Annotated in this window: 97 protein-coding genes and 1 pseudogene (2 of these 98 only partly in view); 55 read left to right on the top strand and 43 right to left on the bottom strand. The window is 71.0% G+C overall.

The genetic code is table 11. The features are described from left to right. Nucleotides 1-177, bottom strand: the 5' end (the start) of a protein-coding gene (locus ACBJ32_RS23120; protein ID WP_375128436.1) for a PspC domain-containing protein. 1491 nt of this gene lie to the left of the window's left edge; 177 of the gene's 1668 nt are visible here — the first part of the coding sequence; it begins with the start codon at nt 175-177; its stop codon lies beyond the left edge, outside the window. A gap of 114 nt (nt 178-291) precedes the next feature. Here ACBJ32_RS23120 and ACBJ32_RS23115 point away from each other — a divergent pair, with 114 nt between their 5' ends. The 3 genes from ACBJ32_RS23115 (at nt 292) to ACBJ32_RS23105 (ending at nt 3269) form a co-directional block, all read left to right on the top strand. After that, nucleotides 292-1500 carry a PspC domain-containing protein gene (locus tag ACBJ32_RS23115; protein ID WP_375128435.1) on the top strand — a complete coding sequence of 403 codons (1209 nt, stop codon included), beginning with the start codon at nt 292-294 and terminating at the stop codon, nt 1498-1500. Further along, entirely contained in the window at nt 1497-2129 is a 633-nt protein-coding gene (locus ACBJ32_RS23110) for a response regulator transcription factor (protein ID WP_080043096.1), read from the top strand. Before ACBJ32_RS23115 ends, ACBJ32_RS23110 begins: the two co-directional genes overlap by 4 nt. Before the next feature lie 165 nt (nt 2130-2294). Next, complete coding sequence (locus tag ACBJ32_RS23105) at nt 2295-3269, top strand: L,D-transpeptidase (protein ID WP_375128434.1); 975 nt, start codon at nt 2295-2297, stop codon at nt 3267-3269. Nucleotides 3270-3320: 51 nt separating this feature from the next. On the opposite strand, the gene pcrA is transcribed toward ACBJ32_RS23105, so the two are convergent. Further along, complete coding sequence (gene pcrA / locus ACBJ32_RS23100; RefSeq protein ID WP_357886467.1) at nt 3321-5552, bottom strand: DNA helicase PcrA; 2232 nt, start codon at nt 5550-5552, stop codon at nt 3321-3323. Nucleotides 5553-5676: 124 nt separating this feature from the next. On the opposite strand from pcrA, the gene ACBJ32_RS23095 reads away from it, so the two are divergent. Continuing rightward, nucleotides 5677-6396, top strand: coding sequence for a PIG-L deacetylase family protein (locus tag ACBJ32_RS23095; RefSeq protein ID WP_375128433.1), 720 nt, complete (start codon nt 5677-5679; stop codon nt 6394-6396). Between the two features lie 19 nt (nt 6397-6415). Here ACBJ32_RS23095 and ACBJ32_RS23090 read toward each other — a convergent pair whose 3' ends face one another. The 7 genes from ACBJ32_RS23090 to ACBJ32_RS23060 all read right to left on the bottom strand — a co-directional run bounded on the left by ACBJ32_RS23090 (nt 6416) and on the right by ACBJ32_RS23060 (nt 10982). Next, nucleotides 6416-6844, bottom strand: a complete 429-nt coding sequence (locus tag ACBJ32_RS23090) for a PIN domain-containing protein (protein ID WP_357886411.1) — start codon at nt 6842-6844, stop codon at nt 6416-6418. Further along, the gene (locus ACBJ32_RS23085; protein ID WP_357886413.1) at nt 6826-7050 is read right to left on the bottom strand and encodes a type II toxin-antitoxin system VapB family antitoxin; all 225 of its coding nucleotides are present in this window, start codon (nt 7048-7050) and stop codon (nt 6826-6828) included. The genes ACBJ32_RS23090 and ACBJ32_RS23085 overlap by 19 nt, the downstream gene beginning before the upstream one ends. 266 nt (nt 7051-7316) lie before the next feature. Next, a complete protein-coding gene (locus ACBJ32_RS23080) occupies nt 7317-8036 on the bottom strand; it encodes a CPBP family intramembrane glutamic endopeptidase (protein ID WP_375128432.1) in 720 nt (239 codons plus the stop codon). Nucleotides 8037-8046: 10 nt separating this feature from the next. Next, on the bottom strand, nt 8047-9171 hold the full coding sequence (locus tag ACBJ32_RS23075) for an NAD(P)/FAD-dependent oxidoreductase (protein ID WP_375128431.1): 1125 nt from the start codon (nt 9169-9171) through the stop codon (nt 8047-8049). Nucleotides 9172-9368: 197 nt separating this feature from the next. Continuing rightward, nucleotides 9369-9809 (bottom strand): DUF1801 domain-containing protein, encoded by a 441-nt coding sequence (locus ACBJ32_RS23070; RefSeq protein WP_357886418.1) that lies wholly within the window; start codon nt 9807-9809, stop codon nt 9369-9371. A 71-nt stretch (nt 9810-9880) separates the two neighbouring features. Further along, on the bottom strand, nt 9881-10492 hold the full coding sequence (locus tag ACBJ32_RS23065) for a glyoxalase (protein WP_375128430.1): 612 nt from the start codon (nt 10490-10492) through the stop codon (nt 9881-9883). A 133-nt stretch (nt 10493-10625) separates the two neighbouring features. Further along, nucleotides 10626-10982: a VOC family protein gene (locus tag ACBJ32_RS23060; RefSeq protein WP_375128429.1), complete on the bottom strand. Its 357-nt coding sequence runs from the start codon at nt 10980-10982 to the stop codon at nt 10626-10628. Between the two features lie 218 nt (nt 10983-11200). On the opposite strand from ACBJ32_RS23060, the gene ACBJ32_RS23055 reads away from it, so the two are divergent. After that, nucleotides 11201-14116 (top strand): LuxR C-terminal-related transcriptional regulator, encoded by a 2916-nt coding sequence (locus tag ACBJ32_RS23055; protein ID WP_375128428.1) that lies wholly within the window; start codon nt 11201-11203, stop codon nt 14114-14116. Between the two features lie 78 nt (nt 14117-14194). Here the strand turns inward: ACBJ32_RS23055 and ACBJ32_RS23050 are convergent, their stop codons facing one another. The 3 genes from ACBJ32_RS23050 to ACBJ32_RS23040 form a co-directional block, all read right to left on the bottom strand. Further along, entirely contained in the window at nt 14195-14452 is a 258-nt protein-coding gene (locus ACBJ32_RS23050; RefSeq protein WP_375128427.1) for a WhiB family transcriptional regulator, read from the bottom strand. Nucleotides 14453-14550: 98 nt separating this feature from the next. After that, nucleotides 14551-15222 (bottom strand): neutral zinc metallopeptidase, encoded by a 672-nt coding sequence (locus tag ACBJ32_RS23045; RefSeq protein WP_375128426.1) that lies wholly within the window; start codon nt 15220-15222, stop codon nt 14551-14553. An 18-nt stretch (nt 15223-15240) separates the two neighbouring features. Next, nucleotides 15241-16620, bottom strand: coding sequence for a glutamate--cysteine ligase (locus tag ACBJ32_RS23040; RefSeq protein ID WP_375128425.1), 1380 nt, complete (start codon nt 16618-16620; stop codon nt 15241-15243). Between the two features lie 348 nt (nt 16621-16968). On the opposite strand from ACBJ32_RS23040, the gene galE (ACBJ32_RS23035) reads away from it, so the two are divergent. After that, nucleotides 16969-17946: a UDP-glucose 4-epimerase GalE gene (galE, locus tag ACBJ32_RS23035; RefSeq protein ID WP_375128424.1), complete on the top strand. Its 978-nt coding sequence runs from the start codon at nt 16969-16971 to the stop codon at nt 17944-17946. A 78-nt stretch (nt 17947-18024) separates the two neighbouring features. Here the strand turns inward: galE (ACBJ32_RS23035) and ACBJ32_RS23030 are convergent, their stop codons facing one another. From ACBJ32_RS23030 to ACBJ32_RS23020, 3 genes are all read right to left on the bottom strand, one after another. Beyond that, nucleotides 18025-18294: a hypothetical protein gene (locus ACBJ32_RS23030; RefSeq protein WP_375128423.1), complete on the bottom strand. Its 270-nt coding sequence runs from the start codon at nt 18292-18294 to the stop codon at nt 18025-18027. A gap of 63 nt (nt 18295-18357) precedes the next feature. After that, on the bottom strand, nt 18358-19239 hold the full coding sequence (locus ACBJ32_RS23025; RefSeq protein ID WP_375128422.1) for a hypothetical protein: 882 nt from the start codon (nt 19237-19239) through the stop codon (nt 18358-18360). 88 nt (nt 19240-19327) lie between these two features. Next, nucleotides 19328-20125, bottom strand: a complete 798-nt coding sequence (locus ACBJ32_RS23020) for a hypothetical protein (protein ID WP_375128421.1) — start codon at nt 20123-20125, stop codon at nt 19328-19330. A 280-nt stretch (nt 20126-20405) separates the two neighbouring features. Here ACBJ32_RS23020 and sucC point away from each other — a divergent pair, with 280 nt between their 5' ends. The 3 genes from sucC to ACBJ32_RS23005 all read left to right on the top strand — a co-directional run bounded on the left by sucC (nt 20406) and on the right by ACBJ32_RS23005 (nt 24417). Continuing rightward, nucleotides 20406-21587 carry an ADP-forming succinate--CoA ligase subunit beta gene (gene sucC / locus ACBJ32_RS23015; protein ID WP_357886438.1) on the top strand — a complete coding sequence of 394 codons (1182 nt, stop codon included), beginning with the start codon at nt 20406-20408 and terminating at the stop codon, nt 21585-21587. A 3-nt stretch (nt 21588-21590) separates the two neighbouring features. Continuing rightward, nucleotides 21591-22466 (top strand): succinate--CoA ligase subunit alpha, encoded by an 876-nt coding sequence (sucD, locus tag ACBJ32_RS23010; protein WP_357886440.1) that lies wholly within the window; start codon nt 21591-21593, stop codon nt 22464-22466. Between the two features lie 325 nt (nt 22467-22791). After that, entirely contained in the window at nt 22792-24417 is a 1626-nt protein-coding gene (locus ACBJ32_RS23005) for a DUF6350 family protein (protein ID WP_375128420.1), read from the top strand. A gap of 24 nt (nt 24418-24441) precedes the next feature. On the opposite strand, the gene ACBJ32_RS23000 is transcribed toward ACBJ32_RS23005, so the two are convergent. Beyond that, nucleotides 24442-24861: a hypothetical protein gene (locus ACBJ32_RS23000; protein ID WP_357886444.1), complete on the bottom strand. Its 420-nt coding sequence runs from the start codon at nt 24859-24861 to the stop codon at nt 24442-24444. Between the two features lie 74 nt (nt 24862-24935). Between ACBJ32_RS23000 and purN the strand changes: the two genes are divergently transcribed. From purN to ACBJ32_RS22985, 3 genes are all read left to right on the top strand, one after another. Then, nucleotides 24936-25565, top strand: a complete 630-nt coding sequence (gene purN / locus ACBJ32_RS22995; RefSeq protein WP_357886446.1) for a phosphoribosylglycinamide formyltransferase — start codon at nt 24936-24938, stop codon at nt 25563-25565. Continuing rightward, nucleotides 25562-27115, top strand: a complete 1554-nt coding sequence (gene purH, locus ACBJ32_RS22990) for a bifunctional phosphoribosylaminoimidazolecarboxamide formyltransferase/IMP cyclohydrolase (protein ID WP_357886447.1) — start codon at nt 25562-25564, stop codon at nt 27113-27115. Before purN ends, purH begins: the two co-directional genes overlap by 4 nt. A 128-nt stretch (nt 27116-27243) precedes the next feature. Beyond that, nucleotides 27244-27426 (top strand): hypothetical protein, encoded by a 183-nt coding sequence (locus tag ACBJ32_RS22985; RefSeq protein ID WP_357886449.1) that lies wholly within the window; start codon nt 27244-27246, stop codon nt 27424-27426. 526 nt (nt 27427-27952) lie between these two features. Here ACBJ32_RS22985 and ACBJ32_RS22980 read toward each other — a convergent pair. The 3 genes from ACBJ32_RS22980 to ACBJ32_RS22970 are packed head-to-tail and all read right to left on the bottom strand — an operon-like array spanning nt 27953 to nt 34352. Further along, on the bottom strand, nt 27953-29077 hold the full coding sequence (locus ACBJ32_RS22980; RefSeq protein ID WP_375128419.1) for an ROK family protein: 1125 nt from the start codon (nt 29075-29077) through the stop codon (nt 27953-27955). Further along, complete coding sequence (locus tag ACBJ32_RS22975) at nt 29077-29955, bottom strand: peptidylprolyl isomerase (RefSeq protein WP_375128418.1); 879 nt, start codon at nt 29953-29955, stop codon at nt 29077-29079. Before ACBJ32_RS22975 ends, ACBJ32_RS22980 begins: the two co-directional genes overlap by 1 nt. After that, entirely contained in the window at nt 29952-34352 is a 4401-nt protein-coding gene (locus ACBJ32_RS22970; protein ID WP_375128417.1) for a glycoside hydrolase family 38 C-terminal domain-containing protein, read from the bottom strand. The genes ACBJ32_RS22975 and ACBJ32_RS22970 overlap by 4 nt, the downstream gene beginning before the upstream one ends. A gap of 211 nt (nt 34353-34563) precedes the next feature. On the opposite strand from ACBJ32_RS22970, the gene ACBJ32_RS22965 reads away from it, so the two are divergent. Continuing rightward, on the top strand, nt 34564-35415 hold the full coding sequence (locus ACBJ32_RS22965) for a bifunctional methylenetetrahydrofolate dehydrogenase/methenyltetrahydrofolate cyclohydrolase (RefSeq protein ID WP_375128416.1): 852 nt from the start codon (nt 34564-34566) through the stop codon (nt 35413-35415). A 122-nt stretch (nt 35416-35537) separates the two neighbouring features. On the opposite strand, the gene ACBJ32_RS22960 is transcribed toward ACBJ32_RS22965, so the two are convergent. After that, complete coding sequence (locus tag ACBJ32_RS22960) at nt 35538-36998, bottom strand: benzaldehyde dehydrogenase (protein WP_375128415.1); 1461 nt, start codon at nt 36996-36998, stop codon at nt 35538-35540. A 25-nt stretch (nt 36999-37023) separates the two neighbouring features. Further along, complete coding sequence (locus tag ACBJ32_RS22955; protein ID WP_375128414.1) at nt 37024-38637, bottom strand: thiamine pyrophosphate-dependent enzyme; 1614 nt, start codon at nt 38635-38637, stop codon at nt 37024-37026. Nucleotides 38638-39045: 408 nt separating this feature from the next. On the opposite strand from ACBJ32_RS22955, the gene ACBJ32_RS22950 reads away from it, so the two are divergent. Then, the gene (locus ACBJ32_RS22950; protein WP_375128413.1) at nt 39046-39816 is read left to right on the top strand and encodes an IclR family transcriptional regulator C-terminal domain-containing protein; all 771 of its coding nucleotides are present in this window, start codon (nt 39046-39048) and stop codon (nt 39814-39816) included. A gap of 44 nt (nt 39817-39860) precedes the next feature. On the opposite strand, the gene ACBJ32_RS22945 is transcribed toward ACBJ32_RS22950, so the two are convergent. Both ACBJ32_RS22945 and ACBJ32_RS22940 read right to left on the bottom strand, forming a co-directional pair. After that, nucleotides 39861-40721 (bottom strand): MurR/RpiR family transcriptional regulator, encoded by an 861-nt coding sequence (locus ACBJ32_RS22945; protein ID WP_357886864.1) that lies wholly within the window; start codon nt 40719-40721, stop codon nt 39861-39863. Beyond that, nucleotides 40718-42148, bottom strand: coding sequence for a glycoside hydrolase family 3 protein (locus ACBJ32_RS22940; protein ID WP_375128412.1), 1431 nt, complete (start codon nt 42146-42148; stop codon nt 40718-40720). Before ACBJ32_RS22940 ends, ACBJ32_RS22945 begins: the two co-directional genes overlap by 4 nt. Before the next feature lie 87 nt (nt 42149-42235). Here ACBJ32_RS22940 and ACBJ32_RS22935 point away from each other — a divergent pair, with 87 nt between their 5' ends. Further along, nucleotides 42236-43765, top strand: a complete 1530-nt coding sequence (locus ACBJ32_RS22935) for a glycoside hydrolase family 10 protein (RefSeq protein ID WP_375128411.1) — start codon at nt 42236-42238, stop codon at nt 43763-43765. 213 nt (nt 43766-43978) lie between these two features. Here ACBJ32_RS22935 and ACBJ32_RS22930 read toward each other — a convergent pair whose 3' ends face one another. Further along, entirely contained in the window at nt 43979-44629 is a 651-nt protein-coding gene (locus tag ACBJ32_RS22930) for an FHA domain-containing protein (RefSeq protein WP_253752417.1), read from the bottom strand. 181 nt (nt 44630-44810) lie between these two features. Here ACBJ32_RS22930 and ACBJ32_RS22925 point away from each other — a divergent pair, with 181 nt between their 5' ends. The 5 genes from ACBJ32_RS22925 (at nt 44811) to ACBJ32_RS22905 (ending at nt 54365) form a co-directional block, all read left to right on the top strand. Then, on the top strand, nt 44811-45932 hold the full coding sequence (locus tag ACBJ32_RS22925; protein ID WP_357886854.1) for a citrate/2-methylcitrate synthase: 1122 nt from the start codon (nt 44811-44813) through the stop codon (nt 45930-45932). Next, complete coding sequence (locus ACBJ32_RS22920; protein WP_375128410.1) at nt 45929-46237, top strand: DUF3017 domain-containing protein; 309 nt, start codon at nt 45929-45931, stop codon at nt 46235-46237. Before ACBJ32_RS22925 ends, ACBJ32_RS22920 begins: the two co-directional genes overlap by 4 nt. Before the next feature lie 53 nt (nt 46238-46290). Continuing rightward, on the top strand, nt 46291-47508 hold the full coding sequence (locus tag ACBJ32_RS22915) for an NADP-dependent isocitrate dehydrogenase (protein ID WP_357886848.1): 1218 nt from the start codon (nt 46291-46293) through the stop codon (nt 47506-47508). 232 nt (nt 47509-47740) lie between these two features. Beyond that, nucleotides 47741-53200, top strand: coding sequence for a carboxyl transferase domain-containing protein (locus tag ACBJ32_RS22910; protein ID WP_375128409.1), 5460 nt, complete (start codon nt 47741-47743; stop codon nt 53198-53200). Nucleotides 53201-53336: 136 nt separating this feature from the next. Then, nucleotides 53337-54365: a polysaccharide deacetylase family protein gene (locus tag ACBJ32_RS22905; RefSeq protein WP_375128408.1), complete on the top strand. Its 1029-nt coding sequence runs from the start codon at nt 53337-53339 to the stop codon at nt 54363-54365. Here ACBJ32_RS22905 and ACBJ32_RS22900 read toward each other — a convergent pair. Then, complete coding sequence (locus ACBJ32_RS22900) at nt 54359-55489, bottom strand: saccharopine dehydrogenase NADP-binding domain-containing protein (protein WP_357886840.1); 1131 nt, start codon at nt 55487-55489, stop codon at nt 54359-54361. The genes ACBJ32_RS22905 and ACBJ32_RS22900 overlap by 7 nt on opposite strands. Before the next feature lie 164 nt (nt 55490-55653). Between ACBJ32_RS22900 and ACBJ32_RS22895 the strand changes: the two genes are divergently transcribed. Continuing rightward, nucleotides 55654-57807, top strand: a complete 2154-nt coding sequence (locus ACBJ32_RS22895; RefSeq protein ID WP_375128407.1) for a protein kinase — start codon at nt 55654-55656, stop codon at nt 57805-57807. 58 nt (nt 57808-57865) lie between these two features. Further along, nucleotides 57866-58852, top strand: a complete 987-nt coding sequence (locus ACBJ32_RS22890; protein ID WP_357886834.1) for a malate dehydrogenase — start codon at nt 57866-57868, stop codon at nt 58850-58852. A 250-nt stretch (nt 58853-59102) separates the two neighbouring features. On the opposite strand, the gene galE (ACBJ32_RS22885) is transcribed toward ACBJ32_RS22890, so the two are convergent. Further along, nucleotides 59103-60050: a UDP-glucose 4-epimerase GalE gene (gene galE / locus ACBJ32_RS22885; RefSeq protein ID WP_375128406.1), complete on the bottom strand. Its 948-nt coding sequence runs from the start codon at nt 60048-60050 to the stop codon at nt 59103-59105. Nucleotides 60051-60136: 86 nt separating this feature from the next. On the opposite strand from galE (ACBJ32_RS22885), the gene ACBJ32_RS22880 reads away from it, so the two are divergent. The 5 genes from ACBJ32_RS22880 (at nt 60137) to ACBJ32_RS22860 (ending at nt 66515) form a co-directional block, all read left to right on the top strand. Beyond that, on the top strand, nt 60137-61450 hold the full coding sequence (locus tag ACBJ32_RS22880) for a hemolysin family protein (RefSeq protein ID WP_375128405.1): 1314 nt from the start codon (nt 60137-60139) through the stop codon (nt 61448-61450). Nucleotides 61451-61464: 14 nt separating this feature from the next. After that, nucleotides 61465-62469, top strand: coding sequence for a tryptophan--tRNA ligase (trpS, locus tag ACBJ32_RS22875; protein ID WP_357886825.1), 1005 nt, complete (start codon nt 61465-61467; stop codon nt 62467-62469). Nucleotides 62470-62615: 146 nt separating this feature from the next. Beyond that, nucleotides 62616-64076 (top strand): MFS transporter, encoded by a 1461-nt coding sequence (locus ACBJ32_RS22870; protein WP_375128404.1) that lies wholly within the window; start codon nt 62616-62618, stop codon nt 64074-64076. 17 nt (nt 64077-64093) lie between these two features. Beyond that, on the top strand, nt 64094-65536 hold the full coding sequence (locus tag ACBJ32_RS22865) for a serine hydrolase domain-containing protein (protein WP_375128403.1): 1443 nt from the start codon (nt 64094-64096) through the stop codon (nt 65534-65536). A gap of 160 nt (nt 65537-65696) precedes the next feature. Further along, entirely contained in the window at nt 65697-66515 is an 819-nt protein-coding gene (locus tag ACBJ32_RS22860) for an alpha/beta fold hydrolase (protein ID WP_375128402.1), read from the top strand. Nucleotides 66516-66560: 45 nt separating this feature from the next. Here ACBJ32_RS22860 and ACBJ32_RS22855 read toward each other — a convergent pair whose 3' ends face one another. The 4 genes from ACBJ32_RS22855 to ACBJ32_RS22840 form a co-directional block, all read right to left on the bottom strand. Further along, nucleotides 66561-66809 carry a hypothetical protein gene (locus ACBJ32_RS22855; RefSeq protein WP_375128401.1) on the bottom strand — a complete coding sequence of 83 codons (249 nt, stop codon included), beginning with the start codon at nt 66807-66809 and terminating at the stop codon, nt 66561-66563. 2 nt (nt 66810-66811) lie between these two features. Then, nucleotides 66812-67006 (bottom strand): hypothetical protein, encoded by a 195-nt coding sequence (locus ACBJ32_RS22850; protein ID WP_357886810.1) that lies wholly within the window; start codon nt 67004-67006, stop codon nt 66812-66814. Nucleotides 67007-67113: 107 nt separating this feature from the next. Further along, nucleotides 67114-68304 carry a helix-turn-helix transcriptional regulator gene (locus tag ACBJ32_RS22845; RefSeq protein WP_357886807.1) on the bottom strand — a complete coding sequence of 397 codons (1191 nt, stop codon included), beginning with the start codon at nt 68302-68304 and terminating at the stop codon, nt 67114-67116. Between the two features lie 81 nt (nt 68305-68385). Continuing rightward, entirely contained in the window at nt 68386-68844 is a 459-nt protein-coding gene (locus ACBJ32_RS22840; RefSeq protein WP_375128400.1) for a MarR family winged helix-turn-helix transcriptional regulator, read from the bottom strand. Between the two features lie 86 nt (nt 68845-68930). Between ACBJ32_RS22840 and ACBJ32_RS22835 the strand changes: the two are divergent. Further along, nucleotides 68931-69794: pseudogene (locus ACBJ32_RS22835) on the top strand (haloalkane dehalogenase); the annotation flags it as partial. A gap of 143 nt (nt 69795-69937) precedes the next feature. Then, on the top strand, nt 69938-70942 hold the full coding sequence (locus ACBJ32_RS22830; protein WP_375128399.1) for a YihY/virulence factor BrkB family protein: 1005 nt from the start codon (nt 69938-69940) through the stop codon (nt 70940-70942). Between the two features lie 58 nt (nt 70943-71000). Here the strand turns inward: ACBJ32_RS22830 and ACBJ32_RS22825 are convergent, their stop codons facing one another. Next, nucleotides 71001-72140, bottom strand: a complete 1140-nt coding sequence (locus ACBJ32_RS22825) for a D-alanyl-D-alanine carboxypeptidase (RefSeq protein WP_357886799.1) — start codon at nt 72138-72140, stop codon at nt 71001-71003. An 83-nt stretch (nt 72141-72223) separates the two neighbouring features. On the opposite strand from ACBJ32_RS22825, the gene ACBJ32_RS22820 reads away from it, so the two are divergent. Further along, entirely contained in the window at nt 72224-72442 is a 219-nt protein-coding gene (locus ACBJ32_RS22820) for an SCO4848 family membrane protein (RefSeq protein ID WP_357886796.1), read from the top strand. Here the strand turns inward: ACBJ32_RS22820 and ACBJ32_RS22815 are convergent. After that, the gene (locus tag ACBJ32_RS22815; RefSeq protein ID WP_357886793.1) at nt 72414-73766 is read right to left on the bottom strand and encodes a peptide ligase PGM1-related protein; all 1353 of its coding nucleotides are present in this window, start codon (nt 73764-73766) and stop codon (nt 72414-72416) included. The genes ACBJ32_RS22820 and ACBJ32_RS22815 overlap by 29 nt on opposite strands. 537 nt (nt 73767-74303) lie before the next feature. On the opposite strand from ACBJ32_RS22815, the gene ACBJ32_RS22810 reads away from it, so the two are divergent. Then, entirely contained in the window at nt 74304-75527 is a 1224-nt protein-coding gene (locus ACBJ32_RS22810) for a M20 family metallopeptidase (RefSeq protein ID WP_375128397.1), read from the top strand. Between the two features lie 60 nt (nt 75528-75587). Here ACBJ32_RS22810 and ACBJ32_RS22805 read toward each other — a convergent pair whose 3' ends face one another. Beyond that, a complete protein-coding gene (locus ACBJ32_RS22805; RefSeq protein WP_375128396.1) occupies nt 75588-77471 on the bottom strand; it encodes a Xaa-Pro dipeptidyl-peptidase in 1884 nt (627 codons plus the stop codon). 289 nt (nt 77472-77760) lie between these two features. Here ACBJ32_RS22805 and ACBJ32_RS22800 point away from each other — a divergent pair, with 289 nt between their 5' ends. From ACBJ32_RS22800 to ACBJ32_RS22775, 6 genes are all read left to right on the top strand, one after another. Beyond that, complete coding sequence (locus ACBJ32_RS22800; protein WP_375128395.1) at nt 77761-78828, top strand: BMP family protein; 1068 nt, start codon at nt 77761-77763, stop codon at nt 78826-78828. A gap of 81 nt (nt 78829-78909) precedes the next feature. Beyond that, nucleotides 78910-80454, top strand: coding sequence for an ABC transporter ATP-binding protein (locus tag ACBJ32_RS22795; protein ID WP_357886781.1), 1545 nt, complete (start codon nt 78910-78912; stop codon nt 80452-80454). Next, complete coding sequence (locus ACBJ32_RS22790; RefSeq protein ID WP_375128394.1) at nt 80454-81593, top strand: ABC transporter permease; 1140 nt, start codon at nt 80454-80456, stop codon at nt 81591-81593. Before ACBJ32_RS22795 ends, ACBJ32_RS22790 begins: the two co-directional genes overlap by 1 nt. Further along, nucleotides 81590-82855 (top strand): ABC transporter permease, encoded by a 1266-nt coding sequence (locus tag ACBJ32_RS22785; RefSeq protein WP_357886775.1) that lies wholly within the window; start codon nt 81590-81592, stop codon nt 82853-82855. Before ACBJ32_RS22790 ends, ACBJ32_RS22785 begins: the two co-directional genes overlap by 4 nt. 16 nt (nt 82856-82871) lie before the next feature. After that, a complete protein-coding gene (locus ACBJ32_RS22780) occupies nt 82872-83267 on the top strand; it encodes a cytidine deaminase (RefSeq protein ID WP_357886772.1) in 396 nt (131 codons plus the stop codon). Then, nucleotides 83267-84544 carry a thymidine phosphorylase gene (locus tag ACBJ32_RS22775; RefSeq protein ID WP_375128393.1) on the top strand — a complete coding sequence of 426 codons (1278 nt, stop codon included), beginning with the start codon at nt 83267-83269 and terminating at the stop codon, nt 84542-84544. The genes ACBJ32_RS22780 and ACBJ32_RS22775 overlap by 1 nt, the downstream gene beginning before the upstream one ends. 6 nt (nt 84545-84550) lie before the next feature. Here the strand turns inward: ACBJ32_RS22775 and ACBJ32_RS22770 are convergent, their stop codons facing one another. After that, nucleotides 84551-84937 carry a MarR family transcriptional regulator gene (locus ACBJ32_RS22770; RefSeq protein WP_357886766.1) on the bottom strand — a complete coding sequence of 129 codons (387 nt, stop codon included), beginning with the start codon at nt 84935-84937 and terminating at the stop codon, nt 84551-84553. 135 nt (nt 84938-85072) lie between these two features. Between ACBJ32_RS22770 and ACBJ32_RS22765 the strand changes: the two genes are divergently transcribed. The 5 genes from ACBJ32_RS22765 (at nt 85073) to ACBJ32_RS22745 (ending at nt 89290) form a co-directional block, all read left to right on the top strand. Beyond that, nucleotides 85073-86434 (top strand): MFS transporter, encoded by a 1362-nt coding sequence (locus tag ACBJ32_RS22765; RefSeq protein WP_375128391.1) that lies wholly within the window; start codon nt 85073-85075, stop codon nt 86432-86434. Nucleotides 86435-86567: 133 nt separating this feature from the next. After that, nucleotides 86568-87146: a hypothetical protein gene (locus tag ACBJ32_RS22760; protein WP_375128390.1), complete on the top strand. Its 579-nt coding sequence runs from the start codon at nt 86568-86570 to the stop codon at nt 87144-87146. A 5-nt stretch (nt 87147-87151) separates the two neighbouring features. Next, complete coding sequence (locus tag ACBJ32_RS22755; protein ID WP_357886758.1) at nt 87152-87505, top strand: cupin domain-containing protein; 354 nt, start codon at nt 87152-87154, stop codon at nt 87503-87505. A gap of 103 nt (nt 87506-87608) precedes the next feature. Next, a complete protein-coding gene (locus ACBJ32_RS22750; RefSeq protein ID WP_357886755.1) occupies nt 87609-88682 on the top strand; it encodes an adenosine deaminase in 1074 nt (357 codons plus the stop codon). After that, complete coding sequence (locus ACBJ32_RS22745) at nt 88679-89290, top strand: PH domain-containing protein (RefSeq protein WP_375128389.1); 612 nt, start codon at nt 88679-88681, stop codon at nt 89288-89290. The genes ACBJ32_RS22750 and ACBJ32_RS22745 overlap by 4 nt, the downstream gene beginning before the upstream one ends. Here ACBJ32_RS22745 and ACBJ32_RS22740 read toward each other — a convergent pair. From ACBJ32_RS22740 to ACBJ32_RS22730, 3 genes are read right to left on the bottom strand one after another with little or no spacing between them, the layout of a single operon-like run. Then, nucleotides 89287-90027 carry an enoyl-CoA hydratase/isomerase family protein gene (locus tag ACBJ32_RS22740; protein WP_375128388.1) on the bottom strand — a complete coding sequence of 247 codons (741 nt, stop codon included), beginning with the start codon at nt 90025-90027 and terminating at the stop codon, nt 89287-89289. The genes ACBJ32_RS22745 and ACBJ32_RS22740 overlap by 4 nt on opposite strands. Beyond that, a complete protein-coding gene (locus ACBJ32_RS22735; RefSeq protein WP_375128387.1) occupies nt 90024-91505 on the bottom strand; it encodes an AMP-binding protein in 1482 nt (493 codons plus the stop codon). Before ACBJ32_RS22735 ends, ACBJ32_RS22740 begins: the two co-directional genes overlap by 4 nt. Then, on the bottom strand, nt 91465-92166 hold the full coding sequence (locus ACBJ32_RS22730) for a TetR/AcrR family transcriptional regulator (RefSeq protein WP_375128386.1): 702 nt from the start codon (nt 92164-92166) through the stop codon (nt 91465-91467). The genes ACBJ32_RS22735 and ACBJ32_RS22730 overlap by 41 nt, the downstream gene beginning before the upstream one ends. A gap of 109 nt (nt 92167-92275) precedes the next feature. On the opposite strand from ACBJ32_RS22730, the gene ACBJ32_RS22725 reads away from it, so the two are divergent. From ACBJ32_RS22725 to ACBJ32_RS22715, 3 genes are read left to right on the top strand one after another with little or no spacing between them, the layout of a single operon-like run. Continuing rightward, a complete protein-coding gene (locus ACBJ32_RS22725; RefSeq protein WP_375128385.1) occupies nt 92276-93091 on the top strand; it encodes a MerR family transcriptional regulator in 816 nt (271 codons plus the stop codon). Nucleotides 93092-93141: 50 nt separating this feature from the next. Beyond that, nucleotides 93142-94086, top strand: coding sequence for a sigma-70 family RNA polymerase sigma factor (locus ACBJ32_RS22720; protein WP_375128466.1), 945 nt, complete (start codon nt 93142-93144; stop codon nt 94084-94086). Nucleotides 94087-94096: 10 nt separating this feature from the next. Continuing rightward, nucleotides 94097-94582, top strand: coding sequence for a GyrI-like domain-containing protein (locus ACBJ32_RS22715; protein ID WP_357886734.1), 486 nt, complete (start codon nt 94097-94099; stop codon nt 94580-94582). A gap of 55 nt (nt 94583-94637) precedes the next feature. Here the strand turns inward: ACBJ32_RS22715 and ACBJ32_RS22710 are convergent, their stop codons facing one another. The 4 genes from ACBJ32_RS22710 to ACBJ32_RS22695 are packed head-to-tail and all read right to left on the bottom strand — an operon-like array spanning nt 94638 to nt 99390. Next, nucleotides 94638-96266: a phospho-sugar mutase gene (locus ACBJ32_RS22710; RefSeq protein ID WP_375128384.1), complete on the bottom strand. Its 1629-nt coding sequence runs from the start codon at nt 96264-96266 to the stop codon at nt 94638-94640. Continuing rightward, nucleotides 96263-97078 carry a purine-nucleoside phosphorylase gene (locus ACBJ32_RS22705; RefSeq protein WP_375128383.1) on the bottom strand — a complete coding sequence of 272 codons (816 nt, stop codon included), beginning with the start codon at nt 97076-97078 and terminating at the stop codon, nt 96263-96265. Before ACBJ32_RS22705 ends, ACBJ32_RS22710 begins: the two co-directional genes overlap by 4 nt. Nucleotides 97079-97081: 3 nt before the next feature. Next, nucleotides 97082-98398 carry a M20/M25/M40 family metallo-hydrolase gene (locus tag ACBJ32_RS22700; RefSeq protein ID WP_375128382.1) on the bottom strand — a complete coding sequence of 439 codons (1317 nt, stop codon included), beginning with the start codon at nt 98396-98398 and terminating at the stop codon, nt 97082-97084. Continuing rightward, complete coding sequence (locus tag ACBJ32_RS22695; protein ID WP_357886722.1) at nt 98395-99390, bottom strand: Lrp/AsnC family transcriptional regulator; 996 nt, start codon at nt 99388-99390, stop codon at nt 98395-98397. The genes ACBJ32_RS22700 and ACBJ32_RS22695 overlap by 4 nt, the downstream gene beginning before the upstream one ends. Nucleotides 99391-99485: 95 nt before the next feature. On the opposite strand from ACBJ32_RS22695, the gene ACBJ32_RS22690 reads away from it, so the two are divergent. Then, a complete protein-coding gene (locus ACBJ32_RS22690) occupies nt 99486-100790 on the top strand; it encodes an MFS transporter (protein WP_375128381.1) in 1305 nt (434 codons plus the stop codon). Here the strand turns inward: ACBJ32_RS22690 and ACBJ32_RS22685 are convergent. Further along, on the bottom strand, nt 100787-101239 hold the full coding sequence (locus ACBJ32_RS22685) for a gamma-glutamylcyclotransferase (protein WP_375128380.1): 453 nt from the start codon (nt 101237-101239) through the stop codon (nt 100787-100789). The genes ACBJ32_RS22690 and ACBJ32_RS22685 overlap by 4 nt on opposite strands. 72 nt (nt 101240-101311) lie before the next feature. Here ACBJ32_RS22685 and ACBJ32_RS22680 point away from each other — a divergent pair, with 72 nt between their 5' ends. Next, a complete protein-coding gene (locus ACBJ32_RS22680; protein ID WP_357886713.1) occupies nt 101312-102700 on the top strand; it encodes an NAD(P)H-quinone dehydrogenase in 1389 nt (462 codons plus the stop codon). Nucleotides 102701-102725: 25 nt separating this feature from the next. Here the strand turns inward: ACBJ32_RS22680 and ACBJ32_RS22675 are convergent, their stop codons facing one another. Then, complete coding sequence (locus tag ACBJ32_RS22675; protein ID WP_375128379.1) at nt 102726-103325, bottom strand: TIGR03086 family metal-binding protein; 600 nt, start codon at nt 103323-103325, stop codon at nt 102726-102728. Nucleotides 103326-103458: 133 nt separating this feature from the next. Here ACBJ32_RS22675 and ACBJ32_RS22670 point away from each other — a divergent pair, with 133 nt between their 5' ends. The 8 genes from ACBJ32_RS22670 to ACBJ32_RS22635 form a co-directional block, all read left to right on the top strand. Beyond that, nucleotides 103459-105744, top strand: a complete 2286-nt coding sequence (locus ACBJ32_RS22670; protein ID WP_375128378.1) for a TIM-barrel domain-containing protein — start codon at nt 103459-103461, stop codon at nt 105742-105744. Nucleotides 105745-105761: 17 nt separating this feature from the next. Then, nucleotides 105762-107069 (top strand): ABC transporter substrate-binding protein, encoded by a 1308-nt coding sequence (locus ACBJ32_RS22665; protein WP_375128377.1) that lies wholly within the window; start codon nt 105762-105764, stop codon nt 107067-107069. After that, nucleotides 107070-107942, top strand: coding sequence for a sugar ABC transporter permease (locus tag ACBJ32_RS22660; RefSeq protein ID WP_357886701.1), 873 nt, complete (start codon nt 107070-107072; stop codon nt 107940-107942). It abuts the gene before it with no gap. After that, a complete protein-coding gene (locus ACBJ32_RS22655) occupies nt 107939-108760 on the top strand; it encodes a carbohydrate ABC transporter permease (protein ID WP_357886698.1) in 822 nt (273 codons plus the stop codon). Before ACBJ32_RS22660 ends, ACBJ32_RS22655 begins: the two co-directional genes overlap by 4 nt. Nucleotides 108761-108775: 15 nt before the next feature. Further along, entirely contained in the window at nt 108776-111658 is a 2883-nt protein-coding gene (locus ACBJ32_RS22650) for a glycoside hydrolase family 3 C-terminal domain-containing protein (protein WP_375128376.1), read from the top strand. A 58-nt stretch (nt 111659-111716) separates the two neighbouring features. After that, a complete protein-coding gene (locus ACBJ32_RS22645; protein ID WP_375128375.1) occupies nt 111717-112475 on the top strand; it encodes a hypothetical protein in 759 nt (252 codons plus the stop codon). A 66-nt stretch (nt 112476-112541) separates the two neighbouring features. Next, a complete protein-coding gene (locus ACBJ32_RS22640; RefSeq protein WP_375128374.1) occupies nt 112542-113060 on the top strand; it encodes a hypothetical protein in 519 nt (172 codons plus the stop codon). Nucleotides 113061-113351: 291 nt separating this feature from the next. Continuing rightward, a protein-coding gene (locus ACBJ32_RS22635; protein WP_375128373.1) for a cellulose binding domain-containing protein crosses the window boundary here: on the top strand, nt 113352-114382 show its 5' portion. Its footprint extends 1642 nt past the window's final position; 1031 of the gene's 2673 nt are visible here — the first part of the coding sequence; the start codon lies at nt 113352-113354; the stop codon falls past the right edge of the window.

Raw genomic sequence — 114382 nt, 5'->3', positions numbered from 1 at the left:
GAACAGCCCGATGCCGGAGCCGAGCAGGAGCACCGCGAAGCCCGCGCGGAACACCACGGGGTCGATGCCGGTGCGCCGCCCGAGGCCCGCGCACACTCCCATGAGGAAGCGTCCCTCGCTGCTGCGTCGCAGCTCCCGGGGAGGAGAGGCCGGCTGCCTGGGCGGAGCTTCTGTCATGCGTACCATCGTGGACCTACACGTAGTGTGCTCGCATCCGGGACACCCCTGAGCCGACCCGGGGGTTGTTCCCTGATGCCCGCATGGCCCCCGACATGTGACCATGGCCATGTTATGGCTGACCAGAAGACACTCGCCGAGCAGAGCGGCGACAAGCCCTACCGCCGGATGATGCGCCCCATGGAGGGGCGCCTGCTCGGCGGTGTCGCCCAGGGGCTGGCGGCGCAGCTCAAGCTTGATCCGGTGGTGATCAGGCTGATGTTCGTGCTGCTCACCGTCCCCCAGGGGGCCGGCGCGGTGGCGTACGCGGTGTTGTGGATGGTGACGCCGCGCCAGCCGTACCAGGGGCAGGCGCCGCAGCGCGACTGGAGCCAGCTCGCCGCGTTCAGCGCGATCGGGGCGGCGCTGTTCTCGTTCGGCTGGCTGACCGGGGCCAACCAGGGCGGCATCGGCATGTTGCCGTTCGCGGTGGGCGGGATCGGCGCGCTGATCCTGTGGCAGCAGGCAGACCCCGAACGCCGCAGCAGCTGGGTGAGCGGAGCCTCGCGCAGCATCAGCAAGAACAGCGTGCGCACGCTGCTCGGCATCATCCTGGTCGTGGTCGGCGCGACCGGCTTCCTGGCCGCGGAGGGCGAGCTGCCCCAGATCAGGGACAGCCTGCTGTTCACGGTCGTGGTGGTCGGCGGCTTGCTGGTCATCGCCGCGCCGTGGCTTGCCGGCCTGTGGAAAGAGCTGCAACTGGAGCGGCGCGAGCGCATCAGGCAGGAGGAGCGGGCCGAGGTGGCCGCCATGGTGCACGACTCGGTGCTGCACACGCTCACCCTGATCCAGCGCGTCGCGAACGACCCGCGCGAGGTCTCCCGCCTGGCCCGCTCCCAGGAGCGCGAGCTGCGCAACTGGCTCTACCAGCCGAAGCAGGACGCCGACGCCACGGTGGCGGCCGCCGTACGCAGGATCGCCGCCGAGGAGGAGGACGCGCACGGCGTGCCCATCGAGGTCGTCTGCGTCGGCGACATCGCGCTCGACGCGTCCGGCAAGCTGGCGGCGATGCTGAAGGCGTCCAGGCAGGCGATGGTGAACGCGGCCAAATACTCTGAGAGTCCCTCTATTTCCGTTTATGCGGAGGTAGAGGGTGAAGAAGTCACGATTTTCGTGAAGGATCGGGGCAAGGGGTTCGACCTCGAGGCGGTGCCGCTCGACAGGATGGGGATCAGGGAGTCCATCATCGGGAGAATGGAACGTCACGGAGGTACGGCCCGGGTGCGTACCGAGCCCGGTGAGGGCACGGAAGTGATGTTGACGATGAAGGTGGAGAAGGCATGACGCGCGTACTGATCGTCGATGACCACCGGTTGTTCCGATCGGGCGTGCGCGCCGAGCTGGGCGACTCCATCGAGGTCGTCGGCGAGGCCGAGGACGTGGAGACGGCGGTCCAGGCCATCGCCGCGCACCAGCCCGACGTGGTCCTGCTCGACGTGCACATGCCTGGGGGCGGCGGCCAGGAGGTGCTGCGCCGGGTCCTGGGCTCCGGCTCGCAGGTGCGGTTCCTGGCGCTGTCGGTCTCCGACGCGGCCGAGGACGTCATCGGCGTCATCAGGGGCGGGGCCCGCGGCTACGTGACCAAGAACATCAGCGGCAAGGAGCTGACGGACGCCATCAACCGGGTGGCCGAGGGGGACGCGGTGTTCTCGCCGCGGCTGGCGGGCTTCGTGCTCGACGCGTTCGCCTCGTCGGAGGCGCCGTCGATCGACCCCGAGCTCGACTCGCTGACGCAGCGGGAGCGTGAGGTGCTGCGGCTGATCGCCCGGGGGTACGCGTACAAGGAGATCGCCAAGGAGCTGTTCATCTCCGTCAAGACGGTGGAGACGCATGTCTCGTCGGTGCTGCGCAAGCTGCAGCTCTCCAACCGCCACGAGCTGTCCCGCTGGGCGACCGCGCGCCGGCTCGTCTGAGCTTTCACGCGCTGCTCGGCCGCCGTTACGCGCGCCCAAAGTTGCCCGCTTATGCGGGTTTTTGGACCGTTACAGGATAGTTATCAGCATTTCGCGCACGAATCACCGCTCACAGTTGTCACACAAGGAGGTAGTCGAAGCACAAAGTCCAGGAGTAACCCCTTGATGCGCGTCACCCGGATGCTTCCGGCACTGGTCGCACTGATCGCCGCGACAGCGTGCGCGGCGGAGAGCGCCCCCGTCCCCCAGGCCACGGCCCAGGTCACCACCGTTCCCGCTGCCGCCGCAGTGGCTCCCACGCCGTCGCCCACCCCGGCTTCTTCCGGGAAGAAGATCAAGGTCGGCATCGCCGACATCACTCCCATGGGGGAGAAGACCGAGAAGGTGGGGGTCGGGTTCCCGATCATCGTCACCTTCGACCGGGACGTGAAGGACAAGGCGGCCGTCGAGGCGGTGCTGGGCGTCGAGTCCGAGGAGGCGCACGAGGGCGCGTGGCGCTGGGTGTCCGCCCGCAAGGTGATCTACCGGACGAAGACGTACTGGAAGCCGTACCAGAAGGTGCTCTTCACGGCGCGGCTGTCGGAACTGCCCGGCAACACCGGCGCCAAGAACGTCTCCCGCAGGTTCGCCGTCGGCGCGAAGAACATCTCCGTGGTCGACACCCGCAAGCACCAGATGAAGGTGTACCGGAACGGGAAGCTGGCCAAGAAGATCCCGATCAGCGCCGGCAAGGGCGGCCTGATCAGGAACGGCGTGGACGTCTACCTGACCACCAGCGGCGTGCACCTGACCATGGGCAAGAAGGCCGTGGAGACCATGACCTCCTCCTGGATGGGCGTGACGGACCCCAAGGACCCGCGCTACTACAAGGAGGAGATCCCGTGGGCGGTGCGCATCTCCGACAGCGGTGAGTACGTCCACCAGAGCGCCGGCTACTACCAGTACCTCGGCCGCTCCAACCAGAGCCACGGCTGCGTCCGCGCCACCCCGGCCGGGGCCAAGTGGTTCTACACGATCGCCCAGCGCGGCGACGTCGTGAAGATCACCGGCACCAAGCGCAAGCTCCAGTGGAACAACGGCTGGAGCTACTGGCAGCTCAGCTACAGCCAGTGGAGGAAGGGCAGCGCGCTGAAGGGCTGACCCTTCGGGAACGCCGAGGGCCGCTCACGGGGTGAGCGGCCCTCGGCCGTTCTAGAGCTTCTCCAGCGGCGCGTACGCCAGCAGCAGCGTCTTCTCCCCGCCGCTGCCGAAATCGATCTTGACCTTGGTCTTCTCCGCGACCCCGTCCACGGACACCACCGTGCCGAGCCCGAACGCGTCGTGCGAGACCCGGTCGCCGGGCGCCAGCGAGGGCACCTTGCGCCCGCCGCCCGAGGCGCTCTTGGCGGGGGTGGCGGGGCGGGCGGGCTCGCGCCGCGTGGCCGCGCTCCAGGCCGACTTCTCCGGGTCGGTGCGCCACTCCATGAGCTGGCCCGGCACCTCGTTCACGAAACGGGAGGCGGGGTTGAACGACGGCGCGCCCCAGGAACTGCGCACGGCCGCCCGCGTGAGGTAGAGCCGCTGCTGCGCCCTGGTGATGCCGACGTAGGCCAGCCGCCGCTCCTCCTCCAGCTCCTTGGGCTCGCCCAGCGAGCGGACGTGCGGGAACACGCCGTCCTCCATGGCCGTCAGGAACACGACCGGGAACTCCAGCCCCTTGGCCGTGTGCAGGGTCATCAAGGTGACGACCCCCTGCCCGCCGTCGGTGTCGGGGATCTGGTCGGCGTCGGCCACCAGCGACACCTGCTCCAGGAACTCCACCAGCGTGCCCTCCGGATTGGCCTCCTCGAACTCGGAGGCCACGGAGACGAGCTCGTTGAGGTTCTCCAGGCGGGACTCGTCCTGCGGGTCCTCCGACGCCTCCAGCTCGGCGCGGTAGCCGGTGGCCACCAGCACCTCCTCGGCCAGCGCCGACGGCGGCACCCCCTCGCCCTTGGCGATCAGCTCCTCGACCAGCGCGACGAACTCCTTGACCGCGTTGAGCGAGCGCGTGGCCATGCCGTACGCCTCGTCGGCCCGGCGCAGCGCGTCCCAGAAGGTGATGCCCTCGCGCGAGGACAGCGCCTCGATCATGGCCTCGGCCCGCTCGCCGATGCCGCGCTTGGGCACGTTCAGGATGCGCCGCAGCGACACCACGTCGGCCGGGTTGGCCAGCACCCGCAGGTAGGCCAGCAGGTCCTTGACCTCCTTGCGCTCGTAGAAGCGCACGCCCCCGACCACCTTGTACGGCAGCCCGGTGCGGATGAAGATCTCCTCGAACACGCGGGAGGCGGCGTTGGTGCGGTAGAAGACCGCCACGTCGCCCGGCTTGACGCCCTCCTCGTCGCTGAGCCGGTCGACCTCCTGGGCCACGAACATGGCCTCGTCGTGCTCGTTGTCGGCGACATACCCCACGATCTTGGGGCCGTCGCCCTGGTCGGACCAGAGGTTCTTGGGCTTGCGCGACTCGTTGCGCGCGATCACGGCGTTGGCGGCGGCCAGGATGTTCTGCGTGGAGCGGTAGTTCTGCTCCAGCAGGATCGTGCGGGCGTCGGGGTAGTCGCGCTCGAACTCCAGGATGTTGCGGATCGTCGCGCCGCGGAAGGCGTAGATGGACTGGTCGGCGTCGCCCACCACGCACAATTCCGACATGTCGGCGCCCGAGCGCACCAGCTCGCCGTCGTTCGTGCGCAGCTCGGGGTGCCCGACCAGCTCCCTGATCAGGATGTACTGGGCGTGGTTGGTGTCCTGGTACTCGTCGACCAGCACGTGCCTGAACCGCATCCGGTAGTGCTCGGCCACGTCGGGGAAGAGCTGGAACAACGTCACCGTGTTCATGATGATGTCGTCGAAGTCCATCGCGCCGGCCTCGGTCAGCTTGAGCTGGTAGGCCTTGTACGCCTGCGCGAGCGTCTTCTCCAGGTGCGAGCCCGCCCGCTCGATCGCCGTCTCGTAGTCGATCAGCTCGTTCTTGAAGTTGCTGACCTGCGCCGAGAACGAGCGCGGCGGGTAACGCTTCGGGTCGAGCTCCATCTCCCTGCAGACCATGGCCATCAGCCGCTGCGAGTCGGCCTGGTCGTAGATCGAGAAGCTGGACGGGAAGCCCAGCCGCTTGGCCTCGCGCCGCAGGATGCGCATGCAGGCGCTGTGGAACGTCATCACCCACATCGCCTTGGAGCGCGGCCCGACGAGCTTGTCGATGCGCTCCTTCATCTCCCTGGCGGCCTTGTTGGTGAAGGTGATCGCCAGGATCTCGCCCGGATGCGCCTCGCGCTCGGCCAGCAGGTAGGCGATGCGGTGCGTGAGCACCCGGGTCTTGCCCGACCCCGCTCCGGCCACGATGAGCAGCGGACTGCCATGATGGATCACGGCCTCACGCTGCTGCGGGTTGAGGCCATCGAGCAACGGGTGGTCAACAGAGACTTGGGTCGGCACCCACCTAGGTTAAGACGCTCCACCGACAATCGGCGCCCGGAATGCCGCCGGAGGGGTTCCGGTTGTCCTCCACGTACGGACCGAAAGGGGAGCCATGCTGCCGGAGACCGAGATCAACCGCGTACTCGTCGTGACCGCCCACCCCGACGACGCCGACTTCGGCGCCGCGGGAAGCGTGGCACTGTTCGTGGACAGGGGCGTGGAGGTCACGTACCTGCTTGTCACGGACGGTGACGCGGGCGGCAACGAGCGCACCCTGGACAATTCCGGCATGGCGGAGCTGCGCAGGACCGAGCAACTGGCCGCCGCCAAGGCGGTCGGCGTGACGGACGTGCGCTTCCTCGGTTACTCCGACGGCCAGGTGGTGCCCTCGCTGGAGCTCAGGCGGGCCATCGCCAGAGTGATCCGCCAGGTCAGGCCGGATCTGGTCATCACCCACCACCCCGACCGCAACTACCAGTTCATCGCCCCCAGCCACCCTGACCACCGTGCCGTGGGCGGCGCGACCCTGGACGCGGTCTATCCGGACGCGCGCAATCCGTACGCGTTCCCGGAGCTGATCAAGGAGGAGGGGCTGGAGGCGTGGACCGTACGTGAGGTGTGGTTGAACGGCGGCTCCACGCCCAACCATTGGGTGGACATCACCGAGTCCATGGACCGCAAGCTCGCGGCCTTGCAGTCGCATGTGAGCCAGGTCGCGCACGTGGAAGGCTTCACCGACTTCGTCAGGAGCCGCTTCGCCGCCTGGGCCGAGCAGGCCGGGTTCGGCGAGGGCCGCTACGCGGAGGGCTTCCAGGTGGTCCCGACGGCCTGAGCTCGCGTGGCTCCTGGGGCTACGGCACCGAGCCGGGCGGCACCACCCACAGCGAGGGCTGCCCCGTCACCTCCGAGATGATGTCGAAGGAGTGCCCGTAGTGCAGGATCGTCGCCCCGTGCACCTCGGCGCAGGCGGCGATCAGCAGCTCGTTCGGGCCGATGCCGCGGTGCTGGGAGATCTCCACGAGCTGCCGCTGCACGGCCATGGCGCGGGCCTGCACCTCCTGGTCCACGGGGAGCAGGACGCACTGGCGCTGGGCGTGCAGGATGCGCTGGTAGTGGGCGTAGTCGCGGGCGCTGTAGAGCACCTCCAGGTCGATGACGCTGCAGGTCGCCACCGCCCGCGCGGCGAAGAGCGGCTGCAGCGCCCTGGCGATCACCTCGCTGACGCGGATGCGGGCCAGGGCGCTCCTGTCGAGGAGGTACATCAGTCCTGTCGTTGCCACGCATGCTTCGTGATCTCCGGATCCAGCAGATCCGGGCTCCCCTCCGTGCGCCAGAACTCGAACGCCCTGATCGCACACGCTCTTTCCGCGTCCCTGTCCACGACCGCTCGCAGCGCGGCGTGGACCGTTTCTCTCATGGTCGGCGTACCCAGCGTTTGCTGGGCCGCTTCCAGGAGCTCCTTGTCGATGTCGATTACCGTACGCATGCAGCACCACCTCCGTACCTCCGGCTTGACGAGAATTGCGCTCTACGGGGCAGGCGCACATCTCAAGGAGGCGCGGCCTTGAAATGAGGCGCCTCGGAGACGGTAAGGCCTGCGGCGTCGCAGGCCACGGCCCGGTACGGAGGCAGGGGGAGAAAACGATGCCGCGGGGCGAAAACCTTCATCCCGCGCCGGTCGAATGATCCACCGGATCGGGCGTGGTGCTTACGTTTCGTGTTCGCAATCCTGGGCCGGGCGGGACGGAACGCTCATTTCGGGTGGGAGAGATTTCGCGGGCCCGGGGCCGGCAGCTTGGCCGCGATCCGCGCGAAGGCGTAGCCGAGAGAGTTGGTGGCCAGGTGCAGCATGACGGGGGTCACGAGGCCGCGGCGGCGGCGCAGCTCGCAGAACAGCACCCCGGCCGCCGCCGTGGACACCACGCTCCCCGCCACGACCCGCGCGGTGTCCAGATGCCCAGGGGACTCGCCCGCGGTCAGGGCGGCGCCGAGAGCGGGGTTGGCGCGCGCCATGTCGATCGCCGGCAGGATGTGCCAGAGGCCGAACAGGGCGGAGGAGACCGCCGTGGCCGCGGCCGTACCGTGGCGACGGCGCAGCATCCCGTACAGCGCGCCACGGAAACCCACCTCCTCCAGCAGGACCGTGCCGAGCGGGACCTGGAGCAGCGCCTCCTCCAGGACACGGGCGCGGGAGAGAGACAGGGCGCGGTCGTCGTGGAAGAGCGGCCTGGTGCGGGGCAGGGCGATGCCGGCCGCGTAGACCCCGGCCACCGCAGCCGCCAGCACGCCACCGGCCACGGCGCCGCGCCGGCCGTGCTCGAACCCGAGCTCCTGCCAGGACACGCCGGACCTGCGCGCCATCGCGACCAGCGCGGCCGTGGCGACGGTGGAGGTCAAGGGGCCCAGCCGAGGGGCGATCTTGTTGTTCAGGACGTTGGCGGCGGTGAGGACGGCGATCGAGCGCAGCAGCACCCTTGCAAGGCTACGTCCCGCTCGGCACCGGCTCGATCGGAACGTCGGGGAACGAGCCGTCACCGAACAGGACCCGCGCCGCCAGGGCCCGGCCGGCACGGCTGCGCAGCACGGTGATCGCGGCCTCCGCCGCGGCGGGGGAGCGGATGCCGGCGAACGCGCGGCGCAGCAGCAGGCGGCCGCGGAAGCGGGCTCTCAACGCGTTCCCGTCGTAGCGGTCCAGCAGGCTCCGGTCGCCCGTGCGCAGGTACCCGGCCGTGACCGCCGCGGCCAGGTCGGACATGCGCAGGCACGGGTCCAGCCCGCCGGCCGTCAGCGGCGACACCGCACCCGCGGCGTCCCCGACGAGCAGCCCGGCCGGGCACGCCAGCCGTCGCAGCACACCGCCCACCGGAATGGGGCCACCGCGACGCTCGACCGGACCGGCCGGCGGCGCGTGACCGGGAGCGTCCGTGGCGAAGGCGTCCAGCAGGTGGCGGATGCCGCTCCGCATGGCGCCCGGATCGCCCGCGACGCCGACGTGCGCGTGCCGGCCGTCGTCCACGGCCCACCCCAGGTACCCGGGAGCGATCCGCGGATCCAGCACGCAGTGGAACGCCGGGGTGGTCGTGCCCGGCGCGATCGGGTGGACGAGCTCGGCGCCGACGATGAAACGCCGGTTGAGGTCGAGGCCGAGATCGCGCGCCACCCGGGAACGGGCGCCGTCCGCGCCGACGATGAACCGGGCCGTCACCGGCTCGGCGCCCGCCAGCCGCACCAGGCCCGCCGAGGCGCCGGCGTACCGGACGCCCAGGACGACCTGAGCCCCCGCCGACTCCGCCTCGCGGCGCGCGTGCCGGTAGACGGCCGCCATGTCCGCCACGCGGTACTCGACGCGGTCGCTGGTGAGCCGGATCGGCGCCCGCCTCGACGGCGGATACAGCAGCACGTCGCGGATGCCGGGCCCGAGCAGGTGATCCGGCAGGTCGAAGTCGTCCAGGGTGCGCCGCACGAAGATCCCCGTGGTGCGGATGCCCGCCGACAGCGACCTGCGGCGATCGACCACCATCACGTCCAGCCCGCGGCCCGCGAGCAGGCCCGCCGTACGCAGACCGGCCAGGCCCGCACCCACGACCAGTACGTCCACTCTTCGCATATCTGGCGACGCTAGGCGGGAGGCCCGGGCCCACGCGATGCTTTGCACGGTACCTCCACAGAGCTGCACGGAAAGGCCTGGATTTCGCCACCGTCGCGCCCCGGACGGCGTCCCCCCGGCGGCATGCGCGCCCGTTCCGTGCGGAGCGCTTCCCGCCGCCTTCGCGAGCACGTGGCCGCGGCGCCGCCGGGCGGGTCTCAGCTCACCGCCCGCTTGACCAGCTCGCTGATCCGCGCCTCCACCTCGGGCGTCACCTCGGTCAGGGCGAAGGCGGCCGGCCACATCGTGCCGTCGTCCAGGCTCGCCTGGTCGCTGAACCCGAGGGTCGCGTAACGCGTCTTGAACTTCGTCGCGGGCTGGAAATGGCAGACGATCTTGCCGTTCAGTGCGTAGGCGGGCATCCCGTACCAGAGCTTCGGCGCCAGGGCCGGGGCGCTCTCCAGGATGACGGCGTGGACGCGCTCGGCCATGACCCGATCGGAGTCCTGCATCTCAGCGATCTTCGCGAGCACGTCCCGGGCCGCCTCCGCCGCCTTGTCCGCGGGGGAGCCGCGGCGCGCCGCCTTCTTCTGGTCCTGGGCGTGCTCCTTCATCGCGGCCCGCTCCTCGGCCGTGAATCCCTGGTACGTGGTGCTCATGGCAGTCTTCTCCTTCTGCGGATGTTCTCGGGTGTTCGAAGTCGTGTGAGGGGATGACCCCTCGGCCTGTCTCAGGCGGATGCGCTCTCCCAGACGAACCCGTCCAGGTCGGTGAAGGGGCCGGTGTCGCCGCCGAGGACGATCCGGTGCGATCCGGTGCCCTCCTGGGCGACGCCGGTGTCCTTGGCGAGGGCTCGGCGCGGGTAGAGCGCCAGCTTGACGTCCGTGGACGGGGTGTCGAACTCGACGTACTTGCCGCCGAAGCTCTTCCCGACGGCCAGGCCACGCTCGACGTAGAAGCGCTTGCTCGCCTTGACGTCCGCCACCCCCAGCAGGAGCGCGACCTGGTCGATGTGCCGGGTGGCGGGCCCTGAGTCCTTCTTGTTCGAGGTGGCGACCTTGCAGATCGTCCCGTCCGGGGCGCGGACGACGCCGCCGTACCCCCAGAAGCTCTTCGTGGCCGGCTTCAGCGTGGTGGCGCCTGCGTCGAGGGCGGCGGCGATGAGGGCGTCGACGTTGCCCGGCTGGGACACCACGAGCGACAGGGCGAACCCGCGGAAGCCGGTCGTCGGCGCGTCCGAGGTGCGTACGCGGACGTAGGGGTCCAGGCCGAAGGCCTGGTAGAAGGCCTGCGCGGCGGCGGGGTCGGGAACTTCCAGGGTCACGGATGCGAAGGAGGTCATGGCGGATCCTTGTCAGAGTGGACGGAAGCGGTCGATCGGTCGGGCAGGCGGATCGGCGGCGTTCACCGGTCCGGCGGGAGGGGGAGGACGTCGCCGCCCGGCAGGAGGCCGGGGCGTTGCCTTCCGGCGGCGCTCAGCGGTCCTGCAGCAGGCCGAGGACGTTGCCGTCGAGGTCCACGACGGTGGCCACCACGCGGCCGGCGCCGACCTCGTGCACGGCCTCCTTCACGGTGCCGCCCGCGGCGGTCATCTCGGCCAGCGTCGCCTCGATGTCGTGCACGTGCCAGTAGGCCACCGGCGAGGTCATGCCCTGCGGCCCACCGCCCGGCACCAGCCCGATGTGCTGCCCCTCGGCCTCGAAGCCGACGTAGTAGGCCGTGTCGACCTGCGGCGCGATGCCGAGCAGGGCCGCGTACACCGCCTTGGCCCTGGCCAGGTCGGACACGGGGTGCAGGACGGTCTTGATGCCCTGGGTGGAAGAGCCGGTCACGGTCGCTCCTCGTGGTCGGGGGTCGCATCGACCCGGTGGTCGTGGGTCGCGTCGACCCGCTGGGAAGGTGCTCATAGCTTCGCGTCCGGCCCTGGCGGCCCACATCCGTGGCGGCCACGGAATCCCTCCACGGATCGACACCACGGACCGACACCACGGACCGCGCACGGTGGCCGTCACGGATGGGCACTACGCAGGGGATAGGGCAGACTGGGACAGTGTTGGCAGCAGTGGACATCTCGCCCCGTGAAGCCGAGGTACTGGAACTGGTCGGCGCGCATCTGAGCAACGCCGAGATCGCCGCCCGGCTGTCCATCTCGGTGCGTACCGTGGAGAGCCACGTCTCCTCCCTCCTGCGCAAGCTGGACGTGCCGGACCGGCGGGCGCTCGCCCAGCGGGCACCCGAGCCGGCGGCCGGCGCCGCCCCGTCCCGCCCGGCGCCGGTGCTGCCGTCGCTGCTGACCTCGTTCATCGGCAGAGTGAACGAGCGGGCCGAGCTGGCCGAGATGATGAAGACGCACCGCCAGGTGACCGCGGCCGGCCCCGGCGGAGTCGGCAAGACCCGGCTCGCGCTGGCCGTGGCCGCGCACGCGGCCGGCGACTACTCCGACGGGGTGTGGTTCGTCGACCTGGTCCCGGTCACCGACCCTGGCATGGTCGCGACCGCGGTCGCCGGGGCGCTCGGCCTCGGCGAGCAGCCCGGCCGCGACATGACCGAGTCCGTGGTCGCCGCGCTGGCCGACCGCCATGCGCTGCTGGTGCTGGACAACTGCGAGCAGGTCGCGGACGGGGTGGCGCTGTTTCTCGAGCGGCTGCTGGCGGCGTGCCCCCGGGTGAGCGTGCTGGCGACCAGCCGGGCCCGGCTGATGGTGCCGTTCGAGCGGGTGTATCCGGTCCCGCCGCTGTCGCTGCCCGCCGACGGCGGGTCGGACGCGGTCACGTTGTTCATGGAGCGGGCGGCGGCGGTCGGCTGGCCGCTGGATCCCGCACTGCGCGACCAGATCGCCGCGATCTGCGAGCGGCTCGACGGCATGGCGCTGGCCATCGAGCTGGCCGCCGCCCGGTATCCCACGCTGGGGCTGGACGGCATCACCGCCGCCCTGTCGCACCCCCTCCGCATGCTCACCGGCGGCTCCCGGGCCGATCAGCGGCACCGTTCGGTGCGGGCGGCGCTGGACTGGAGCCATGCCCTGCTGGAGCCGGCCGACCGGGCGCTGCTGCGGCGGGTCTCGGTGTTCGCGGCGCCTTTCACGGCCGCCGCGGCGGCGGAGGTGACCGGGGACGACGAAGGCCTGGTCACCGACGGCCTGGCCCGGCTCGCCGAGCAGAGCCTGCTGGTGGTGTCGGCGTCCCCGGGCGGCACGGAGTACCGGGCGCTGGAGACCATCCGCCAGTACGGGACGGAACGGCTCACCGAGGCCGGTGAGCTGGCCGACATCCGGTCCCGGCACCTTCGCTGGTGCCTGGCCAAGGCCGCCGGCCTGGCGGTCGTGCGGGAGAACTGGCGGGCCGGGTTCGACCTGGTGGCCAACGATCTCCGCGCGGCCCTGGCGTGGGCGGCCGAGCAGCCGGAGCGGCGCGCGGAGGCGTACGAGCTCGCCCGGAACCTGGCCGGGCTGACCTTCACCCGCAATCTGGTCGGCGAGTCCCAGAGACGCCACGAGCAGGCGGCCGCGCTCGCCGAGGACCCGGGCTCGGCCGCGCCGGCACTCCGGCACGCCGCCGTCGTGGCCGGCTGCCGGATGCGCGGCGATGACATGTTCCGCCTCGGCCGCGCGGCCGCGGACGCCGCCCGCAGGTCCGGTGACACCGCCGGCGCCGCCGCCGACCTGGCTGCGGCCGCCACCGCCACGTTCCGGTTCGCGACCACGTTCGTGCGGCTCCCGGCCCCTGAGGAGGTGCTCGCGCTGATCGCCGAGGCGCGGGAGCTGGCCGGCGACGATCCTGCCGCGCAGGCCGCGGTGGCGACGGCCGAGGCCGGCTGGACGCTCCACTCCGCGGTCACTGCCGGCCAGGCGCCGGGCGACACGGTGGACGGCGGACGGGCGCTCAACGATGGGGAGGACGGCGGGCGGGCGCTCGGTGACGCCGTGGGCGGCGGGCCGGTGCCCGGCGACGCCGTCGGGGATGGTCAGGGCGAACCTGGCGACTGCGTGCCGGAGACGATCGCGCGCGCGGAACGGGCGGTCGAACTGACCCACCGTACGGGCGATCCGCTCGCCGAATCCACCGCGCTGGACGTGCTGACCGGAGCCCTGAGCTGGGCGGGCGACACGTATGCCGCCGCCGCCACGACCCGGCGCCGGATCACGCTGCTGACGTCCGCACCCGATACGCCGGCCACCACCCACGAGCTGATCGAGGCGCTCGGCGAGGCCGCCGAGGCCGGCCTCGGCACCGGCGACCTGCCCGCGGCCCGCCGGTGGGCACGACAGCTCGCCGAACATCCGTTGCTGGTCGAGGTCGGTCATCGCGCCACGAACTGGCTGCTGGTCGCCGACGCGCTGGCGGGCAACGTGGACGAGGTGCTCGCCGGCAGCGTCCGGTTCCTCGACGCGTGGCACCGGGCGGGCAGCCCCGCCCAGTCGTACCTCGGGCGGGCGATGGCCGCCGTGGCGATGGTCCACGGCCTGCGCGACGACCATGACGGCCGGCGCGAATGGCGGGAGGCCCTGGACCGGCTCGGCCCCCTTCCTGGACACGCCTACGGCTACGGGGCGATCTTCGACGCGATGCTCCTGCTGCACCGCGGGCAGGCCGCGGAGGCGCTGGAGCGGATGGCTCCCGAGCCCAGGCAGGTGTGGAAGTGGGTCACCTGGATCTGGCACCACTGGTACGTCGCGCTGCGCACCGAGGCCGCCGTGCTCGCCGGGAGCCCAGGCGCTCGCGACTGCCTGGCGGAGGCCCGGACCATCGTGGCCGGCAACCCCGTCGCGGGCGCCATCGTGGAGCGAACCGCCGCCCTGCTCGACGGCGACGAGCAGGCGCTGCTCGCCACGGCGGGCGCGTTCGAGGCCGCCGGCTGCCGTTACCAGTCGGCGCGCACCATGGTGCTGGCCGGCGGCGGCCACGCCGAGCGCGGCGCGGCCGTGCTCGCCGACCTCGGCCTCGCCCCGATGGCCCCTCGCCGGTGACGTCCGCCCTGACGGCCTCTCGCCGGTGATGTTCGCCCCGACGGCCGGCCGGCCCCGCCAGTCCGGGGCCAGGCGGCGTCAGGAGGCGGCTGGGCGGCGCCAGCCCTCCGGGAAGCGGGTGCGGCGGCGTTCCTCAGGGGTCAGGCCACCCCAGATGCCCTCCGCCTCGCCTGCGCGTAAGGCGTAGGAGCGGCACTCCTCCACCACCTGGCAGGTCGCGCAGACCGCCTTGGCGCGGGACTCCTGCAGGGGAGTGGGCGCGAGGGGGAAGAAGAGGTCGGGGTCGCTGGATCTGCATGCGCCCCTGCGCAGCCAGCTGATCTCCTCCGGTGCCATGGGTCAACGGTAGAGCCAGGTCATGATCGGTTACATCATCCTGCGGGCTGACCTGTCGATACGACCGCAGGTTCGACCGGACCCAGGCTCGTACGCCCTCAGCAGGCCCCCACCCCGCCCCGGTACCCCCGCACGAACGACGCCTGCCGTTGCTCCGCCGTCTCGTGGGCCGCCGGGTCGAGCCAGTCGTCCGTCGGGTCGCCCGCCGCCGCCAGGCTCGCGAACAGCTCGTACTCGTCCCCTTCGTCCGCCGTCAGCGCGCCCGAGCCGACCAGCGCGGACAGGGCGCCGCCCGCGTAGCAGTCGGCCTGGAGCTCCATCTGGACGTTCAGCGTGAAGTCGGTACGGAGCTGCGCCTGCACCGCGTGCCCGAGCTCATGCGGGATGATGACATAGACCGACCCGTCGCCCATCTCGTTCCACAGCGCCTCCAACCAGCCCTGGTCGAAGGCGATGAAGTGGCCGAGCGGGCAGTAGAAGGCGTTGTTCGGGACGGCGGGCTCGCCGCCGCAGCTCGGGCCGGCGTCGCCCGAGTACGGGATGAAGTCGCCGATGGGGCGGTACGTGCGGCTGAGCTGCCGGAACTGCCGGCTCCAGAACTCCTCCGTCAGCGTGCGTGCCGTGACGACGTCGTCCTCGAACGAGTCGGCTCCCCGCCGGTCCATGGACGGCGACCGGACGACGCCGCAGGCGGCCACCAGGGGGAGGGCGGCCAGGCCGGCGAACAGCCTGGTGAGCGGGGGCAGGGCACGGGTCACGGCTTCACGCATCCGAAGAGGTCATGGGCTTCAGACGTCCCAGGTGTGTACGGGTTCGTTGGTGTGCATGCGCTCGATGTACTCCAGTGTCATGCCCCGCAACGCCTCGTGCCGGTCATCACCGGAGCGGGCCTGCGCCCGTACCCGGTCCACCTGCCAGCTCGCTCCCGTGCGGCCGGACAGGCAGCGGCCCTCGATGACGGACAGCAGCCGGTCCGCGACCGGGCCGTGCACGCCCCACATGGCCAGCCCGTCCCGGGCCATGGGCAGCAGCCGCCGCAGGATCAGCTCGGACGCCGGCACCTCGCCCATCCCCGGCCAGTACAGCCGCGCGTCCAGCCCGTGCCGCGCCGCCGCCCCCAGGTTGTCCTCGGCGGCCTTGAACGACATCTGGCTCCAGATCGGCCGCTCGTCGTACGGCAGCACGCGCATCAACCCGTAGTAGAACGCGGCGTTGGCCGCGATGTCGGCCACGGAGGGCCCGGCGGGCAGCACGCGGTTCTCCACGCGCAGGTGCGGCACCCCGTTCACCACCGCGTACACGGGGCGGTTCCACCGGTAGACGGTGCCGTTGTGCAGGGTCAGCTCGTGGAGCTGGGGGATGCGGCCGCGTTCGAGCTCGGCGCGCGGGTCCTCGCCGTCGCAGAGGGGCAGCAGGGCCGGGTAGTAGCTGACGTTCTCCTCGAACAGGTCGAACACGCTCGTGATCCACCGCTCCCCGAACCACACCCTGGGACGTACGCCCTGCGCCTTCAACTCCGCCGGCCGCGTGTCCGTGGCCTGCTCGAACAGCGCGATCCTGGTCTCCCTGTGCAGTTCCCTGCCGAACAGGTAGGGCGAGTTGGCCGCCACCGCCACCTGGGCGCCCGCGATGGCCTGGGCCGCGTTCCAGTGCGCGGCGAACGTCTCGGGGCTGACCTGGAGATGGAGCTGCACGCTGGTGCAGGCCGCCTCGGGGGCGACGCTGTCGGCGTGCGTGTCGAGGTGTTCGACGCCCTCGATGGACAGGTGCAGGTCCTCGCCCCTGGCCGCGAAGATCTGCTCGTTGAGCAGGCGGTAGCGCGGGTTCGCGGAGAGCGTGCCCTCGCCGATGTCCTGCTCTCGCAGGGTGGGCAGGATGCCGATCAGGACCAGGTGGCCGCCCTCGGAGCGGGCGCGTTCCTCGGCGTGGTTGAGCCGGGTCCTGACGTCGTTCTCCAGGCGCAGCGCGCCGTCGCCCGCCAGGTCCTGGGGCTCGATGTTGATCTCGACGTTGAACTGGCCCAGCTCCGTCGCCCAGTCCGGCTGCGCGATCGCGGCGAGCACCTGGGCGTTGCGCATGGCCGCCTCGCCGCGCGAGTCCACGATGTTGAGCTCGATCTCCAGGCCCGCCAGGGGGCTCTCGAACTCGAAACGCGATTCGCGCAGCATCTGAGCGAAGACGTCGAGGCATCGGTGTACTTTTTCCCGATATTTCCGGCGGTCTTCCCTGCTGAACACGACCACTGGCACGTCCCTGCCCATAGCACGAAATGTCGCACGCAAAGGCCGACTAAGCCATAGTGCGAACGCCACAGGATTCCGTCCCGCGACGGGCCGCCTGAACCGGACCGGGGCCGGGGCCGCCCGGACGGCGGGGCAGGGGACGCGGCCCTCTGGAGCGCCGGCGATCCGGTCTCGGCTCCACACCACGCACCCGCCGCCACGCCCGCCGCCATCGTCGTCGAAGTTATCCACAGGCTGCTCACACCGATGGTCGCGGCTGGCTAGGGTTCAGGAATGCGCGTTTTGATTACTGGCGGGGCGGGTTATATCGGCAGCACGATCGCGTCGGCGTGCCTGGACGCCGGGATCGATCCCGTGATTCTGGACAGCCTCGTGACGGGCCGGCGGGAGTTCGCCGACGGGCGGGTGTTCTATGAGGGAGATATCAGCGACGGCCCGCTGATTGACAAGATATTCGCCGAAAATCCGGATATCGAGGCCGTCATCCACTGCGCGGCTCTCATCGTGGTCCCCGACTCCGTGGCCGACCCCATCGGCTACTACCGCGCGAACGTCACCAAGAGCCTCGAGTTCGTCGACCACCTGCTCCGCAACGGCTGCACGCGGATGATCTTCAGCTCGTCCGCGTCGATCTACCGCGCCGGCGCCGACCACACGGTGGACGAGGAGTCCCCGCTCGACCCCCAGAGCCCGTACGCGCGGACGAAGGCGGTCTGCGAGGGCATGTTCGCCGACATCGCCACCGGCCGGCCCATCAGGATCCTGTCCCTGCGCTACTTCAACCCGATCGGCGCCGACCCTCAGATGCGCACGGGCCTGCAGCTCCGCCGTCCCAGCCATGCCCTGGGCAAGATGATCGAGGCGTACGAGGACGGCGTCCCGTTCCAGATCACCGGCACCGGGTGGCCCACCAGCGACGGCACCGGCATCCGCGACTACATCCACGTCTGGGACCTGGCCACCGCCCACGTGGCGGCGCTGCGGCGCTTCGACGAGCTGGAGGCCGACGTGATCAACCTGGGCACCGGCGCGGGCACCACGGTCCGCGAGCTGGTCGACGCGTTCAACCGTGTCGTCGAGCAGCCGATCGAGGTCGTCGAGGCCCCGGCCCGCCCTGGCGACGTGGCGGGCGCCTACACCCGCAGCGACCGTGCCCACCGCCTGCTGGGGTGGCAGGCCCGCTACTCGATCGAGGAGGGGATCAGGCACTCGCTGGAGTGGGCGGGCATCCGCGACTCCCGGCTGGGCTGAGCGACGGCGTCCCGGAAGCCCGCGGCCCCGTCGCCCCGGCCGCCGGACGTGGCATCTCGTGAGCTGCTGACCTCCGCATCAGCTCGTGAGCACCCATCGGCCACGGTGCCCGCCGGCGCGGAAGGCGCGGTACGCGTACGCGGCCTCGTCCAGGGGCACCGTGCCCGCCCGGCGCGGTTCCAGGAGCGCCTGCTTCCCATGGCGATGTACGGACTGGCGGCGCAGGCGTAGCCCCATGCTCCCCGCCTTCCGCGTGCCCGCCTTGGGTCCGGAGCCGAAGCCGGCCGCTTGCACGGGCGCGGCGCCGCGCAGGGTCGCGGCGGCCACCGCCGCCGGCGCCTTCTTCATGCGATGTCCGCAACGAAAAAGTCCTCCCCCGCCGGACGGCGGAGGAGGACTCGATCGATCAGGTCAGCCGGCGATGCTGCCGAGCGGCAGGTCGAGGGTCTCGGAGATGTCGCTCTCGCCGTCCTTGAACGTGGAGGTGACCTCCTCCGCGGGCGGCGCCTTGATCGACACCGCGGAACCCCAGCCGGTGTAGCCGGTGTCCACGCTCACGGTGCCCTTGCCGCCGACCCCGAGCGCGGACATCGGGAACGTCGTCACGAGCCGGGTGGGCAGGCCCGCCTTGTTCACGGTGATCCGCCAGCTGATGGCGGCCTTCTGCGTCTTGGCGGAGGGCTTGTCCATCCAGGTGGCGCGCAGCCAGGGCGACGCCTTCCACAGGTCGCGGACGAGCGTCTTGCCCGCGTAGCCGCTGCCGGTGGCCTTGGCGCCCTTGAGCAGGGTCTTGAGCGTGGCGGGCTCGGCGAGGTTCAGCGGCTGGCCGAACGCGCCGAGGAGGCCGCCGGTCGGGCCGTTCGGGGCCTTGAACCAGGTCTTGCCCTCGGGCATCTGGGTCGCCCAGATGTTGCCCGAGACGTACGACGTGGTGCCGATCCTGATCGTGCGCTCGGGCTGGGCCATGGCCTTCAGCATCGAGGCGAGCTCGGCGTCCTCGCCGCTCTCGTCGAGGCCCTGCAGGTCGCTCGCCGAGATGTTCAGCTTGCCGGTGATGTCGGACGCGGCGACCCCCGACTTGCTGAACTGGAGGGTGCCCGAGCGGCGCAGGAACACCTGGCGAGCGTTGCCGTCGTCCACGGTCGTGCGCTCGGTGAACTTCACGCCCTTGCCGGCGGCGAGCTGCTTCTTGACGGCCACCACCGGGTCCTTGGGCGCTGCGGCCAGCGCGGGCGTGGCGGTCACCAACGCGGCGGTCGTGGCTAACGCCACGCCCGTCAGGATTCGCTTCATGCGGATTTCCTTCAGATGTTGAGGGGGAGTTGCGGTGTCGCCCGGGGCCGGAAGGCCGGCCCCGGGGAACGGCCCGGCGGGTCGAGGGCTACTGGACCCTGCCGAGCGAGTCCAGCGAGCCGTTCGGGATCTCCTGCGGCACTTCCGTGTCGGCCCCGAGCTCGCTGTGGTCGACCACCTGGTCGGATGGCGGGGCCTTGATGGTGATCTTGGCACCCCAGCCCGTGAACCGGGTGTTCACGGTGGCGGTCGTGCTCCCGAGGACGCCGAAGTCCATCGTGTACTCGCTGCGGACCCCGGTGATCAGGCCCTTGGAGTTCAGGTCGAGGGCATAGTTGATCTTGATCTTGCCCAGCCGCTTGTCGATCTTCTCGCCGTAGAGCTTGCTGACATCGGCGAACGTCAGCGAGCCTCGGTACGTTCCACCCTTGGCGCTCTTGGCCTTCGAGACGAGCGCCTTGAGCACCTTGGAGTCGAAGACGTCGAGCGGCTGGCTGGTGTGGATGACTGAGGGGTCCGCGTAGCGGATCCACTTCTTGTCCTCCGGCAAACCCTCGCTGTATATCCCGCCCTGGACATAGGTGTGCTTGCCCACGGTGATACTCCGGGACGGCGAGAGGCCGGATACCCCGCCCTTCTCCCGGAAGCGAAGATCTGCGGCGACCACCCCCGACTTGCCGAATCCCAGGGCGCCGGTCGTCGTCCTGACCTGCCCGGTCTTCCCGTTCATGGTCGTACGGGACGTCTCCGAGACCCGCACCCCGTGCCCGGCCACGTACTGCTTCTTCAGGGCCTTCACCGGGTTCACGGGCGCGGCCTGCGCCGGCGTGGCGGCCATGAGCGCGGCGCACGACGCCAGCGTCAGACCCGCGAGAATTCGCTTCATTCGGGTTTCCTTCAGCATTACCAAGGGGAGCGGGGGGCAAGCCTGCCATTGGAAGATCACGACCATATATCGAGCGTCGGGTCTTACGGCGACTAATTCATGCAATTTCCGTGCAGATGTCATGCTGAGGAAGTGAGATCACCGTCACATAGCGGAAGAACCGCGACCCGGTGACCTGGGCAGGTCAAGCTTCGGGCTAGGCTTCACTGGCGGAAACGCCCGGCACGCACGGGTTGCCCGGGGCGTCGAACATCAGTCGGATAAGCAAGGACGGACCCTCGTGGACCTGTTCGAACATCAGGCGAAGGAGCTCTTCGCTGACTACGGCATCCCTGTGCCGCGCGGCATCGTCGCCCACACTGTGGAGGAGGTCCGGTCGGCCGCCGAGGAGCTGACCGGCCGCGTTGTCGTCAAGGCCCAGGTCAAGACCGGCGGCCGCGGTAAGGCCGGCGGCGTGAAGGTGGCCGACGACGCCGCCGACGCCGTGACCAAGGCCGAGGCCATCCTCGGCATGGACATCAAGGGCCACACGGTCCACAAGGTCCTCGTCGAGGAGGCCAGCGCGATCGCGGAGGAGTACTACTTCTCCTTCCTGCTCGACCGCGCCAACCGCACGTTCCTCGCGATCTGCTCCGCCTCCGGCGGCATGGACATCGAAGAGGTCGCTCACACCGCGCCGGAGAAGGTGGCCAAGGTCCCGGTCTCCGCCTTGACGGGCATCGACCGCGCCAAGGCCCGCGAGATCGCGGTGGCCGGCGGCCTGCCGGAGAAGGCGCTCGACGGCGCCGCCGAGCTCATCGAGAAGCTCTGGTGCTGCTTCGTCGACGAGGACGCCACGCTCGTCGAGGTCAACCCCATGATCCTGTCGGCCGACGGCCAGGTGAAGGCGCTCGACGGCAAGGTCACGCTCGACGACAACGCCGGCTTCCGCCAGACCGACCACGAGGCGCTGGCCGACAAGGCCGCCGAGGACCCGCTCGAGGCCAAGGCCAAGGAGAAGGACCTCAACTACGTCAAGCTCGACGGCAACGTCGGCATCATCGGCAACGGCGCGGGCCTGGTCATGTCCACCCTCGACGTGGTCGCCTACGCCGGCGAGGCGTTCCCCGGCAAGCCGTCGCCCGCCAACTTCCTCGACATCGGCGGCGGCGCCTCGGCCGAGGTGATGGCCGCGGGCCTGGAGATCATCCTCTCCGACCCGAGCGTCAAGTCGATCTTCGTGAACGTCTTCGGCGGCATCACCGCCTGCGACGCCGTCGCCAACGGCATCGTCTCGGCGTTCAAGCTGCTGGAGAGCCGCGGCGAGGCCGTGACCCACCCGCTGGTGGTCCGCCTCGACGGCAACAACGCCCAGCTCGGGCGGCAGATCCTGGCCGACGCCGCGCTCCCGCGCGTCGAGCTGGTAGACACGATGGACGAAGCGGCCAAGCGTGCCGCCGAGCTCGCTGCGGTAGGTGCGTGACCCATGGCCATCTGGTTGACTGAGAACAGCAAGATCATCGTTCAGGGCATGACCGGCGGCGAGGGCACCAAGCACACCCGCCGCATGCTCGCCTCCGGCGCCAAGGTCGTCGGCGGCGTGAACGCCCGCAAGGCCGGCACCACGCACGAGGGCCTGCCCGTGTTCGGCACCGTCAAGGAGGCCATGGAGGCCACCGGCGCCGACGTGTCGGTCGTGTTCGTGCCGCCGAAGTTCACCAAGGACGCGGTCAAGGAGGCCATCGACGCCGAGATCCCGCTCTGCGTCGTGATCACCGAGGGCGTGCCCGTCCACGACTCCACCGAGTTCTGGGCGTACGCGGTCGAGAAGGGCAACAAGACCCGCATCATCGGCCCCAACTGCCCCGGCATCGCCTCGCCCGGCGCCTCCAACGCCGGCATCATCCCCGCCGACATCACCACCGCCGGCCGCATCGGCCTGGTCTCCAAGTCCGGCACGCTCACCTACCAGCTCATGTACGAGCTGCGCGACTTCGGCTTCTCCACGGCCGTGGGCATCGGCGGCGACCCCGTGATCGGCACCACGCACATCGACGCCCTCCAGGCCTTCCAGGAGGACCCGGGCACCGACGCCATCGTCATGATCGGCGAGATCGGCGGTGACGCCGAGGAGCGGGCCGCGGCCTACATCGAGCAGCACGTCACCAAGCCGGTCGTGGCCTACGTGGCGGGCTTCACCGCACCCGAGGGCAAGACGATGGGCCACGCGGGCGCCATCGTGTCCGGCTCCGCCGGCACCGCCCAGGCCAAGAAGGAGGCCCTGGAGAAGGTCGGCGTCCGCGTCGGCAAGACCCCCTCCGAGACAGCCCGCCTCATGCGCGAGATCATGCAGGCCCGCTGACCGTCCTTCGCTCCGCGAAGCCCCGCCCGGCCTGTCCGAGCGGGGTTTTCGCATGCGGGGGGCGTCGCGGGCCGGTCGAGGGGGGCGTGGTGGCTGCGCGGGCGGTTCGGGTGTCGCGGCACGCCAACGGCTCACATGTCGCCACGGCACCGGCCCGCTGTGCGTCGTAACGGCGGCGCGCCACTGAACGGGTCAGAAGCGTCTCCCTGGACAGAGGCGAGCCGGCGGCGGCGTGTGGGGTGAGCCGGCGAAGCCGTAACACATGAAACGCTTGTCCCGGCGCGTCAACCAAGCTTTGGTTGGGAAAGATTGAGAAAATCGCCGTGTGACGGCGATCCTCGACCAGCTGCGTACAGGCCCCCGGTCGATGCTTGGCAAGCTCGCGGGCGACGACGACGAGACCAGGCGTCCGCTGCCGGTCTCAGGCATGCTGGCCGCCGTCTTCACGCTCGGCGTCGGCCTGGCCGCGCTCACCACGCTCACCCTGGTCGGGTGGATCGCCGCGCCGCGCGGCACGCTGGGCGCCGGGCTGCCGGGTGTGTTCCGTACGGCGGCGCAGTTGTGGCTGGCCGCGCACCACGCCGGGTTCGCCATCCCCGGCGGGCGCGTCGGGCTGCTGCCGCTCGGGCTGATGATCCTGCCCGCCGTGCTCCTCTACCGCGCGGGCCGGTGGATGGCCCGCGACGCCGACCTGCGGCTGCGCCTGCCCGCCCGGCTGCCGAAGAACAGCCCCAAGGAGCAGGCGGGGGCTCGCCGCCGCGCCCAGCTCGTGCTGGTGGCGCAGGCCGGCGTGTCGCTGGCGGCCCCGTACGCGCTGCTCGCGGGCCTGATCGCGCTCGTGACGAGCAACGAGATCACGCAGCCGTTCATCGGGGAGGCGTTGCTCAGCCACTTCGTGCTGGCGTTCCTGGCGGGCTCGCTGGCCACGGCGCGCATGATCGGGCCGTGGCGGGTGATGCTGCGGCTGCTGCCCGAGCGCGTGCGGGCCCTGACGGTCGGTACCGCGGTCGCCACGGCGCTGCTGCTCGTGGCCGGGTTCGTGCTGGTGCTGATCGCCTTCGTGCTCAACTTCGACCAGGTCGAGGAGCTGTCGGGGGTGCTGTCGCCCGGCTTCGTGGGCGGCGTGCTGCTGGCGCTGCTCCAGCTGCTCTACCTGCTGAACGCCGTCATCTGGGCCTTCTCCTACATCGCCGGGCCCGGGTTCGCCGTCGGCGCCGGCACCCTGGTCGCGCCCACGGGCGTGCAGCTCGGCACCGTGCCCAGCCTGCCGTTGCTGGGTGCGCTGCCGGAGAGCGGGCCCGTGCCGGCGTGGATGATGGCGGTGGTCGCGGTGCCGTTCGCGGCCGGGGCCGTGGCGGGTGTGATGGTGGCCAGGATCTCGCCCTCGCCGTCGTACGAGGCGGCGCCGCTGTGGGGGTTCCTCACCGGGGTCACGACGGGGCTCGTGGCGGGGGTGCTGGCGGCGCTGTCCGGCGGGCCGATCGGCGGTGGGCGGCTGGCCGCGGTCGGGCCCTCGCCGTGGGAGGTGGCGTTGTCGGTGGCGCTGGAGGCCGGCGTGGCCGCGGGCATCTCGGCGGGCGTGACCAACCTGCTGCTGCTCAACAAGAAGGCCAGGGCGCCGCTCGACAAGGCGGCCGCCCCCGTACGCAAGGCGGGCGCCGCCCTGGCGAAGGCGGCCAGCAGGGTGGGCCTGGCCGAGTCGGACCCGCGCCCGCTGCCCGGCCACTGGATGGACGCCACGGAGGCCGACACCCAGGAGATCCCGGTCATCAGGGACGACTGGCAGGACGAGCACGCCTCGGCCGAGGCGGAGACCCAGGCCCAGGCCCGCCCGCGCCCGCCGGAGCCGGCACCGGTCGCCCGGCCGCCCCGCAAGGACATCGTGGACGAGTCCGACGACCGCGGGGGGCACGTCATCTACGTCGACCCGTACGCCTGGGACCGCGACTGAGCGGTGCCCGCGGCCTCGGGGCGGTTACGGTTGCATGGCTCCGAGGACTTCCAGCACGTCCGCCGGGAGCTTGCGCTGCGCGGCGTCCCTGAACTGGGTGAAGCACTCGCCCTGCGCCGAGACCGTGCCGGCGCCCTTCATGCACTCCTGGTAGGCGGAGTATTCGTCCATGAGGTAGAGCTGCATTCCCGTGGCCCCTGCCGACAGGGCCAGTGCGAGCGCAGAGACGGTGATGCCGCCCACCGCGATGCCCGTGGGCCTGCCCGCGCCCTTCAGCAGGGGTAGCGCCCGGATCCCCGCCATCAGCGCGAACAGCGCCATGACCAGGCCGGCCAGCGGCAACATGAACGTCATGGCCAGCGCTGCGATGGACAACCAGATCGCTCGGCGGCCCGCCGAATCCGCGGGCTGCTGGCCTGCCGGTGCCTTCACCGGTGTCGACACCTGACCTCCTCTGCGTCGCCGGGCGATGAACAGATACCCTGTGACCCCCACCCTGTTTCCTCATTGGAGTGTGTGTGTCTAAGGCTGGGCGGCTCGTCGTCCTCGTCTCCGGCTCTGGAACCAACCTACAGGCCCTGCTGGACGCTTCTGCCGACCCGTCGTACGGGGCTCGCGTGGTCGCGGTCGGCGCCGACAGGGATGGGATCGAAGGGCTGGCGAGGGCTACCAGGGCGAATGTCCCGACTTTTGTCGAAAAAGTGGGCAATTATGCGACGCGGGCGGAGTGGGATGCGGCCATCGCGGCCAAGATCGCATCTTACGAGCCCGACCTGGTCGTGTCCGCGGGCTTCATGAAAATTTTGGGTACGCCGACACTCGACGCGTTCCCCGTGCTGAACACGCATCCGGCCTTGTTGCCGTCGTTCCCCGGCGCCCACGGCGTGCGGGACGCGCTGGCCCACGGGGTCAAGGTGACCGGCTGCACGGTGATGCTGGCCGACGAGGGGATCGACACGGGGCCGATCGTGGCGCAGGAGGCGGTGCCCGTGCTACCAGACGACGACGAGGCGGTCCTGCACGAGCGCATCAAGACGGTCGAGCGCCGGCTGCTCGTCGAGACCGTCGGCCGGATGGTCCGCGAGGGCTGGACGGTCAGCGGGCGTACCGTCCGCATCGGCAACCACACAGGAGGGGAATCCACGTGACTCGCATCGCCATCCGGCGCGCGCTGATCGCTGTTTACGACAAGTCCGGGCTCGAAGAGCTGGCCAGAGCCCTCGACGGCGCCGGAGTGGAGATCGTCTCGACCGGTGGCACGGCCGCCGCGATCTCCTCCTACGGGATTCCGGTGACGAAGGTGGAGCAGCTCACCGGGTTCCCCGAGTGCCTGGACGGGCGGGTCAAGACGCTGCACCCGCGCGTGCACGCCGGGCTGCTGGCCGACGTCACCAAGCCGCACCACGTGGCGCAGCTCGACGAGCTGGAGATCGACCCGTTCCAGCTCGTCGTGGTGAACCTGTATCCGTTCCAGGAGACGGTGGCCTCCGGGGCGTCCGACGAGGAGTGCGTCGAGCAGATCGACATCGGCGGTCCCGCCATGATCCGCGGCGCCGCCAAGAACCACAACACCTGCGCGGTCGTGGTGAACCCGAGCTTCTACGGCGACGTGCGCAACGCCCTGTCCGAGGGCGGCTTCACGCTGACCGAGCGGCGGCGGCTGGCGGGCATCGCCTACGCGCACACGGCGTCGTACGACGTGGCCGTGGCCAACTGGTTCGCGGGCACGTACGTGGGCGACGGTGAGGAGTTCCCCGAGTTCGCCGGGACGGCGTACGAGCGCAAGGCCACCCTGCGCTACGGCGAGAACCCGCACCAGCGCGCGGCACTCTACGCGGGCGGCACGGCCGGGACCGGCGGGCTGGCGGGCGCCGAGCAGCTGCACGGCAAGGAGATGTCGTACAACAACTACCTCGACGCCGACGCCGCCTGGCGGGCCGCGTGGGACTTCTCCGAGCCCGCCGTGGCCATCATCAAGCACCAGAACCCGTGCGGCATCGCCGTGGGCGCCGACGTCGCCGACGCGCACCGCAAGGCGCACGCCTGTGACCCCGTCTCGGCGTACGGCGGCGTGATCGCCGTGAACCGGCCCGTCACGGTGGAGCTGGCCCGGCAGATCGCCGACGTGTTCACCGAGGTCGTCATCGCTCCCGCGTACGACGAGGAGGCGCTGGAGGTGCTGCGGGCCAAGAAGAGCCTGCGCCTGCTGTCCTGCCCGGAGGGGCCCTCCTCGCCGACCGAGTTCCGCAGGATCGACGGCGGCCTGCTCGTGCAGAGCGTGGACCGCGTGGACGCGCCCGGCGACTCGGCCGCGCAGTGGGAGCTCAAGGCCGGCGAGCCCGTCTCGCCGGAGGTGCTGGCGGACCTGGAGTTCGCCTGGCGCGCCTGCCGCTCGGTGAAGTCGAACGCCATCCTCCTGGCCAGCGGCGGCGCCACCGTGGGCGTCGGCATGGGCCAGGTGAACCGGGTCGACTCCTGCCGCCTGGCGGTCACCCGGGCAGGGGAGCGCGTAGCCGGGTCGGTGGCGGCCTCCGACGCGTTCTTCCCCTTCCCTGACGGGCTGGAGGTGCTGCTGGAGGCCGGGGTGCGCGCGATCGTGGAGCCCGGCGGGTCCATCAGGGACGAGCTGGTGATCGAGGCGGCGAAGAAGGCCGGCGCGAGCCTGTACTTCACCGGCACCCGCCACTTCTTCCACTGATCACCGCCAGATTTCCGATAAGGGGTGACATGATCAATATGTCGCCCCTTATCCGTTTTTGCGGCGAGCACTCCTGAGGTCGGGCTAACCTGAATCACTTCCCGGTCCTCGTCCCCCGGAGTTCACCTATGGCGCTCGACGCGATCCTGCAGGCATTCGTCACCCTGAACGGCCTGGCCACCAGTCCCTTCGTGCTCCTGGTCCTCGCCTTCATCGGCGCCTACCTCGGCAGCCGCGTCGTAGAGGTCATCCCCTACACCCGCCGCATCATCGAGCGCCGCGAGGCCCAGGCGGCGGCCGAGCGCGACTGACCGCGCTCCCTCCGCACCCGGTCCACACCGCTCCCTCCTCACCCACCGGCCACTGCACGTCCGGCCACTGCACGTCCGGCCACTGCACGTCCGTGGACGTGACCTCCGGCCGGGTCGTCCAGCGCCGCACTTGTCCGCGACGGCCACCCGCACGCGATCACTTCCACGCGACCGATGCGCTTTCGGCCACCACATGCGATCACCGCACGGCGGCCGATGTGGCTTGCCCACCGCGCGCGGGCACCGTACGCGATCACCGCACGCGGCTTCGGCCACCGTGCGCGATCACCGCGCGCGGCTGTGGCTTCGGCTACCGCGCGCGGCCGATGTGGCTTGGCCAACGCGTGCGGCCATTGCCTTCGGGCATCGCGCGCGGCCGCGTCGTGCCGGCGCGCACGCGGCCACGCTCCGGCGTCGAGCCTGACGCCGCCTTCCTCCTCCGGCGCTGAGCTGAGCCATGACGCCGGTCGTCACCGCAACCCCGGGTCTGCCTCTCCTCCCTGCAAGGCCGGCCTCCGGTGGCGAGTCAGGAGAGCCCTCGCCAGGCGAGCTGAGCCGCTCCGGCAAGGCTGGCCCGCACGCCCAGGGTGCTCTGCTTGACCTGCACCGCCCGTACGAAGGGCAGCCCGGAGACGTCGTCCAGCGCGTTCCCCAGCGGCTCGAAGAGCACTTCTCCGGCGGCCGACACGCCGCCGCCGATGACCACCGCCGTGAGCTCGACGGCTGCCGCGGTGGAGGCGATCATGCCGGCCAGGGCCCTGGCGCTCCGCTGGAAGGCGGCCACCGCTATGGGGTCTCCCGCGGCGGCGTCCTGGGCCAGCGTCCGCGCGTCCGCCTGAGCCGCTTCCGCTTGAGCCGCTTCCGGGTGTCTTGTCGACTCGCCGTGGTGGCCTTGGGTCCCTTCCGCGAGTTTTGTCGGGCTGTCGTGGTGGCCGTGAGGTTTTCCAGCGAGGTTCATCGGGCTCTTCAGGTGATCTTGCGTCCGTTCCGGGCGGTCTGTCGGGCCATCCTGGCCGCCCTGCAACGGGACGCTCGTGCGGACGGACCCGTTGGCCAGGGAGGCGGCACCCGGTGACCAGCCGTTCTCCAGCGCCCAGCGGGCCATGTTGGGGCCGCTGGAGTAGCGTTCGACGCAGCCACGGCCGCCGCATTCGCAACGCTCGCCATAGGGGTCGATGCTCATGTGGCCGACATGTCCGGCGTTCCCGGTCGGGCCGAGGAGCGGGACTCCGTCGATCACCAGGCCGCCGCCGATGCCGGTCGACACGACGATGCCCAGCAACGACGTGCAGCCGCGGCCGGCTCCCAGCCAGTGCTCCCCGAGGGCGAAGCACTGCGCGTCGCCGGCCAGCACGGTGGGGAGCGTGGTCAGCTTCTGCACCTCCTCTCGCAGCGGGAAGCCGCGCCAGCTCGGCATGTTCACCGGGCTCACGGTGCCCGAGGCAAGGTCTACGGGGCCCGCGCAGCCGATGCCGGCGGCCTGGGGCGGCGGGCCGCCGTCCATGACCTCCGTGATGAGGGCGGCCAGGTCGGACATGACCTCCTCCCGAGGCGTCGGACGGGTGGCGGAACGCAGGATCGAACCGGCCTCGTCCACCAGCGCGGCGGCGAGCTTGGTTCCTCCGATGTCAATGGCAAGTACGCAGGTCATCAGTGTTTGTGGTGGTTGTCGGGCTGGCGGGGGTCGCCAGGGTGCTCCAGTCCGGGCATGAGTCTTACTTTCTTGGCGCGCAGGTCGTCGAGCCACCGCGCGAAGGCTTTTCGCCGGGCGGCCCGTAGGAGGTCGTGTTCTTGACCGCTCGGTCCCCGGTCCCGCAGGGGCTCGGGGACGGCGATCGCGACGTGCCAGCCGAGGGCGTCCTCGACCGGGCCGACGAGGGTGCCGTCCGGGTGACGCCGGAGGGCGTCGGCGATCGCGCTCGGCAAGGAACCGAGCGTGACCGCGCCGAGGGGCTCCAGGTCGGCCGGGCTCGCTCCCTGGGCCCGGGCGAGGTCGGTGAACAGCCGGTGTCGTACGAGGTGGCGCGGTTCGGGCTCCGGCGCCGGCCGGGGCCGCCATTCCGGGGGTATCGTCACCGCGGCCGTGACGTGCTCGAACACCGCACGCACCCAGGGGCTGCCGGTGTAGGCGGCGGCGTTGATCGAGCCCAGCTCCACGGCGGCCACAGGGTCTAGGAGGGGATTTTCCGGGATGGCGGCTCCAGATGCGGGGACGGGTGCATGTCGTGGAGGCAGGTTCTCGCCTCCGGGGGATTGCAGGCCGAGGTCGGTGGCGGCCCATTCGCACAGGCACTCCGTGAGGATGACCTGGGTCAGCCAGCGGGCCAGCTGACGGTCCTCGGAAGTGCCCGGCCTCGGCAGGGTGGAGCTGAGCGGACCGCTTCGCAGGTCGGCCAGGCGCCGGTCGAGACGCTCACGCGGAACCGGCCGGCCGGCGACCCAGCCGATCGTCTCCGATGGCGAATGCTCGTGGGGTGACGGCGTGGTGGGGGCGGGGGTGCCGATGGTCGGGGCGGGTGTCTCGGTCAACGGGTGACCTCCAGGCGGATCGCCGGCGAATACTGGCAGCGGCCGAACCACATGACCTTGGCCAGCGCCCACGAGTGTCCGGGCGGCTGGTCGGCCGGGACCTCCACCGGGAACGTCACGTCGATCGCTTCTCCCGCCGCCACGGTGAAGCCCTGGATGACCTCGGGGAGCATGGTCCACGTACCCCAGGGGGAGGCCAGCTGGGACTCGCCGCGGATCTCGTCCGAGGTGGTGTTGGTGAGCCGCAGCGTCAGCGAGGCGCGCTCTCCTGGGCGGAGGGAGAGGGCGTCGGTGAGGGTTTCCAGCGACAGGCCCGTGGGGCGGGAGCCGGTCGACTTGGTGCCGTGGATGGCGGTGCCGGGCTTCGAGGGCTGGTCCGTGACGGGGAGTTCGGGGAGGTCGCCGATGGCCACGGTGGTGATGTCCTCGATGAGCTGGCCGCCTGCTGATGTGCGCGCCGAGACGAAGGACAGGCCCGGCGTGGGAGCGGGGGTGATCGTCACCGGGAAGCGGAGGTGGCCGCTGGGAGGCAGCCGGAAGGGGCGCTGGGACGGGGTGGCGGTCCAGCCGTCAGGGACCCGGATGTCCACCACCCCCTCGTGCGGATCGTTCGTGAGGTTTGAGGCGAGGACCACCTCCACCTCGAACGGGCCCTCCGGCGAGGTGACGAGGCCCGGGGTGAGGGCGACGGAGATCGGCAGGTAGCCCAGCGGGGCCGGGCCCTTGTTGTGGAGCCAGTAGCGGCTGTAGACCGGCTGGGCTCGTTCCGTGGTGCGGGCGGATTCCTGGCCGGCCGCTGGAGGTGGCGTGGTGGCGAGGTAGGTGGCGATCTCGAAGCCGGTGAGGGTGAGCTCGTGGGGGTCCGCGGTTGTGAGGCTCGGGCGTTCCAGGAGGTCGGAGCGGGTGAGCGTGTCGAGTTGGAGGACGGGGGAGGTGAGCTCGGCCCGGGAGCCCAGACCGGTGGATTCGGCCAGGCGGATGGTCACGCCGTGCTGCGGGCCTTCCGGCGTTCCGGCGGTCGGCTCGTGCTGCGGGGTTTGTGGTGTTCCGGTGGTCGGCCCGTGCTGTGCGGCTTGCGGGGGCGTGAGCCGGTCTGGCGTTGCGGTGGCTGGCTCATGGTGCGGGATTTCGCCGGTGGTGGCGTGCGCTGAGCGCGCAGGGGTGGAGGGGTGCCCTGGAGCTGCCGGGGTGGAGGCATGGTCTGGAGCTGCGGGGGTGGAGGGATGCCTTGTAGCCGTGGGAGTGAGGCCGTGGGCGAGGGGGTTGCCGGTGGCCTTGAGGGTGCTCAGGAGGACGTTTCGGGGTGGGGTGAGGGTGAGGAGGGAGTGGGTCGAGGGGAGAGGACCCTGCTGGGCGGAGGGGAGGAGGCGGGGGAGCAGCGGGGTGATGTGTTCCTGGGCCGCGGCCGGGAGCTGGAGGGTGCGCCAATCGCCCTCTCCGGACACCAGGGAGTAGGAGAACTCGTGCGTCCAGTGCTGGAGCTGGAAGCCGGAGCCGTCAGGGGCGGTGCGGTGGGGTGGGTCCAGCCAGATGCCCGACGGCCAGCCGGTGCAGGAGCGCATGAGCGACAGGTGGAGCGCGCCTGACGGGTCCACGGCGAAGCCCGGCAGACCGTACGTGAGCAGGGCGACAGTACGGTTCTCCAGCCGCTCGGCGCCGAGGGGGCACTGCGCCTCGATCGTGGCGTCGGCCAGGTCGGACACCAGGTCGGCGACGGGGTCGGTGACGATCAGGGCCGGAAGGGCTCGGAGGTCGCGCAGGTCGGCGCTGGGCTGCCAGACCTCCTGGAGCGGGCGTTCTGCCGGGATCCAGACGCGGGTGGTGCCCGCCCGCAGGGCCTTGGCGTAGGACTCGTCGGCTCGGGCGAGCAGCTCGGCGGCCAGCGGGTTGGTGTCGGGGCCGCCGAGCACGATGCGGACGTCGGGGAGGTTGGAGTCGACGTCGAGCCAGCCGTACCGGGTGCCGGGCGCGGAGGAGGTGGTGGCCGTCACCCCGGCCCTGGCCAGCGCCACCACCAGGTCGCGGGCCTGAGGGGCGTCCTCCAGGGTGGGGACCACGACCTCTGCGACGCCCAGCGCCCGCGCGCCCGCCTCGCCGAGATCGACCTTGGCCGTGGCCGACAGCCCGAACCAGGTGTTGGCCGGGTTGTCGAGTGTCCACGGGTGCTCGGCCGTGTCCACGTCCGGCAGTGCGAAGCCGCGCCCGACCACGGCGCCCGAGACGTCGGAGACCGGGAGCGCGCCTTCGACCCGGGCAGGGAAGCGGACGCGCAGGAGGCGGTCCGCGCCGGTGTGGTCGAGCACGCGGGTGGTGAAGTCGATGCGGTCGGAGCCGGTCAGGAGGGTGACGGTCTGCTCGTAGGTGATCTCGCCGGCCCGGCCGGTGACGGTCAGCCGCCGGCCCAGCGGGCTGGTCTCGGCGGTGGCGGAGGTCGCGGGACCTTCGGCGGACCCGACGACGTGGCCGGTGGGGATGAGGTGCCACGGGCCCTCGCCCATGTCGGGGTGCTGGGGATATTCGTCGTAGAGGCGCAGCTCGTTGCCGGGGCCGGTGAGGAGTTCCTGCCCGGTGCGGCGGTCGAGGATCGAGGCCAGCACCCCGCCCCGGGCGGGATCGGCGGTGATCTGCCAGCGGTCGTTGTGGATGGTGACCGGCGCGGGGACGGTGGCACTGGGCGTGGCCGGGGTGTGGTGCCAGGGCTGCGGGGTGCCCGGGACGACGTGGTACGTGCGCCAGCCCATGGACGGCACGTCACGGGCGAGGAAGGTGAGAACGCCGTTCTCCGTGACGGCGGGGACCTCGGCGCCCGACGGGGCCGCGACGGTGTGGCCCGCGGGGAGGGCGACCCGGACGAGGCCGTCGCGGGCGAAGGGGAGCGTGTTGGTGACCACGACGCTGCGGCCGTCCACCGCGATCTGGCCGGTCAGGGCCGCGAGGGCGGTGTCGCGGGCCTCCGTGGCCAGGTCGTGGGCCTCGCGCCAGCCGGTCAGCAGGTCGATGTAGACCTGGTCGGACTCCGAGCCGGTGATCGCGTCGTGGTGGGCGCCGTAGGCGAGCTGGCGCCACACCTTGTCGAGCGCCGTGTGCGGGTAGCCGCCCAGGCCCAGGAGCGACGCGAACGTGGACAGGCGCTCGGCGTCCAGGGCCGCCACCTCGGCGGCGCGCTGGGCCTGCTTCGTGTCGATGTAGGAGACGTCCTTGCCGGTGTAGACGGGGTTCATGTCGCGCGTCTGGGGGCTGAAGGACGAGCGGCCGGCGCGGACGGCGTCGAGGAAGTCTCGCGGGGTGGCGCAGACGAACCTGGGCCAGACGTAGCGGGACGCCCACTCGCGGTGGATGTCGGTGACCCACTTGTTGGGCGGGGTGTAGTCGGTGCCGACCGGGAGCAGGATGTTCCTGGTCGCGGCCACGGGCTTGAGCGAGCGGTAGAGGTCGTGGACCGCCCGGCAGGCCTCGTCGAGGGACGGCGCGGAGTCCGTCCACCAGCCCGCCGAGTAGTGGGCCGGCATGTAGTGGGTCAGCACGCCCTGCCCCGACGGCGCGATCCACTCGAACTCGCTGGGGAACTGCATCAGCGCCGCGTCGTTCTTGGCCTGCTTGAAGTTCTTGCTGATCGGCCCCCACTGGTGGAACGGCCCGCGCGCCCACGCGCTGCCCGTCAGCCCCGCCGCCGCGAGGTAGCCGGGGAACTGCGGGTCGTGGCCGAACACGTCGAGCTGCCACGCCGTGCGCGGATCGCCGCCCAGGATGTCGCGCTGGTAGCCGATGCCGTGGACGAGGTTGCGGATGGTGGTCTCGGCGCCGGTCAGGTTGGTGTTGGGCTCGTTGTACGTGCCGCCGACCAGCTCGGCCCGGCCCTCGGCCAGCAGGGCGCGCAGGTCGGCCCGGCGTTCGGGACGGGTGTCGAAGAACGGCTTGAGATAGTCGACCTCAGCCAGCACGAAGCGGTAGTCGGGGTCGCGCAGGGCCAGCTCGATGTGCGCCTCCACCAGGGCGAACGCGTTGCGCTCCCACAGCGGCCTGGTCGTGGCGTCGCTGGACAGGAGCTCCCACGGGCTGGTGTAGGCGGCCTGCGTGTTCCACCACACCGGGTCGTAGTGGAAGTGCGACACCATGAACATCGTCCAGCCCGGCTCCTCGGCCGTGACCGGGACCTCCAGCGTCTCCTCGCCCAGGGTGAGCAGGCACGGCACGGTGGTGCCCGGGGGCGCCGACACGATCAGCGGGATCTCGAGGGTCGCGGCGGCGGGGGGAACGGCGATCTCGCCGGCCAGGCGGACGCCCGCGCCGCGCAGCTCCAGCGACGATGCGTGATCTCCCTGGGCGACGGTGACGCGCAGCACCTGGTGCGGCTCGTCGGGCGTGCCCACGAACAGGTCGGTCGACTCTGCGGACAACAGGCGGAAAGGCAAGGGAACCTCCGTGCACTTGTTGCTGGCGCCCGTAACACTAAGCCCTTCCAAGATCAATGACAACGATGTCAGTGCGGGGCTGTGGATAACTTGGGTCGACTGCCTGGGGCCTGTGGATAACTAGGCGCGGCAGGGTGTGGCGAGGGTGGGCGTGGTCCGGTGCGGAGGAGCGGGGCAGGCATGGAAGGATTGCGGCATGAGCGCAGTGAAACTCGATGGCAAGGCGACCGCCGCCAAGATCAAGGCAGACCTCACGAACCGGGTGGCAGCGCTCAAGGAACGCGGCATCACCCCCGGCCTCGGCACCGTGCTCGTGGGCGACGACCCCGGCAGCCAGATCTACGTCGCGGGCAAGCACCGCGACTGCGCGGAGGTGGGCATCGCCTCCATCCGCGTCGACCTGCCGGCGACCGCCTCCCAGGCCGACGTCGAAGCGGCCATCGACGAGCTCAACGCCTCCCCGGCGTGCACCGGTTACATCGTCCAGCTCCCCCTGCCCAAGCACCTCGACACGATGGCGCTGCTGGAGCGCATCGACCCGGCCAAGGACGCCGACGGCCTGCACCCGGTCAACCTCGGGCGGCTCGTGCACATGGTCGACGCCCCGTTGCCCTGCACCCCGCACGGCATCGTGCTGCTGCTGCAGGAGTACGGCGTCCCGATCAAGGGGGCCGAGGTCGCCGTGGTGGGCCGCGGCATCACGGTGGGGCGCTCGCTCGGCCTGCTGCTGACCCGCCGCAGCGAGAACGCCACCGTGACCCTGTGCCACACCGGCACCCAGGACCTGGCCGGCCACGTACGCCGCGCCGACATCGTGGTGGCGGCGGCCGGGGTGCCCGAGCTGATCACGAAGGACATGGTCAAGCCGGGCGCCGCCGTGCTCGACGTCGGCGTCTCCCGCGTGAACGGCAAGATCGCCGGGGACGTGGCGCTGGACGTGGAGGATGTCGCCGGTTACCTCACGCCCAACCCGGGCGGCGTCGGGCCGATGACGCGCGCGCTGCTGCTGTCCAACGTCGTGGAGGCCGCCGAACGCCGCCTCGGGTGAGGAGTCAGGCCGCCGCCTGCGTCAGGTGACGGAGGTCGTGGCGGCCTCGTCCCTCCCGAAAGTCTCAAGGGCCCTGCCGGCGCAAACGCCGGCAGGGCGGCGGCGTGCGTGACCGGGCGCCTTCAGAACGGGTACCGGGCGATGTCCCCCTGCATGGTGACCCACTGCGTCTCGGTGAAGGCGTCGACGTTGGCCCCGGTCCCGCCGAACCGCGCCCCCGTCCCCGACGCGCCCACCCCGCCGAACGGGGCCACGGCCTCGTCGTCCACCGTCTGGTCGTTGATGTGCACGATGCCCGTCGGCACCAGGTCCGCCAGGGCCAGCCCCTTCATCACGTCCCGGGTGAGGATGCCCAGCGACAGGCCGTACGGCGAGTCGGCGGCCAGCGCCGCCGCCTCCTCCAGCGTGGAGAACGTCGTCACGGGCGCCACGGGCCCGAACACCTCCTCCGCGTACGCCGGCGCGCCGACCGGCACCTCCGCCAGCACCGTGGGCCGGTAGAACAGCCCCTCGTACGTCCCTCCGCACGCCAGCCGGGCCCCGGCCGACACGCTCTCGGTGACCAGCCGGTGCACCCGGTCCCGCTGCCCCGCGTCGATGAGCGGCCCGAGCGCGACCTCCCCGGTGGCCGGGTCGCCGACCGGCAGAGCGCTCGCCTTGGCGGCCAGGCGCGAGACGTACTCCTCGGCGACGGCCGTGTGCACGAGGTGCCGGCCCGAGGTCATGCAGATCTGCCCCTGGTGGAAGAACGACGCCCAGGCGCCCGCCGACGCGGCGGGGTCGAGGTCGGCGTCGTCGAAGACGACCAGGGCCGAGTTGCCGCCCAGCTCCAGGTGCACCCGCTTGAGCGAGCGCGCGGCCAGCTCGCCCACCTTGCGCCCGGCTGCCGTCGAGCCGGTGAAGGAGATCACGGGGATGTTCAGGTCGGCGACCAGGGCCTGGCCGGCTTCGGGGCCGCCGGGCAGCACGTGCAGCAGGCCGGCGGGCAGCCCGGCCTCCTCGAAGACGCGGGCGAGGGCGTACCCGCCGCAGACGGCGGTGCGCTGGTCCGGCTTGAGCACCACCGCGTTGCCCAGCGCCAGCGCCGGGGCGACGGACCTGGTGCCGAGGATGAGCGGGAAGTTGAACGGCGCGATCACGCCCACGACGCCGACCGGCACCCGCCGGGCGAAGCTGAGCCGCTTGCGCGCCGTCGGCAGCACCTCGCCGAGCGGCTGCGAGGCCAGCGCCGCCGCCTCGTAACACTCCTGCGCCGCCACGTGCGTCTCGAAGGCGGCCTTGCCCGGCACGCCGCCCGACTCCCGCACGATCCAGTCCTGGATCTCCTGCGCGTGCTCCTCGAACAGCCGCCCGGCCCGCCGCAGCAGCGCGGCCCGCTCCTCGTACGGGGTCGCGGCCCAGGCCGGCTGCTCCTGCCGGGCGCGTACGGCGGCGGCCGCCACGTCCGCGGCGCCGGCCGTGCCCGCGCGGCCGAGTTCGTCGCCGGTGGCGGGCTCGATGACGGGGACGTCGCCGGCCCGTGAGGCGGTCCAGCCGCCGTCGAAGAGCGATCCCGTCCAGATCTTGGGGTCCAGGAACGTCATGGTGCGCCTCCTTGCAGACTGGAACTCACGGATCCACGCTCACGACCACGTCGAGCAGCAGGGGAGTCTCGCGGGTGGCGAGCGTGGGCACGATCTCGTCGAGGGTCGCGGTCAGGTCGTCGTACGTCTCCACGCGCTGCGCCGGACAGCCCAGCGACCTGGCGAGGGCGCCCATGTCCACCTCGGCGAACTGCGGCCACGGGCCCTTCCCGCCGCCGTGCCTGTCGGCCAGCCGGTCGAGGACCGCGTACCGGCCGTTGGCGAGCACGACGAACAGCACGCCCACCCGGTAGTGCGCGGCGCTCCAGAGGCCCTGCACGCCGTACAGCGCCGACCCGTCGCCCACGACCGCGACGACGGGCCGGTCGGGCAGCGCCATCCGCAGGCCCACGGCGGCGGGCACGCCGAACCCGAGCCCGCCCATGGCCGCCGAGATGAAGCCGAACGAGGTCCTGGCGGGCACGATCTCGTGCAGGTCGGGGCGCGCGGAGGGGGCCTCCTCGATGAGCGCCACGTCGTGCGGGAGCCGCTCGGCCAGCGCCCGCAGCACGTCCGTGGGCCGCAGCGGCCCGCCCGCGTACGGCTCATGCCCGGACGCGCGTGACGATGCTCCGCCACGCTCATGACCGGACATGCGTGACCAGGCGCCGCCGTGTTCGGAAGCGGGCAGCAGCTCGGCCAGGCGGGCGCAGACGGCCTCCGGAGCGGCGAGGTACGTCAGGTCCGCCGGGCTGCGATGCGCCACCTCCGGATCGTCCGTCACCAGCGCGATCACCGTGCCGGGCGGCACCAGCGGCCCCGGCGCGTACGAGTACTGCCGGAACACCGGCGCCCCCACCACCAGCACCACGTCATGGGGCCGCAGCCGCTCCCGTAGCCGCACCCTGTCCTCGGGCAGCACCCCCGCGTACTGCGGATGGTCCTGCGGGAACCCGGCCCGCCCGCCGAACGACTCCTGGTACACCGGGCACCCCAGCCGCTCGGCCAGCGCCACGAGCGCGAACCACCCGGGGCCCACGCCCGCGCCCGCCACGATCGCCGGCTCGCGCGCCCCGGACACCAGCTCCACCAGCGGCGCCAGGTCGGCGTCGGCCACGGCGGCCGGCCGCAGCAGCCGCGCGGGCGCCGCCACGGTCTCGCCGTCGAAGGGCGCCGCCCAGTCGTCCATCGGCACCACGACCAGCGCGGGCCCCCTGGACGTGGTCGCCTCGTGGAAGGCCCTGACGACCGCGCCCGGCACGTCCTGCGCCCGCACCGGCTGGTCGACGCGTACCGGGTAGTCGCCGGCCAGCCCGGACAGCCGCCCGGCCAGGAACGGCTCCAGCGCGAGGTGCCGCCGGTCCTGCTGGCCGACGACGATCACCAGCGGCACCCGGTTCTCCCTGGCGGTGGCGATGGCGGAGACGGCGTTGCCCAGCCCGGCCGCGGTGTGCAGGAGCACCAGCGCGGGAGCCCCGCGCCCGATGGCCCAGCCGGTGGCCATGCCGACCACCGACCCCTCGTGCAGGGCCAGCACGAACCGCAGGTCGTCGGGCAGCCCGGCGAGCAGCGGCACCTCGGTCGAGCCGGGGTTGGCGAAGATCGTGGTCAGCTCGTGGCGCCGAAGGATGTCGAAGACGGCGTTCCTGACGGTCCTCACTGTGCCCCCTTGCTCGCTGGATCTGCCGGTGGACGTGCTGCCAGCGCAGCTCCCCGAGGCGGGGGCAGCGACCGCGTCGTGAGCCGGTCGCGCGGGCAGGTCGATCTCGAGGTCCTCACGGCCGCCGGGCCGCCCTGGACCGGGGTGACGGTCAGGCCGATTCGGAAGCCCTCGGCCTTGCCGAGGTGGATGGGCGCGCCGGCGTCGACCTCGGCCGGGTTCGGGTCCCGGGGTGGGCGTGGCAGGCTCGGCGCCGCCGCGTGCGGGCACGCCTGGAGCGGCGCGGATCCCGAGGGCGCGACGCACGGCCTGCTCCTAGTCGTTCGCTATGCGCACAGATATTCTCTGATCGAACAACCCCGTATCGCGGAAGCTACGCCTTTGCCGGCTCCTGTCAAGGGGATCACTATGGTGGATCATGTGCAGTCGCTGGCCCGCGGGCTCGCGGTGATCCGGGCGTTCAGCGCCGCCGCGCCCGAGCAGACGCTCAGCCAGGTGGCCCGCGCCACCGGGCTCAGCAGGGCGGCGGCCAGGCGGTTCCTCATCACGCTGACCGAGCTCGGGTACGTGCGCAACGACGGGCGGCTGTTCGCGCTCACGCCTCGGGTGCTGGAGCTGGGGTACGCCTACCTGTCCGGCCTGTCGCTGCCCGAGGTGGCCGATCCGCACCTCGAACGGCTGGCCGCGCAGGTGCGCGAGTCGGCCTCGGTGGCGGTGCTGGACGGGGAGGACGTGGTGTACGTGGCGCGGGTGGCCACGGCGCGGATCATGCGGGTGAGCATCAGCATCGGCACCCGGTTCCCGGCGTACTGCACGTCCATGGGGCGGGTGCTGCTGGCGGCGCTGCCGCCGGAGGCGCTGGAGGCCTACCTGGCGCGGGCCTGCCTGCGGCGGCTCACCTCCCGCACGATCGTGCTGCCCGCCGCGTTGCGCGCCGAGCTGGACGAGGTGCGGGCGCGCGGGTGGGCGATGGTGGACCAGGAGCTGGAGGAGGGGCTGCGCTCGATCGCCGCCCCGATCCGCGACCGCACGGGGCGGACGGTGGCGGCGGTCAACGTCTCGACGCACGCCACCCGTACGAGCCTGCAGGCCGCCGAGCGCGACCTGCTGCCCCCGCTGCTGGCCACGGCGGCCAGGATCGAGGCCGACCTGGCCTCCCTGTCATCGGCCCGCGCCTGACCGACCCCTCCCACCCCGAGGGGACCTGTGCCCCTGCCTGCGGGTCACCGGTTGCGATAGCGGTCCGTGGCCAGGCGGGTAGCCCGGATGGCCGCGTCCGCCGTGTCGTAGCGCCGCTGCGCCAGCCCCACGAAGATGCAGTCCACGATCAGCAACTGGCTGATCCGGCTGGCCAGCGCCCCCGGCCGGAAGGCGGTCTCGCGTCCCGCCGACACCAGCGTGTGATCCGCCAGCTCGGCCAGCGACGACCGCGGGTTGTTCGTGATCCCCACGACCAGCGCTCCCGCCTCCGCCGCCGTACGCGCCGGCACCAGCACGTCAGGCGTCTCCCCCGTGCAACTGATCGCCACCGCCACGTCCCCGGCCTTCAGCAGCGCCGCGCTGGTCAACGCCAGATGGGCATCGCTGAACGGATGGCTCGACAGCCCGATCCGCAGCAGCTTCTGCGACATGTCGGCCGCCACCAGCCCCGACGCCGCCACCCCGTACACGTCCACCCGCCGCGCCTCCGAGATCGCGGTCACGACCTCCCCGAGCTGGTCGGGATCGAGCTGCGCGGCCGTGTCGGCCAGCGCGTCGGCCTCGGCCCGCGCCACCTTGGCGATCACGTCCGTCAGCGGGTCGTCGGGCCCGAGGTCGCCGGGCACCAGCCGCTCGGGCTCCTTGGCCACGGCCGCCGCCAGCGCGAAGCGGAGCTGCGAGTAGCCGGTGAAGCCCAGCGCCCGCGCCGTACGCACGACGGTCGCCTCGCTCGTCCCCGACACCACGCTGAACTCGGTGATCGTGCTCCGGACGACCAGCCCGGGATCGTCCAGGATGAGCCGCGCGATGGACTGCGCCGCCGGGGTCAGCGAGGGCAGCACGGCGCGTACGGCGGCGACCGGGTTCGCGGGCTCGGCGCTCACGCGAGCAGCCATTCGGCCGCGGCCAGCGCGGACACGCGGGAGATGCCGTGGGTGGCGACGTGGGTGGCGCCCGGGGGCGGGGCGGGGACGCCGGTGTCCACGATGATCGCGTCGGGCCGGACCGCGAGGGCCTTGGCCACGGTGTCGCGTACCCAGGGGTGACGGGCGGCGTCGTGCACCACCAGCACGACGGGCCGGTCGTCGAAGGCGGGCAGCTCCCCTTCGGGGCCGAGCCGCACGCTGTCGATGTTCGGCAGCAGGGAGGCCAGCGCGGCCGTCACGCCTGTCCGCGTGGCGGGGTCCACGGCCTGGTTGAGCCGGGTGTTGATCTCGACGACCAGCGGCCCCCGGTCGAGCCCGGCGGTCCCCGACGTGGTGAGCGCCCTGCGGGCGGCCCGCAGGCCGACGCCCTCGTCGAGGTCGTCGTGCGCCTGCGCCCGTGCCAGGGCCTGATCGGCGTACCAGCCGGACAGCGCGCGCACCCGGCCGGCCGCCTCCGCCAGCCGCTCCTCGGGCAGCCGGCCGTCGCGGACGGCGGCCACGATCGCGTCGCGCAACTCCCGCAGCCCGTCCTCGGTGGTCAGCCCGGCGCAGATGGCGTCCACGCCGGCGGCGAGCGCGCGCACCGCGATCTCGCCGGGGCTGAACATGGCGGCCACCGCCCGCATCTCGATCGCGTCGGTGACGAGCATCCCGTCGAACCCGAGCTCGCCCCTGAGGAGTTCGGTCAGGACGGTACGGCTGAGCGTCGCAGGCATCGACGGGTCGAGCGCGGGCACCAGCAGGTGGCCGGACATGATCGAGCGCACCCCGGCGCCGATCGCCGCCCGGAACGGCGGCAGGTCGCGCTCGGCCAGCACCTCCCGCGAGGCGTGCACGGTGGGCAGCGCGAGGTGGGAGTCGGTGACCGTGTCGCCGTGGCCGGGGAAGTGCTTGGCGCACGCCGCCACGCCCGCGCCCTGCACGCCGCGCACGTAGGCGACGGTGTGGCGGGCGACGAGCTCCGGTTCGGGGCCGAACGAGCGCACGCCGATGACCGGGTTGGCGGGGTTGGCGTTCACGTCGGCGGAGGGCGCGTAGTCGAGGGTGATGTCGAGATCTGCGAGCATCCTGCCGATCTGGCGGCCCACCTGCTCGGTGAGCGCCACGTCGTCCACCACGCCCAGCGCCCGGTTGCCGGGGAAGGAGCTGCCGGCCATGACCTCCAGCCGGGTGACCGTGCCGCCCTCCTCGTCGATGGCGATCACGGTGCCGGGGTGCTCCGCGCGCAGTTGCCGGACGAGCCGCGCGTTGACGGCGTTGCGGGCGAACAGCACCACGCCGCCGAGACCCTCTCCCAGCGCGCGGCGCAACCAGTCGGGGGCGGAGGTCCCCTCGAACCCCGGATGCAGCACCGTCATCGCCAGTCTGTACAGGTCACCGCTCATCGGCATTTTCCTTCACAGTTGTTGATCTGAAGGTAATTTTCTGTCATCGTCGGCCTCGACACAACCACTTCCGAGAGGCCACCCCCCATGCCCAGCAGAAGGACTTTCCTGAAGGGTCTCGCCCTCGCCGCTGCCGCTTCCGCCGTCCCGCTGCCGGCGTTCGCTCAATCCGGATATGTCCCGCCGTTGCGTCAGATGCGGGGTATGTGGATCGCGTCCGTGGTCAACATCAACTGGCCGTCCAAGCCCGGGCTGAGCGCCGAGGAGCAGAAGGCCGAGTACCTCGCCTGGCTGGACGTGGCCGTCCAGAGGAAGCTCAACTCGGTGTTCGTGCAGATCAGGCCGACGGCCGACGCGTTCTGGCCGTCACCGTACGAGCCGTGGTCGCAGTACCTGACCGGCACCCAGGGGCAGGACCCCGGCTACGACCCGCTCGGGTTCGCCGTGGAGGAGACCCACAAGCGCGGCCTGGCCTTCCACGCCTGGTTCAACCCGTACCGCGTCTCGATGCAGGCCGACCCGGCCAAGCTGCACCCCGACCACCCCGGACGGCAGCACCCCGACTGGATCGTGCCGTTCGGCGGCAAGCTCTACTACAACCCGGGCATGCCGGAGGTCCGCACGTTCTGCCAGGACGCGATGATGGACGCGGTCACCCGCTACGACATCGACGGCCTGCACTTCGACGACTACTTCTACCCGACCAACACCACGGCCTTCGACGACGCCGAGGAGTTCGCCAAGTACGGGGCCGGCTTCCCCGACCTGGCCGCCTGGCGGCGCAACAACGTGGACCTCATGGTGCAGGAGATGCAGCAGCGCGTGCTGGCGGCCAAGCCCGGCATCGCCTGGGGCATCAGCCCGTCCGGCATCTGGCGCAACAAGGCCACCGACCCGCTCGGCTCCGAGACCAACGGCGGCCAGTCGTACGACAACCTGCACGCCGACACCCGCGGCTGGGTCAAGAAGGGCTGGCTCGACTACATCGCGCCGCAGCTCTACTGGTACATCGGGCAGCCTCCTGCCGACTACTCCAAGCTCGTGCCGTGGTGGTCGGACGTGGCGAGCGGCACGAACACGCTGCTGTGGATCGGGCAGGCCGCGTACAAGGCGGGCGACCCCGCGCAGGCGCCCGAGTGGCAGGTGCCGGGCGAGCTGTCCAGGCATCTGACGCTCAACCGCGAGCACCCCGAGATCGGCGGCGACATCTGGTACAACGCCAACGACGTCAAGGTGGACCGGATCGGCTCCATCTCCACCGCGGTCAACGACCACTACCAGCGGCCCGCGCTCGCGCCCGTGCTGCCCAGGCTGGCGGGCGGCGAGCCGCCGCGGCGGCCGGTGGTGGCGTACGCCAAGCGCCGCTCCGGCGGGGTCGAGGTGCGGGCCGTGGCCACCGGCAGGGACGAGCCGTTCCTGTTCGCCATCTTCCGCTTCGACCGGCACGCGGGCTCAGGTGACTTCGCCGACGCGCGCAACCTCGTCGCGATCGTGCCCGGCGACCGGCAGGTCCGCTGGACCGACCCCGACGGCGAGCGCGGCGACCACTACTACGCGGTGGCGGTGGACCGGGCCAACCGGACGAGCAGGCCGAGCAACGGGTTCCGGGCGATCTGAGGGGTGCTGCCCGGATGATCTGAGATGGTCTGAGGGCGTGCTGCGCCCGCGCGCGTCGCCGGCCGCTTTCCTGACCGGCGACGAGCCCGGCACACGCCCTTTCGGACGCATCACCGCTGCTCGAATCCGTGCCACGATCGGCATGGTGGGGCTTGGGGTCCGACGCTGCCGGAACCCCTCGCCGTAGCCCCGGTCGCGATCTCAGAAGCCCTGTTAAGACGCCCTGCGCCCAGCCGCCGAAGGCTGCTCGGCCGCCGAGGCCCCAGACGCGCGCTGTGGCGGGACCACGGGGGTCGGGCGCACGAGTCCGAGCGCGACGACCTCGTTGGCCAGCCGGGTGCGCCGGTTGGTGCCTTCGGGGATCCTGAACTTCTGGTAGAGCCGCAGCAGGTGCTGCTTGACCGCGGCCTCGGTCACGACCAGGTCGTCGGCGATCTCGCGTGCGGTCGCCGGAGCGACGAACGCCTCGTCCGACAGCGCCGGCCTGCAGAGCGAGGTCAGCACGTCGACCTCGCGCCTGGTCAGCTCGGGCGCGGCCGCCCTGCGCAGTTCGACCTCGGGGGTGAAGTCCTCTCGGGGGACTCCACCGATCCGGCCCCGCGCCGCGCCGAAGGAAACGACGTCGCCGTCGTCAAGGACCCTCCGGGCGATCGGCCTGCCGTTCACCCGCGTGCCGTTCCTGGACAGCCCCAGGTCCACGACGTACAGGTAGGGTCCTCGTCTGACGAACTCGGCATGGAGTCGAGACACGCTGGGGTCGGTGAGCCGGATGTCAACACCCCGGCCCCTTCCGACCGTCGTGATCTCGGGGCGCAACGGGACCACCTCGCCAGTGTCCTCGATGCGTATGAACGGCCCCTCCACGGCAGTTCCTCCCCAGGTAGCCCGCCGTAACTATTACTACAGCTCCGGCTTACCCAACCGAGGGGATGCGGAATCTCCTTTGCCGAAAGGAGAATCCGACGTGAAATTGGTCTGGACCTTTGCGGTCGGTTTTGCCTGCTCACGGGTAGACTTCGGACGAAGATAAGCGGAGGAATCACTCATGGCGGACAAGCCCACGAAAGGTCTGGCCGATGTCGTCGCGGCGTCCACAGCGCTGAGTGACATCGACGGAAAGGCCGGTCGCCTCTTCTACCGTGGATACGACATCCACGACCTGGCCGGCCGCGCGACGTTCGAGGAGACCGCACACCTGCTCCAGCGTGGCAAGCTGCCCACCCGCTCCGAGCTCGACGCGTACGGCGCCGAGCTGGCGCGCGGCCGGGAGCTGGGCGCCCTGGTGTCCGCGAACATCGCCGAGATCGCCGAGAAACAGAAACCCATGGAGGCGCTGCGCTCGCTGGTCTCGCTGTCGGGCGCCGACGACCCCGACAAGGACTCCATCGCGCCCGACGCCAACCTGCGCAAGGCGGCCCGGCTGGTCGCCCAGCAGCCGCTGCTCGTCGCCCGCTACCACGCCGCCCGCACCGGCTCCGAGGCCCCCGAGCCGGACCCGTCGCTGAGCATCGCCGCGAACTTCCTGCTCCAGGTCACCGGCCGCACGCCCGGCCCGCGCGAGGTCGAGATCTTCGACGAGTGCCTGGTCCTGCACGCCGACCACACCATGAACGCCTCCACCTTCGCCGCCCGCGTCTGCGCCGCGACCCTGTCGGACATGCACTCCGCCGTCGTCGCCGCCATCGGCACCCTCAAGGGCCCGCTGCACGGCGGGGCGAACGAGCAGGTCATGAAGACCCTGGAGTCGCTGTCGCCGGGAGGCGTGGCCCAGGCCGTCCGCGACAAGCTCGCCGCCGGCGAGAAGATCATGGGCTTCGGTCACCGCGTCTACAAGACGGAGGACCCCCGCGCCACGCACCTGCGCAGGATGTCGGCCGAGCTGGGCGAGTCCAGCGGCGACGACACCTACTACCGGATGTCCAAGGAGATGGAGGAAGTCGTCTTCGAGACCAAGGGTCTCTACCCCAACGTCGACTTCTACGCCGCCTCGGTCTACCACTACCTGGGCATCCCGACCGACCTGTTCACGCCGGTCTTCTCCATCAGCCGCATGTCCGGCTGGACCGCTCACGTGATCGAGCAGCACGCCGACAACCGGCTGATCCGCCCCGACAGTGAGTACATCGGTGAGACCGACCAGAAGTGGAAGCCGATAGAAGAGCGTTGAGCCACCACCAAGGGACCGAAAAAGGCGAGAGCTGGGGGCCGTACCCGCTGATCCTGGCGGGTGCGGCCGTCGGCGTGCTCGTGGTCTTCATCGTGAACCCGCGCTGGGGCGGGTTCGTGCTGGGCGCCGCCATCATGATCGCCGCCGCGCTGCGCTTCGCCGGGTACGGCGGCCAGCTTGCGCTGAGAAGCAGGAAGATCGACGTCATCACGCTGTCCGTGTTCGGATTCGTGCTGGTCCTGACCTCGCTCCTGCTTTACAACAACGAGCTGAAGGCGCTCATCCTGTCCCTTTTCGCACCGTGACCTGGCGGTCCGATAGCCTCAACGCATCCATTCATTGAAGGGGAACCATTCGCATGCCCAAGATCAAGGTGGAGGGCCCCGTCGTCGAACTTGACGGCGACGAGATGACCCGGATCATCTGGCAGTTCATCAAGGACCAGCTGATCCTTCCCTACCTCGACGTCGACCTGAAGTACTACGACCTCGGCATCGAGCACCGGGACGCCACGGACGACCAGGTCACCATCGACGCCGCGAACGCCATCAAGAAGTACGGCGTCGGTGTGAAGTGCGCCACCATCACCCCGGACGAGGCGCGCGTCGAGGAGTTCGGACTCAAGAAGATGTGGAAGTCCCCCAACGGGACCATCCGCAACATCCTCGGCGGCGTCATCTTCCGCGAGCCGATCATCATGTCGAACGTGCCGCGGCTCGTCCCCGGCTGGACCAAGCCGATCGTCGTCGGCCGTCACGCCTTCGGCGACCAGTACCGCGCGACCGACCTGAAGATCCCCGGCGAGGGCACGCTGACCCTGACGTACACGCCGAAGGACGGCTCCGAGCCGATCGAGCTCGACGTGTACGACTTCCCCGGCAGCGGCATCGCGATGGCGATGTACAACCTGGACGAGTCGATCCGCGACTTCGCCCGCGCGTCGATGCGTTACGGCCTCAACCGCGGCTACCCGGTCTACCTCTCCACGAAGAACACGATCCTCAAGGCCTACGACGGCCGCTTCAAGGACATCTTCGCCGAGGTCTTCGAGACCGAGTTCAAGGACGAGTTCGACAAGGCCGGCCTGACCTACGAGCACCGCCTCATCGACGACATGGTCGCCGCGGCGCTGAAGTGGGAGGGCGGCTACGTCTGGGCCGCGAAGAACTACGACGGCGACGTCCAGTCCGACACGGTCGCCCAGGGCTTCGGCTCGCTCGGCCTGATGACCTCGGTCCTGATGACCCCCGACGGCCAGACCGTCGAGGCCGAGGCCGCGCACGGCACCGTGACCCGCCACTACCGCCAGCACCAGCAGGGCAACCCCACCTCCACCAACCCGATCGCCTCGATCTTCGCGTGGACGCGTGGGCTGGCCCACCGCGGCAAGCTCGACAACACCCCCGCGGTGACCGACTTCGCCAACACGCTGGAGCAGGTCTGCGTCGAGACGGTCGAGGGCGGTCAGATGACCAAGGACCTCGCGCTCCTCGTCGGCGGCGACGCCAAGTGGCTGACCACCCAGGACTTCCTGGCGGCTCTCGACGAGAACCTCAAGAAGAAGATGTCGGCTTAACTGCCACCCGACACGGCCTCTACCAGCGGTTACGCCGCGTGGTAGAGGTCGTTCGGCTGTCTGCCGCCGTCTCGCGCCCGGTCGGCTTTTTGGGGGTTTCCCACAAAACGAGCCGCGTAGCGTGCGCTGTCTACGACATGGGCGCCGCCGGTCGGTAGACGGGAGAGTTGATACTGCACGGGGCTGTCGTGCCGCAGGGCGCACATCGTTGGTCTACAGGAGGGCTCGTCGGGTGTTCAGTCGTGTCGCCATCGTCAATCGTGGAGAGGCCGCCATGCGGCTCATCCACGCCGTACGGGACCTCGCCGCGGAGACCGGGACACGGATGGAGACCGTCGCCCTGTACACCGACGTCGACCGTACGGCCACCTTCGTCCGCGAGGCGGACCTGTCCTACGACCTCGGTCCCGCCTCGGCGCGCCCCTACCTCGACCTGAAGGTACTGGAGCGCGCGCTGGTGGAGACGGGGGCCGACGCCGCGTGGGTCGGGTGGGGCTTCGTCGCCGAGGACCCCGCGTTCGCGGAGCTGTGCGACAGGATCGGGGTCACCTTCGTCGGGCCGAGCCCGGAGGCCATGCGCAAGCTCGGTGACAAAATCGGCGCCAAGCTGATCGCCGAGGAGGTCGGCGTGCCGGTCGCGCCGTGGAGCCGCGGCGCCGTCGAGAGCCTCGACGCCGCCCGGACGGCCGCGGCCGGGATCGGCTACCCGCTGATGCTGAAGGCCACCGCTGGCGGCGGCGGGCGCGGCATCCGCGTGATCACCAACGAGGCCGAGCTGGACGACGCCTACGAGCGCACCAGCCAGGAGGCCGCGCGGGCGTTCGGCAGCGGCGTCGTGTTCCTGGAGCGGCTGGTCACCGGCGCCCGGCACGTCGAGGTGCAGGTGATCGCCGACGGCCAGGGCACGGCGTGGGCGCTCGGCGTCCGCGACTGCTCGGTGCAGCGGCGCAACCAGAAGGTCATCGAGGAGTCGGCCTCGCCGGTGCTCGGCCCCGAGCAGGTGGCCGAGCTCAAGGCGTCGGCCGAGCGGCTGGCCGTCGCGGTCGGCTACCGCGGCGCGGCCACCGTCGAGTTCCTCTACCACCCCGGCGAGCGGCTGTTCGCGTTCCTGGAGGTCAACACCCGCCTGCAGGTCGAGCACCCGATCACGGAGATCACCACCGGGTTCGACCTGGTCAAGGCGCAGCTTCACGTGGCGTCGGGCGGCCGGCTCGAAGGGGAGCCGCCGGTGGAGCGCGGCCACGCCATCGAGGCCCGGCTGAACGCCGAGGACCCCGACCGCGACTTCGCGCCGTCGCCCGGCCGCATCGCCCGGCTGGACCTGCCCGCCGGGCCGGGAATCCGGGTCGACACCGGTGTCAGCGAGGGCGACACCATCCCCGCCGACTTCGACTCCATGATCGCCAAGATCATCGCCTACGGCCGCGACCGCGAGGAGGCGCTCGGCAGGCTGCGCCGGGCGATGGCCCGCACCTCGGTGATCATCGAGGGCGGCGCGACGAACAAGAGCTTCGTGCTCGACCTGCTCGACCAGCCCGAGGTGATCGACGCCAGCGCCGACACCGGCTGGATCGACCGCGTCCGCGGCGAGGGCAGGCTCGTCTCGCACCGCCACTCCGGCGTCGCGCTGGCCGCCGCCGCCATCGAGGCGTACGAGGAGGAGGAGCGCGCCGAGCGGCAGCGGCTGCTCGCGACCGCGTTCGGCGGGCGCCCGCAGGTGCAGCACAAGAGCAGCCGGCCGCTGGACCTCAAGCTGCGCGGCGCCGGCTACCGCGTGCGCGTCGCGCGGGTCGGCGCGCACCGCTTCCGCGTCGCCGTCGAGGCGGCCGGCGAGGTCCGCACCGCCGACGTCGAGCTCGACCGCTTCGACCGCTACACCGGGCAGATCGTCGTCGACGGCAGCCGTTACCGCCTGCTCATCGGCACGCACGGGGCCACCCACCTGATCGAGGTGGACGGCGTGGCGCACCGCGTCAGCCGCGACGAGGGCGGCGTCGTCCGCTCGCCCGCGCCCGCCCTGGTCGTCGCCACGCCACTGGCGGTCGGCGCCGAGGTCGAGGCGGGCGCGCCGGTTCTGGTGCTGGAGTCCATGAAGATGGAGACGGTGCTGCGGGCGCCGTTCAAGGCGCGGCTGAAGGAGATCTCCGTCTCCGTGGGCAGCCAGGTGGAGACGGGCGCGCCGCTGCTGCGGCTGGAGCCGCTGGCCGACGACCCCGCCGCCTCTCTCGACGAGGCGGTCGGCTCCGTCGAGCTGGACCTGCCCCCGGCGCCCGGCGAGATCCCGGCGCGGGAGCGCGCCAGGCGCGGCCAGGAGGGCCTGCGCGGCCTGCTGCTGGGCTACGACCTCGACCCCCACGACGAGCGCCGGGTGCTCGACGACTACCTCGCCGCACGCCGTACGGTCATCGAGGACGGCCACCGGCCGCTGGCCGAGGAGCTGGAGCTCTTCGAGGTGTTCGCCGACCTGGCCGAGCTGAGCCGCAACCGGCCCGCCGGCGAGGACGGCGACGAGCACGTGCACAGCCCGCGCGAGTACTTCCACACCTACCTGCAGAGCCTCGACGTCGAGCGGGCCGGGCTGCCGGGCACCTTCCAGACCAAGCTCGCCAAGGCGCTGCGGCACTACGGCGTCACCGAGCTGGAGCGGACGGGCGAGCTCGAGGGCGCGGTGTTCCGCATCTTCCTGGCCCAGCAGCGCGCGTCCGCCGACGTCGCGGTCCTGGCGACCCTCCTGCGCTCCTGGCTGCGCGAGCCGCCGCCGGACGAGGCGCTGCGCGAGCCCGCCGGTCTCGTGCTGGAGCGGCTGCTGGCCGCGACGCAGGTCCGCTTCCCGGTGATCTCCGACCTCGCACGTGGCGTCGTGTTCGCCTGGTTCGCGCAGCCGCTGCTGCGCCGCAACCGCGCCCGCGTCTACGCCGGCGTGCGCAAGCACCTGCGCCACCTCGACGCGCACCCCGGCTCGCCCGACCGCGCCGAGCGCATCGCCGAGATGGTCCGCAGCACCGAGCCGCTGGTGCGCCTGCTCGGCCAGCGCCTGGTCCGCGAGAACCTGGACAACGCGGTCATGCTGGAGGTGCTGACCCGGCGGTACTACGGCAACAAGCCGCTCATCGCCGTCCGCACCAGCGAGGTGGCGGGCTGCACGTTCGTGATCGCCGAACGCGCGGGCTCGTGCGTGGTCTCCGCCGCGGTGAGCTTCGAGGCGCTGGGCAGCGCCCTGCGCGGCCTGGCCGAGCTGGCCGGCGGTGGCCAGGACGTCGTGGACGCCGACATCTACCTCGTCTGGGAGGGCCAGCCCGAGGACTCCGACGCGGCGGCGGCCGCGCTGCACGAGGTCGTCGCCGCGCACCCGCTGCCCGAGCAGGTCCGCAGGATCACCGCCACCGTCGCCGGGCGCGGCGGGGCGGTCATGCACCACCACTTCACCTTCCGCCCGTCGGCCGAGGGGATGGCGGAGGAGCGGCTGATCCGCGGCCTGCACCCGTACATCGCCGAGCGCATGCAGCTCGAACGGCTGAACAAGTTCGACCTCACCCGGCTCCCGTCGTCGGACGAGGAGGTCTACCTCTTCCAGTGCGTGGCGCGGGAGAACCCGTCCGACGACCGTCTCATCGCCTTCGCGCAGGTACGCGACCTGACCGAGCTGCGCGAGCACGACGGCAGGCTCGTCGCGCTGCCGACGGCCGAGGACATCATCGCCGCCTGCGTCGACTCGATCCGCCGCGCCCAGGCCCGGCGGCCGTCGAAGAAGCGGCTCAACACCAACCGGATCGTGGTCTACGTCTGGCCGCCCAGCAACCTCACCCGCGCCGAGATCGAGATGCTCGCCCGGCGCGTGCTGCCGACGACCGCGGGGGCCGGGCTGGAGGAGACGCTGTTCATCGCGCGGCAGCGCGACCCTGAGACCGGCGCGCTGACCAAGGTCGCCGTGCGCATCTCCCTCGACGCCACCGGCGCCCCCAAGCTGACCATTAGCCAGCCGTCGGACGCGCCGATCGAGCCGCTGGACGACTACCGGCAGAAGGTGCTGCGCGCGAGCAGCCGCAACACCGTCTACCCGTACGAGCTGACCGGCATGCTCGGCGACTTCGTCGAGCACGACCTCGACGACGACCACCGGCTCGTGCCGGTCGACCGGCCGAAGGGCCGCAACACCGCGGCGATCGTCGCGGGCGTCGTCACCACGCGGACCAGGCGGCACCCCGAGGGCATCACCAGGGTCGTGCTGCTCGGCGACCCGACGAAGTCGCTCGGCGCGCTGTCGGAGCCCGAGTGCCGCCGCGTGATCGCCGCGCTGGACCTGGCCGAGCGGATGCGGGTGCCGCTGGAGTGGTACGCGCTGTCGGCAGGCGCCCGGATCTCCATGGAGTCGGGCACCGAGAACATGGACTGGGTGGCCGCGGCGCTCAAGCGCATCGTGGAGTTCACCCAGGACGGCGGCGAGATCAACATCGTGGTCGCGGGCATCAACGTCGGCGCGCAGCCGTACTGGAACGCCGAGGCGACGATGCTCATGCACACCAAGGGCATCCTGGTGATGACGCCGGACTCGGCGATGGTGCTCACCGGCAAGCAGTCGCTCGACTTCTCCGGCGGCGTCTCGGCGGAGGACAACTTCGGCATCGGCGGCTACGACCGGGTGATGGGCCCGAACGGGCAGGCCCAGTACTGGGCGCCGAACCTGTCCGCCGCGCGCGACGTGCTGATGTCGCACTACGACCACACCTACGTCGCCCCCGGCGAGCAGGGGCCGCGGCGGGCGCGGACCACCGACCCCGTCGATCGTGACATCTCCGACTTCCCGCACGTCGTGGAGGGCAGCGACTTCACCACGGTCGGCGAGATCTTCTCCAGCACGACCAACCCCGACCGCAAGAAGCCGTTCGACATCCGCACCGTGATGCGGGCGCTGTCCGACCAGGACCACCCGGTGCTGGAGCGCTGGGCGGGCATGGCCGACGCGGAGACCGCGGTGGTGCAGGACGTGCATCTCGGCGGCATGCCGGTGTGCCTGCTCGGCATCGAGTCGCGGTCGGTGCCGCGGCGCGGCTTCCCGCCCACCGACGGGCCCGACACCTACACCGCCGGCACGCTGTTCCCGCGCTCGTCGAAGAAGGCCGCGCGGGCGATCAACGCGGCCAGCGGCAACCGGCCGCTGGTGGTGCTGGCGAACCTGTCCGGCTTCGACGGCTCGCCGGAGTCGATGCGGAAGCTGCAGCTCGAGTACGGCGCCGAGATCGGCCGCGCGATCGTGAACTTCCGCGGGCCCATCGTGTTCTGCGTGATCTCGCGGTACCACGGTGGCGCGTTCGTGGTGTTCTCCAAGGCGCTGAACCCGAACATGACCGTGCTGGCGCTGGAGGGCTCGTTCGCCTCGGTGCTCGGTGGCGCTCCGGCCGCCGCGGTCGTCTTCTCCGGCGAGGTCAACGCCAGGACGGCGGCCGATCCGCGCGTACAGGACCTGGAGGCGCGCGTCGCCGCGGCAGCCGGGGCCGATCGTGCCGCGCTGACCGCCGAGCTGGACGAGTTGCGCGCGTCGGTGCGGGCGGAGAAGCTCGGCGAGGTGGCCGCGGAGTTCGACCGGGTGCACAACATCCGGCGCGCGGTCGAGGTCGGCTCCGTGGACGCCGTCATCCGCGCCGCGGAGCTGCGCCCCCGGGTGATCGAGGCCATCGAGGCCCGCCTGCCGTAGGGCCCGCGCTGAGCAGGGGCCGCCTTCCTCCGGGGGCGGCCCTTTCCCATGTCTTGACGCTCACGGCGGCGTGGCGCTGTTGATCACGTGGGTATGAGGCAGCTCAGAACAGTCGTACGCGTTTCGGGGGGTTCGGATGCGACTGAGAATTCTGAGTGGGCTGGGGGCGCTCACCGCCGCCGCGCTCCTGTCCGGCTGCGACTCTCAGCCGGACACCACCAAGCTGGCCGACACCAAGGTCGACGCCGCCGCGAAGCTGAAGGCGAGCAAGGCGGCCAAGGTCAAGAACGCGGCCAACGTCAAGGCGAACGAGCTCGGGCAGATCCCGGTGCTGATGTTCCACCGGATCGTGCCGAAGCCGCAGACGACGGACGACAGGTCGCCGCAGCAGTTCAGGGCCGACCTGGAGCGGCTGGTGAAGGAGGACTACGTGCCGATCACGGCCGCCGAGATGGTGGCCGGCAAGATCGACATTCCGGCCGGCAAGCACCCCGTGGTGCTGACGTTCGACGACTCCTCGCCCTCGCAGCTCACGCTGAACCAGATGGGCGAGCCGCAGAAGGACACCGCGGTCGCGATACTCAAGGAGGTCGCCGCCGCGCACCCGGGCTGGAAGCCCAAGGCCACGTTCTACGTGACGCGCGACATGTTCGGCAAGACCGCGCGCGAGGAGCAGGCGCAGATGCTCCTCTGGCTCAAGGACAACGGCTTCGAGATCGGCAACCACACCAGCGACCACCTCAACCTGCGCGGCCGCTCGCGCAAGGAGGTCGAGGACCAGATCGGCAAGATCGCCGCGCAGATCAACTCCTTGTCCTACGTCAAGCCCACCACGATCGCCCTGCCGTACGGCAACCAGCCGAACAAGAAGGACTGGGCGATGCGCGGCAAGCTCTACAACCACCAGGGCGCCTTCCTGGCCGGGTACACGCCCGCGCCGGCGCCCTTCAGCAAGTCGTACGACCCGGCCGGGATCCCGCGGATCAAGGCCATGGAGAAGAAGGGCGACTGCGCGCAGTTCTGCTCGCACGCCTGGCTCGACTGGCTCAAGAAGAACCCGGACATGCGCTACACCTCGGACGGGGACGTGAGCACGGTGGCCTATCCCAAGTACAAGGCGCCGTACCTGCGCAAGTCCTTCGCCAGCTGGAGCCTGCCCTACTGATCGAGGACCCTGAAGGTGATCCCCGCGCGGTGCAGGCGGTCGATGAGGGGCTGCCCCATGGCCGAGGCGGTGGTGAGCTGGCCCGCGCGGTCGGGGACGTCGTCGAAGGCCAGGCAGAGGGCCGACTCGGCGAGCATCTTGGCGGTCTCGTCGTAGCCGGGGTCGCCGCCCGCGACCTCCGTGACCACGCGCTCGCCCCCGCCCTCGCCCAGGAACGTGACCTTGAACCAGCTCCTGGCCCGCCGCGCGGGTGACGGTCCCTCACCGGGACGCACCCGGCCCTGCATCCAGCGGCGCGCCGGCGGGATCTGGGCCAGCGCCACGAACGCGCCCACGCCCGCCACCGTGGCCAGCGCCTGGGGCAGGGTGCGGACCGCGTAGTGCTGGCGGTAGGTGAAGTCGGGGCCGTAGCGGTCGAGCAGGCGGGCGGAGTAGCCGACGACGTGCGAGTCGATGCTGGGCATGGGCAGGGCCCAGCCGCCCACGTAACGCAGCCCGCCCGGCAGCGAGCTGACCGTGCGGCCCTTGGGCCGGGGCTCGGCGGAGCGGCGCTGCGTGCCCTGCTGGAGGGCCTGGCGGCCGCGGCCCATGACGGTCAGCGCGCTGGCCGCCGTGCCGCCCGACGGGCGGCCGCTGGCCCGCAGGAAGCCGCTGATCCTGAGCGGTTCGCCCTCGGGGAGCCGGGTGACCGTGTGCAGGACGCCGAGGTCGTACGGGATCGAGTCGAAGCCGCAGGCGTGCACCAGCTTGGCGCCGCTCCTGGCCGCCCGCTCGTGGTAGTGCACGTACACGCGGTCCATGAACTCCTGCTCGCCCGTGAGGTCGAGGTAGTGGGTGCCGGCGTCGGCGCAGGCGGCGACGAGGGGCTCGCCGCGCAGGACGTACGGGCCGACCGTGGTGGCCAGGACCCGGGTCTGGCGGACGAGCGCCGCGAGCGAGGCCGCGTCGGTGGCGTCGGCGGTCAGGACCGGCACGTCGAGCCCGAGGCGTTCCAGCTTGGCCCGGTCGCGTCCGGCCAGCGCCCAGCGAGTGCCGGGGCCGGCGGCCCTGGCGAGGTAGGCGGCCGTCAGCGCGCCGGTGAACCCGCTCGCGCCGAACAGCACGATGTCATAGGGGCGATCCATGATCCTGAGGCTTCCCCGAACGGGGGTGCGGACACAAGATGCGCAATGCCTGATTCACGAAAGACACGAAGCCGTGACGTAGCCAGACCTTAACCGATCCCTGAGAAGTTGCTGAGCGTCGTAAAGTTTGCGTCGATGGGGTTCAGCACACGTGGGGATGACGAATGCCGCAAATCTCGCCGCTGGTCGCCGGCGATCCCACCGAGCTTGGATCCTTCCGGCTGTCCGGGCGGATCGGCGAAGGTGGCCAGGGCATCGTCTACCTGGGCGTCAACGACAAGGACGAGCGTGCCGCGATCAAGCTGCTGCACGTCAAGTTCAGCGGCGACACCATCGCCAGGTCGCGCTTCGCCAGGGAGCTGAAGGCGGCGCAGCGGGTCGCGTCGTTCTGCACCGCCCGGGTGATCGAGGCCGATCTCGACGGCGACACGCCGTACATCGCCAGCGAGTACATCGACGGCCGGCCGCTGCGCGAGGTCGTCGAGACCGACGGGCCGCTGACCGGCACGGTGCTCGACCGGCTGGCCATCGGCACCGCCACCGCGCTCACCGCGATCCACCACGCCTCGATCGTGCACCGCGACTTCAAGCCCGACAACGTGCTGATCGCCGCCGACGGGCCGCGCGTGGTCGATTTCGGCATCGCCCGGATCATCGACTCCACCGGCACGATCACCAGCCGCGCCATCGGCACCCCCGCCTACATGGCGCCCGAGCAGATCGCCGGTGACGACATCGGGCCCTTCACGGACGTCTTCTCGTGGGGGGCGACGATCGCCTTCGCGGCGACGGGGACGGTGGCCTTCGAGGGCAAGTCCATCGCGACGGTGCTCAACCGCATCCTCAACCACGAGGTCGACGTCGGCATGCTGCACGAGCCGCTGCGCGGTGTCGTGCGCGAGGCGCTGGCCAAGTCGCCGGCCGAGCGGCCCTCGGCCGACCAGATCCTGCTGCGGCTGCTGGGGCAGTCGTCCGCGGCGGGGGCGTCCACGGCGGTGCTCAGCAGGGGCGTTCAGGTGGCCAGCGAGGACACCACGCCGTTCATCAGGGTGTCGGCCCGGTCGATCACCGAGCAGCCGGGGCGCAAGGGCTCCGTGGTGCCGTCGTCCGGGACCGGCGCCTCCCCGGCGCCGTCCCCGCAGACCGGCGCCTCACCGGTACCGTCCCCGCAGACCGGTGCCTCTTCCGCACCGCCCGCCCGGACGGGCGCCTCGGCGGCGCCGTCGGGCCAGAGCGCCGCCGCCTCCGGGGCGGCCCCCCCGCAGGACGCGCAGCACACCGCCGGGCAGCACACCACAGGCCGGCAGACAACTGGGCAGCACGACGCAGGCCGGCGTGCCATGACAGCGCCGTCGGGAAGTCACGCAGCCACGGTGCCGCCGGAAGGGGGCGGGGCGCCGTACCCGATGCCCGAGCCGGCCACGCCGGCGCGGCGCAGGCGGGCGAAGGTGTGGCTGGCGCTGGCCACCGCGATCGTGCTGATCGCCGCCGCGGCGATCGCGCTGGTGCTGAACGGCGGCCTGGCCAACCTGACGTTCCTGCGGGGCTCGGGCCCTGCCGAGGAGACGTCCGGGCCCGAGCCCGGGGCCACGTTCTCCACGGTGGCCGACAAGGTGGCGCAGACCGGGAAGATCGTGATCGGCGTCAAGGGCGACCTGCCGGGCGTCGCGCTGCAGAACGGCGACGGCTTCGAGGGCTTCGACATCGAGATCGCCAAGCGGATCGCGGCGGAGCTGGGGGCCAGGGAGACCACGTTCGTCCAGGTGGGCAGGTTCGACCGCGCGGGCGCCCTGGCCGAGGGCCGGGTGGACCTCGTCGTGGCCACCTACTCGATCGACCAGAGCGACACGCAGTTCGCCGGGCCGTACTACCTGGCCCACCAGGACCTCCTGGTGCGCGCGGGCGACGGCATCGAGGACGTCGGCGACCTGAAGGGCAAGCGGATCTGCGCGCCCAACAGCCCGTCGGTCGGCGCCGTGCAGGACCGGGTGAAGGTCGTGCCGGTCACGGCCAGCGACTACGCCGCCTGCATGGACATGCTCAGGAGCGGAAAGGTGGCCGCGGTGCCCGGCGACGACCTGATCCTGGCCGGCTTCGCGGCCAGGGAGAACATGCGCTACAAGATCCTCGGCGCCAAGCTCACCAACGAGCGTTACGGCGTCGGCATCAAGAGCGGCGACGTGCGGACCTGCCGGGCGGTGGAGGCGGTGATCGCCGACTTCTACGCCAAGGGCTACATCCAGCAGCTCCTGACCAGGTACTTCGAGAAGGTGGACTTCGACGCGGAGCTGAAGGTGCCCGCGATGGAAACCTGCTGATGACGAGCGGGTAACATCCCAGGCGTCAACGATTCTTGCTGGGAGTTAGGGGAAGGCCATGGCGTCGTCAGCCACTGTGCCCGTCAAGGTGACCGTCACCGGAGCCGCCGGCCAGATCGGCTACGCACTGCTGTTCCGCATCGCGTCGGGGCAGCTGCTCGGCGCCGACGTTCCGGTCAAGCTCAGCCTGCTGGAGATCCCGCAGGCGGTGAAGGCGGCCGAGGGTACGGCGATGGAGCTGGACGACTGCGCGTTCCCGCTGCTGTCCGGCATCGAGATCACCGACAACCCTGACGTCGCCTTCGACGGCGCCAACGTGGCGCTGCTGGTCGGCGCCATGCCGCGCAAGGCCGGCATGGAGCGCGGCGACCTGCTCGGCGCCAACGGCGGCATCTTCGGCCCGCAGGGCAAGGCCATCAACGACCACGCCGCCGACGACATCAAGGTCCTGGTCGTGGGCAACCCGGCCAACACCAACGCGCTCATCGCCCAGCGCAACGCGCCCGACGTGCCGGCCGACCGCTTCACCGCGATGACCAGGCTCGACCACAACCGCGCCCTGTCCCAGCTCGCGGCCAAGCTCCAGGTCCCGGTCGCCGAGATCAAGAAGATGACGATCTGGGGCAACCACTCCGCCACGCAGTACCCCGACCTGTTCCACGCCGAGGTGGGCGGCAAGGTCGCGGCCGAGCAGGTCGACACCGAGTGGCTGCGCGACACGTTCATCCCGACGGTGGCCAAGCGCGGCGCCGCCATCATCGACGCCCGCGGCGCCTCGTCGGCGGCCTCGGCCGCCAACGCCGCGATCGACCACGTCTACGACTGGGTCAACGGCACCGACTGGACCTCGGCGGCCGTGGTCTCCGACGGCTCCTACGGCGTGCCCGAGGGTCTCATCTCGTCGTTCCCGGTGCGGGCGGCGGGCGGCAAGTTCGAGATCATCCAGGGCCTCGAGATCGACGCCTTCTCCCGCGAGCGCATCGACGCCAGCGTGCGCGAGCTGGAGGAGGAGCGCCAGGCCGTCCAGGAGCTGGGCCTCATCTGAGCCTCTTCGCCGGACGCGCGCCCTCCGGGCCGGGGGCGCGCGTTTCGCGTTCCCGGGGGTCTACGGGGGTACCACTTCCGGGCAGGGCGTCGACTGGGTGGCCGGAGCGGGCTGCGGGGTGGCGAAGATCACGCCCGCTGCCGCCAGCGCGCTGCACACCACGATGAGGGCACCGAAGATCAGCTTCGTGACCCTTGGTGAAAAGCTCCTCACATTTCGGTATCACAGCACACATTGCCGCTCCGTAGGGTCATTTCCCGGAAAGCGCTCCCCAGGCGTCGGAAACGATGTCGCGCAGCGCCGCCCGCTCGGGCTTCCAGCCCAGCTCACGCTGGATCCTGGCGGACGAGGCGACCAGCACGGCCGGGTCGCCGGGCCGCCGGTCCCCGACGACGGCGGGGATCTCGTGCCCGGTGACCTCGCGGCAGACCGAGATCACCTCCTGCACGGTGAAGCCGGTGCCGCTGCCCAGGTTGTAGACGCGGTGCTCGCCGGGCGTGGTGGCGTCCAGCGCCAGCAGGTGGGCCCTGGCCAGGTCGGCGACGTGGATGTAGTCGCGCACGCAGGTGCCGTCGGCCGTGGGGTAGTCGGTGCCGAACACGCTGACCGACTCGCGCTCGCCGGTCGCCACCTTCAGCACGTTCGGGATGAGGTGGGTCTCGATCGTGTGCCGCTCGCGGAAGCGCCCGTAGGCGCCGGCCACGTTGAAGTAGCGCAGGCTCACCGCGCCCAGCCCGCGCTGCCGCGCGTACGCGCTCAGCGTGGTGTCCACCGCCAGCTTCGAGGCGCCGTACGGGTTGGTCGGCCGGGTCGGGTCGCCCTCCTCGATCGGCGAGCGCTCCGGCTCCCCGTACGTGGCCGCCGTCGAGGAGAACACGATCCGTCCCACCCCCTTGTCACGCATGGCGTCCAGCAGCCCCAGCGTGCCGCCCAGGTTGTTGGCCCAGTACAGGCCCGGCTGCTGCACCGACTCGCCCACCAGCGACTTGGCCGCGAAGTGCAGCACCGCGTCGACGCCGTCGAGCGCCTGCCCGGCCTCGGTGATGTCCGCCCGGACGAAACGCGCACCCTCCGGCACCGCGTCCTCATGCCCGGTCGACAGGTCGTCGAGTACGGTCACCTCGTGCCCCGCCTCGATGAGCTGCGCCGCGACCACGCTTCCGACGTACCCGGCGCCTCCGGTGACCAGTAGCCTCATGTGTACTCCTGTTCGTATATGTTTGATTTTGTCAGGCTTGCCGTTCAGCATACGCGGGAAAGCCGACGAGTACGCTGCCAACCACCATGTTTGACACCGTCGCGGCCAACATCGCCCTGGTCCTGCTGTTCATCCTGATCGGGGGCTTCTTCGCCGCCGCAGAAATCGCCATGGTCTCCCTGCGCGACAGCCAGGTCCGCAAACTCTCGCAACGGGGACGCCGCGGTGAGCGCGTGGCCAAGCTGGCCCGCGACCCCAACAGATTCCTGTCCGCCGTCCAGATCGGCGTGACGGTGGCCACCATGCTGTCGGCCGCGTTCGGCGCCGACCGGCTCGCGGCGCAGCTCGTGCCCGCGCTGGAGCGCTGGGGGGTGCCGGTGGCCGTGGCGCCCGTGCTGGCGCTGGTGCTGGTCACGCTGGCCATCTCGTACGTCTCGCTGGTGCTCGGCGAGCTGGCGCCCAAGCGGCTGGCGCTGCAGCGGGCCGAGGGGTTGTCGCTGTACGTGGCGCCGTTCCTGGACCGGCTCGCCTCCCTGTCGCGCCCGATCATCTGGATGTTGTCCAAGTCCACCGACGGCGTGGTGCGGCTGCTCGGCGGCAACCCGAAGGCCGACAGGGAGGAGGTCACCACCGAGGAGCTGCGCGACATGGTGGTGGGGCACACCGACCTGACCGCCGACGAGCGCAAGCTCATCGGCGAGGTGTTCGCCGCGGGCAAGCGGCAGCTCAGGGAGGTGATGCTGCCGCGCACCGAGGTCGAGTTCATGGAGGCCGACACGCCGCTGACCCAGGCCGCCCGGCTGGCCGCCACGCTCCCGCACTCGCGCTTCCCCGTCTACCGCGACACCTACGACGAGGTCATCGGGTTCGTGCACGTCCGCGACCTGCTGGACCCCGAGCTGACCGGCCGCACCGAGCCGATCAGCGCCGTCGTGCCGATCAGGGCCGCCAAGTTCGTGCCCGCCTCCAAGCGCCTGCTCACCACGCTGAACGAGATGCGCGACGAGGGCCAGCACCTGGCCATCGTGGTGGACGAGTACGGCGGCACGGCCGGCATCGTCACGATGGAGGACCTGGTCGAGGAGCTGATCGGGGACATCAGGGACGAGTACGACGTCGAGGAGGACGTCGTGATCCTGCCCGCCGGCGAGATCGAGATCGACGGCCTGACGAACCTCAACGACTTCGCCACCGAGACCGGCATCCGCCTGCCCGACGGCCCGTACGAGACGCTGGCGGGCTTCGTGATGGCGATGCTGGGGCACGTGCCGGCCGCGGGGGAGCGGGTGGAGTTCTCCGGCTTCGAGCTGGCCGTCACCGAGCTGGACGGCCGGCGGATCGCCCGCGTGAGGGTGAAACGCCGACCAGCCGTCGAGTCGCCGCCGGAGCAGGATTCCTGACACAATTGCCTGCTATGGCCAGACCTCGTGTACTCTCCGGCATCCAGCCCACCGCGGACTCCTTCCACCTGGGCAATTACCTGGGTGCGGTCCGCCAGTGGGTCACCATGCAGGAGACCCACGACGCCTTCTACTGCGTGGTCGATCTCCACGCGATCACCGTGCCGACAGAGCCCGACGCGCTGCGCCGCCGCAGCCGCGTGGCCGCGGCGCAGCTCTTCGCCGCCGGGCTCGACCCGGAGCGTTCCACCGTCTTCGTGCAGTCGCACGTGCGCGAGCACACCGAGCTGGCGTGGGTGCTGATCTGCCTCACCGGCATGGGCGAGGCGGGGCGGATGACGCAGTTCAAGGACAAGTCGGCCAAGTTCGGGGAGAGCGCGGCCAGCGTGGGCCTGTTCACCTACCCGATCCTCCAGGCCGCCGACATCCTGCTCTACCAGGCCAACCTGGTCCCGGTCGGGGCCGACCAGAAGCAGCACCTGGAGCTCACCCGCGACCTGGGCCAGCGCTTCAACCACCGCTTCGGTGACACCTTCACGCTGCCGGACCCGTACATCCTCAAGGAGGTCGAGAAGATCACCGACCTCCAGGACCCGACGGCGAAGATGTCGAAGTCGTCCTCCAGCCCCGCGGGCATCCTCGACGTGCTGGAGCAGCCGGGGCCGCTGCGCAAGAAGGTCATGCGGGCGGTGACCGACACGGGCTCCGAGGTCCTGTTCGACGAGGCGAACAAGCCGGGCATCTCCAACCTGCTGCGCATCCAGTCGGCGCTGACCGGCACGCCCATCCCCGAGCTGGTCGCCCGCTACGAGGGGCAGGGTTACGGCACCTTCAAGAAGGACGTCGCCGAGGCCGTGGCGGAGGCGTTCGCGCCGATCAGGGAGCGTACGGAGAAGCTGCTGGCCGACGAGAAGGAGCTCGACCGCATGCTGGCGATCGGCGCCGAGCGCGCGTCGGCGGTGGCGAAGGAGACGATGGCGCAGGTGCGCGACAGGGTGGGCTTCCTGCCCAAGCTGTAAGGATCTGCGGGGAGGGCCGGGCTGTTGTGCAGCCCGGCCCTTTTTCGCGCCCTCGGCGGTACGTCGTTCGCTGACTTGCGTACGCATGACAGTGCTGCGTACAGTGTTCGCATCGAACAAACGATGTACGCGAGAAGGTGAAGGTCATGTCTCATCCGCGACGGTGGTGGATCCTGGTCGTGCTCTGCCTGAGCACGGCAGTGCTGGTCATCGACAACATGGTGCTCAACGTGGCGATCCCGCCGCTGGCCGGGGAACTGGGCGCGAGCGCCCAGGACATCCAGTGGATCATGGAGTCGTACATGCTGGTGTTCGCCGGCCTGCTGCTCACCGCGGGCAGCCTGTCGGACCGGTACGGGCGCCGCAGGGTCCTGATCATCGGGCTGGCGCTGTTCGGGCTCGCCTCGCTGGCGGCCACCGTCGCGGGCGACCCGGGGCAGCTCATCGCGGCCCGCGCGGTGATGGGCGTCGGCGGCGCGCTGATCATGCCGAGCACCCTGTCGATCCTGATCACCGTGTTCGAGGAGGAGGAGCGGCGCAAGGCCATGGCGGCCTGGAGCGCGGTCGCGATGACCGGGCTGATCGGCGGCCCGGTGCTGGGCGGCGTGCTCATCGCCTGGTTCTGGTGGGGCGCGGTCTTCCTGATCAACGTGCCGATCGCCATCGGCGCCATCGTCGCGGCCCTGCTGCTGATGCCCGAGTCCAAGGGCCCGGCGGTCAAGGCCGACCCGGTGGGCATGATCCTGTCGATGACCGGCATGACCGCGCTGGTCTGGACGATCATCGAGCTGCCCGTGCACGGCCCGTTCCAGGCGAGCGCGCTCCTGGCGGTGGCGGCGCTGGTCGCCTTCGTGGTCTGGGAGCTGCGCACGCCGTACCCGATGGTCCCGCTGGGCCTGTTCAGGAACCCCGACTTCAGCGGCGGCAGCCTCTCGCTCACCCTGGTCCAGATCGGCAACGGCGGCCTGCTCATCGTCCTGACCCAGTACCTGCAGTTCGTGCTCGGCTACACGCCCACGCAGGCCGGGCTGGCCTTCATCCCCATGGCGGTGGCCTCGCTGGCCTGCAACGCCCTCGGCGCGACGCTCGGCGCCAGGGTGGGCAACCGGGCGCTGGCCTCCGGCGGGATGGTCGTGGTCGCCGGGGCGTTCGCGCTGCTGGCCACCGTGTCGGCCGGTGACGGGTTCTGGGTGACCGGCGCCGCGCTGTTCCTGCTCGGAGCCGGCGGCGGCCTGGCCGCGCCGGCCGCCATCACCGCGCTCATGGGCGCCGTCCCGCAGGAGCAGGCCGGGGTCGGCTCCGCGCTGAACGACACGATCCAGCAGATGGGCGCCGCGCTCGGCGTGGCCGTCCTGGGCAGCGTCGTCGCCGCCGGCTTCACCGGCGCGATGCCCGCCGCCGCCCCCGAGCAGGCGCGCCGGTCGCTGCCCGACGCCCTCGCCACCGGGGACCCCGGCCTGGCGCAGGTCGCCCGCGACGCCTTCACCGGCGCCATGTCCACCGGCTTCCTCATCAGCGCCGCCGGGGTGCTGATCGCCGCCGCGCTCGCGTACGCGGTCATGCGGCCCCGTACGAAGCGGCCCGACCCCGTCCTCGCCACCACCTGAACCCCAAGGAGATCATCATGACGAACGTGAGCCACGACGAGCGGGGCACCTGGCGCGCCGAGGGCGGCTGGGGAACGGCCGACTCCGCGGGGCGCAGGCTCGACCTCGCCCGCTGGCAGGCCCGCCTGGACGAGCTGCGCGCCAAGCACCACGTGCCCGGCGCCCAGCTCGCCATCCTGACCGGCGGCACCGTGCACGAGCTGGCCACCGGCGTCCTGCACCGCGGCACGGGCCAGGAGGTGACGACCGACTCGGTCTTCCTGAGCGGCTCGATCGCCAAGGTCTACACCGCGGCCCTGGTGCTGACCCTGGTCGACGAGGGGCTGCTGGAGCTGGAGACGAAGGTCGTGGACGTGCTGCCCGAGTTCGGCACCCCCGACCCCGAGGCCACCGCGACGATCACCGTCAGGCAGCTGCTCTCCCACACCGGCGGCGTGACCAACGACTTCAACCACGACACCGGCCGCGGTGACGACTGCCTCGCCAAGTACGTCGAGGCCGCCAGGGCCGTGGCCCTCGACTGCCCGCCCGGCACCGCGGTCTCGTACGGCGGCCTCGGCTACGTCGTCCTGGGCCGGATCGTCGAGGTGCTGACCGGCCGGACCTGGGACCAGGCGCTGAAGGAGCGCGTCTTCGCCCCGCTCGGCCTCGACCACTCGATGACGCTGCCCGAGGAGGCGCTGCGCTTCCGGGTGGCCATGAGCCATCTGGGCGAGCCGGGCGCCTACCCCGACCCGGCGCCGGTCTGGGACATGATGCCGCGCTCCGCCGGACCGGCCGGCCGCGTCATCAGCTCGGCGGGCGACATGGCGCGCTTCGCCCGGATGCACCTCGACGGCGGCCTCGCGCCCGACGGCACCCGGGTCCTGTCCGCCGCGTCCGTCGCGGCCATGCAGCACAGGGAGACGGACGTACCGGACAAGTGGACCGTCAGCGCCGACGGATGGGGCCTCGGCTGGACCCTGTACGACTGGGACGGCGTCACCGGCTACGGCCACGACGGCGCCGCCATCGGCCAGTACGGCTACCTGCGCGTCGTCCCCTCGGCCGGCGTGGCCCTGGTCCTGCTCACCAACGGCGGCGCCGCCCGCCGCCTGTACGCCGACCTGTTCGCGGAGCTGCTCGGTGAGCTGGCCGGGGTCCGCATGCCCGAGCCCTTCGCCCCGGCCGCCGAGCCTCCCGCGATCGACTGGGCGTCGCTGACCGGCGTCTACCGGCGCGAGGGCGTGGTGGTCACCGTGGCCGAGGGCCGCATGCGCTACGAGTTCGTGGACGGCATGAAGGACCTCTCGCCGCCCCTGGACATGGAGCTGGCGCCCGTCACGGAGACGGTGTTCGCCGCCTCCGGCGCCGGCCCGTCCTTCAGCGAGGACTACATGCCCGTCGTCTTCTCCACCCTCACCGACGGCACCCGGTGCGTCTACGTCGGCATGCGGGCCACGCCCGAAGTCACGGCCTAGCCGGGCCCCGGGTACCGCCCGCGGTTCCTCCTCGCGCCCGATGATCGCGGCCAGGTGAGCGCCACCGCCCGCGTACGGCCCCGACGATCACCCGCAACCCCTGTTGCCAGGCTTCCTTAGCGGCGCTAAATTCCACTTAGCGACGCTAAGGAGCGGGTCAATGATCATCACAGCGAAGACCGCCGACGGGACGGAGGCGCGGGCCGTCGACGAGGGCGCCGGCCCTGTCGTCCTGATCCTGCACCCGGGCCTGGACGACGGGGCCTCCTGGGGCGCGGTGGCCGCGCGGCTGGCCTCCCGCCACCGGGTCGTCCGCCTCCATCGCCGCCGCTACCGGCTGGACCTCGACCAGCGCACCCCCTGCACGGTCGCGCAGGAGGTCGAGCACGTCCTCGCGGTGGTGGAGGCCGTCGGAGGCGGGCCGGTGCTGGTCGCGGGGCACTCGTCGGGGGCGGTGATCGCGCTGGAGGCCATGGTGGCGGCACCGCGGGCCTTCGCGGGCGCGGTCCTCTACGAGCCCCCGACCGTCATCGGCCCACCCTTGGGAGGCCCGGACGGCGAGGTCCACCGCCGCACCCGCGCCGCCGTCGCCGCGGGCCGGCCCGGCCGTGCCATGCGCATCTTCGTACGCGACACGGTGGGGTTGCCCGGCTGGGCGGCGCTGCTGGTGGGCTGCTTCGTGGCCGTGACGCCGAGGCTGCGCGCCCTGGCCCCGCGCCAGGTCGAGGACAACGTCGCCATGGACTCGCTCGGGGTCCGGCTGGACGCGTACGCGGGCATCCCGGCACCGGTGGTCCTGCTGGGCGGCGACCGCAGCCCGGCACACCTGGGCGAGCGCCTGGACGCGCTGGAGGGCACCCTCCCGCACCCGCGGCGCGTGCTGCTGTCCGGCCAGGGCCACTCGGCCCACGCCAAGGCTCCGGACCGCGTCGCCGCCGTCGTCGCCTCCCTCGCCGCCGAGGTGCTCGGCGAGGCGTAGGCCGGGCCCGGCCTCCTGGAGGCCGGGCGGAAGGGGAGGTGGGCGTCAGCCCTTGTGGAGGAGGCCGGCCTGGTGGGCCAGGGTCGAGGCGAGGGTGATGGCGTCGGGGCAGCCAACGCGTTCCCGCACCCCCCGAGCCGACAGGCGCGCGGTCATGGGCCGCAGCAGGACGGCCGTCCAGCGGGCCGCGGCGGGCGCGTCGACGCTGAAGTGGATCTCCCAGGCCGGGTACGTGCTGCGCAGGGCGTCGAGCTGCCGCCCCGCCAGCGGCCACTCGGCCTCGGACGGCGCCACGGTCATCTTCTCCGCGCCGCCCGGTGCACGCGCAGGAGGGCGCGCAGGGCGGCCAGGCTGGGCCTGGTGAGGCGGGTCTCGTCATGGATGGCGGTCCATCCGGAGTGATCTCGTTCGAACGACCACCCGGGGAACTCTCGCGTGGCCTCCTGGAGGAGTCGTTCCATGACGAAATCGGCACTCGGCGCTGTGGTCATGGACGCAGAGTCGCACCGGTACGCCGCTCCGTGACGAACTCCGGCGAAAGATCTCCCCGTTCGTATCGTGCGAACTCAGAGTTCGGCGCGGTCAGATCGGGATGCGGTCAGATGGGGATGTCGTGGCGCTCGGCGAGATAGCGCACCTCCGGCGCCCAGGACGGCCTGGCCCGCCGCGCCAGCGACCGGACCATCTCGCGCAGCAGCAGCTTGTGGTCGAGCTCCTCGGGGCATTCGCGCTCGATGCGCAGGAGGTGGAGCAGGCTGGCGGCGTCGTCGCCGGTGTCCTCGCAGGCGCGGGCGACGTGGCCGAGGTGGGTGGTGCGGCGCTCGATGGACGGCGTGCGGCGCAGGTCGATGTCGTCGGACAGGTGCAGCACCGCCTCGGGACGGCCGGTGTCGTTCTCGATGCTGGCCATGTGGATGGCGACGTTGGTGGGGCCGAAGAAGGCCAGGTCGTAGACGCCGGAGGAGTCCTCGACGCGCTCGGCGAGCCGTGCCGCCGGGCCGCGTACCCGCTCCCTGGCCTCGTCGTCGGCCCCCATGCGGGCCTCGCCGATGGCGGCGAGCAGGTGCAGAGCGCCGAGTGCCTTGATGTGGCGCTCGTCGCCGTCCCCGACGTGCGGTTCGAGCTGCTCGATGGCGCGCCGCGCCACGTCGTGGGCGATCTCGTGCATGTCGTCCGACAACATCGACTGCCCCAGGTTCCAGTACGCCCAGGCGATCATCAGCGGATCGGCGGACTCCTCGGCGAAGCGCATCGCCCGGTCGGCGGCCAGATGCGCGAGGTCCACCCGCCGCAGGTGCTTGAGCACCCCCCTGGCCAGCAGGTACGCGTCCGTCGCCACGCTGTACGACCGGTGCGTGCGCTCCAGGGCGAGGCTCTCGGCGTCGGTGACGAGGGACGGCAGCGCGGCCATGAGGATCGAGTAGCGGCGCTGCGAGGTGAACCAGGCGTTGCGGGCCGCCGCCACGCGCTCGGAGAGCTGCTCGGCGTCGGGCGGCTCGATGTCGGGGCCCATCGACCGGCTGGTGAACAGGGCACGCTCGATGTCGCTGATCTGCGGCCTGCTGGGCTCGTGGGAGTCGCGCGGGGTCTCTCCCAGGAGCACGGCGGTGCGTACGCCCAGCACCTTGGCGATCTCCCGCAGCAGGGGGAGCGAGGGTGTTCTCTTGCCGTGCTCGATCAGCTCGATGTGCCTGGGGGTGCAGCCGGACTGGGTGGCCAGCGCGGTGGTGCTCATGCCCCGGCGCTCGCGCTGGAGCCTGACCATCTGCCCGGTGCTGATTTCGGCCATGGGCGTGACGCCTCCTGGATCGGTCCCAACTGCACTCAGGCTAGGGCTCCCGATGTGTGGCTGCCATGGTTTCCGCCCTGCTCAGGCCCGCGAATGATGAGCCAGCAGCCGGGCCAGCAGAGCGGAGAACTGTTCACGTTCCGGTCCGGTCAGGGGCGCGAGCAGGTCGTCCTGGAGGCCGGCGATCAGCTCGTCGAGCCGCTCCAGGTGGCGGCGGCCGGAGTCGGTCATGGTGATGACGTTGCGGCGGCGGTCGGCGGGGTCGGGTGCGCGCTCGACGTGGCCGCGCTCCTCGAGCTCGTTGACGACGGCGACCATGTCGCTGCGGTAGACGCCGGTGCGCCTGCTCAGCTCGGCCTGGCTGGCGGGGCCGGACGCGCGCAGCGCGACCAGTGCCGCGTAGTGCCACTTGCGGGCGTCGGCCGCGCCGAGGCGCTCGCCGGCGAGGCGGTCGGCGTACATCGCCACCTGCGACAACATCCGGCTGGGCAGGGCGCGCAGCAGTTCGGGGGTGGCCTGCTCGTCCATCTCGTACGTCACGCCCACGATCTTACCTGTTGCGTTAGTGGCACTAACGATGTAACTTCGTTAGTGCTACGAACGTTAGTTGCTCGAACGAATGGGAAACCGTCATGCCGAAGATCGATGTGCTCGACTCCGAGATGTACTACGAGGAGTCCGGGGAGGGGGTCCCCTTCGTCTTCCTCCACGGCAACCCCGCCTCCTCCCACCTGTGGCGCGAGGTGCTGCCGGGCGTGGCCGGGCCCGGCCGCCGCCTGCTCGCCCCCGACCTGATCGGCATGGGCCGCTCGGGCAAGCCCGACCTGGCGTACCGGTTCGCCGACCACGCCCGCTACCTCGACGCCTGGTTCGACGCGCTGGGGCTCGACGAGGCGGTGCTGGTCGGTCACGACTGGGGCGGCGCCCTGGCGTTCGACCGGGCTGCCCGCCACCCGGGGCGGACGCGCGGCGTGGCGTTCCTGGAGACCTTCGTGCGGCCGCTGAGCCTGGCCGAGCTGGGTGAGGGGCCGCGGGCCAGGGCGAAGATGATCAGGAGCGCCGAGGGCGAGACGCTGGTGCTCGACCAGAACGTCCTGCTGGAGACCGCGTTCACCGGAGGCGTGCTGCACCCGCTGAGCGAGCAGGAGCGGCGGCCGTACCTGGAGCCGTACCCGACGCGGGAGAGCCGGCGGCCGCTGCTGGAGTGGGCGCGCTCGCAGCCGATCGACGGGGACCCGGCCGACGTGGTCGAGCGGATCGAGGCCTACGGCAGGTGGCTGGCCCGCAGCGGCGACGTGCCCAAGCTGCTGCTCACCTTCGACTCCTCGCCGACGCTGCTCATCACGGAGCGGATGGCCGCCTGGTGCGCGGAGCACATCGCCGCCCTGGAGATCGAGCACTGCGGCCCGGCGGGCCACCACGCGCCGGAGGACAGCCCCGACGCCATCGCCGCCGCCGTCGCGGCCTGGGCCGCCCGGCAGGGCCTGTGAGCCAGTGGACGGTGTCATGGTCGCGGGGCATGTGCTGAAGAGTGGTGGGCAGATGCTCCATCACGACCTGGCGACGGTCCTGGTGGCCCTGGCGGCCCTGGCGGTGGCCGCCGTGTGATCGCCGCCGCGCGAAGAGGGGTGTGATGGCGAGTCTTACCGAGCGCGTCGAATCGGTGAAGGCCTGGGGCCGCGCCAAGCTGGACCACTGGCGGGTGCGCAGGCTGTCGCTCGACCATCTCATCCGGGCGGCGCAGCGCTACCAGATCCAGTCCGGCGACCGGCTGGCGGGCGCGGTCACCTACTTCACGTTCCTGTCCTTCTTCCCGCTGCTGGTGCTGGGGTACTCGGTGCTCGGCTTCGTGGTGGCCACCAGCGAGACCACCCGCAAGGCGCTGAACCAGGCGATCGCCGAGCGGCTGCCCGGCATCATGGACAAGCTGAACTTCGACCTGGAGCAGATCGCCGAGGTCAAGATGACCGCGGGGATCATCGGCCTGCTCGGCCTGCTCTACGCCGGGCTCGGCGCGCTCGACGCGATGCGCGGGGCGCTGCGCGAGATGTCGATGACCACCGCGCCGCCGCTCGACTTCTTCCTCGGCAAGCTGCGCGACCTGGCCTCGCTGATCCTGCTGGGCGTCACGGCGATCTCGTCCGTCCTGGTCGCGGGGTTCGCCACGACCGCCACCGACCATGTCATGAAGATGGTGTTCGGCGGGGACTCGCCGGTGGGCCGGCTGCTGTTCCGGGTCGCCGGGGTGGTGGCGAGCGTGGGGGCCGACTGGCTGCTGTTCGTGATCCTGCTCGGCTGGGTGGCCAGGCCCACCCAGCCGTTCCGGGTGATCGCCAAGGGGGCCCTGCTCGGCGCGATCCTGTTCGGGGTGCTCAAGCAGATCGCGACGCTGCTGCTGGCGAGCACGATGGGCAACGTGGTGTACGGCGCGTTCACCGCCATCGCCGGTCTGCTGGTCTGGATGAACTTCTCGGCCAGGCTCGTCCTCTTCGTCGCGGCCTGGACGGCCACCGCGGGGCTCTGCCCGCCGCCGTCCCCGTCGCCGATCCCGTCCACGGAGGTGGACAGCCCGCCCGGGGACGGCCCGGCGCCCATGCCGGAACGGCCCTCCAGGGCGGGCGAGCGGTCAGAGGCGTGATCCACCGCGGGTCAGAGGCGTGAGATCTCCACCCGCCCGAGGCGTGATCCACCGCCCGTCAGAGGCGTGACCGGCCGCGCTTGCGGCGGATCCCGTACCCGAGCCAGATCAGCCCGAACAGCAGGCCCCCGCCGATCACCAGCGAGCCGATCGTCCTGGTGGAGTCGGTCTGCTTGGAGGCGGCGGTGTCCAGCAGCGGCGGCTGGGCGGCCGGCGTGACGGAGACGCCGGGCGAGCCCGACGCGCCCGGCGCGGCGGACGGCTGCTGCCGGGGTGCGGCGAGTGCCGAGGCCGGGAGCGGGTCCACGAGCCGGCCGACCGGGGCGGTCTTGCCCCGCACCGAGAAGCCCCAGTCGAGGAGCTGGCTCACCTCGTCCCAGAAGCCGCCCTCGTGCCGCATGATGCTCACCACGATCGTGTGGCCGCCTCGGGTGGCCGCGCCGACGAAGCTGGCCTGCGCCTTGGAGGTCCAGCCGTTCTTCACGCCGACCATGCCGTCGTAGCGCCAGAGCAGCTTGTTGTGGTTGCTGATCTCGTAGTACCCCTTGGGTGCCGGGAACTTGGCGACCTTCGTGCTGATGTACCGCCGGAAGTCGGCGTTGGCCAGCCCCGCGCGGGCGATCAGCGCCAGGTCGTACGCCGAGCTGCTCTGCCCGGGCTTGTCCAGCCCGCTGGGCGTCTTGGCCACGGTGTCGTACGCCTGCAGCCGCTTGGCCTCGGCGTTCATGTCGCTCATGGTCTTGGCCAGGCTGCCGTTCGTCTCGGCGAGTGCCATGGCGGCGTCGTTGCCCGACGACATCATCAGCGCCCTGAACAGGTCCTCGACCTTGTACGTGGCCTTCGGCGACAGGCCGACCGCGCTGCCTTCCTGGTTGCAGGCGTTGTGGCTGGGCCGGACCTTGCGGTTCTTGTCGAGCTTGGGGATCAGGGTGACCGCGGTCAGCGTCTTGAGCGTGCTGGCCGGCAGGTATCGCCCGTGGGGATCCTTGGCGGCGAGCACCTCACCCGTGTCGGCGTCCGCGATGACGTACGAAGTAGCCTTGCTCTTGGGCGGCTTCTTGACGCCTGCGGGGGCGACCAGGCCGCGGCTGCCCAGCGCCTCGCCGCCGACCGGCGTCGTCGGTTCGGCGTGTGCGGTCCCGCCGGTGAGCGCGACCGAGGCGATGAGTGCCGTGACCGGCATGATTTTCGTCCACATGGCGGTCTCAGCGTAGCTCCGTGTTAATGCGCATGTGGCGACACATCCCCCGAAGATCCACGTTCGATGCTAGAGAGGTACATGTGTCACGAAAGATCGCCGGTTTCCTCATCGTCCTCGGCGCGTTCATGATCTTCGAGTGGGTGAATCTGGGGTTTAACTTGGCCGACGGCCACCCGACCAGCTTCTACGTGGTGCACGGCGTGCTGATCGTGGTGAACGTCATCCTCGGCGCCGTGCTGGCGGTGATCGGCTGGCGCGGGCTGCGCCAGGTCAGGGACCGCACAGGAGCCGCCGGGTGAGGGCGTGCAGCTCGTCGGCCTCCTCCCGGGAGTCGCCGATCGAGGTGAAGCCGAGCTTGCCGTGCTCGGGGATGGCGCCGAGCAGGTGGAAGACGTTCCCGGTGCGCCGCTCGGCGTCGAAGCCGATGCCGAGCCGGTCGGCGGTCCGCATCACCTCACCGGGCGTGCGCCCGCGAAGGCAGCCGGAGGCGCAGTTGTCGGTCGCCGTGTAGAACTTCGGCTGGCTGCCGGACATGAGGTGGCCGGTGGCCGGGTCGTACGAGGCCCCGGTCGTCAGCACGGCGGCGCCGAACGGATGCGTGGTGCCGCCGATGCGCAGGTTGATCTCGCACAGCAGCGCCGCGTACCCGGCGTCGGCCTTCAGCGCGAAGAAGTCCATCCCGAACAGCCCGACCACGCCGCGCCCGGCCAGGATCCGCGCGATCCGCGCGGCCGACTCGCCGACCTCGGCGCGGTACTCGGGCGCCGCGGGGAACGTGCAGCCCTGGTAGACGTGCCCGTTGGGGCCGCCGAGCACCTGGTCGTGCGTGGCGAGCACCTGGGCATGTCCGCCCGGCGTGATTTGAGCCAGCGCGCTCGGGTAGTAGAGCGGCCTATGTTCGATGAACTCCTCCACCACCGCCCCCCGGTCCCGGATCTTGCGCAGGTAGTTGTCCCAGGTCTCACCCGCGGCGGAGAAGCTGGTCAGCGATCTGTCGGCCTTGGTGACGATCGCGTTGCCGAGGCCGGAGTAGGCGTCGTTCAGCTTGACGATCACCCGTTCGCCCGGCAGGGCCTCCAGGGCCTCCTCGATCTGGAGCTCGGAGCGTACGTCGCCGAAGCCGCGCGCCATCGGCACCCCGGCTTCATGTCCCACCTCCCGGGCCCCGCTCTTGGAGCCGTAATAGGAAAGGGACGTGGCGGGTCCGTAGAGGGGAACGTTGAGTAGCGACGCGAGCTCCTCCTCGAGCTCGCTCAGCACGAACGGGACCAGCCAAGCGTCGCCGTCGATCGCCGCACGCAGTTGCTCGATGGCATCGGGCCGGTCGAGCAGGGTCCTGGTCAACGGCTGAGACCAGGGGTCGTCGAGGCTGATCAGCGTCAGACGCTTGGCCGCGTCATCCGGGTCGGGCAGGAAGGCGAAGTAGTAGTCGATGATGTCGGGATCGACGGGTGCGGAGGACAGGTAGACCACCTTGACCCCGGGCTCGCGGAGCGTGAGCAGGAGGAACAGCAGACGTTCCTCGTACGACCTGGCTGCCGTGATCCGGCGGAGCTCATCCTGCGGAAGGGAGAGCGAGGGCACGACCACCAGGGTCCCCTCACTCGGCTCGAAGATGCTCAACCCAGCACTCTTCTCCCCGAACGGGATATTAGTGATCATATAGCGAGTGAAACACGCATTCTTCTCAAATGCAGCCACCGTTGAAGTGTGATGACCATGACAGAAGGTGACAGGATTCGGAATCGCTGACCACGTTTGAACTGACAGCATCGGGTCACGATCTACTGATCCCTTGTGACTATTTCCGGATCAGCCGTATGCCTACGGAACGTGACCCACCTGCGGTTACGGGCCTGCAGTCAGGCAACTTTTGGTGTATCTGCCGTCGCGAAGCGGCACGGGAGCGATAAAGTCGAAGCATCGCCATCGGGCTCACGGCCGACCGCTGTGCTCCCGGGCTGCAGCGGCACTCGCGACAGTTCACCGCGAAGCCCGTGCTGACGATCTCGCGCACCGAAACCAGTGGGTGTGTCTTTTGATTCGCCGAGCGGCCGCTCAACCCGGGTGGCCACCGCGGGATGGAGAGTTTTCTTGGAGCGCACGAGCCGCGATGGCCAGCACGTATGGGGCGCGCGGCATGGGACGGGACGGTGACATATGCGGGGACGTGAGCTTCGGGGGGAACTCGACGCGTTCCTGGCGGAGACCGAGCAGGAGCTGGTGGCATTCCGCCGCGACCTGCACATGCACCCCGAGCTGGCCTTCGCCGAATATCGCACGACACAGCGGATCGCCGAGCGGCTCACCGCCGCCGGGCTGACCCCGTCGGTGCTGCCCAGGGGCACGGGGCTCATCTGCGACGTGGGCAGCGGCGACGGGCCGACCGTCGCGCTGCGCGCCGACATCGACGCGCTGCCCCTGCAGGACGAGAAGGACGTGCCCTACCGCTCGACCGTGGCCGGCGCCTGCCACGCGTGCGGGCACGACGTGCACACCACGGTCCTGCTCGGCACCTCGCTCTTCCTGGCCCAGCAGGCCGCCGCGGGGCTGCTGCCCGGCCGGGTACGCCTGATCTTCCAGCCGGCCGAGGAGCTCCCCGGCGGCGCGCTGGAGGTCATGGCCCAGGGCGGCATCAGCGGCGTCGACCGCATCTTCGGCCTCCACTGCGACCCGCGCGTGGACGTGGGCCAGGTCGGCCTCAGGAGCGGCCCGATCACCTCCGCCTGCGACAAGATCGTCATCCGTGTCTCCGGGCCCGGCGGCCACACCGCCCGCCCCCACCTCACCGCCGACCTCGTCTTCGCGCTCGCCAAGATCCTCACCGAGCTGCCCGCCGCGCTGTCGCGCCGCGTCGACCCGCGCTCGTCGCTCAGCCTCGTCTGGGGCCGCGTCGAGGCCGGCTCCGCCGCCAACGCCATCCCCGACGACGGGGTGGCCGAGGGGACGGTGCGCTGCCTCGACGAGAACGCCTGGCACGCCGCGCCCGACCTGATCAAGTCGCTGCTGGAGTCGGTGGCCGGCGCCTACGGCATCGAGGCCACGATGGACTACACGCGCGGGGTGCCGCCGGTGGTCAACGACGAGGTCAGCGTGGAGATGCTGGCCGAGGCGAGCGAGCGGGCCCTCGGCGCGGGGGCCGTCGTCCCCACCCAGCAGTCGCTGGGCGGGGAGGACTTCGCGTGGTACCTGGAGTCGATCCCCGGCGCGTTCGCCCGGCTGGGCACGCGGTCGCCCGACGGGGTGACGTACGACATCCACCAGGGGACGTTCGACGTGGACGAGCAGGCGATAGCGATGGGCGTGCGGGTGATGGCCGCCACGGCGCTGACGGCGCTGTGGGAGGTCGGCCCGCTCGACTCCATCACCTCCGCCATGGCCTGACCGGCCTCCCGGCTTCCCGGACCCCCGCCGTGCTCCGGCGGGGGTCCGTCGCTTGCCGGGCTACGGCAGCCTGCCGAGCACCACCGGGAGCCGCAGCGCCGACTTGCCCGGCGACACGGTGACCTTGGTGCCGGGCGGGTAGCGCAGGGTGTAGTCGTAGTCGGTCGAGATGATCACCAGGCCCAGCCGGTGCCCCTTCTTGAACAGGTGGTCCGTGGGCTGGAAGTCCCAGGTGAAGGAGTACTCCTTGCCCGGGCGCAGCGGCTCCGTCCGGTCCGCGCGATGCCGGTTGCGCACGTCGAGCCACCCCCGGGTGACGATCTTGTACGGGGTGGTGGCGGTGCCGAGCGTCCTGAGCGTGGTGCAGCCCGTGTCACCGGGCACCCCCTGCCCGTAGCAGTAGCTCTGCCCGGTGGAGACCAGGGTCCCGTTCGGGCGCACGTCCGTGCCGTAGTCCACCAGCAGCGCCGTCAGGTACGGCGAGGCCCCGTCCTTGAACGACGCCCGCACCGAGACCGTCGGCGTCCCCGAGATCCGCACGTCCGCGGGCAGCGCCCCGGTCGTGTACGCCAGCCGGTTCGGATCGGCCCCGGTCGCCTCCACGAGCTGCTCGGCCGTCCTGACCTTCTGGTCCACGAACGTCTCCGGAGCCGACCGGGGACGCGGGACCAGGCCGAGCGAGGAGCCCGAGCCGGGGAAGAGCGGGACGGTGGCCGCGCCGGGCAGCGGCCACGAGGCGTGCTGGGCCCACCGGCCGGGCCCGATCTCCACGTCCGCCTGCGGCTCGCGCATGATGCCCGAGTCGATCCCGTACAGCCAGTGGTCGAACCAGCCGTGCAGCTGGCGCAGCCACTCGGCGGTGCGCAGGCTGAAGGGGTTCATGTGGGTGCCCTGGTGCAGCCAGATCTTGCGCGGCACGTCCCGCTTGGACAGCGCGTACCACCACTGCGCGAACTGCTTGGTCTTGACGTTCCAGTCGTTGAGCCCGTGCACGAGGAAGACGCTGGCCTTCACCTTGCGCACGTCGTTGAGGTAGTTGCGCTCGTCCCAGAGGCGGCTGTAGTCGCCGGTGATCCGGTCCTGGGTGGCGGTCAGCCCGTCGACCACCTCGCCGCACGCCTCCTGGCCGTTCTGCCTGGTCAGTACGTACTTGGCGAGCACGTCCAGGTCCTCGCCCTGGAAACCGCCGGGTGCGAGGACGCCGCCGTTGGCGCGGTAGTAGTCGTACCAGCTGGAGATCGCGGCGATCGGCACGATCGTCTCCAGGCCTTCGACGCCGGTCGCGGCGACGGCGTTGGGCAGCGTGCCGTTGTACGAGACGCCGATCATGCCGACCTTGCCCGTGGACCAGGTGGCCTCGACGGGGTTGCCTGCGGCATCGAAGCCCTTGGCCCGGCCGTTCAGCCAGTCGATCGCGGCCTTTGGGCCCGCGGTCTCGTTCCGGCCGCCCGAGGTGGGGCAGCCGGTGGCGCGGGCGCTGCCCAGGTTCTCCACCAGCGCGATGGCGTAGCCGCGGGGCAGGAAGTAGTTGTCGTAGTAGCCGTCGAACGGGCCTGCGGCGTCGAGCTTGGCCGACAGCGCGGTCATGGCGGGCAGGGGGACGCCGTTCTCGTCCACGTCCACGGGGTGGTTGGCGACGTCGTTGCCGGGGGCGTAGTAGGGGCTGGCCTCCATGATCACGGGGACCTTGAGCCCCTGGTCCGTCTCCTTGGGGCGCAGGATGTCCACGGCGACCCGGTCGTCGGCGCCGTCGTTGTCGCTGTCGGTTCCCGCGACCTCGACGAACACGGTCTGCAGGATGGCGTCCGCCCTGGAGAAGATCGGCTGGGTGGCGTTGTCCTGGATCTTCACGGCCGGGGTGTCGGCCGTGGCGGGTGCGGTGCCGGTCAGGGTCGCCACGAGTAAGGCGACCAGCGGCACGGAGAGGGCTCTCCACGGGTGCATGCGGGGCTCCGATACGAAGATTTCCACCGTCGGAGGGAATCTCCGTCACGATGGGCACTCAGGGCAAGAGGTGATCGACCACCAAAGTTGGGCAAAACTTTCCAAAGGCATCCGAAGTGCCCGAATCGCGATTCAGGTCACGGACGCGAGTGATGTCGGTAACGGAGCGGTTGCGACCCTGTGTCCCAGTTTGGTTGTCCCTGGTCAAGCAACTATCTTCCGTGCAGGTGCCGTACGTTCTGTCGCGCCTGCGACCAAATCGGCGGCGGGGAAATGGAAGGGAGTCGCCTTGCTCGGCAAGCGATTCAACAGTGTGGCGCTCGGTTCGGTCGCCGGCGTCCTGCTCATGGCGGCGGCCGCCTGCGGTGGCGGCGGTGGGGGGACCACGGCCAGCCAGGAGCCGACCAGCGCGGCGAGCAGCGAGGCGTCCAAGGGCGCGCTCAAGGTGGGTCTCGCGTTCGACATCGGCGGTCGCGGTGACAAGTCCTTCAACGACTCGGCCTACGCCGGCCTGGAGAAGGCCAAGACGGAGCTCGGCGCGGAGATCAAGGAGCTGAGCCCGGCCTCCGACGGCTCCAACCGCGGTGACCTGCTGCGCCAGCTCGCCGACGCCGGCTACAACCCGATCATCGGCGTCGGCTTCGCCTACGCCGAGGACGTCAAGAAGGCGGCCGAGGAGTACCCGGACATTCAGTTCGCGGTCGTCGACTCGGCCTCCAACGCCCCCAACGTGACCGGCCTGCTGTTCGCCGAGGAGCAGGGCTCCTACCTGGCGGGCGTCGCGGCGGCGACCAAGTCCGAGAGCGGCCACGTCGGCTTCGTCGGCGGCGTCGAGAACGACCTGATCAAGAAGTTCGAGGCGGGCTTCGTGGCGGGCGTGAAGTCGGTCAAGGCGGACGCCAAGATCGACGTCAAGTACCTCACCCCCGACGGTGACTTCTCCGGCTTCAAGGCACCCGACAAGGGCAAGCTCGCGGCCGAGAGCATGTACCAGAGCGGCGCGGACATCATCTACCACGCCTCCGGCGACTCCGGCCTCGGCGTGTTCCAGGCGGCGGCCGCGGCCAAGAAGAAGGCCATCGGCGTCGACTCCGACCAGCGCCAGACGGTCAAGGAGACCGACCTGCAGTCGGTGATCATGACGTCCATGCTCAAGCGCGTCGACGTCGGCGTCTTCGAGTTCATCAAGGCCTTCCAGGGCGGCGCCAAGGGCGGCACGAACACCACCTACGACCTGAAGGTCGACGGCGTGGGTCTGTCCACCACCGGTGGCGAGATCGACGACATCAAGGACAAGCTCGACGCTGCCAAGAAGGACATCGTCGACGGCAAGATCACGGTTCCTGCCAAGCCGTAAACGGGGTAGGAGAGACACCTGAGGGCCCGGAGTCCGCACTTCGGGCCTTCTGTCTATGCCGCCCCCTGTAGGAGAGGCGAAATGAGTGCTGACACCCTGGCCACGGTGAAACCCGCCGTAGAGCTGGAGGGCATCACCAAGCGTTTCCCCGGTGTCGTCGCGAACCACGACATCCGCATCACCGTCCAGCCCGGCACGGTGCACGCCATCGTCGGGGAGAACGGCGCGGGCAAATCCACCCTGATGAAGATCCTCTACGGCATGCAGAAGCCGGACGAGGGGACGATCAAGGTCAACGGCGCGGAGGTCAGCTTCCGCACGCCGAGCGACGCCATCGCGGTCGGGATCGGCATGGTGCACCAGCACTTCATGCTCGCCGACAACTTCACGGTCCTGGAGAACATCGTCCTCGGGGCCGAGCCGAAGCGGCTCGGCAGGCTCGACACGGCCGCCGCCCGCAGGCGCATCGTCCAGCTGGCCGAGACCCACGGCCTGCGGGTCGATCCCGACCGGCTCGTGGAGGACCTCGGCGTCGGCGACCGCCAGCGCGTGGAGATCCTCAAGGTCCTCTACCGCGGGGCCCGCATCCTCATCCTCGACGAGCCCACGGCCGTGCTGGTGCCGCAGGAGGTCGAGGAGCTCTTCCAGAACCTGCGCGAGCTCAAGGCCGAGGGCCTCACGGTCATCTTCATCTCCCACAAGCTCGACGAGGTGCTCGACATCGCCGACGCGATCACCGTGATCCGGCGCGGCACCACGGTCGCCAGCGTGAACCCGTCCGACGTCACCGCGCGCCAGCTGGCCGAGCTCATGGTGGGCAGCGAGCTGCCCACTCCGGAGACGCGCGAGTCCACCGTGACCGACACCGTCACGCTGCAGGTCTCCGAGCTGACCATGCCCGGCGAGGGCGAGCGCCTGCTCCTCGACGACGTCTCCTTCGAGATCCACCAGGGCGAGATCCTGGGCATCGCCGGCGTCGAGGGCAACGGCCAGTCCGAGCTGATCGAGGCCATCATGGGCATCCGACCCGCCCAGGGCCGCATCGAGCTCGCCGGCCAAGACATCACCACCTGGTCCACGCTGAAGCGTCGCGAATCCGGCATCGGCTACATCCCCGAGGACCGCCACCGCCAGGGCCTGCTCCTGGAGGCGTCGCTGTGGGAGAACCGGGTGCTCGGCCACCAGACCAGGAAGCCCGCGCGCAGCGGCATCTGGATCAACCGGAGGGCGTCCAAGGCCGACACCGAGCGCATCGTCAAGGAGTACGACGTGCGCACGCCCAGCGTCGAGACCCTGGCCCTGGCCCTGTCGGGCGGCAACCAGCAGAAGCTGATCGTGGGCCGCGAGATGAGCGGAGATCCCGTCTTCCTCATCGCCGCCCACCCCACCCGGGGCGTGGACGTCGGCGCCCAGGCCGCCATCTGGGACCACCTGCGCAACGCCCGCGCCGCCGGGCTCGCCGTGCTGCTCATCTCGGCCGACCTCGACGAGCTGATCGGGCTGTCCGACACGATCCAGGTCATCTACCGGGGGCGGCTCGTGGCCGCGCTCGACCCTTCCGACATCACGCCCGAACGGCTGGGCGGTTACATGACCGGCGCCATCGCCGGTACTGAGGAGACGTGATGCCCGCCGGGCTCAACCGGGCGCTGCTCACCGTCGCCGGCGCCATCGTCGCCGTCATCCTGGCGATCGCGATCTGCAGCGTGGCGATCGTCGCGGCGGGCGGCGGGCCGCTCGACGCGTTCGCCGCCTTCTTCAACTTCGGCCCGTCGGATCGGGCGCAGATGAACGGCGTCGCGGCGCTCGTCGACCGGGCGATCCCGCTGTTCATCGCCGGGCTTGCCGTGGCCGTCGGCTTCCGGATGAACCTGTTCAACATCGGCGTCGAGGGCCAGTACCGCCTGGCCGCCATCTGCGCGGCCTACGTGGGCTCGACGTTCGTGGCGCCCCCGGTGATCCAGATCGTGGTGATCGTCGTTGTCGCGGCGCTGGTCGGCGGCCTGTACGCGCTGATCCCGGCGGTCATGAAGGTGACCAGGGGCGTGAACGAGGTCATCTCCACGATCATGCTGAACTACATCGCGCTCAACCTGACCGCTTACCTGGTCCAGGGGCCGTTCAGCGGTCAGAAGGAAGGGCAGCTCACGACCACGACGCCCGAGCTGCCCGAGTCGGCCATGTTCCCCGACCTGAACTTCGTCTTCGAGTGGTTCGGGATGCCGGCGCCGACCCGCGCGGGCGGCCTGTGGGGCTTCCTGCTGGTGGCGGTCGTGCTGGGCGTGGTGGTCTGGCTCGTGCTGGAGCGCACCCGCTTCGGCTTCAACATCAAGGCCAGCGGGCTCAACGGCCCGGCGGCGCTGGCCTCGGGCGTCGGCCCCAAGAAGATGATCATTGCGGCGATGGTCATGTCCGGTGCGATCGCCGGGCTGATCGGGCTGCCGGAGATCCTCGGCGACAGGGGCGCCTTCAACTCCAACTTCACCGCCGGACTGGGATTCCTCGGCATCGCGGTGGCTCTGCTCGGCCGGAACAAGCCCGGCGGCATCGCGATCGCCGCGCTGCTGTTCGCCTTCCTCGACCGCGCGCAGGGACCACTGCAGGAAGCGAACGTGCCGGCTTCCGTGGTCACGATCATCCAGGGCACGATCGTCCTGCTCGTCGTGATCGCCAATGAGATCACCAAGCGCCTGGCGCTCAGGCTCGAAGAGCGCAGAGCAGCTGAGCAGCTCGGCACGAACGCACCGGCAGAGGTGGCAGCATGACCAGGGTCGGCAAGTACCACGTGGCGCTCATCGCCGTCGCCGCGCTCATCCTGCTGATGTCGCTGGTCAGGGTCCTGTCCGGCCAGGACATCATCACCTCCTCCGGTACGATCGCCGCGGCCCTGACGCTCGCGGTGCCGATCGCGCTGGCCGGGCTCGGCGGCCTGTGGGCCGAGCGGGCCGGCGTGGTCAACATCGGCCTCGAAGGCATGATGGTGCTCGGCACCTGGTTCGCCGGCTGGGCCGGATACCAGTGGGGCCCGGTGGCCGCGCTGGTCGCCGGGCTGCTCGGCGGCGCGCTGGGCGGCCTGCTGCACGCCATCGCCACCGTGACGTTCGGCGTGGACCACATCATCAGCGGCGTGGCCATCAACCTGCTCGGTCCCGGCATCACCCGCTTCCTGTCGGAGGTCCTGTACAAGGAGGGCACCCCGGCGAACGAGGCCGGCGCGGGCATCACCACGTCGCCCTCGATGGGCAAGCCCACCGAGGTCAGCTTCCCCCTGCTCTCCGACGGTCCCGACCTGCTCGGCAAGCTGGAGAGCACCCACTGGTTCCTGCTGTCGGACGTGGCGGGCATCCTGCGCGGGCTCACGCACGACGTCAATGTCCTGGTGATCCTGGCCGTGCTGCTGCTGCCGCTGACCTTCTTCGTGCTCTGGCACACGGCGTTCGGCCTGCGGCTGCGCTCGGCGGGCGAGAACCCGTGGGCGGCCGAGTCGCTGGGCGTGAACGTCTACCGGATCAAGTACCTTGCCGTCGTCGTCTCCGGCGCGTTCGCCGGGCTCGGCGGCGCGCTCCTGGTCATCTCCGCCACCAAGTACGTCGAGGGCCAGACGAACGGGCGCGGCTTCATCGGCCTGGCCGCCATGATCTTCGGTAACTGGCGGCCCGGCGGGCTCGCGGTCGGCGCCTCCCTGTTCGGTTACGCCGACGGCCTGCAGGTGCGCAGCACCGGCGCCATCACCTCGTTCTTCCTGTTCGGCGCGCTCCTGTTGCTGATCTACCTGGGCACGCAGATCCGCCGCCTGATGTCCGACGAGCTGGAATCCAAGGGTGTCAAGCAGTACACCCTGATGGCCTCGGCCGCCCTGGGCATGGTCATCCTGCTGTGGCTCTGGCTGACCGTCGACAAGTTGCCGGACAACTTGGTCCATATGACACCACACGTGCTCACGTTGCTCGTGCTCTTGGCCGCTTCGCAGCGCCTGCGGATGCCCAAGGCCGACGGCGTCGTCTACCGCCGGGGCGAGCAGCATTAGGCCGAAAGGAACAACATTGAAGATCGACTGGAACGGCCTGCGCGACGAGGCGACCGAGGCCATGAGGCACGCGTACGCGCCGTACTCCAAGTTCCCCGTAGGCGCGGCCGCGCTGGTGGACGACGGGCGGATCGTCACGGGCTGCAACGTCGAGAACGCCTCCTACGGCCTGGGCCTGTGCGCCGAGTGCGGTCTGGTCTCGGCGCTGCAGCGCTCGGGCGGCGGCAGGCTGGTGGCCTTCACCTGCGTGGACGGCCACGGCGAGCTGCTGATGCCGTGCGGGCGCTGCCGCCAGCTCCTGTACGAGTTCGGCGGCGAGGACCTGCTGGTCGAGACCGAGGACGGGCCGAAGCGCATGGCCGAGATCCTGCCGTACGCGTTCGGACCCCAGGATCTCAGCAGGAGCGCGTGATGGACGCCATCGAGGTCATCCGCGCCAAGCGGGACCGGGGCGAGCTGACCACGGCCCAGATCGACTGGGTGATCGACGCGTACACGCGTGGTGACGTGGCCGACGAGCAGATGTCGGCGCTGGCCATGGCGATCCTGCTGAACGGCATGGACCGGCGCGAGATCGCCGACTGGACCCAGGCCATGATCCGCTCGGGCGAGCGCATGGACTGGTCCGTCCTCGACCGGCCCACGGCCGACAAGCACTCGACGGGCGGCGTCGGCGACAAGATCACCCTGCCGCTGGCACCGCTCGTGGCGGCGTGCGGCGCGTACGTGCCGCAGCTGTCCGGGCGCGGGCTCGGGCACACGGGCGGCACCCTCGACAAGCTGGAGTCGATCCCCGGCTGGCGGGCCTCGCTCTCCAACGCCGAGATGCTGGACGTGCTGCGTTCCGCCGGGGCCGTGGTGTGCGCGGCCGGGTCGGGGCTGGCGCCCGCCGACAAGAAGCTGTACGCGCTGCGCGACGTCACCGGCACCGTCGAGTCGATCCCGCTCATCGCCTCGTCCATCATGTCGAAGAAGATCGCCGAGGGGACCGGCTCGCTGGTCCTGGACGTGAAGGTGGGGTCCGGGGCGTTCATGAAGACCGTCCCGGCGGCGCGCGAGCTGGCCGAGACCATGGTCGCGCTCGGCACCGACGCGGGGGTGCGCACCGTCGCGCTGCTGACCGCCATGGACCGGCCGCTGGGCCGGGCCGTGGGCAACGCGCTGGAGGTCGCCGAGTCGGTCGAGGTGCTCGTCGGCGGCGGGCCCGCCGACGTGGTGGAGCTGACGGTGCGGCTGGCGCGGGAGATGCTGGAGGCCGCCGGGATCTCTGGCAAGGACCCGGAGAAGGCGCTGGAGGACGGGTCCGCCATGGACGCGTGGCGGCGCATGATCTCCGCCCAGGGCGGGGACCCGGACGCGCTGCTGCCCCGGGCCGCCGAGACGACGACCGTGGAGGTGCCCGGGTCCGGCGTGCTGACCCGGCTGGACGCGTACGCCGTGGGGCTGGCCGCCTGGCGGCTCGGGGCCGGGCGGGCACGCAAGGAGGACCCGGTCTCGTCAGGGGCCGGGATCGAGCTGCACGCCAAGCCGGGCGACCTGGTGCGGGCCGGGCAGCCGCTGATGACGCTGCACGCCGACGAGACGTCCCGCTTCGAGCGGGCGCTGGAGGCCCTGGAGGGCGGCTACGCGGTGGGAGAGGCGGCCGTGGAGCAGCTTCCCCTGGTCATCGACCGCATCACGGCCCCGTAGCGCGGGTCAGGGGACCGAGACCGGGGCGTCGGCGAAGACCTCGGTCAGCACCGCCCGCTGCGTCGGCAGAGCCTCGGCGTGGCGGGCGCGCCCCTCGTCCGTGATGCACACGAACACCCCGCGCCGATCGCTGTCGCACACCCCGCGCGTCACGAGCGCGGCCTTCTCCAGGCGAGCCACCACCCGCGACAGCGCGCTCTGGCTCAGATGGACTTCCTCGCACAGCTCCTGGATGCGGAGCTTCCTGTCGTGGTGCACGATCCGATCCAGCACCTCGAACTCGCTGGGCCCCAGCCCGTGCCGGTCGCCCAGCTCGCGCTCCAGCTGGCACATGGCCTTGGCATGTTTCGCCAGGACGTAGTGCCAGGTGTCCACCACGAACCGCTCGTCCATGTCGCGGAGGTTACCACTTCGGGAAAACTCATGCAACGACATTAAATGCGCTTGCATTAGATGTGTGTGCATGTATTGTTCTGACCCATGTCCTCTTCCTCATCCCGTTGGGGCGCGCTCGCCGTGCTCTGCGCTGTGATCTTTCTTGATGCCCTGGACGTCTCGATGGTCGGTGTGGCCCTGCCCGCCATCCAGCACGACCTGGGCCTGACGACGTCGTCCTTGCAATGGGTGGTCAGCGGCTACGTGCTCGGCTACGGCGGTCTTCTGCTGCTCGGGGGCAGGACCGCCGACCTGCTGGGGCGGCGCAGGGTGTTCCTGGCCGCGCTCGGCGTCTTCGCTGTGGCGTCGTTGCTCGGTGGTGTCGTGGACGACGGGGCGCTGCTGATCGCGGCCAGGTTCGTCAAGGGTGTGGCCGCCGCCTTCACCGCGCCCGCCGCTTTGTCGATCATCACGACGACCTTTCCCGAAGGCCCGGAGCGCAACAGGGCGTTGAGCATATTCACCGCCTGCGGTGCGAGCGGCTACTCGCTCGGCCTGGTGCTGTCCGGCTTGCTGACCGAGATCGGCTGGCGGTGGACGCTGCTCATGCCGGTGCCCGTCGCGGTGATCGCGCTGGTGGCCGCGTTGAAGGTGCTGCCGAAGGGCCGGGAGGAGCGGGCCGAGGGCGGTCACGACCTGGTCGGCGCCGTGACGATCACCGCGTCGATGCTGCTGCTGGTGTTCACGGTCGTGCAGGCGCCCGAGGCCGGCTGGGCCTCGTTCCAGACGATCGGCTCGCTCGTGGGCGTGGCCGCGCTGCTCGGCCTGTTCGTCTTCGCCGAGCTGCGGACGCGCCACCCGCTGGTGCGGCTGGGCATCCTGCGCTCCGGGCACATCGTGCGGGCCAACCTGGGCCTGCTCATCCTCATGGGCTCGTACGTCTCCTTCCAGTTCGTGGCCATGCAGTACTTCCAGAACCTGCTCGGCTGGTCGGCACTGGGCACCGCCATGGCGTTCCTGCCCGCCGGCCTGCTCGTCGCCGTCACCTCGACGAAGATGGGCGACTTCGCCGACCGGTTCGGCACCGGCAAGCTGATCGTGATCGGCGCCGCCGCGCTGGCCGGCGGGTACGCCATCTTCCTCGGCATCGACCGCACCCCCAGCCTGGGCGGCATGGTGATCCCCGGCATGATCCTGCTGGGCATCGCGTTCGCGCTGTCCTTCCCCTCGCTCAACATCCAGGCCACCAACGGCGTGGACGACGACGAGCAGGGCCTGGCCTCCGGCCTGCTGAACACCTCCGGCCAGGTCGGCGGCGCGATCGTGCTGGCCGTGGTGACCGCCGTGCTCACCTCGGGCGGCGGCGAGACGCTCTCCATCGGCTCGCTGCGCGCGGCGATCGTGGTGTCGCTGGTGCTGGCCCTGGTCGGGCTGGTGATCTCGGCCACGGGGCTGCGCGCCCGCAAGAACGTGCCCGCCGTGGCGGAGGACGTGAAGGTGTACGAGACCGTCTGAGCCACCTCTGAGAGGGCCCCGCCGGCACGGGTGGGGCCCTCTTCCATGGGAGATGTCCGGGAATGGCCGGTGGGCATGGCGCCGATCCGCCGCGACGCCGCTTGCAGGCCCGCACGCTGGGCATCTACCGGGCATGCGCTCGTCAACCCCGCCCCGTGGCCCGATGCCGCGCGGCGCCCGCGTGGCCGCTCCGCTCGCCTGCCTCGCCGTCCTGCTCGCCGCGTGCGGCACCGCCCAGCAGACCGCCACACTGCCGCGACAGACCTCCACCGGATCCGCCGCGCCGACCAGCACCGCCGAGGTGGACGTCGACCGGTCCGGGATGGAGCCCGCCGAGGTGACGGGCGTGCGGTACGCCGCGCACGACACGTACGACCGGCTCGTCGTGGACCTCAAGGGCGACATTCCCGGATACAGCGTGAAATGGGTGGACGAGCTCGTCCAGGACGGCTCAGGAAAGCCCATCGACGTGCACGGTGGCGCCTACCTCCAGCTCACGCTCTTCCCCGCCAACGCCCACGACGAGGAGGGAAGGCCCACCTGGAGCGGCGGGCCCGTCTACCCGGCCCGCCTCGGCACCCTCGCCGACGTCGTCAGGACCGGGGACTTCGAGGCCCGCGTCGGCATCGGGCTGGTGCTGAGCAAGCGGGCCCCGTTCCGGCTCACCGAGCAGGGCTCGCCCAGCCGGCTGATCCTCGACGTGGCACACTGACGTCCGTGGTGAGAAAGATCGAGGGCCCGGCCCGCATCCCCGTACCCGGCGGCAAGCTCATCGACGAGCACATCGGCCGCGTCAGCAGTGGCGACGAGGCGGTCTCCATCGCGCACATGACCGCTCCGCCCGGGTGGGAGGAGCCGGCGCAGACGCCGTCGTTCACCGAGTACACCGTCGTCCTGCGGGGGACGGTGATCGTGGAGCACGCCGGGGGCACGACCCGGGTGGAGGCCGGGCAGTCGGTGGTGACGTCGCCGGGGGAGAAGGTGCGCTACAGCGTGGGGCCGGACGGGGCCGAGTACATCGCGGTGTGCCTGCCCGCGTTCACACCGGAGACGGCGGGCCGCGACGACTGACCGCCGGGGCGGCGGGGTCGCGACGACCTCCCGCCGGGGGTGAGCGCGTGGCGGGCGAGCCGCACCTGGGCGCGGGGGCGGGTGGTGCTCATATCATGGCCAGATGAGCCCCACGCATGACGAGATCCGGCGCGCTCCCAAGGTCTTGCTGCACGATCACCTCGACGGCGGGCTCCGCGCCGAGACGATCGTCGACCTGGCCAGGGAGAGCGACTACGCCCGGCTGCCCACCACCGATCCCGACAACCTCCGCCAGTGGTTCGAGGAGGCGTCGGACTCCGGATCGCTCGAACGTTACCTGGAGACGTTCGACCACACGGTCGCCGTCATGCAGACCCGCGAGTCGCTCGTCCGGGTGGCCGCCGAGTGCGCCCAGGACCTGGCCGACGACGGGGTCGTCTACGCCGAGGTGCGCTTCGCGCCCGAGCAGCACACCACCAGGGGCCTGAGCCTGGACCAGGTGGTGGAGGCGGTGCTGGAGGGGTTCGAGCAGGGCTCGCGAGGCCGCCGCGTCCGGGTGGGCACCCTGCTGACCGCGATGCGGCACCAGGCGCGCTCCCGGGAGATCGCCGAGCTGGCCGTGCGGTACCGCGACGGCGGCGTAGTGGGGTTCGACATCGCGGGGGCCGAGGCCGGCTACCCGCCCACCCGGCATCTTGACGCGTTCGAGTACCTCCAGCGGGAGAACGCCCACTTCACGATCCACGCCGGCGAGGCGTTCGGCCTGCCGTCGATCTGGCAGGCCATCCAGTGGTGCGGCGCCGACCGGCTCGGGCACGGCGTGCGCATCATCGACGACATCTCCGTGGCCGAGGACGGGAGCGCGAAGCTGGGGCGGCTGGCGGCCTACGTCCGCGACAAGCGCATCCCGCTGGAGATGTGCCCCACGTCCAACCTGCAGACCGGGGCCGCCGCCTCGATCGCCGACCACCCGATCGGGCTGCTGCGGCGGCTGCACTTCCGGGTCACGGTCAACACCGACAACCGGCTGATGAGCTCGACGAGCGTGTCACTGGAGTTCCACAAGCTGGTGCAGGCGTTCGGCTACGGCTGGGACGACCTGCAGTGGTTCGCGGTGAACGCGATGAAGTCGGCGTTCATCCCGTTCGACGAGCGGCTGGCGCTGATCAACGGCGTGATCAAGCCGGGCTTCCAGCAGATCAAGTGGCAGCCGTGAAGCAGACCTACCGTTCCAGGACCGCGTTCGTGCTGGCGTGGGTGTGGCTGGCGTTCGTCGCGTTCAACGTCTGGGACCTGATCGTCCGGTTCAACGGCAAGCCGTCGCTCGTCGCGCTGGCCGTGCTCGGGGTGCTGACGGCGCTCGTCTACGCCGTCGCGCTGCGCCCCGCCACCGTCTTCACGGAGGAGGGGCTGGTGGGGCGCAACCCGTTCCGCACCACGTTCCTGCCGTGGGCCGCCATCGAGGACGTCACGGTGTCGCACGCCATCACCGTGCAGCACGGCGACGAGCGCGTGCTGCGGCTGTGGACGCCGATGAGCAGCGCCCGCGAGCGCGCCAAGGCCCAGCGCCGCGGCACCGCCGGCGAGCAGCGGGGGCGGTTCAAGACCGAGCCCACGCTGCCCAGGGCCGAGCAGGCGGCGGTGGAGGCGTTCGCCGGCAAGACGCACGCCGACTGGGTGGGCGACCAGATCCGCGAGCGCGCCGAGTCGGCCAGGCGGCGCGGCGAGGAGGCCGCGCCGGCCCGGGTGAGCTGGTCCTACGACTCGATCGGGGTGCTGGTGGCCGCGGTCGTGCTGGTGATCGCCGCCATCGTCGTCTCCTAGCGCCGGTCCTGGCTCCTGCTCCTGCTGATGAACGCGGCCATGCCGGCCTGGGCGATGCCCGACGCCTCCACCTGCTTGGCCGCCTCCGTCTCCGCATGGAAGGCCCGCTCCACCTCCGCCGCCGACGGCCGCAGCAGGGCCAGGTGCACGGCGGTGGCGGTGCCGGGGGCGCTCCAGCGGCGCGCGCGGGCGATCGCCGCCTCCACCAGCGTCCCGGCGGGCACGATCTCGTCGAGCAGGCCCGCGGCCAGGGCGTCGTCCGCGCTCATCCGGGTCGAGTCGAGCACCAGCCGCAACGCCCTGCCGCCGGCGAGGCGGGGGAGCAGGTAACTGGCGGCGTTGGAGATCGACAGGCCGATGTGGTTCTCCGGGAAGAAGTACTCGGCCGCCGCGGTGCCGATGCGGGCGTCGAAGCAGAGGGTCCATTCGGCGGCCCCGCCCACGGCCAGCCCGTTGACCGCCGCCACCACCGGGACGCGCGTCTCCAGCACGGCCCTGGTCATGTCGTGGAACAGCTCCACCTCCTCGACCAGCGACCGGCCGACGGCCTGGTGGATGTCCTCGCCGGCAGAGAACGCCCGGCCGGTGCCGGTGACCACGACGCCTCTGGTGCCGGTGCCGTGCTCGCGGACGGCCGCCGCCAGGTCCGCGCGCATGGCGGCGGTGAGGGCGTTGAGCTTGTCCGGGCGGGCGAGCGTGATCAGGGCCACCTCGTCGCGTACGGTCACGTCGATCATCGCTGCTCCTTGTCGGGCTGGGAAACCGGGATGGCGGGGGCGGCACGCTGGTCGCGCCCGGGGCGGAGGAGATGGCGCTTCTCGATGCGGGCCGACGGGGTCAGCGTGAACTCCTCGACGAACTCCACGTACGCCGGGATCTTGAAGCGGGCCAGGCGCTCCCTGGCGTGCCCGATCACGCTCATGGCGGTGTCCCGGGTGGCCGCGTGGCCGGGACGGAGCTGGACGAACGCCTTCGGGACCTCGCCCCACAGGTCGTCGGCGATGGGCACGAGGGCCGCGGCCAGGACCGCGGGGTGCTGGGCGAGCACGTGCTCCACCTCGGCGCAGGAGATGTTCTCGCCACCCCTGCGGACCATGTCCTTGATCCGCCCGGCGTGGCGCAGGCGGCCGTGCTCGTCGCGGATACCCAGGTCGCCCGTGTGGTACCAGCCGCCTCTGAAGGCGTGGGCGGTGGCTTCCGGATGGTTCCAGTAGCCCTTCATCATGGGGACGCCTCTGACCAGGATCTCGCCGGTCTCGTCGTCCAGCGTGACCTCCTTGCCCGGCGGCGCGACGCCCAGCGCGCCGGTGCCGACCGTGTCGCCGGCGTCGAGGGGCGAGACCAGGTCGGGGCCGCTCTCCGTGGAGCCGTACAGCTCGCGCCACGGCGCGCCCCAGCGCTCCTCGAACGCGGCGTGCAGGCCGGGCTGGATGCCCGAGCAGAGCACCACGCGCATGCGGTTGTCGCGGTCGTGCGGGTGGGGCGGCTGCTTGTGCAGCAGGAGGGGCATGGTGCCCAGCACGTACGTGAGCGTCGCGCCGTGCTCCCTGGCCGAGGCCCAGAACCCGGAGGCGGAGAAGCGGGGGAGCACCACCAGGGGGATGCCGCCCATCAGGCACAGGAGGGTGACCCACTGGGGGTCCATGTACGAGTACGCCTGCGCGATCATCATGACGTCGTCGTCGCGGAGCGCGACCTGGTCGGCGGCGATGCGGGCGGTCCTGAGCCAGTAGTCGTGGGTGAGCATGCAGGCCTTGGGAAAGCCCGTGGTGCCCGACGTGTACTGAAAATTCGCGACATCATCGGGGTCGGCCTGCCGGGCAGGGCGGGGCGTGCCGTCCCGTAACGCGTCGAGGAGGTGCACGGTGCCGGGGACGTGCGAGGCGTGCTCGCCGGTGGTGATCGTGGCCACGGCGCCCGAGTCCCGCAGGACGTGCTCCAGGTCGGCGGCCCGGTAGCGGACGTTGACCGGCACGGTGACCGCGCCCGCCTTGAGCACGGCCAGCCAGCTCAGCGGCCAGCCGGGCACGTTGTCCATCATGATCGCCACGCGGTCGCCGGGGCGTACGCCCTTGTCGATCAGGGCGCCGGCCAGCCGGTCGGAACGCTCGTCGGCCTCGGCGAAGGTGATCGAGGTGTCGGGGAAGCGGAGGAACTCGCGCGCGCCGTACGTGCTAGCGGCGTGCCTCATCAGGTCGGGGATCGTCTCGGTCATCCAGCGGCTCCCACGGATACTCGGGCAGCAGGGAGAAGTCGGCGGTCGCGAGGGGCTCGACGGCGGGGGCGCGGACGGCGGCCAGGCCGATCGCGACGAACTCGGCGCACACCTGCTCCAGCGTGGCGCGCCCGTCGGGGCGGTACCACTCGCTGGTGCCGGTGCACATGGACATCAGGGCGAGCCTGGTCAGGCTCTCGTCGGCGACGCGGAACACGCCTTCGGCCACGCCGTCGGCCAGCGCGCCCTTCCAGTGGGCCTCGTAGGCGTCGCGCAGCCCGATGATCTCGTCGCGGGCGGCGGAGCCTGGGGTGAGCGAGCGCAGCTCCCCGTCCATGACGCGGGTGGTCATGGGGTTGCGGGCGTGGACGGCGGTGAGCGAGCCGATGAGCAGGGACAGGCGGTCGGCGGGCCGCCGGTACGGGGCGAGCATGCGCTCGGTGGAGTCGATGAGGCCGCGCTGGGCGACGCGCATGAGGTCGGCCAGCAGGGCTTCCTTGCTGGTGACGTGGTGGTAGATGCCGGCGTTGGTCATGTTGACCGCCTTGCCGAGGTCTCTGATGCTGGTGGCCGCGTAACCCTGCCGCGCGAACAGCAGCACCGCCGCCGTCCTGATCCGCTCGCCGGCATCGGTGTCGCGGTCGGTGAGGTCCTGGATCATACTCCTACCGAACGTTCGGTCGCCCGTTTTGTTCGGACGTTACCCCAGAGCCCGGAAAATCGCCATAGTTGACTGTGACACCGTGTCAGGTCCTACACCTGGAGAGGACATGTTCAGCATCGGAGAGTTCGCCAGGCTGGGGCTGGTGTCCGTACGCATGCTCCGCCACTACGACGCCATCGGCCTGCTGCGGCCCGCGCACGTGGACCCGGTCTCCGGCTACCGGTCCTACCAGGCCGACCAGCTCGCCAGGCTCAACCGGATCGTCGCGATCAAGGACCTCGGCTTCACGCTGGAGCAGGTCAGGGTCATCCTCGACGAGAAGGTCAGCACGGAGGAACTGCACGGCATGGTGCGCCTGCGCCGCGCCGAGCTGGAGTCCAGGATCAGCGCCGACCTGGCCAGGCTGCGCAACGTCGAGGCACGGCTGCGGACGATCGAGACCGAGGGGCAGATGCGGACGGCGGAGGTCCTGCTCAAGAGCGTGCCCCGCACGCGCGTCGCCCAGCTCGCCGCCAGGGCGGGCGGCTACGAGCCGGAGCACGTCGGGCCGGTCATCACGCCGCTGTTCGACGAGCTGTGCCGGCGGATGGAGGGCGCCGGCGTCCGGATCGCCGGCCCCGGGATCGCCCACTACCTCCAGGAGGACGACGGCTCGATCATGGTGCACGCCTGCCTGCCGGTGAACGTGCCGCCCGGCGCGTACGGCTTCGACGTGGTGGACCTGCCGGCCATCAAGACGGCCGCCACGATCATCCACCACGGGGCGATGGAGGAGGCGTGGTCGACGTTCCAGGCGCTGGCGCACTGGATCGAGGAGAACGGCTACCGCTCCCGCGCCCTGGCCAGGGAGATCAGCCTGCACGTACCCTGCGACAGGGACGAATGGGTGACAGAGCTGCAGATCGAGGTGATCCCGTGCTGAGCCCGGACCTGGACCGCCAGGACCTGGAACCCGCAGGCCTGGAGACGGCCCTGGAGGGCCGGGGGCCGGGAGGCGGTGGCCTGGAGACGGACCTGGAGCGGCACCGCGCCGAGCTGACCGGCTACTGCTACCGCATGCTCGGCTCCGGCTTCGAGGCCGAGGACGCCGTGCAGGAGGCGTTCGTCCGGGCGTGGCGGACCTACGACCCCGCGCGCGGCCCGCTGCGCTCCTGGCTGTTCCACCTGGCCACGAACGCCTGCCTCGACATGCTCAGAGGCCCGCAGCGCCGCGCCCGCGCCATGGACCTGGGCCCCGCCGCGACCCTGGGGGCCACCCTGGGCGAGCCGCTCCCGGAGAGCCGCTGGGTCCAGCCCGTCCCCGACGTCCGCGTCCTCGACCCCGCCGACCTGGCCGTCACGCGCGAGACGGTACGGCTGGCGTTCGTGGCGGCCCTGCAACACCTGCCGCCCCGCCAGCGGGCCGTGCTCATCCTGCGCGACGTGCTCAAGTGGAGCGCCGCCGAGACGGCCACGCTGCTCGCCACCACGGTCACCTCGGTCAACAGCGCCCTCCAGCGCGCCAGGACCAGGCTCCCCGCGGTGGCGCCGCTCGACGACGAGGTGGACGAGGCCCTGCTGGCCCGGTACGTGACGGCCTTCGAGCGCTACGACGTGGACGCGCTGGTCTCGCTGCTGCACGAGGACGCCACCTCCTCCATGCCGCCGTTCACGTGGTGGCTGCGGGGCCGGGAGGCCGTCCGCGCGGTCCTGCTCGCCTCAGGCGCGCCGTGCGCCGGCTCCCGCCTGCTGCCGACGCGGGCCAACGGCTGCCCCGCCTTCGGCCAGTACGACGCGAACGGGGAGGCGTTCGCGCTGGTCGTGCTGGAGGTCTCCGGCGGGTTGATCGCGGGCGAGACCACGTACCTCGATCCCGGGCTGTTCCCGTTCTTCGGGCTGCCGATGAGTTTCGACGCCGCGCTCCGTACTGAGGGGTGAAGGAGGAAACATGCCACAGATCATCGAATTTCCCGAACGCCCGTACATCGGGGTGCGCCGTACCATCACCATGACCACCTTCGGGCTGGTCGCCGATCGCATCGGGGAGATCATCGGCTGGCTCGCCGAGCGCGGCGCGTACCCGGCGGGGGCGCCGTTCCTGCGCTACGAGAGCATCGACATGGCCGCAGACCGGCTGGTGGTGCAGGCGGGGGTGCCGGTGTCCGCGCCGGTGGAGGGCGAGGGCGACCTCTTCGCCGCCACCCTGCCCGCCGGCCGCTACGCCACCGTCACCCACCACGGCCATCCCGACCAGCTCTTCGGCGTCATCGAGTCGCTGCTGAAGTGGGGCGAGGAGCAGGGGCTGGCGTGGGACATGACGGAGAAGGACGGGGCGGAGCACTGGGGGTGCCGCCTGGAGCTGTTCCAGACGGACCCGCGGGTGGAGCCTGACATGCGCAACTGGGACACCGACCTGCAGTTCCGCCTGGCCTGACCGGGCGCGCTCCGGCGCTGGGCAGCGGCTCGGCGCGCCCGGAAGGCGCCGGCGTTCACAGGCCCAGGCGCGCGGCGAGGTCCGACTTCAGGGCGCCGAGCCGCTGCTCAGCCGCCGCCCTGGCCGCCGCCGGGGTGCCCGTGACGGGGGCGACGACCTCCAGGTAACACTTCAGCTTGGGCTCGGTCCCGGACGGGCGTACCACCACGCGGGCGCCGCCCGACAGGCGGTAACGCAGGCCGTCGGTGGGCGGCAGGCCGCCGTCGCCGCGCGCCAGGTCGTCCACCCGCTCCACCGCCAGGCCGCCCAGCGCCGGCGCGGGGTCGGCGCGCAGGCGGGTCATGGCGGCGGCGATCAGCGAGAGGTCGGCCACGCGGAACGAGAGCTGCGCCGTGGCGTGCAGGCCGTAGCGGCGGGCCTGGTCGTCGAGGAGGTCCAGCAGCGTGCGGCCGTCGCGCTTGGCCGCCGCCGCGATCGCCGCGACCGTCAGGGCCGCGCCGATGCCGTCCTTGTCCCTGACCGGCAGGCCCGCGTCGGAGCCGATGCTGTAGCCGAGGGCCTCCTCGTAGCCGAAGACCAGGCCGGGGCCCGCCTTGATGATCCACTTGAAGCCGGTGAGCGTCTCGCCGTACCGCACGCCGTGCTCGCGGGCGAGCTTGCCGAGCAGGGAGGAGGAGACGATGGTGGTGGCCACCATGCGGTCGCCGCTGGTGTGCGTGATCACGTGCTCGGCCAGCAGGCCGCCGACCTCGTCGCCGGTCAGCATCCGTACGCCGCCCCCGGGCAGCGGCACGCCCACCGCGCACCTGTCGGCGTCGGGGTCGTTGGCCAGCACCAGGTCGGCGCCCAGCTTGGCGGCCAGGGCGACGGCCAGGTCCATCGCGCCCGGCTCCTCCGGGTTGGGGAAGGCCACCGTGGGGAAGTCGGGGTCGGGGTTGCGCTGCTCCTCGACCGCCATCGGGCTCTCGAAGCCGGCGCGCAGGAAGGCGTCGGTGAGGGTGGCCGCGCCGACCCCGTGCAGCGGCGTGTACGCCACGCGCAGGTCGCGGGCGTCGCCGAGCGGCAGGGCGGTCACGGCGGAGAGGTAGTCGTCGACGATGCCCTCGCCCAGCTCGGTCAGCGTGCCGGGGCCGTGCAGCGGCAGCTCGTCCACGCGGCCCACCGCGTCGATGGCGGCCGAGATCTCGGCGTCGATCGGCGGCGTGATCTGCGAGCCGTCGCCCCAGTAGACCTTGTAGCCGTTGTCGCGCGGCGGGTTGTGGCTGGCGGTGACCGTCACGCCGGCGTCGGCGCCGAGGTGGCGCACGGCGAAGGCCAGCACGGGCGTGGGCAGCGGGCACGGCAGGAGCGAGGCGTGCAGGCCGGCGCCCGTCAGCACGGCCGCCGTGTCGCGGGCGAACACGTCGGACTTGTGCCGGGCGTCGTAGCCGATGACCACGTGCTTGCCCAGCCCGAGCACCGCGGCCAGGCCGGCGGCGGCCCGCATGACGGTGACGCGGTTCATCCGGTTGGGGCCCGCGCCCAGCTCGCCGCGCAGGCCCGCGGTGCCGAACTCCAGCTTGGCCCCGAAGCGCTCCTCCAGGGCCGGCAGGTCCTCGGCGTCGATCAGGGCGGAGAGCTCGGCCCGGGTGTCGGGGTCGGGGTCCTGCGCCAGCCAGGCGCGGGCCGTTTCCACGAGGGTCACAGCCGGTCCACCACCTTGGCCAGCAGCACGCCCATGCGCGCGGCCGTGGCGCGGCCCACCTCCAGGACCTCCTCGTGGTCGAGCGGCTCGCCGGACAGGCCCGCGCCGGGGTTGGTGACCAGCGAGATGCCGAGCACCTCCAGGTTCGCCTCGCGGCCGGCGATGGCCTCCAGGACGGTGGACATGCCGACCATGTCGCCGCCCAGCGTGCGCAGCATGCGGATCTCGGCGGGCGTCTCGTACGTGGGGCCGCGGAAGGCCACGTAGACGCCCTCGGCCAGGGTCGGGTCGACCTCGCGGACCAGCGCGCGCAGGCGGCGCGAGTAGACCTCGGTGAGGTCGATGAACGTGGTGCCGGTGATCGGGTTGGCCCCGGTCAGGTTGATGTGGTCGCTGATCAGGACGGGGTCGCCGACGTCCTGCGTCTCGGGCCGCAGGCCGCCGGCGGCGTTGGTGAGCACGAGCGTGCGTACGCCGGCCGCCGCCGCCGTGCGTACGCCGTGCACCACCGCGTCCACGCCGAGCCCCTCGTACAGGTGGGTGCGACCGAGGAAGATCAGCGCGTGCCGCCCTGACGGGGTGCGGACGACGCGGATCTTCCCGCCGTGGCCCGCGACGGCGGGCGCCCGGAAGCCGGGCAGGTCCGTGAACGGGATCTCGCGCACCGTCTCACCGATCGCGTCGGCGGCGGGCACCCACCCCGACCCCATGACGAGGGCAGTGTCAAAGCCGGCGTCGGAGGTGTCGAGGCCGGCGGCGCCCCGCAGCGCCGTCGCGGCTTCACTGGCCAGGGTGTATGCGTCTTTGGTCACACCTCAGTAGTTTAGGAGCAGCCTGTCCAGAACCCGCACCCCGAACTGCAGCGCGTCCACCGGCACCCGCTCGTCCACGCCGTGGAACATCGCCGCGAAGTCCATGTCGGCCGGCAGCCGCAGCGGCACGAACCCGAACCCGCGCACCCCCAGGTCCGCGAAGAACGTCTTGTTGTCGGTGCCGCCCGACATGCAGTACGGGATCGCTCGCGCGGCCGGGTCCTCCTCCTTCAGCGCCGCGATCATCGACTCCACCAGCGCCCCGTCGAACGAGGTCTCCAGCGCGATGTCGTGGTGGATGAACTCGCGCCGCACCTTCGGCCCGAGCAGCCCGTCCACGGTCTTGAAGAACTCCTCCTCGAACCCCGGCAGGAACCGCCCGTCCACCACGGCCGTGGCCTGGCCGGGGATGACGTTCGACTTGTAGCCGGCGCCGAGCTGGGTCGGGTTGGTGGTGTGGCGCAGCGTCGCGCCCACGAAGCGCACCAGCGGCCCGATCCTGTCCAGGATCGGCTGCGGGTTCTCCTCGTCGAACGGGAGCCCGAACGCGTCCGCGACCTCGGTGAGGAAGCGGCGGACCGTCGGCGTGTAGGTGAGCGGCCAGTCGTGCTCGCCGATCCTGGCGACGGCCTTGGCGACCTCGGTGACGGCGTTGTCGCCGTTCAGCATCGAGCCGTGGCCCGCCGTGCCGTCGGCGATCAGCTTCATCCAGGCCAGCCCCTTCTGGGCCGTCTCGATCAGGTAGAGCCGCAGCGACGGGTCCACCTCCAGCGAGTAGCCGCCGACCTCGCTGATCGCCTCGGTCACGCCCTCGAACAGCTCGGGGTGGTGGGCCGTGAGGTACTTGGCGCCGTACACGCCGCCGGCCTCCTCGTCGGCCACCCAGGCGAAGACGAGGTCACGGCGCGGCCTGCGGCCCTCGCGCTTGATCTGGCGCAGCACGGCCAGCATCATCGCGTCCATGTCCTTCATGTCCACGGCGCCGCGGCCCCAGATGTAGCCGTCGCGCACCTCGCCCGCGAACGGGTCGACCGACCAGTCGGCGGCGTTGGCCGGCACGACGTCCAGGTGGCCGTGGACGAGCAGGGCGGGCAGCGACGGGTCGGTGCCCTCGATCCGGGTGATCACGTTGCCGCGGCCCGGCTCGCTCTCGACGTACGTGGCCTCGATCCCGACCTCGGCCAGCCTGGACATGACGACCTCGGCCGCGGCCCGCTCGCCGGGGCCGCTGCCGTCGCCGTAGTTGCTGCTGTCGACGCGGATCAGCTCCACGCACAGGTCGGCGACTTCCTTCTCCGCAGGGGACTCAGCAGGGGTCATGGTGTTCTCTCCAGTGTGAGCAGTCCGGACTTGTGGAGGTGGCCGCGCTTGTAGGCGCGGGTGATGAGCGTGAGGTCGACGTCGGTGATCTCGTCGTACCGGCCGACGACGCCGGTCATGAAACGGTAGAGCGCCGCCTCGTGCGCCGCCACGACCTGCACGATGAGGGAATGCGTGCCCGTCGTGGCGGCGCAGTAACGGACGCTGGGGTGCGCGGCCAGTTCCTGGCCGACCAGGTCGAGCCCGTGGGGGCGGACCTTCAGCCAGAGCATGGCCTCCACCTCCAGGCCGAGCAGCGCCGGCTCCACCTCGGCCCTGGGCAGCAGCAGCCGCCGCTCGATCAGCGAGGTGACCCGCCTGCGCGCGGTCGGCACGGAGATGTCGAGCCGCTCGGCGACGGCGGTGAACGCGATGCGGCCGTCGGCGGCGAGCAGCTCGGCGATCTCCTGCTCCAGGGGTGACAGCCCCTCCTCGTCGGGCAGGCACTCGGCCGGCGGGCCCGGCCGCAGCTCGGCCACCTCCCGCTCGGTGAGGTACGGGGCGTGCCACTCGGCGACGGTCCTGAACGTGTGCAGCACGACCTGGGTCTGCGTCTGCAGCACGCCGTCGATGTCGGAGATCTGCGAGGACAGGATGCGGTGCAGGTCCTCCCTGGACGGCGAGACCAGCTCGCAGCCGATGTCGGCGGCCCCGGTCAGCGAGTAGACCGAGCGGGTGTCGGGGCGGTCGGCCAGCGCCTTGGCGACCTGCGCCGCCGTCCCGGGCCGCACCTGGACGTGCAGGTGCACCGGCCGCCCGTGCCCGGTGCGCAGGTCGTCGTAGATGGCGGTGACCTGCACGACGCCCTCGGCGATCAGCCGCTGCAGCCGGCGGGCGACCGTGCGCTCGTGCTCGCCCACGGCGCGCCCGATCTCACCCCAGGAGGCCCGGGGGCTGACTTGCAGCGCGGCCACGAGCCGCCGGTCGAGAACGTCCACCTGCACCCGTTTCATTGTCGGGAAGTTAAATATTTCGAGGAATATTTGACTGTTTCGGTCGCCCGAATGCACAGTAGGCCATCACCGCACTTGTCAGCAAAGGAGCCCACGTGGCGACCTCCCCCCTCGCGCCATCACCACTCGGCATCCCCAAGAGCCGTGTCCGCCAGCTCATGGCGGCCAGCATCGGCAACGTCGTCGAGTGGTACGACTGGTACGCCTACACCTTCCTCGCTGTCTACTTCTCCGAACAGGTCTTCCCCAAGGGCTCGGCCAACAGCCTGGTGCCGCTGCTGAGCTCGTTCGCCGTCTTCGCCGTGGGCTTCTTCATGCGCCCCCTCGGCGGCCTGCTCGTCGGCGCCTTCGCCGACAGGTACGGCCGCAAGAACGCCATGACGTTCACCATCGTGCTGATGGGCGCCGGCTCGCTGCTCGTGGGCCTGACCCCCACGTACGCGGCCGTCGGGCTGCTCGCGCCGATCATCCTCACCCTGGCCAGGCTCATCCAGGGCCTGTCGGTGGGCGGCGAGTTCGCCGCCGCCACCACGTTCCTCGTGGAGTCGGCCCCGCACGGCCGCCGCGGCCTGTTCTCCAGCTTCCAGTACGTCAGCACCACCATCGGCCAGCTCATCGCCTCGGGCCTGGCGGCGCTGCTGGCCACCAGCCTCATCGAGGCCGACATGAACTCCTGGGGCTGGCGCATCCCCTTCTTCGTGGGCGCCGTGCTGAGCCTCGTCGGCCTGTGGATCCGCAAGGGCGCCGACGAGACCTCGGCCGTGGCGGAGGAGATCCGGCGGGGCGAGGCCGAGCGGCCCAAGCTGTTCGACTTCCTCAAGCACTATCCGAGGTCGGCGGCCACGATCGTGGGCATCACGATCGCCGGCACCGTCGCGTACTACACGTGGACCAGCTTCCTGCCCACGTACGCGCAGATCACCGTGGGCTTCGACAAGGCGGACTCGCTGCAGATCGGCACGATCTCGCTGGTCTTCTTCATGATCCTGCAGCCGCTGCTCGGCATGCTGTCGGACCGGGTGGGGCGCAAGCCGATGCTGATCACGTTCGGCCTCGGGTTCCTCGTCCTGCCCGTGCCGCTGCTCGGCCTGCTCACCGACTCCTACGCCAGCCTGCTGATCGTGCAGCTCGTCGGCATGGTCTTCCTCGGCTGCTTCACCTCGATCTCGGCCGCGGTGAACTCCGAGCTGTTCCCGACCCGGGTGCGGGCGGCGGGGGCCGGGTTCCCGTACTCGCTGACCGTGGCCCTCTTCGGCGGCACCGCGCCGCTGATCGGCACGGCGCTGCAGGAGGCCGAGAACCCGGGGCTCTTCCCGTGGTACATGTCGGCGCTGGCGCTGGTCTCGACGCTGGTCTACCTCTTCGTCCTGAAGGAGACCAAGGACCAGCCGCTGCGCTAACCCCCGAACGAGGTGCAGGGGCGCTCCCGCAACTCCTTGACGTACTCGTCGGGGGCGCCCGCCCGCTCGGCCGCCTCGGCCAGGCTGCCCAGGTAGCGGGCCGACGGCAGGCCGCCCTCGTAGCCGTCGAGCACGTAGAACCAGGCCACGACCTCGCCCTCCAGCGTCTGCACCCGCAGCCGCACCTTGTGGTAGGCGCCGCGCACGGCGCCCTCCCACTGGTCGAGCGAGGTCTCCTCCCACTCGGGCACGTCGTAGAGCACCACGAACACGTGCTCGTCAGGGTCTTCGACGATCGTGGCGATCGCGCCTTCCCAGGCGAGATCCAGGCCGCCGAACGTCAGGCGCCAGCCCGGCAGCCATCCCACACCCCGGATCGGGGAGTGCGGGGCACGCATGGCCATCTGCTCAGGGTCCATGTTGCTGCCGTAGGCGGCGTATACAGGCACAGCAGACAAGACTAGCGCCTGAGGCCCTGCCCCGTTCGTCGGCAGCTCGGAGCATGCGGGAGAATAGGACACGTGACGAGGATCGTGATCATCGGTGGCGGACCAGGCGGCTACGAGGCGGCGCTGGTGGCCGCTCAGCTAGGCGCGCAAGTCACGATGGTCGAGCAGGACGGCCCGGGTGGCGCGTGCGTGCTGACCGACTGCGTGCCGTCCAAGACGCTGATCGCGACCTCCGTGCGCAAGCAGGCGCTGCTCGACGCGGCCTCCCTGGGCGTGTCGTTCTCCGGCGGGTCCGACGGCGACGCCGGAGTGGTCGGGGTCGATCTGCCGCTGGTCAACAAGCGGGTCAAGGAGCTGGCGCAGGCGCAGTCGGCCGACATCGCGACGCGGGTCGAGGCCGAGGGCGTGGAGATCATCAAGGCGCGCGGGCGCCTGGTGGACCCGCAGGTGGTCAAGGCCGGCGACCGGACGATCAGGGCCGACGTGGTGCTGGTGGCGACCGGGGCGACGCCGCGGGTGCTGCCGGGGGCCGAGCCCGACGGGGAGCGCATCCTCACCTGGCGGCAGCTCTACGACCTGGAGGAGCTGCCCGAGCACCTGATCGTGGTCGGGTCGGGGGTGACCGGGGCCGAGTTCGCGGGCGCCTACCGGTCGCTCGGGGCCGAGGTCACGCTGGTGTCCAGCCGGGACCGGATGATGCCCAACGAGGACGCCGACGGCGCCGAGGTGCTGGAGGAGGTCTACCGGCGGCGCGGGATGAACGTCATGGGCCGCTCGCGGGCCGCGTCCGTCAAGCGCACGCCCGACGGGGTGGTCGTGACGCTGGAGGACGGGCGTACGGCCGAGGGCTCGCACGCGCTGATGACGGTCGGCATGATCCCCAACACCTCCGGCATCGGGCTGGAGGAGGCCGGGGTGCAGCTCGACCGGGGCGGGTTCGTCAAGGTCGACAAGGTCTCGCGCACGTCGGCGCCCGGCGTGTACGCGGCAGGCGACTGCACGGGCGTGCTGATGCTGGCCTCCGTCGCGGCCATGCAGGGCCGGATCGCGGTGTGGCACGCCCTGGGCGAGGCCGTGCAGCCGCTGCGGCTGGCCACGGTGGCCTCCAACATCTTCACCGACCCCGAGATCGCGGCCGTCGGCGTCGCCCAGCGGGCCATCGAGGCCGGCGAGATCGAGGCCAACGTGGTCAAGCTGCCGCTGGCCACCAACGCGCGGGCCAAGATGCAGGGGTTCAACGACGGCTTCGTGAAGCTGTTCTGCCGCCCGCACACCGGGATCGTGCTGGGCGGCGTGGTGGTGGCGCCGCGGGCCTCCGAGCTCATCCTGGCCGTGTCGGTGGCGGTGCAGCAGCGGCTGACCGTCGATCAGCTCGCGCACACGTTCGCGGTGTATCCGTCGTTGTCGGGATCGATCACGGAGGCGGCGCGGCGGCTCATGCAGCCCGGGGTGTCGATCTAGCCGCCATCGCGGTCCGGAGGCCGAGCTAGCCCTGGTGCCGCCATCGGGGGTCGCGCCCGATGAAGGCGAGAAGCCTGTCCTGGGGTGAGGCGTCCTCGCCGGCCTCCACCTCGGGGCCGAAGACCTCCACGCCGGGTGCGAACGCGCCCGGGGTCCTGAACTTCTCCAGCAGATCGGGCGGCAGCGCGCCCATGGCCGCCCAGCCGCGCTCGACGTCCTCGGGGTCGATCGTGTCGTCCTGGGAGGTGGCGCGGGCCAGGTCCCAGCCGTGCAGCGGCAGGTCGTCGCTGACCACCTGGTCGATGTTCCGCTCCGCCGTCACGCGCCCCGCGGGGGTGTCGCACTCCTGCCCGGCGCGGGCGGGATCGTCGAGGATCGCCTGGACGTCCGCGCGGGCGGCGCGGAAGGCGGCGAGCGGGTCGTCGTCCACCGACGGCGCCGGGCCGAGCGCGAGGCCGAGCGGGCGCAGCATCACCTCGTGCATGTCGACGATGTGCCTGACGACGTCGCGCGCGCTCCACTTCGCGCACGGCGACGGGTTCGACCACTGGTCCGGCCGCACGGCGGCGACCTTGTGCTCGAACGCGGCGGCCCGCCTGCGGTAGCGGTCGGCGATCTCACTCATCGAAGGCGTCCTCCCGGCGTGGTGATCCCCGAGGTGAACAGTGTAGGCATGCGGGCGGGTAACCCGTTGACGTTTGTTGGTATGGACAGCAAACTAATTCACGAGTTGGCGCAGCCGTTCTGAAGGAGCTTCCATGCCCTATCGCCCGCCGCTGGTCGCGCACGAGTACTTCGTCGCGGACCCGCCCGAGTTGCCGGTTCGTGAGCGGGGCGAGGGCGGCCTGTCCGCGCTCATCTCCGCCGAGCTGGTCGCGGCCGACGGCGCCGAGGTGATGCTGAAGGCGGTCACCTCGGCGGAGGAGACGCTGGTCGTGCAGGTGGGCGCCGCGGGCGAGGGCGTCATCAGGGTCCGGCTGTCGCAGGACGCGACCGCCAGGCCGCGCTCCGAGCAGGCCATCGGGCTGGTGTCGCCCGGCACGTACTCAGGGGCACGTGTCGAGGCGGCGCCCGGCGCGCCGATCGTGATCGACGCCGGCCCGCTGCGTGCCGAGATCAGCCTGCACCCCTGGCATCTGCGTTTCACCGACGCGGCGGGGGAGACGCTGGTCGAGCAGGATCGCGGCCACATCGACATCAGCGGACGCCTGCGTACGCTGCCGTTCGGGCGCTCCAACTCAGCCGGTACGCCCGTGGCCTATCACGAGAGCTTCGCCGCCGCCCCCGACGAGGCGTTCTCCGGGTTCGGCGAGTCGTTCACCCGGCTGGACAAGCGTGGCCAGCGCCCGGTCATGTGGAACTTCGACGCCTTCGGGGCCGAGTCGCAGCGGGCGTACAAGAACGTGCCGCTCTACCTGTCCAGCAGGGGCTACGGCGTGCTCGTGGACAGCGGCGCGCCCACGGAGTTCGACGTGTGCCAGTCCACGCACAGCGTGGTGCAGATCGTGGTGCCCGACGACGTGCTCGACTACTACGTGATCGCCGGGCCGACGCCGCCTGAGATCCTGGACCGTTACGACCTGCTGACCTGCAGGCCCTCGTTGCCGCCGAAGTGGGCGTTCGGGACGTGGATCTCCTCCGGGTTCTGCGTGGACAGCCAGGAGCGGGTGCTGGCCAGGGCGCGCACGATCAGGGAGCGCGGCATCCCGTGCGACGTGCTGCACCTGGACACCTACTGGCAGGCCGACGGGCACTGGTCGGAGCTGAAGTGGGACGCCGCGAACTTCCCCGACCCGGACGGCATGCTGGCCGAGCTGGACGGGATGGGGTTCAAGGTCTGCCTGTGGATGAACCCCTACATCTCACACCTCAGCCCGACGTTCCGCGAGGCCGCCGAGGCCGGATATTTCCTGAAAAATCAGGCGGGGCAGGTGTACGTCGCCGACTGCTGGCACGGCTCGTTCCCCGCATGCGGGATCGTGGACTTCACCAACCCGGCCGCCGTCGAGTGGTTCCAGGGCCTGCTGCGCCCGCTGCTGCGCCAGGGCGTGGCCGCCTTCAAGACCGACTTCGCCGAGGGCGTGCCGAGCGACGCCGTGGCCTGCAACGGGATGACCGGCGCCGACCTGCACAACATCTACACGCTGCTGTTCAACGACGTGGTCGCCGGGGTCACCCGCGAGGTCAACGGGCACGACCTGGTCTGGGCGCGCTCGTCGTACCTGGGCGGGCAGCGCCACAGCGCCCAGTGGGGCGGCGACACCTACACCAGCTACGCCGCCATGGGCAGCACGATCAGGGGCGGGCTCGCGCACGGCCTGTCCGGCGTGCCGTTCTGGAGCCACGACGCCGGCGGCTTCACCGGGCGCCCCACCGACGACCTGTACGTGCGCTGGAGCCAGTTCGGCGCGCTGTCCCCGCTGCTGCGGCTGCACGGCACCACGACCCGGGAGCCGTGGGAGTTCCCGGAGGTCGAGGCCGAGGCCGTGCAGGCGCTCAAGCTGCGCTACCGGCTGATGCCCTACCTCTACTCGGCCGCCGTCGAGGCCGCCCGCACCGGCGCGCCGATGATGCGGGCGCTGTGCGTGGACCACCCGGACGACCCGGTGGCCTGGCAGGCCGACCTGCAGTACCTGCTCGGTCGCGACCTGCTCGTCGCGCCCATGACCGCGCCGGAGGGCACCCGCCGGGTGTACCTGCCGCGCGGCCTGTGGGTGGATTACTGGACGAACGAGGTGCTGGAGGGCGCCCGTTACGTCACGGTCAGCAAGCCGCTCGACCAGATCCCCCTCTTCGTCCGGCACGGCGCGCTCATCCCCGTCCAGGAGCAGCGGGACACGGTGGACGTGCCGGCCGAGATCGCCCTCGTCGCCTTCGGGGGCGGCGACGGGACAGCCGAAATCCACGACTCGGACGGTGTGACGGTCGCCGTCGCCACCAGGGACGGCGAGGAGCTGCGTGTCGCCGTCACCGGCCCGAAGCGCGTCACCGGGGTCGAGATCGCCCCGGTGGCCGGAGCTCCCGTCCGGGCCGTCATCTCGTAACACCCCCTGGAGGGATCATGGTCAGATTGAGAGGCGCCGCGGTGCTGGCCGCCGCCGCGCTCGCCCTGTCGGCCTGCGGCTCGGGAGGAGACTCGGGGACTCCCAGCCCAGCAGGCACCGAGCCGCGCGTGCTGAAACTGTGGCACTACGAGACCGCCGACAGCGCCATGGGCAAGGCGTGGGCCGAGGCGATCAAGAAGTTCGAGGCGTCGCACCCGAACGTGACCGTCAAGTTCGAGGAGAAGGGCTTCGAACAGATCCAGAAGACGGCCAGCATGGTGCTGAACTCCGACGAGGCGCCCGACATCATGGAGTACAACAAGGGCAACGCCACGGCCGGGCTGCTGTCCAAGCAGGGCCTGCTCACCGACCTGAGCGAGGAGGCCGCGAAGCGGGGCTGGGACAAGCTGCTGCCCGGCGGCCTGCAGACCACTGCCAAGTACGACGACCGCGGCGTGATGGGCTCCGGCAAGTGGTTCGGCGTGCCGAACTACGGCGAGTTCGTGATGGTCTACTACAACAAGGATCTCTTCGACAAGCACAAGGTCGCCGTGCCGGCCACGTTCGAGGAGTTCACCGCCGCGCTGGACACGTTCGTCAAGGCCGGCGTGACGCCCATCGCCAACGCCGGCGCCGAGTACCCGGCGCAGCAGATCTTCTACCAGCTCGCGCTGACCAAGGCGCAGAAGCCGTGGCTGGAGGCGTTCCAGTCCTACAAGGGCAAGGTCGACTTCCGCGGCCCCGAGTTCACCTACGGCGCCGACACGTTCGCCGACTGGGTGAAGAAGGGGTACATCGCCAAGAACTCGGCCGGGCTCAAGGCCGAGGACATGGGCGTGGCGTTCATGAACGGCAAGTTCCCCGTCGTGATCAGCGGAAGCTGGTGGTTCGGCCGCTTCGCCTCCGAGATCAAGGACTTCGAGTGGGGCCACTTCCTGTTCCCCGGCGCCACGATGTCGCCCGGATCGAGCGGCAACCTCTGGGTGGTGCCCGAGAAGTCGGAGAACAAGGACCTGGCCTACGACTTCATCGACATCACGATGAGCAAGGAGATCCAGAACCTGCTCGGCAACTCCGGCGGCGTCCCCGTGGCCGCCGACCCGGCCGCGATCACCGACGCCAGGAGCAAGGAGCTGATCGAGACCTTCAACAAGCTGACCGCCGCCGACGGCCTGGCCTTCTACCCCGACTGGCCCGCGCCCGGCTACTACGACGTGCTCGTGGCAGGGGTCCAGGAGCTCATCAACGGCAGCAAGACCTCCGCCCAGGTGCTGGACGAGCTCGCCAAGCCGTACGAGGACAACCTCGCCGACCTTGGTAACTAGATGAGAGTTCGCACGAGCAGCAGACGGGGATACTGGCTCTACCTGATCCCCAGCCTGCTGCTGTTCCTCGCCGTCATCGTCGTGCCGTTCCTGATGAACGTGGGCGCCAGCTTCACCCGCTGGTCGGGGGTGGGCACGCCGAGGTGGATCGGGTTCGACAACTACACCAGGCTGCTGGCGGACGAGCGGTTCTGGGAGTCGTTCCAGCACAACGTGGGGCTGATCGTGGCCATGGCCGTCGTGCCGACCATGATCGGCCTCGTGCTGGCGGCCGCGCTGTTCGACTACATCGGCAAGCGCTTCGGCCCGCGCACGGCCTCGGCGCTGCGCGCGATGTACTACCTGCCGCAGGTGCTGCCGGTGGCGGTGGCCGGCGTGGTGTGGGGGTGGATGCTGCACCCGTCGTACGGGGCGGTCAACCAGATCTTCGGGCTGGACCTCGACTGGCTCGGCGACCCCGACCTGGCGCTGGCCACCGTCATGGGCGTCATGGTCTGGTTCCAGCTCGGCTACCCGGTCGTGATCTTCATGGCCGGGCTGCAGCGGGTGGACCCGTCCTACTACGAGGCCGCCGAGATCGACGGGGCCTCGTGGTGGCGCAAGTTCTGGCACATCACGATCCCGCAGATCCGGCCGGAGATCTTCGTGGTGCTGCTGACGTGCACGATCGCCGCGCTGAAGGTGTTCGGGCCGATCTTCGTGCTGACCCGCGGAGGGCCCGGGAACGCGACGATGGTGCCGTCGTACTTCTCGTACCTGAACTTCTTCCAGAAGAGCAACGTCGGGTACGGCTCCGCGATCGCCACGGTGCTGGCGCTGATCATCATCGTGGTGACGTTCCTGTTCCTGCGCGTCCAGGAGCGTGAGTCATGAGGGGCCCGGGACGCTGGGCGGTGCTGTTCGCGCTGGTCGTGCTGGCCGTCGTGATGATCTTCCCGTTCCTGGTCGTGGCGATGAACGCGGTCAAGTCGCCGGCCGAGTACAGCTCGCAGGGGCCGCTGAGCCTGCCCGACGGGCTCTACCTGCAGGGGATCGTCGACTTCTGGAACCGGGTGGAGTTCGGCACGAAGCTCTGGAACAGCTTCGTCATCAGCGCGTCCGTGTCGGTGCTGGCGGTCGTGCTGTCGGTGCTCAACGCGTACGCGCTGGGAATCGGCCGGGTGAAGGGGCGGCTGTGGATCCTCGCGCTGTTCCTGGTGGCCAACACGCTGCCGCAGGAGGCCCTGGCCTATCCGCTGTACTACCTGGCCAAGGCCGTCGATCTGTACGACACCCAGCTCGCGGTGATCATCGTGATGACCGCGATCCAGGCGGCGTTCGGCACGTACCTGCTGAGCGCGGTGCTGGGCCAGTTCCCGAAGGAGATCCTGGAGGCGGCGGCGATCGACGGCGCGGGGCGGCTGCGCTCGCTCTGGCGGATCGTGGTGCCGATCAGCCGGCCCACGATCAACGTGCTGCTGATCTTCTTCTTCATCTGGACCTGGAACGAGTTCTTCCTTCCGCTGATCTTCCTGATCTCGAACGACACGCAGACGGTGCCCGTCGCGCTCGGCGTGCTGCAGGGCGAGAAGTACATGGACGCCACCATGTCCAGCGCCTCGGCCCTGCTCGGCGTCGTGCCGGCGATCGCCTTCTTCCTGATCTTCCAGCGCACGCTGACCCGAGGTGTGACGGTCGGCGCCATCAAGTGATGGAGAACCCTTTCGATGCGAAAAATCCCCCTATTAGCGGCTTTAACCCTCACTGCCTCCCTGCTCGCCGCGCCCCCCGCGCACGCCGAGGCGTACCCGTTCCAGAACCCGGCCCTGCCGCTGGAGCAGCGGGTGAGCGACCTGCTCGGCCGGCTCACGCTGGACGAGAAGCTGAGCCTGCTGCACCAGTCGCAGCCCGCGATCCCGCGCCTGGGCATCGCCTACCACAAGAACGGCACCGAGGCGCTGCACGGCGTCGCCTGGTCCAACCACCTCAACGACAACTGGAACCAGAAGTTCGCCAGCGGAACCGTGTTCCCGCAGGCGGTCGGGCTGGCCAGCACCTGGGACCCGGAGTTGGTCAAGAAGGTCGGCTCCGCCGTGGGTGACGAGACCCGCGGCTACAACGCCGCGGACCCCGTGCTGTGGGGCCTTCAGGTGTGGGCGCCCGTGGTGGACCTGCTGCGCGACCCGCGGGCGGGCCGCAACGAGGAGGGCTACTCCGAGGACCCGCTGCTGACCGGGGCCATCTCGACCGCGTACGGCAAGGGCCTGCAGGGTGACGACCCCTTCTACCTGAAGACCGCGCCCGTGCTGAAGCACTACCTGGCCTACAACAACGAGACCAACCGCAGCCTGACCTCCTCCAACCTGACGCCCAAGCTGAAGCACGAGTACTACGAGCCGGCGTTCAAGGCCGCGATCTCGGCCGACGCCGCGACCGGCGTGATGGCCTCGTACAACCTCGTCAACGGGCGGCCCAACCACGTCAACCCCGACCTGGACGACGTGGTGCGGTCGTGGACCGACAAGACGCTCTACAACCCCAGCGACGCCTGGGGGCCGCACGCGCTGACCGACCTGGAGAAGTACTACGACAACAAGCCCGAGGCGTTCGCCGCGGTGCTCAAGGCCGGGCTCGACAGCTTCACGATTGACAACAGCGACATCAGCGTGATGGTCACGAACCTCAAGGCCGCCCTCGACCAGGGCCGACTCACGGTGCCGGACGTGGACAAGTCGGTGCGCAGCGTGTTGTCGATCCGTACGCGGCTGGGGCACTTCGACCCGGACGGCGGGCCGTACAAGCGGATCACCGCCGATGTGATCAACAGCGCGGCGCACAAGCAGCTCAACCGCGAGACCGCCGGGAAGGCGGCGGTGCTGCTGAAGAACTCCGGCGTGCTGCCGCTGGCCCGGCCGAAGTCCGCGGCCGTGGTCGGCCCGCTGTCGGCCAAGCTCTACCGTGACTGGTACTCGGGGCAGCTCCCGTACCAGGTGACGCCGCTGGACGGGATCAAGGAGCGGGTCTCCGACGTCACCACCGGCGAGGGGCTGGAGCGCATCGCGCTCAAGCACCTCGACTCCGGCAAGTACGTCACCGCCACCGGCACAGGCCCGGACGACAACGCCGCGCTCACCGACACCGCGCCCACCGCGGCCTCGCAGTGGGACCTCACCGACTGGACCGGCGGCGTGTCCACGCTGCGCAACGCGGGCAACGGCAGGCTGCTCGGCGGCGACTGGCGCTCGCTCGACACCGACGACGCCGAGCCCGACGGCTGGTACGTCTCCCAGCAGTTCGCGCTGGAGAAGCAGCCCGACGGCAGCCACCTCATCCGCTACGCCGGGTTCGAGACCGTCGAGAGCTGGTTCGCCCTGCCCGACGCGTACGTCGGGATCACCGCCGAGGGCACGCTCGGCCTGGTGCCCAAGGCGCAGGCGGCGAAGTTCGCCAAGGAGGTCGTCTCCGACGGCGTCGCCGCGGCAGCCGCGCAGGCCGCCGAGGCCGAGGTGGCGGTCGTGGTGGTGGGCAGCCACCCGTTCGTGGCCGGGCGCGAGTTCCACGACCGCGACAACCTGCAGCTCGGCGAGGGCCAGCGGCGGCTGATCGAGGCCGTGCGCAAGGCCAACCCGCGCACGGTCGTCGTGCTGGAGACCAGCTACCCCGTCATCGTGGACGCGCCGACGCTGCTGTGGACCACGCACGCGGGCGCGGAGACCGGGCACGCCATCGCCGACGTGCTCTTCGGCGACGTCAACCCGGCCGGCCGGCTCACCCAGACCTGGCCGGCGACCGACGAGCTGCCGAGCCTCCTGGACTACGACCTGACCAAGACCGGGATGACGTACCTGTACGGGAACGACAAGCCGCTCTACGCCTTCGGTCACGGCCTGAGCTACACCACCTTCGCCTACCAGGGCCTTCGCGTGCAGGGCGACCGCGTCAGCGTGAAGGTCACCAACACCGGCAAGGCGAGGGGCGACGAGGTCGTCCAGCTCTACACCCACCAGCGCGACTCCCGCTTCGAGCAGCCGGTCAAGCAGTTGCGCGGCTTCCAGCGGGTCTCGCTGAACCCGGGCCAGTCGCGTACCGTCACCTTCCCCCTGAAGAAGTCGGACCTGGCCGTCTGGGACCACACCAGGAACAAGTGGACCGTCGAGAACGCCACCCACGACATCCTCGTCGGCTCCGCCTCCGACCGGATCCGCCAGTCCACGACGCTGCGCGTGTCCGGCGAGACCGTCCCCGTGCGCGACCTGGCCAGGGCGACCCGGGCGATGGACTTCGACGACTACTCGGGCGTCGCCTTCGCCGACGAGAGCAAGGTGAGCGGCGAGGTCGTCGAGGGCTCGGCGGGCGACTGGGTCTCCTTCACCGGCGCCATCTGGGGCTCGCGCCTCACGGCCGCGGCGGCTTCGGTGGGCGGTGGCTCGTTCGAGGTGCGGCGCGGCTCGCCGACCGGCCCGCTGCTCGCCACCGTGCAGGTGCCCGCCACCGGCGGGATCTACCAGTACGGGACGGTGAACGCCGCGGTGAAGGCGGGAACCGGGAGCGTGTACCTGGTGTTCACGGGTGACCTGCGGATCAAGGACTTCGCGTTCACCAGGTCGTGATCAAGGTTCGGCAGAATCCTGCGATCCACTCCGTGCTGAAAGGGATCTCGTGAAGCGGATGATCGCAGGTGCCGCCGTGGCGGCCATGATCGTGTTCATGGCCGCCACCCCCGCCGGGGCCGCCGCACCGGCGGATCCGGTCAAGGCGTTACAGGCCAAGCTGAAGGCCGGCAAGGGGGTGAAGTTCCGCGACGTCACGTCGTTGCTCCAGAACGGCGACAAGATCACGTTCTTGTGGCGCACCGGGAAGTGGCAGTTCGGCGGGAAGGGCGTCGTCGCGTCCGACATCACCGCCGAGTACAAGCAGTACGGCGGGGCCATCTTCGACTACATGCGGGGTCTCAAGGGCGGGCGCACGATCTGGGTCAACGGCAAGAGCTGGACCACGCACCCGGTCGGTGAGGTGCCCGAGGGCAAGAAGTACGAGAAGGACTTCCTGGGCATGACCGGCGGCCACGTCGGCACCTACTCCCAGCTCGTGAACCCGGCCGAGCCCGCCACTCTGAAGGTCCTGCTCAAGGGCGTGAAGAAGGGTCGTACGTACTCGGGGACGCTCACCCCCGCCGCGCTGTGGAAGGTGTCGCCGTGGTTCAGGGCGTCGTCCACGCCGAACCAGGGCGCCAGGACTGTGGTGCGGTACAAGCTCACGCTCGGCCCCGACTACCTGCCGCGCAAGCTCGTCACCTCCCATCCCGCCGCCAGCCATGTAGGACCGGGGATCGAGGTCGGCGATGGCCTGTTCAGCACCGAGACCACCTACACGGCTTGGGGCTCGAAGGTGGGCATCTCGGCGCCGCCGAAGGGCGAGACCACTTGACGCCGATTGGATAGCGGTGTTATCTAGACGTTAGCTAGGTAATGCCGCTATCCAACGGAGGTTCTCGTGACCGTGATCGTCCTGCTGGTCGCCACCGTGGCGTTCCGGCTGCTCGGGCTGCTCGGCGTGCGCCGCTTCGACACGTGGCGGGTGAGCGCGGCCCACGGGCTCGCGGTCATGCTGGTCATGACCGCGAGCGCCCACTTCGTCCCGGGCGACGTGACGTTCATGCCGAACTACGACGACATGGTGGCCATGGTGCCGTCCTTCGTGCCGTTCCCGGGCGTCATGGTGTACCTGAGCGGGGTGCTGGAGCTGGCCGGGGCCGTGGGGCTGGTGCTGGAGCGGACCCGCAAGGCCGCGGGGATCTGCCTGGCGCTGCTGTTCGTGGCGTTGCTGCCGGCGAACGTGAACGCGGCCCAGCTCGCCCTGGAGGACGTCGGGTCGCCGCTGTGGCAGCGGATCCCCGAGCAGGTCCTCTACATCGGGATCGCGCTCTGGGGCGCGGGGCTGTTCACGCGCTCGGCGAACCGTCCGGCCGTCGATGACCGGCGTGTGGCCGGCGATCGGGCAAGCGGCCGGTGAGGCCAGGAAGGGCGCGGCGCCCGCGACGCCATCGGCTCGCCGATGCGGTGCGGCGCCGCGATCCACTCGGCCTTCTCGTCCACCGGCACCCGGGAAAAGCCTGTCCGAGTGCATTAATTGGTTGTATGTCCAAACTATTGACCTGTGTTGCGCCCGTGTGTGAGCCTTCTGTGTGAAAGCTCATGCGCGAAGGCGCGGCGACGGTCAGGGTCGGTGCACTCTGCTCGTGCATGGCGGTCATCTGACGCCTTTGGGGCGCCTCTTGGCGTGCCTGGAAAGGAAGAGCCGCGCATGCGAAGAAGATTATTCGTCATGCTCACGACCGCCGCCGTCCTGCTCGTGGCGGCCGTGGTGCGGATGTCGCCGGTCTCGGCGGTCGCCTCGGATCCGTACGCGTACAAGAACGTGCGCATCGACGGCGGCGGCTTCGTGCCCGGGATCATCTTCAACCCGACCGAGCGCAACCTCATCTACGCCCGCACCGACATCGGCGGCGCGTACCGGTGGAACCAGTCCACCAGGTCCTGGACCCCGCTCCTCGACTGGGTCGGCTGGGACAAATGGGGCTACAACGGTGTGATCAGCATGGCCACCGACCCCGTCCAGACCAACCGCGTGTACGCCGCCGTCGGCATGTACACCAACTCCTGGGACCCGAACAACGGCGCCATCCTGCGCTCGATCGACAAGGGCGACACCTGGCAGGTCACGGCGCTGCCGTTCAAACTGGGCGGCAACATGCCGGGCCGCGGCATGGGCGAGGCCCTGTCGGTGGACCCGAACGACAACCGCGTCCTCTACTTCGGCGCGCCCAACGGCAACGGCCTGTGGCGCAGCACCGACTACGGCGCCACCTGGTCGAAGGTGACGAGCTTCCCCAACGCCGGAAACTACGCCCAGGACCCCAGCGACCCCAACGGCTACCTCAGCCACCGGCCCGGCGTGGTCTGGGTGACCTACGACAAGCGCTCGTCCACCGCCGGCAGCGCCACCAGGACCATCTACGTCGGCGTCGCCGACAAGGAGAACACCGTCTACCGGACCACCGACGGCGGCGCGACCTGGTCCCGGCTGGCCGGGCAGCCCACCGGCTACATCGCGCACAAGGGCGTGCTGGACACCGTCAACGGCTACCTCTACCTCGCCACCAGCGACACCGGCGGGCCATACGACGGGGCCAAGGGCGACGTGTGGCGCTACGCCACCGCCACCGGCACCTGGACCCAGATCAGCCCCATCCCGTCCTCCAGCGCCGACGACTACTTCGGCTACAGCGGCCTGACCATCGACCGCCAGGACCCGGCCACGATCATGGTGGCCAC

The organism is Nonomuraea sp. GTA35, from assembly GCF_041950525.1.
In the GTDB taxonomy this organism is placed as follows: Bacteria; Actinomycetota; Actinomycetes; order Streptosporangiales; family Streptosporangiaceae; genus Nonomuraea.
This window is presented reverse-complemented; position numbering and strand designations above follow the sequence as displayed.

Excerpts from the sequence above, each read along its gene's own strand:
- ACBJ32_RS22650 (WP_375128376.1), top strand. The coding sequence starts at position 108,776 with ATGCGAAAAATCCCCCTATTAGCGGCTTTAACCCTCACTGCCTCCCTG.
- ACBJ32_RS22810 (WP_375128397.1), top strand. The coding sequence starts at position 74,304 with ATGCGGGGACGTGAGCTTCGGGGGGAACTCGACGCGTTCCTGGCGGAG.
- ACBJ32_RS22960 (WP_375128415.1), bottom strand. The coding sequence starts at position 36,998 with ATGACGTTCCTGGACCCCAAGATCTGGACGGGATCGCTCTTCGACGGC.
- ACBJ32_RS22695 (WP_357886722.1), bottom strand. The coding sequence starts at position 99,390 with ATGAAACGGGTGCAGGTGGACGTTCTCGACCGGCGGCTCGTGGCCGCG.
- ACBJ32_RS22675 (WP_375128379.1), bottom strand. The coding sequence starts at position 103,325 with ATGAGTGAGATCGCCGACCGCTACCGCAGGCGGGCCGCCGCGTTCGAG.
- ACBJ32_RS22785 (WP_357886775.1), top strand. The coding sequence starts at position 81,590 with ATGACCAGGGTCGGCAAGTACCACGTGGCGCTCATCGCCGTCGCCGCG.
- ACBJ32_RS22825 (WP_357886799.1), bottom strand. The coding sequence starts at position 72,140 with ATGTGGACGAAAATCATGCCGGTCACGGCACTCATCGCCTCGGTCGCG.
- ACBJ32_RS22865 (WP_375128403.1), top strand. The coding sequence starts at position 64,094 with ATGACGAACGTGAGCCACGACGAGCGGGGCACCTGGCGCGCCGAGGGC.
- ACBJ32_RS22905 (WP_375128408.1), top strand. The coding sequence starts at position 53,337 with ATGCGACTGAGAATTCTGAGTGGGCTGGGGGCGCTCACCGCCGCCGCG.
- ACBJ32_RS22845 (WP_357886807.1), bottom strand. The coding sequence starts at position 68,304 with ATGGCCGAAATCAGCACCGGGCAGATGGTCAGGCTCCAGCGCGAGCGC.
- ACBJ32_RS22775 (WP_375128393.1), top strand. The coding sequence starts at position 83,267 with ATGGACGCCATCGAGGTCATCCGCGCCAAGCGGGACCGGGGCGAGCTG.
- ACBJ32_RS22900 (WP_357886840.1), bottom strand. The coding sequence starts at position 55,489 with ATGGATCGCCCCTATGACATCGTGCTGTTCGGCGCGAGCGGGTTCACC.
- ACBJ32_RS23110 (WP_080043096.1), top strand. The coding sequence starts at position 1,497 with ATGACGCGCGTACTGATCGTCGATGACCACCGGTTGTTCCGATCGGGC.
- ACBJ32_RS22740 (WP_375128388.1), bottom strand. The coding sequence starts at position 90,027 with ATGATCGACGTGACCGTACGCGACGAGGTGGCCCTGATCACGCTCGCC.
- ACBJ32_RS22890 (WP_357886834.1), top strand. The coding sequence starts at position 57,866 with ATGGCGTCGTCAGCCACTGTGCCCGTCAAGGTGACCGTCACCGGAGCC.
- ACBJ32_RS22985 (WP_357886449.1), top strand. The coding sequence starts at position 27,244 with ATGGCGCTCGACGCGATCCTGCAGGCATTCGTCACCCTGAACGGCCTG.
- ACBJ32_RS22795 (WP_357886781.1), top strand. The coding sequence starts at position 78,910 with ATGAGTGCTGACACCCTGGCCACGGTGAAACCCGCCGTAGAGCTGGAG.
- ACBJ32_RS22850 (WP_357886810.1), bottom strand. The coding sequence starts at position 67,006 with ATGACCACAGCGCCGAGTGCCGATTTCGTCATGGAACGACTCCTCCAG.
- ACBJ32_RS23045 (WP_375128426.1), bottom strand. The coding sequence starts at position 15,222 with ATGCGTGAAGCCGTGACCCGTGCCCTGCCCCCGCTCACCAGGCTGTTC.
- ACBJ32_RS23085 (WP_357886413.1), bottom strand. The coding sequence starts at position 7,050 with ATGCGTACGGTAATCGACATCGACAAGGAGCTCCTGGAAGCGGCCCAG.
- ACBJ32_RS23050 (WP_375128427.1), bottom strand. The coding sequence starts at position 14,452 with ATGGCACCGGAGGAGATCAGCTGGCTGCGCAGGGGCGCATGCAGATCC.
- ACBJ32_RS22860 (WP_375128402.1), top strand. The coding sequence starts at position 65,697 with ATGATCATCACAGCGAAGACCGCCGACGGGACGGAGGCGCGGGCCGTC.
- ACBJ32_RS22660 (WP_357886701.1), top strand. The coding sequence starts at position 107,070 with ATGAGAGTTCGCACGAGCAGCAGACGGGGATACTGGCTCTACCTGATC.
- ACBJ32_RS22700 (WP_375128382.1), bottom strand. The coding sequence starts at position 98,398 with ATGACCCCTGCTGAGTCCCCTGCGGAGAAGGAAGTCGCCGACCTGTGC.
- ACBJ32_RS23070 (WP_357886418.1), bottom strand. The coding sequence starts at position 9,809 with ATGAGCACCACGTACCAGGGATTCACGGCCGAGGAGCGGGCCGCGATG.
- ACBJ32_RS23095 (WP_375128433.1), top strand. The coding sequence starts at position 5,677 with ATGCTGCCGGAGACCGAGATCAACCGCGTACTCGTCGTGACCGCCCAC.
- ACBJ32_RS22935 (WP_375128411.1), top strand. The coding sequence starts at position 42,236 with ATGCCCAGCAGAAGGACTTTCCTGAAGGGTCTCGCCCTCGCCGCTGCC.
- ACBJ32_RS22665 (WP_375128377.1), top strand. The coding sequence starts at position 105,762 with ATGGTCAGATTGAGAGGCGCCGCGGTGCTGGCCGCCGCCGCGCTCGCC.
- ACBJ32_RS23075 (WP_375128431.1), bottom strand. The coding sequence starts at position 9,171 with ATGCGAAGAGTGGACGTACTGGTCGTGGGTGCGGGCCTGGCCGGTCTG.
- ACBJ32_RS22895 (WP_375128407.1), top strand. The coding sequence starts at position 55,654 with ATGCCGCAAATCTCGCCGCTGGTCGCCGGCGATCCCACCGAGCTTGGA.
- ACBJ32_RS22870 (WP_375128404.1), top strand. The coding sequence starts at position 62,616 with ATGTCTCATCCGCGACGGTGGTGGATCCTGGTCGTGCTCTGCCTGAGC.
- ACBJ32_RS23065 (WP_375128430.1), bottom strand. The coding sequence starts at position 10,492 with ATGACCTCCTTCGCATCCGTGACCCTGGAAGTTCCCGACCCCGCCGCC.
- ACBJ32_RS23040 (WP_375128425.1), bottom strand. The coding sequence starts at position 16,620 with ATGCTGCGCGAATCGCGTTTCGAGTTCGAGAGCCCCCTGGCGGGCCTG.
- ACBJ32_RS22760 (WP_375128390.1), top strand. The coding sequence starts at position 86,568 with ATGCGCTCGTCAACCCCGCCCCGTGGCCCGATGCCGCGCGGCGCCCGC.
- ACBJ32_RS22880 (WP_375128405.1), top strand. The coding sequence starts at position 60,137 with ATGTTTGACACCGTCGCGGCCAACATCGCCCTGGTCCTGCTGTTCATC.
- ACBJ32_RS22830 (WP_375128399.1), top strand. The coding sequence starts at position 69,938 with ATGGCGAGTCTTACCGAGCGCGTCGAATCGGTGAAGGCCTGGGGCCGC.
- ACBJ32_RS22950 (WP_375128413.1), top strand. The coding sequence starts at position 39,046 with ATGGTGGATCATGTGCAGTCGCTGGCCCGCGGGCTCGCGGTGATCCGG.
- ACBJ32_RS23105 (WP_375128434.1), top strand. The coding sequence starts at position 2,295 with ATGCGCGTCACCCGGATGCTTCCGGCACTGGTCGCACTGATCGCCGCG.
- ACBJ32_RS22730 (WP_375128386.1), bottom strand. The coding sequence starts at position 92,166 with ATGATCCAGGACCTCACCGACCGCGACACCGATGCCGGCGAGCGGATC.
- ACBJ32_RS22790 (WP_375128394.1), top strand. The coding sequence starts at position 80,454 with ATGCCCGCCGGGCTCAACCGGGCGCTGCTCACCGTCGCCGGCGCCATC.
- ACBJ32_RS22980 (WP_375128419.1), bottom strand. The coding sequence starts at position 29,077 with ATGACCTGCGTACTTGCCATTGACATCGGAGGAACCAAGCTCGCCGCC.
- galE (WP_375128406.1), bottom strand. The coding sequence starts at position 60,050 with ATGAGGCTACTGGTCACCGGAGGCGCCGGGTACGTCGGAAGCGTGGTC.
- ACBJ32_RS22670 (WP_375128378.1), top strand. The coding sequence starts at position 103,459 with ATGCCCTATCGCCCGCCGCTGGTCGCGCACGAGTACTTCGTCGCGGAC.
- ACBJ32_RS22770 (WP_357886766.1), bottom strand. The coding sequence starts at position 84,937 with ATGGACGAGCGGTTCGTGGTGGACACCTGGCACTACGTCCTGGCGAAA.
- ACBJ32_RS23020 (WP_375128421.1), bottom strand. The coding sequence starts at position 20,125 with ATGAAGCGAATTCTCGCGGGTCTGACGCTGGCGTCGTGCGCCGCGCTC.
- ACBJ32_RS22725 (WP_375128385.1), top strand. The coding sequence starts at position 92,276 with ATGTTCAGCATCGGAGAGTTCGCCAGGCTGGGGCTGGTGTCCGTACGC.
- ACBJ32_RS22655 (WP_357886698.1), top strand. The coding sequence starts at position 107,939 with ATGAGGGGCCCGGGACGCTGGGCGGTGCTGTTCGCGCTGGTCGTGCTG.
- sucD (WP_357886440.1), top strand. The coding sequence starts at position 21,591 with ATGGCCATCTGGTTGACTGAGAACAGCAAGATCATCGTTCAGGGCATG.
- galE (WP_375128424.1), top strand. The coding sequence starts at position 16,969 with ATGCGCGTTTTGATTACTGGCGGGGCGGGTTATATCGGCAGCACGATC.
- ACBJ32_RS23030 (WP_375128423.1), bottom strand. The coding sequence starts at position 18,294 with ATGAAGAAGGCGCCGGCGGCGGTGGCCGCCGCGACCCTGCGCGGCGCC.
- ACBJ32_RS22925 (WP_357886854.1), top strand. The coding sequence starts at position 44,811 with ATGGCGGACAAGCCCACGAAAGGTCTGGCCGATGTCGTCGCGGCGTCC.
- ACBJ32_RS22750 (WP_357886755.1), top strand. The coding sequence starts at position 87,609 with ATGAGCCCCACGCATGACGAGATCCGGCGCGCTCCCAAGGTCTTGCTG.
- ACBJ32_RS22735 (WP_375128387.1), bottom strand. The coding sequence starts at position 91,505 with ATGACCGAGACGATCCCCGACCTGATGAGGCACGCCGCTAGCACGTAC.
- ACBJ32_RS22715 (WP_357886734.1), top strand. The coding sequence starts at position 94,097 with ATGCCACAGATCATCGAATTTCCCGAACGCCCGTACATCGGGGTGCGC.
- ACBJ32_RS22805 (WP_375128396.1), bottom strand. The coding sequence starts at position 77,471 with ATGCACCCGTGGAGAGCCCTCTCCGTGCCGCTGGTCGCCTTACTCGTG.
- ACBJ32_RS22940 (WP_375128412.1), bottom strand. The coding sequence starts at position 42,148 with ATGAGCGGTGACCTGTACAGACTGGCGATGACGGTGCTGCATCCGGGG.
- ACBJ32_RS22965 (WP_375128416.1), top strand. The coding sequence starts at position 34,564 with ATGAGCGCAGTGAAACTCGATGGCAAGGCGACCGCCGCCAAGATCAAG.
- ACBJ32_RS23115 (WP_375128435.1), top strand. The coding sequence starts at position 292 with ATGGCTGACCAGAAGACACTCGCCGAGCAGAGCGGCGACAAGCCCTAC.
- trpS (WP_357886825.1), top strand. The coding sequence starts at position 61,465 with ATGGCCAGACCTCGTGTACTCTCCGGCATCCAGCCCACCGCGGACTCC.
- ACBJ32_RS23025 (WP_375128422.1), bottom strand. The coding sequence starts at position 19,239 with ATGAAGCGAATCCTGACGGGCGTGGCGTTAGCCACGACCGCCGCGTTG.
- ACBJ32_RS22645 (WP_375128375.1), top strand. The coding sequence starts at position 111,717 with ATGATCGCAGGTGCCGCCGTGGCGGCCATGATCGTGTTCATGGCCGCC.
- ACBJ32_RS22915 (WP_357886848.1), top strand. The coding sequence starts at position 46,291 with ATGCCCAAGATCAAGGTGGAGGGCCCCGTCGTCGAACTTGACGGCGAC.